The 112,074-nt window shown below is 61.8% G+C and carries 110 protein-coding genes, 3 tRNA genes and 1 pseudogene (1 of these 114 cut by a window edge); 54 read left to right on the top strand and 60 right to left on the bottom strand.

Going from position 1 to position 112,074, the window contains the following annotated elements:
- The 5 genes from JET17_RS10465 to JET17_RS10445 all read right to left on the bottom strand — a co-directional run.
- Positions 1-1,323: the 5' portion of an acyl-CoA dehydrogenase gene (locus JET17_RS10465; protein ID WP_012313940.1), read on the bottom strand. 426 nt of this gene lie to the left of the window's left edge; the window shows 1,323 of its 1,749 coding nt (coding positions 1-1,323); the start codon lies at positions 1,321-1,323; its stop codon lies beyond the left edge, outside the window.
- Between the two features lie 14 nt (positions 1,324-1,337).
- A complete protein-coding gene (locus tag JET17_RS10460) occupies positions 1,338-2,579 on the bottom strand; it encodes a thiolase family protein (protein WP_012313939.1) in 1,242 nt (413 codons plus the stop codon).
- On the bottom strand, positions 2,576-4,459 hold the full coding sequence (locus JET17_RS10455) for a feruloyl-CoA synthase (RefSeq protein WP_012313938.1): 1,884 nt from the start codon (positions 4,457-4,459) through the stop codon (positions 2,576-2,578). The genes JET17_RS10460 and JET17_RS10455 overlap by 4 nt, the downstream gene beginning before the upstream one ends.
- 76 nt (positions 4,460-4,535) lie before the next feature.
- Positions 4,536-5,984 (bottom strand): aldehyde dehydrogenase, encoded by a 1,449-nt coding sequence (locus JET17_RS10450; protein WP_012313937.1) that lies wholly within the window; start codon positions 5,982-5,984, stop codon positions 4,536-4,538.
- Positions 5,985-6,059: 75 nt separating this feature from the next.
- A complete protein-coding gene (locus JET17_RS10445) occupies positions 6,060-6,890 on the bottom strand; it encodes a p-hydroxycinnamoyl CoA hydratase/lyase (protein ID WP_012313936.1) in 831 nt (276 codons plus the stop codon).
- A gap of 198 nt (positions 6,891-7,088) precedes the next feature.
- Here JET17_RS10445 and JET17_RS10440 point away from each other — a divergent pair, with 198 nt between their 5' ends.
- The 3 genes from JET17_RS10440 to JET17_RS10430 all read left to right on the top strand — a co-directional run bounded on the left by JET17_RS10440 (position 7,089) and on the right by JET17_RS10430 (position 9,738).
- Positions 7,089-7,559, top strand: a complete 471-nt coding sequence (locus tag JET17_RS10440; RefSeq protein WP_012313935.1) for a MarR family winged helix-turn-helix transcriptional regulator — start codon at positions 7,089-7,091, stop codon at positions 7,557-7,559.
- Between the two features lie 148 nt (positions 7,560-7,707).
- Positions 7,708-8,775, top strand: a complete 1,068-nt coding sequence (locus JET17_RS10435; protein ID WP_012313934.1) for an aromatic ring-hydroxylating oxygenase subunit alpha — start codon at positions 7,708-7,710, stop codon at positions 8,773-8,775.
- 12 nt (positions 8,776-8,787) lie between these two features.
- The gene (locus JET17_RS10430; protein WP_012313933.1) at positions 8,788-9,738 is read left to right on the top strand and encodes a PDR/VanB family oxidoreductase; all 951 of its coding nucleotides are present in this window, start codon (positions 8,788-8,790) and stop codon (positions 9,736-9,738) included.
- 6 nt (positions 9,739-9,744) lie between these two features.
- Here JET17_RS10430 and JET17_RS10425 read toward each other — a convergent pair whose 3' ends face one another.
- Positions 9,745-10,458, bottom strand: a complete 714-nt coding sequence (locus tag JET17_RS10425; RefSeq protein ID WP_012313932.1) for a GntR family transcriptional regulator — start codon at positions 10,456-10,458, stop codon at positions 9,745-9,747.
- 122 nt (positions 10,459-10,580) lie between these two features.
- Between JET17_RS10425 and JET17_RS10420 the strand changes: the two genes are divergently transcribed.
- From JET17_RS10420 to JET17_RS10385, 8 genes are all read left to right on the top strand, one after another.
- The gene (locus JET17_RS10420) at positions 10,581-11,486 is read left to right on the top strand and encodes an AraC family transcriptional regulator (RefSeq protein WP_012313931.1); all 906 of its coding nucleotides are present in this window, start codon (positions 10,581-10,583) and stop codon (positions 11,484-11,486) included.
- A 142-nt stretch (positions 11,487-11,628) separates the two neighbouring features.
- Complete coding sequence (locus JET17_RS10415; protein ID WP_012313930.1) at positions 11,629-12,939, top strand: ABC transporter substrate-binding protein; 1,311 nt, start codon at positions 11,629-11,631, stop codon at positions 12,937-12,939.
- 80 nt (positions 12,940-13,019) lie between these two features.
- The gene (locus JET17_RS10410) at positions 13,020-13,943 is read left to right on the top strand and encodes a carbohydrate ABC transporter permease (RefSeq protein ID WP_012313929.1); all 924 of its coding nucleotides are present in this window, start codon (positions 13,020-13,022) and stop codon (positions 13,941-13,943) included.
- 10 nt (positions 13,944-13,953) lie between these two features.
- Positions 13,954-14,787 carry a carbohydrate ABC transporter permease gene (locus JET17_RS10405; protein WP_012313928.1) on the top strand — a complete coding sequence of 278 codons (834 nt, stop codon included), beginning with the start codon at positions 13,954-13,956 and terminating at the stop codon, positions 14,785-14,787.
- A 63-nt stretch (positions 14,788-14,850) separates the two neighbouring features.
- Positions 14,851-15,963: an ABC transporter ATP-binding protein gene (locus tag JET17_RS10400; protein WP_012313927.1), complete on the top strand. Its 1,113-nt coding sequence runs from the start codon at positions 14,851-14,853 to the stop codon at positions 15,961-15,963.
- An 11-nt stretch (positions 15,964-15,974) separates the two neighbouring features.
- Complete coding sequence (locus JET17_RS10395; protein ID WP_012313926.1) at positions 15,975-17,450, top strand: mannitol dehydrogenase family protein; 1,476 nt, start codon at positions 15,975-15,977, stop codon at positions 17,448-17,450.
- Between the two features lie 15 nt (positions 17,451-17,465).
- Positions 17,466-18,956 (top strand): xylulokinase, encoded by a 1,491-nt coding sequence (gene xylB, locus JET17_RS10390; RefSeq protein WP_012313925.1) that lies wholly within the window; start codon positions 17,466-17,468, stop codon positions 18,954-18,956.
- A gap of 41 nt (positions 18,957-18,997) precedes the next feature.
- Positions 18,998-19,963, top strand: a complete 966-nt coding sequence (locus tag JET17_RS10385; RefSeq protein WP_012313924.1) for a carbohydrate kinase family protein — start codon at positions 18,998-19,000, stop codon at positions 19,961-19,963.
- A gap of 7 nt (positions 19,964-19,970) precedes the next feature.
- Here JET17_RS10385 and JET17_RS10380 read toward each other — a convergent pair whose 3' ends face one another.
- Positions 19,971-21,044 (bottom strand): aldo/keto reductase, encoded by a 1,074-nt coding sequence (locus JET17_RS10380; protein ID WP_012313923.1) that lies wholly within the window; start codon positions 21,042-21,044, stop codon positions 19,971-19,973.
- 562 nt (positions 21,045-21,606) lie between these two features.
- Between JET17_RS10380 and katB the strand changes: the two genes are divergently transcribed.
- The 3 genes from katB (at position 21,607) to JET17_RS10365 (ending at position 25,296) form a co-directional block, all read left to right on the top strand.
- Entirely contained in the window at positions 21,607-23,148 is a 1,542-nt protein-coding gene (gene katB, locus JET17_RS10375; protein ID WP_012313921.1) for a catalase KatB, read from the top strand.
- 56 nt (positions 23,149-23,204) lie between these two features.
- Positions 23,205-23,765 (top strand): ankyrin repeat domain-containing protein, encoded by a 561-nt coding sequence (locus JET17_RS10370; RefSeq protein ID WP_150105120.1) that lies wholly within the window; start codon positions 23,205-23,207, stop codon positions 23,763-23,765.
- 268 nt (positions 23,766-24,033) lie between these two features.
- Positions 24,034-25,296: a gallate dioxygenase gene (locus tag JET17_RS10365; RefSeq protein ID WP_012313919.1), complete on the top strand. Its 1,263-nt coding sequence runs from the start codon at positions 24,034-24,036 to the stop codon at positions 25,294-25,296.
- Between the two features lie 42 nt (positions 25,297-25,338).
- On the opposite strand, the gene JET17_RS10360 is transcribed toward JET17_RS10365, so the two are convergent.
- Complete coding sequence (locus tag JET17_RS10360; protein WP_012313918.1) at positions 25,339-26,532, bottom strand: LysR family transcriptional regulator; 1,194 nt, start codon at positions 26,530-26,532, stop codon at positions 25,339-25,341.
- A 118-nt stretch (positions 26,533-26,650) separates the two neighbouring features.
- On the opposite strand from JET17_RS10360, the gene galB reads away from it, so the two are divergent.
- The 6 genes from galB (at position 26,651) to JET17_RS10330 (ending at position 32,355) form a co-directional block, all read left to right on the top strand.
- Entirely contained in the window at positions 26,651-27,427 is a 777-nt protein-coding gene (gene galB, locus JET17_RS10355) for a 4-oxalmesaconate hydratase (RefSeq protein WP_150105146.1), read from the top strand.
- On the top strand, positions 27,424-28,140 hold the full coding sequence (locus JET17_RS10350; protein ID WP_012313917.1) for a 4-carboxy-4-hydroxy-2-oxoadipate aldolase/oxaloacetate decarboxylase: 717 nt from the start codon (positions 27,424-27,426) through the stop codon (positions 28,138-28,140). The genes galB and JET17_RS10350 overlap by 4 nt, the downstream gene beginning before the upstream one ends.
- Before the next feature lie 2 nt (positions 28,141-28,142).
- Positions 28,143-29,255, top strand: coding sequence for a 4-oxalomesaconate tautomerase (locus JET17_RS10345; protein WP_012313916.1), 1,113 nt, complete (start codon positions 28,143-28,145; stop codon positions 29,253-29,255).
- 269 nt (positions 29,256-29,524) lie between these two features.
- Positions 29,525-31,048 carry a Fic family protein gene (locus JET17_RS10340; protein ID WP_012313915.1) on the top strand — a complete coding sequence of 508 codons (1,524 nt, stop codon included), beginning with the start codon at positions 29,525-29,527 and terminating at the stop codon, positions 31,046-31,048.
- A 24-nt stretch (positions 31,049-31,072) separates the two neighbouring features.
- Positions 31,073-31,897: an AraC family transcriptional regulator gene (locus tag JET17_RS10335; RefSeq protein ID WP_012313914.1), complete on the top strand. Its 825-nt coding sequence runs from the start codon at positions 31,073-31,075 to the stop codon at positions 31,895-31,897.
- A 71-nt stretch (positions 31,898-31,968) separates the two neighbouring features.
- Entirely contained in the window at positions 31,969-32,355 is a 387-nt protein-coding gene (locus JET17_RS10330) for a cupin domain-containing protein (protein WP_012313913.1), read from the top strand.
- 36 nt (positions 32,356-32,391) lie between these two features.
- On the opposite strand, the gene JET17_RS10325 is transcribed toward JET17_RS10330, so the two are convergent.
- The 5 genes from JET17_RS10325 to JET17_RS10305 all read right to left on the bottom strand — a co-directional run bounded on the left by JET17_RS10325 (position 32,392) and on the right by JET17_RS10305 (position 35,866).
- Complete coding sequence (locus JET17_RS10325) at positions 32,392-32,850, bottom strand: DUF3429 domain-containing protein (protein ID WP_012313912.1); 459 nt, start codon at positions 32,848-32,850, stop codon at positions 32,392-32,394.
- Between the two features lie 35 nt (positions 32,851-32,885).
- Positions 32,886-33,446: a GTP cyclohydrolase I FolE gene (folE, locus tag JET17_RS10320; RefSeq protein WP_012313911.1), complete on the bottom strand. Its 561-nt coding sequence runs from the start codon at positions 33,444-33,446 to the stop codon at positions 32,886-32,888.
- The gene (locus tag JET17_RS10315) at positions 33,431-33,844 is read right to left on the bottom strand and encodes a thiol-disulfide oxidoreductase DCC family protein (RefSeq protein WP_012313910.1); all 414 of its coding nucleotides are present in this window, start codon (positions 33,842-33,844) and stop codon (positions 33,431-33,433) included. Before JET17_RS10315 ends, folE begins: the two co-directional genes overlap by 16 nt.
- 117 nt (positions 33,845-33,961) lie before the next feature.
- On the bottom strand, positions 33,962-34,963 hold the full coding sequence (locus JET17_RS10310) for an NADP-dependent oxidoreductase (RefSeq protein WP_012313909.1): 1,002 nt from the start codon (positions 34,961-34,963) through the stop codon (positions 33,962-33,964).
- Positions 34,964-35,026: 63 nt separating this feature from the next.
- On the bottom strand, positions 35,027-35,866 hold the full coding sequence (locus tag JET17_RS10305) for an alpha/beta fold hydrolase (RefSeq protein ID WP_012313908.1): 840 nt from the start codon (positions 35,864-35,866) through the stop codon (positions 35,027-35,029).
- Positions 35,867-35,995: 129 nt separating this feature from the next.
- Here JET17_RS10305 and JET17_RS10300 point away from each other — a divergent pair, with 129 nt between their 5' ends.
- The gene (locus tag JET17_RS10300; RefSeq protein WP_012313907.1) at positions 35,996-36,550 is read left to right on the top strand and encodes a TetR/AcrR family transcriptional regulator; all 555 of its coding nucleotides are present in this window, start codon (positions 35,996-35,998) and stop codon (positions 36,548-36,550) included.
- A gap of 144 nt (positions 36,551-36,694) precedes the next feature.
- Here the strand turns inward: JET17_RS10300 and JET17_RS10295 are convergent, their stop codons facing one another.
- Complete coding sequence (locus tag JET17_RS10295; protein ID WP_233100422.1) at positions 36,695-37,303, bottom strand: MarR family winged helix-turn-helix transcriptional regulator; 609 nt, start codon at positions 37,301-37,303, stop codon at positions 36,695-36,697.
- A 129-nt stretch (positions 37,304-37,432) separates the two neighbouring features.
- Here JET17_RS10295 and JET17_RS10290 point away from each other — a divergent pair, with 129 nt between their 5' ends.
- The 15 genes from JET17_RS10290 (at position 37,433) to JET17_RS10220 (ending at position 51,672) form a co-directional block, all read left to right on the top strand.
- Positions 37,433-37,861, top strand: a complete 429-nt coding sequence (locus JET17_RS10290) for a RidA family protein (protein ID WP_012313905.1) — start codon at positions 37,433-37,435, stop codon at positions 37,859-37,861.
- 28 nt (positions 37,862-37,889) lie between these two features.
- Positions 37,890-38,807 (top strand): tRNA U-34 5-methylaminomethyl-2-thiouridine biosynthesis protein, encoded by a 918-nt coding sequence (locus tag JET17_RS10285; protein WP_012313904.1) that lies wholly within the window; start codon positions 37,890-37,892, stop codon positions 38,805-38,807.
- 38 nt (positions 38,808-38,845) lie between these two features.
- Positions 38,846-39,664, top strand: a complete 819-nt coding sequence (locus JET17_RS10280) for a tRNA U-34 5-methylaminomethyl-2-thiouridine biosynthesis protein (protein ID WP_012313903.1) — start codon at positions 38,846-38,848, stop codon at positions 39,662-39,664.
- A gap of 224 nt (positions 39,665-39,888) precedes the next feature.
- The gene (locus JET17_RS10275; RefSeq protein ID WP_012313902.1) at positions 39,889-41,361 is read left to right on the top strand and encodes a 2-hydroxymuconic semialdehyde dehydrogenase; all 1,473 of its coding nucleotides are present in this window, start codon (positions 39,889-39,891) and stop codon (positions 41,359-41,361) included.
- Positions 41,358-42,140 (top strand): 2-keto-4-pentenoate hydratase, encoded by a 783-nt coding sequence (locus tag JET17_RS10270; protein ID WP_012313901.1) that lies wholly within the window; start codon positions 41,358-41,360, stop codon positions 42,138-42,140. The genes JET17_RS10275 and JET17_RS10270 overlap by 4 nt, the downstream gene beginning before the upstream one ends.
- 10 nt (positions 42,141-42,150) lie before the next feature.
- Entirely contained in the window at positions 42,151-42,921 is a 771-nt protein-coding gene (locus tag JET17_RS10265; protein ID WP_012313900.1) for a 2-keto-4-pentenoate hydratase, read from the top strand.
- A gap of 3 nt (positions 42,922-42,924) precedes the next feature.
- Entirely contained in the window at positions 42,925-43,356 is a 432-nt protein-coding gene (locus JET17_RS10260; protein WP_012313899.1) for a RidA family protein, read from the top strand.
- A gap of 64 nt (positions 43,357-43,420) precedes the next feature.
- Positions 43,421-44,368 (top strand): acetaldehyde dehydrogenase (acetylating), encoded by a 948-nt coding sequence (locus JET17_RS10255; protein ID WP_012313898.1) that lies wholly within the window; start codon positions 43,421-43,423, stop codon positions 44,366-44,368.
- Positions 44,369-44,370: 2 nt separating this feature from the next.
- Entirely contained in the window at positions 44,371-45,390 is a 1,020-nt protein-coding gene (dmpG, locus tag JET17_RS10250; protein WP_012313897.1) for a 4-hydroxy-2-oxovalerate aldolase, read from the top strand.
- 67 nt (positions 45,391-45,457) lie between these two features.
- A complete protein-coding gene (locus tag JET17_RS10245; RefSeq protein ID WP_012313896.1) occupies positions 45,458-46,387 on the top strand; it encodes an alpha/beta hydrolase in 930 nt (309 codons plus the stop codon).
- A gap of 84 nt (positions 46,388-46,471) precedes the next feature.
- Entirely contained in the window at positions 46,472-47,815 is a 1,344-nt protein-coding gene (locus tag JET17_RS10240) for an OprD family outer membrane porin (protein WP_012313895.1), read from the top strand.
- Between the two features lie 158 nt (positions 47,816-47,973).
- The gene (locus JET17_RS10235; RefSeq protein ID WP_012313894.1) at positions 47,974-48,849 is read left to right on the top strand and encodes an alpha/beta hydrolase; all 876 of its coding nucleotides are present in this window, start codon (positions 47,974-47,976) and stop codon (positions 48,847-48,849) included.
- Between the two features lie 867 nt (positions 48,850-49,716).
- Complete coding sequence (locus JET17_RS10230) at positions 49,717-49,959, top strand: hypothetical protein (protein ID WP_012313893.1); 243 nt, start codon at positions 49,717-49,719, stop codon at positions 49,957-49,959.
- Between the two features lie 167 nt (positions 49,960-50,126).
- A complete protein-coding gene (locus JET17_RS10225) occupies positions 50,127-50,396 on the top strand; it encodes a DUF3077 domain-containing protein (RefSeq protein ID WP_012313892.1) in 270 nt (89 codons plus the stop codon).
- Between the two features lie 112 nt (positions 50,397-50,508).
- Positions 50,509-51,672 (top strand): AAA family ATPase, encoded by a 1,164-nt coding sequence (locus tag JET17_RS10220; protein ID WP_012313891.1) that lies wholly within the window; start codon positions 50,509-50,511, stop codon positions 51,670-51,672.
- A 74-nt stretch (positions 51,673-51,746) separates the two neighbouring features.
- Here JET17_RS10220 and JET17_RS10215 read toward each other — a convergent pair whose 3' ends face one another.
- From JET17_RS10215 to JET17_RS10195, 5 genes are all read right to left on the bottom strand, one after another.
- A complete protein-coding gene (locus tag JET17_RS10215) occupies positions 51,747-52,703 on the bottom strand; it encodes a 2-hydroxyacid dehydrogenase (RefSeq protein ID WP_012313890.1) in 957 nt (318 codons plus the stop codon).
- Between the two features lie 9 nt (positions 52,704-52,712).
- Positions 52,713-54,044: an MFS transporter gene (locus tag JET17_RS10210; protein WP_012313889.1), complete on the bottom strand. Its 1,332-nt coding sequence runs from the start codon at positions 54,042-54,044 to the stop codon at positions 52,713-52,715.
- Between the two features lie 88 nt (positions 54,045-54,132).
- The gene (locus JET17_RS10205; protein WP_012313888.1) at positions 54,133-55,707 is read right to left on the bottom strand and encodes an aldehyde dehydrogenase (NADP(+)); all 1,575 of its coding nucleotides are present in this window, start codon (positions 55,705-55,707) and stop codon (positions 54,133-54,135) included.
- A gap of 164 nt (positions 55,708-55,871) precedes the next feature.
- Positions 55,872-56,861, bottom strand: coding sequence for an AraD1 family protein (gene araD1 / locus JET17_RS10200; RefSeq protein WP_012313887.1), 990 nt, complete (start codon positions 56,859-56,861; stop codon positions 55,872-55,874).
- 28 nt (positions 56,862-56,889) lie between these two features.
- Positions 56,890-58,197: an MFS transporter gene (locus tag JET17_RS10195; protein ID WP_012313886.1), complete on the bottom strand. Its 1,308-nt coding sequence runs from the start codon at positions 58,195-58,197 to the stop codon at positions 56,890-56,892.
- 186 nt (positions 58,198-58,383) lie between these two features.
- Between JET17_RS10195 and JET17_RS10190 the strand changes: the two genes are divergently transcribed.
- Together JET17_RS10190 and JET17_RS10185 are read left to right on the top strand one after the other, a co-directional pair.
- Complete coding sequence (locus JET17_RS10190; protein ID WP_012313885.1) at positions 58,384-60,117, top strand: IlvD/Edd family dehydratase; 1,734 nt, start codon at positions 58,384-58,386, stop codon at positions 60,115-60,117.
- 268 nt (positions 60,118-60,385) lie between these two features.
- Positions 60,386-61,108 (top strand): FadR/GntR family transcriptional regulator, encoded by a 723-nt coding sequence (locus JET17_RS10185; RefSeq protein ID WP_012313884.1) that lies wholly within the window; start codon positions 60,386-60,388, stop codon positions 61,106-61,108.
- 200 nt (positions 61,109-61,308) lie between these two features.
- Here the strand turns inward: JET17_RS10185 and JET17_RS10180 are convergent, their stop codons facing one another.
- Entirely contained in the window at positions 61,309-61,539 is a 231-nt protein-coding gene (locus JET17_RS10180; protein ID WP_042111345.1) for a hypothetical protein, read from the bottom strand.
- Between JET17_RS10180 and JET17_RS10175 the strand changes: the two genes are divergently transcribed.
- Positions 61,538-62,236 (top strand): hypothetical protein, encoded by a 699-nt coding sequence (locus JET17_RS10175; RefSeq protein ID WP_012313883.1) that lies wholly within the window; start codon positions 61,538-61,540, stop codon positions 62,234-62,236. The genes JET17_RS10180 and JET17_RS10175 overlap by 2 nt on opposite strands.
- A 144-nt stretch (positions 62,237-62,380) precedes the next feature.
- Here the strand turns inward: JET17_RS10175 and JET17_RS10170 are convergent, their stop codons facing one another.
- Positions 62,381-63,028, bottom strand: coding sequence for a hypothetical protein (locus JET17_RS10170; protein WP_012313882.1), 648 nt, complete (start codon positions 63,026-63,028; stop codon positions 62,381-62,383).
- Between the two features lie 110 nt (positions 63,029-63,138).
- On the bottom strand, positions 63,139-63,486 hold the full coding sequence (locus JET17_RS10165; RefSeq protein ID WP_233100421.1) for a hypothetical protein: 348 nt from the start codon (positions 63,484-63,486) through the stop codon (positions 63,139-63,141).
- Between the two features lie 72 nt (positions 63,487-63,558).
- On the opposite strand from JET17_RS10165, the gene JET17_RS10160 reads away from it, so the two are divergent.
- Positions 63,559-63,720 (top strand): hypothetical protein, encoded by a 162-nt coding sequence (locus JET17_RS10160; RefSeq protein ID WP_190273321.1) that lies wholly within the window; start codon positions 63,559-63,561, stop codon positions 63,718-63,720.
- Between the two features lie 303 nt (positions 63,721-64,023).
- Here JET17_RS10160 and JET17_RS10155 read toward each other — a convergent pair whose 3' ends face one another.
- Both JET17_RS10155 and JET17_RS10150 read right to left on the bottom strand, forming a co-directional pair.
- Positions 64,024-64,380, bottom strand: coding sequence for a hypothetical protein (locus JET17_RS10155; protein ID WP_042111341.1), 357 nt, complete (start codon positions 64,378-64,380; stop codon positions 64,024-64,026).
- Between the two features lie 405 nt (positions 64,381-64,785).
- Complete coding sequence (locus JET17_RS10150) at positions 64,786-65,805, bottom strand: IS30 family transposase (RefSeq protein WP_012313881.1); 1,020 nt, start codon at positions 65,803-65,805, stop codon at positions 64,786-64,788.
- 293 nt (positions 65,806-66,098) lie between these two features.
- Between JET17_RS10150 and JET17_RS10145 the strand changes: the two genes are divergently transcribed.
- Positions 66,099-66,938, top strand: a complete 840-nt coding sequence (locus JET17_RS10145) for a PhzF family phenazine biosynthesis protein (RefSeq protein WP_012313880.1) — start codon at positions 66,099-66,101, stop codon at positions 66,936-66,938.
- A 258-nt stretch (positions 66,939-67,196) separates the two neighbouring features.
- Here the strand turns inward: JET17_RS10145 and JET17_RS10140 are convergent, their stop codons facing one another.
- From JET17_RS10140 to JET17_RS10095, 10 genes are all read right to left on the bottom strand, one after another.
- Entirely contained in the window at positions 67,197-69,491 is a 2,295-nt protein-coding gene (locus JET17_RS10140; RefSeq protein WP_012313879.1) for a tetratricopeptide repeat protein, read from the bottom strand.
- Positions 69,492-69,539: 48 nt separating this feature from the next.
- Complete coding sequence (locus JET17_RS10135; protein WP_042111933.1) at positions 69,540-70,790, bottom strand: OprD family porin; 1,251 nt, start codon at positions 70,788-70,790, stop codon at positions 69,540-69,542.
- A gap of 96 nt (positions 70,791-70,886) precedes the next feature.
- Positions 70,887-72,554: an arylsulfatase gene (locus JET17_RS10130; protein WP_012313877.1), complete on the bottom strand. Its 1,668-nt coding sequence runs from the start codon at positions 72,552-72,554 to the stop codon at positions 70,887-70,889.
- A 36-nt stretch (positions 72,555-72,590) separates the two neighbouring features.
- Positions 72,591-73,823, bottom strand: coding sequence for a 3-(3-hydroxy-phenyl)propionate transporter MhpT (mhpT, locus tag JET17_RS10125; RefSeq protein WP_012313876.1), 1,233 nt, complete (start codon positions 73,821-73,823; stop codon positions 72,591-72,593).
- Between the two features lie 64 nt (positions 73,824-73,887).
- Complete coding sequence (mhpE, locus tag JET17_RS10120; protein ID WP_012313875.1) at positions 73,888-74,901, bottom strand: 4-hydroxy-2-oxovalerate aldolase; 1,014 nt, start codon at positions 74,899-74,901, stop codon at positions 73,888-73,890.
- A complete protein-coding gene (locus JET17_RS10115) occupies positions 74,898-75,830 on the bottom strand; it encodes an acetaldehyde dehydrogenase (acetylating) (protein WP_012313874.1) in 933 nt (310 codons plus the stop codon). Before JET17_RS10115 ends, mhpE begins: the two co-directional genes overlap by 4 nt.
- Before the next feature lie 11 nt (positions 75,831-75,841).
- Positions 75,842-76,636, bottom strand: a complete 795-nt coding sequence (gene mhpD, locus JET17_RS10110) for a 2-keto-4-pentenoate hydratase (RefSeq protein ID WP_012313873.1) — start codon at positions 76,634-76,636, stop codon at positions 75,842-75,844.
- A 15-nt stretch (positions 76,637-76,651) separates the two neighbouring features.
- Positions 76,652-77,515: an alpha/beta fold hydrolase gene (locus JET17_RS10105; protein ID WP_012313872.1), complete on the bottom strand. Its 864-nt coding sequence runs from the start codon at positions 77,513-77,515 to the stop codon at positions 76,652-76,654.
- Positions 77,516-77,534: 19 nt separating this feature from the next.
- Positions 77,535-78,479, bottom strand: a complete 945-nt coding sequence (gene mhpB, locus JET17_RS10100) for a 3-carboxyethylcatechol 2,3-dioxygenase (protein ID WP_012313871.1) — start codon at positions 78,477-78,479, stop codon at positions 77,535-77,537.
- Position 78,480: 1 nt separating this feature from the next.
- On the bottom strand, positions 78,481-80,148 hold the full coding sequence (locus JET17_RS10095; protein ID WP_012313870.1) for a bifunctional 3-(3-hydroxy-phenyl)propionate/3-hydroxycinnamic acid hydroxylase: 1,668 nt from the start codon (positions 80,146-80,148) through the stop codon (positions 78,481-78,483).
- 326 nt (positions 80,149-80,474) lie between these two features.
- On the opposite strand from JET17_RS10095, the gene JET17_RS10090 reads away from it, so the two are divergent.
- Positions 80,475-81,296: a DNA-binding transcriptional regulator gene (locus JET17_RS10090; RefSeq protein WP_012313869.1), complete on the top strand. Its 822-nt coding sequence runs from the start codon at positions 80,475-80,477 to the stop codon at positions 81,294-81,296.
- A 220-nt stretch (positions 81,297-81,516) separates the two neighbouring features.
- Here JET17_RS10090 and JET17_RS10085 read toward each other — a convergent pair.
- A pseudogene (locus tag JET17_RS10085) lies at positions 81,517-82,940 on the bottom strand (IS1182 family transposase).
- A gap of 245 nt (positions 82,941-83,185) precedes the next feature.
- On the opposite strand from JET17_RS10085, the gene JET17_RS10080 reads away from it, so the two are divergent.
- Complete coding sequence (locus JET17_RS10080) at positions 83,186-83,479, top strand: RAQPRD family integrative conjugative element protein (RefSeq protein ID WP_042111338.1); 294 nt, start codon at positions 83,186-83,188, stop codon at positions 83,477-83,479.
- 218 nt (positions 83,480-83,697) lie between these two features.
- Here the strand turns inward: JET17_RS10080 and JET17_RS10075 are convergent.
- From JET17_RS10075 to thrS, 9 genes are all read right to left on the bottom strand, one after another.
- Positions 83,698-83,774 (bottom strand) — tRNA-Pro (locus JET17_RS10075).
- Between the two features lie 98 nt (positions 83,775-83,872).
- Positions 83,873-84,229, bottom strand: coding sequence for a MerR family transcriptional regulator (locus JET17_RS10070; RefSeq protein WP_008100384.1), 357 nt, complete (start codon positions 84,227-84,229; stop codon positions 83,873-83,875).
- The gene (gene ihfA / locus JET17_RS10065) at positions 84,210-84,512 is read right to left on the bottom strand and encodes an integration host factor subunit alpha (protein WP_003250679.1); all 303 of its coding nucleotides are present in this window, start codon (positions 84,510-84,512) and stop codon (positions 84,210-84,212) included. Before ihfA ends, JET17_RS10070 begins: the two co-directional genes overlap by 20 nt.
- 4 nt (positions 84,513-84,516) lie before the next feature.
- Positions 84,517-86,898, bottom strand: coding sequence for a phenylalanine--tRNA ligase subunit beta (pheT, locus tag JET17_RS10060; RefSeq protein WP_012313867.1), 2,382 nt, complete (start codon positions 86,896-86,898; stop codon positions 84,517-84,519).
- Positions 86,899-86,929: 31 nt separating this feature from the next.
- Positions 86,930-87,946, bottom strand: coding sequence for a phenylalanine--tRNA ligase subunit alpha (pheS, locus tag JET17_RS10055; protein WP_012313866.1), 1,017 nt, complete (start codon positions 87,944-87,946; stop codon positions 86,930-86,932).
- Positions 87,947-88,056: 110 nt separating this feature from the next.
- Positions 88,057-88,413, bottom strand: a complete 357-nt coding sequence (gene rplT / locus JET17_RS10050; protein ID WP_003250671.1) for a 50S ribosomal protein L20 — start codon at positions 88,411-88,413, stop codon at positions 88,057-88,059.
- Positions 88,414-88,441: 28 nt separating this feature from the next.
- Complete coding sequence (rpmI, locus tag JET17_RS10045) at positions 88,442-88,636, bottom strand: 50S ribosomal protein L35 (RefSeq protein WP_012313865.1); 195 nt, start codon at positions 88,634-88,636, stop codon at positions 88,442-88,444.
- Between the two features lie 60 nt (positions 88,637-88,696).
- Positions 88,697-89,248: a translation initiation factor IF-3 gene (gene infC / locus JET17_RS10040; RefSeq protein WP_012313864.1), complete on the bottom strand. Its 552-nt coding sequence runs from the start codon at positions 89,246-89,248 to the stop codon at positions 88,697-88,699.
- Entirely contained in the window at positions 89,248-91,170 is a 1,923-nt protein-coding gene (gene thrS / locus JET17_RS10035) for a threonine--tRNA ligase (protein WP_012313863.1), read from the bottom strand. The genes infC and thrS overlap by 1 nt, the downstream gene beginning before the upstream one ends.
- 335 nt (positions 91,171-91,505) lie before the next feature.
- On the opposite strand from thrS, the gene JET17_RS10030 reads away from it, so the two are divergent.
- Together JET17_RS10030 and JET17_RS10025 are read left to right on the top strand one after the other, a co-directional pair.
- The gene (locus tag JET17_RS10030; protein WP_012313862.1) at positions 91,506-91,808 is read left to right on the top strand and encodes a hypothetical protein; all 303 of its coding nucleotides are present in this window, start codon (positions 91,506-91,508) and stop codon (positions 91,806-91,808) included.
- 159 nt (positions 91,809-91,967) lie between these two features.
- Positions 91,968-92,180 carry a cold-shock protein gene (locus tag JET17_RS10025; protein ID WP_012313861.1) on the top strand — a complete coding sequence of 71 codons (213 nt, stop codon included), beginning with the start codon at positions 91,968-91,970 and terminating at the stop codon, positions 92,178-92,180.
- Positions 92,181-92,356: 176 nt separating this feature from the next.
- On the opposite strand, the gene JET17_RS10020 is transcribed toward JET17_RS10025, so the two are convergent.
- Positions 92,357-92,677 (bottom strand): I78 family peptidase inhibitor, encoded by a 321-nt coding sequence (locus tag JET17_RS10020; RefSeq protein ID WP_012313860.1) that lies wholly within the window; start codon positions 92,675-92,677, stop codon positions 92,357-92,359.
- Positions 92,678-92,962: 285 nt separating this feature from the next.
- Between JET17_RS10020 and JET17_RS10015 the strand changes: the two genes are divergently transcribed.
- Complete coding sequence (locus tag JET17_RS10015) at positions 92,963-93,175, top strand: hypothetical protein (RefSeq protein ID WP_012313859.1); 213 nt, start codon at positions 92,963-92,965, stop codon at positions 93,173-93,175.
- Here the strand turns inward: JET17_RS10015 and JET17_RS10010 are convergent.
- The 7 genes from JET17_RS10010 to JET17_RS09980 all read right to left on the bottom strand — a co-directional run bounded on the left by JET17_RS10010 (position 93,147) and on the right by JET17_RS09980 (position 100,105).
- Positions 93,147-94,154: a nucleoside hydrolase gene (locus JET17_RS10010; RefSeq protein ID WP_012313858.1), complete on the bottom strand. Its 1,008-nt coding sequence runs from the start codon at positions 94,152-94,154 to the stop codon at positions 93,147-93,149. The genes JET17_RS10015 and JET17_RS10010 overlap by 29 nt on opposite strands.
- Before the next feature lie 90 nt (positions 94,155-94,244).
- Positions 94,245-94,643 carry a D-ribose pyranase gene (gene rbsD / locus JET17_RS10005; protein ID WP_012313857.1) on the bottom strand — a complete coding sequence of 133 codons (399 nt, stop codon included), beginning with the start codon at positions 94,641-94,643 and terminating at the stop codon, positions 94,245-94,247.
- Complete coding sequence (gene rbsK, locus JET17_RS10000) at positions 94,640-95,548, bottom strand: ribokinase (RefSeq protein ID WP_012313856.1); 909 nt, start codon at positions 95,546-95,548, stop codon at positions 94,640-94,642. Before rbsK ends, rbsD begins: the two co-directional genes overlap by 4 nt.
- Positions 95,549-95,557: 9 nt before the next feature.
- Positions 95,558-96,580 (bottom strand): LacI family DNA-binding transcriptional regulator, encoded by a 1,023-nt coding sequence (locus JET17_RS09995; RefSeq protein WP_012313855.1) that lies wholly within the window; start codon positions 96,578-96,580, stop codon positions 95,558-95,560.
- A 4-nt stretch (positions 96,581-96,584) separates the two neighbouring features.
- Entirely contained in the window at positions 96,585-97,580 is a 996-nt protein-coding gene (locus JET17_RS09990; protein WP_012313854.1) for an ABC transporter permease, read from the bottom strand.
- Positions 97,577-99,130, bottom strand: coding sequence for a sugar ABC transporter ATP-binding protein (locus JET17_RS09985; protein ID WP_012313853.1), 1,554 nt, complete (start codon positions 99,128-99,130; stop codon positions 97,577-97,579). The genes JET17_RS09990 and JET17_RS09985 overlap by 4 nt, the downstream gene beginning before the upstream one ends.
- A gap of 18 nt (positions 99,131-99,148) precedes the next feature.
- Positions 99,149-100,105: a sugar ABC transporter substrate-binding protein gene (locus JET17_RS09980; RefSeq protein ID WP_012313852.1), complete on the bottom strand. Its 957-nt coding sequence runs from the start codon at positions 100,103-100,105 to the stop codon at positions 99,149-99,151.
- A 341-nt stretch (positions 100,106-100,446) separates the two neighbouring features.
- Between JET17_RS09980 and JET17_RS09975 the strand changes: the two genes are divergently transcribed.
- A complete protein-coding gene (locus JET17_RS09975) occupies positions 100,447-101,535 on the top strand; it encodes an asparaginase (protein ID WP_012313851.1) in 1,089 nt (362 codons plus the stop codon).
- A 166-nt stretch (positions 101,536-101,701) separates the two neighbouring features.
- A complete protein-coding gene (locus JET17_RS09970) occupies positions 101,702-101,944 on the top strand; it encodes a DUF1654 domain-containing protein (protein ID WP_012313850.1) in 243 nt (80 codons plus the stop codon).
- A 52-nt stretch (positions 101,945-101,996) separates the two neighbouring features.
- Here JET17_RS09970 and dksA read toward each other — a convergent pair whose 3' ends face one another.
- Positions 101,997-102,401 (bottom strand): RNA polymerase-binding protein DksA, encoded by a 405-nt coding sequence (dksA, locus tag JET17_RS09965; protein WP_042111928.1) that lies wholly within the window; start codon positions 102,399-102,401, stop codon positions 101,997-101,999.
- A 126-nt stretch (positions 102,402-102,527) separates the two neighbouring features.
- Here dksA and JET17_RS09960 point away from each other — a divergent pair, with 126 nt between their 5' ends.
- Entirely contained in the window at positions 102,528-102,965 is a 438-nt protein-coding gene (locus JET17_RS09960) for a nuclear transport factor 2 family protein (protein ID WP_012313848.1), read from the top strand.
- Positions 102,966-102,985: 20 nt separating this feature from the next.
- Here the strand turns inward: JET17_RS09960 and JET17_RS09955 are convergent, their stop codons facing one another.
- From JET17_RS09955 to JET17_RS09940, 4 genes are all read right to left on the bottom strand, one after another.
- Positions 102,986-103,411, bottom strand: a complete 426-nt coding sequence (locus JET17_RS09955; protein WP_012313847.1) for a bifunctional (p)ppGpp synthetase/guanosine-3',5'-bis(diphosphate) 3'-pyrophosphohydrolase — start codon at positions 103,409-103,411, stop codon at positions 102,986-102,988.
- Positions 103,412-103,589: 178 nt separating this feature from the next.
- Positions 103,590-104,162 carry an SPOR domain-containing protein gene (locus tag JET17_RS09950; RefSeq protein ID WP_042111322.1) on the bottom strand — a complete coding sequence of 191 codons (573 nt, stop codon included), beginning with the start codon at positions 104,160-104,162 and terminating at the stop codon, positions 103,590-103,592.
- A gap of 152 nt (positions 104,163-104,314) precedes the next feature.
- Positions 104,315-104,391: transfer RNA gene (locus JET17_RS09945), tRNA-Val, on the bottom strand.
- 161 nt (positions 104,392-104,552) lie between these two features.
- Positions 104,553-104,629 (bottom strand) — tRNA-Val (locus JET17_RS09940).
- Between the two features lie 201 nt (positions 104,630-104,830).
- On the opposite strand from JET17_RS09940, the gene JET17_RS09935 reads away from it, so the two are divergent.
- On the top strand, positions 104,831-106,114 hold the full coding sequence (locus JET17_RS09935; RefSeq protein ID WP_012313845.1) for an NAD(P)/FAD-dependent oxidoreductase: 1,284 nt from the start codon (positions 104,831-104,833) through the stop codon (positions 106,112-106,114).
- 60 nt (positions 106,115-106,174) lie between these two features.
- Here JET17_RS09935 and JET17_RS09930 read toward each other — a convergent pair whose 3' ends face one another.
- Positions 106,175-106,918 (bottom strand): peptidase C39 family protein, encoded by a 744-nt coding sequence (locus JET17_RS09930; protein ID WP_042111926.1) that lies wholly within the window; start codon positions 106,916-106,918, stop codon positions 106,175-106,177.
- A gap of 156 nt (positions 106,919-107,074) precedes the next feature.
- Between JET17_RS09930 and JET17_RS09925 the strand changes: the two genes are divergently transcribed.
- Positions 107,075-107,254, top strand: coding sequence for a hypothetical protein (locus tag JET17_RS09925; protein WP_012313843.1), 180 nt, complete (start codon positions 107,075-107,077; stop codon positions 107,252-107,254).
- Between the two features lie 131 nt (positions 107,255-107,385).
- On the opposite strand, the gene pobA is transcribed toward JET17_RS09925, so the two are convergent.
- Complete coding sequence (pobA, locus tag JET17_RS09920) at positions 107,386-108,573, bottom strand: 4-hydroxybenzoate 3-monooxygenase (RefSeq protein ID WP_012313842.1); 1,188 nt, start codon at positions 108,571-108,573, stop codon at positions 107,386-107,388.
- Positions 108,574-108,703: 130 nt separating this feature from the next.
- Here pobA and JET17_RS09915 point away from each other — a divergent pair, with 130 nt between their 5' ends.
- From JET17_RS09915 to JET17_RS09905, 3 genes are all read left to right on the top strand, one after another.
- Complete coding sequence (locus JET17_RS09915) at positions 108,704-109,582, top strand: helix-turn-helix domain-containing protein (RefSeq protein WP_012313841.1); 879 nt, start codon at positions 108,704-108,706, stop codon at positions 109,580-109,582.
- Between the two features lie 110 nt (positions 109,583-109,692).
- Positions 109,693-110,091 carry a MerR family transcriptional regulator gene (locus JET17_RS09910; protein ID WP_012313840.1) on the top strand — a complete coding sequence of 133 codons (399 nt, stop codon included), beginning with the start codon at positions 109,693-109,695 and terminating at the stop codon, positions 110,089-110,091.
- Between the two features lie 20 nt (positions 110,092-110,111).
- Positions 110,112-111,011, top strand: a complete 900-nt coding sequence (locus tag JET17_RS09905; protein WP_012313839.1) for a hydroxymethylglutaryl-CoA lyase — start codon at positions 110,112-110,114, stop codon at positions 111,009-111,011.
- 531 nt (positions 111,012-111,542) lie between these two features.
- Here the strand turns inward: JET17_RS09905 and JET17_RS09900 are convergent.
- A complete protein-coding gene (locus JET17_RS09900; protein WP_012313838.1) occupies positions 111,543-112,061 on the bottom strand; it encodes an MgtC/SapB family protein in 519 nt (172 codons plus the stop codon).
- Positions 112,062-112,074 lie beyond the last annotated feature (13 nt).

Genomic DNA, 112,074 nt, shown 5'->3' with positions numbered 1-112,074 from the left:
AATTTCGTTGGTGCCTTCGTAGATCATCGCAATCCGGCTGTCGCGCAGGACCTGCTCGATGGGGAATTCGCAGGTGTAGCCATAGCCGCCAAACACCTGCAGCGCTTTGCTCGACAGGCTGAAACCGTAGTCAGTGAACGCCGCCTTGATGATCGGCGTCAGCAACGCCGCCAGAGTCGACGCTTTTGCACGCAGCGCAGGGTCGGTAGAGGCGCCGGCCACATCCAGCCAGTGCGCCGTCCAGTAACCCAAGGTGCGCATGCCTTCGGTACGCACCCGCAATTCCAGCAGCGTCAGGCGCATGGCGGGGTGCAAGTGGATGGGGTCGGCAGCGGCGTCCCCGGCGCTCGGCGAATGACCAGGTGCGCGCATCTGGCGACGCTCCAGTGCGTAGTCACGGGCCAGTTGCCAAGCTGCTTCGGCGTGCCCCAACCCTTGCAGGCCGACATGCAACCTGGCGGAATTCATCATCACGAACATGGCCGCCAGGCCACCGTGCGCCTGCCCCACCAGCCAGCCCTTGCCCCCCTCGAAGCGCAGCGCACAGGTGGCGCTGCCGCGAATGCCCAGCTTGTGCTCAAGCCCATCGCACTGCACCCCGTTGCCCACGCCCCCCTCCAGCCCGTTGGGCACCAGCAGCAATGACAACCCACGGCTGCCTGCCGGTGCGTCGGGCAAACGCGCCAGCACCAGGTGCAGGATGTCGCGGGTCAGGTCGTGGTCGCCCCCGGAAATGAACAGCTTGTTGCCGGTGACCGCGTAGCTGCCGTCGCCCAGCGGTTCGGCACGACAGCGCAGCAAGGCAAGGTCACTGCCGGCCTGCGGCTCGGTCAGGCACATGGTAGGCAGGCTTGCGCCGCTGACGATGCCGGGCAGGTAACGCGCCTGCAATTGGGCGCTGCCATGGGCCTTCAGGCACAGGTAAGCGCCATGGGCGATGCCGGTGTACATGGCCCAGCCATGGTTGCTGGCAAAGAGCATTTCCTGAACCGCTGCATCCAGCACCAACGGCAGCCCCTGGCCGCCGCACCGGGGCTCACAGGCCAGCGCCGGCCAGCCGCCGTCCACGTAGGCGCGATAGGCCGCCGCAAAGCCGTCCGGTGTGCGCACCCGGCCCTGCTCCAGGCGGCAGCCCTGGCGGTCGCCCGGTGCATTCAACGGCGCCAGTACCTGTTCGCTGAAGCGGGCAGCCTCCTGCAGCACTTGCAGGGCCAGCTCAAGATCAACGTCTGCGTAGGCCGGCAGCTGCTGCCAGGCCTGCTCGGCCCTCAGCCAGTGCTCCAGCACGAATTGCATGTCCTGCAGGGGAGCCTTCCAAGCCATGGGAGTCCTCGGATTCAAGCCGCGAAGTGTGGGTTTTCGATCAGCACCGCCATGCCTTGGCCGCCGCCGATGCAGGCCGCAGCGATGCCATAACGCAGGTTGCCCTGGCGCAACTGACGGGCCAGGGTGTGCACCAGGCGCAGGCCGGTGGCAGCCAAGGGGTGGCCCAGGGCGATGGCGCCGCCATGCACGTTGAGTTTTTCCACATCCAGTTGCAGCACCTGGGCCACCGCCAGCACCTGGGCGGCTTGCGCTTCGTGTATTTCAAAACGGTCGATCTGCTCCAGGCGCAGACCACTGCGTTCGAGCAGCAAGGCAATGGCCGGGGCCGGCCCGATGCCCATGGTGCTGGGGGGCACGCCCACGGCTGTGGCCATCAGCAACCGTGCCAACGGTGGCTGGGTGCAGGCGGAAAAACGCGTCACCAACGCCGCCGCCGCGCCATCGACCACCGCACAACTGTTGCCGGCAGTTTGCACGCCACCGGCGTGCACCGCACGCAGGCGGGCCAGCGCTGGGGCATCGGTAGGCCGCGGGTGGCTGTCGTGGCTGACCTGGGCCACGCCGCGTGGCAGTCCGATGCCACGTGGCAGGCAGCCTTCAGCACTGAAAGCCTCTGCCGTGACCTCAACGATTTCCTCATCGAACCAGCCCTGCTGCTGGGCCTGCAGCGCACGCTGATGGCTGCGCAACGCCCAGGCGTCCACCGCCTCTCGGCCAAGGCCATGCACGCGTGCCAGGTTTTCTGCAGTACCGATCATGTCCACCCCGGCAGCCGGGTCGTACAGCGCCTCCCAGAGAAAATCCTTGAACCCTACCGGCGCGCCAAGGCGAAAGCCGCCACGGTGTTCATACGCCGCGATCGGGTTGCGCGACATCGACTCGGCGCCCACGCACAGCACCTGCTGCACACCACTGTGCAACTGCTCCCCGGCCTGGCGCAGCAGCTCGAGGCCGGTGCCGCAGATGCGCTGCACGGCCAGTGCCGGAACAGCCTGCGGCACACCGCAGTACAGCCCCACGTGGCGCGGCAGCAGGTACGCATCGAAACTGGCCTGGGCCATGCTGCCGGCCAGCACGCTGTCCACCGCCTGCGGGGCGATACCGGCCCGCGCAAGCACCGCACGCCCGGCCTTGATGCCCAGGTCGATCGGTGAAACCGCGGCGAGCGCACCGCCAAGGTCGACCCACGGCGTGCGCACCATCTGCACGATGGCCACATCGTCGAACACGGTGCACAGCCCGGCGCTGCTCACGGGCGTACCTGCGCGGGCAGCACGGTCGGGTCTTCGCCACGGTACAGCGCCTCTACCGTGTCAGCCCGGCGCTGCAACACCGCACGCTGGTTGATCGAACCTTTGTCGGTGATTTCCCCGGCGTCGATCGACGGCGGCTCTACCAGCAGTGACAACCATTCGATCCGGCTGGCGTTGCCCTGGGCGTCACGGTTCAGCCGCTCCAGCCAAGCGGCGAACCAGCTGCGCACCGCGTCGCTGCCGAGCACTTCGGCATCGCTGGCCGCAGCCGGTAGCCCGGCCAGTTGACGGCATTCGGGCAGCCGCGGGAACACCAGGATGCCCAGGCACTCGCGGTCCGGCGCAGCCACCACGATGTCCTGCACATAGGGTGAACCTTCGAGCACCGCACGGTTACGCAGCGGCCCGACACTGACGAACACCCCGGACGACAACTTGAAGTCTTCGGCAATACGCCCATCGAACATCAGGCCCTGTTCGGGCTGCTGCGCATCGGCGAGCTTCAAGGCATCGCCCGAGCAGTAAAAGCCCTCGTCATCGAACGCCTCGGCCGTTTGCTGCGGCGAACGCCAGTAGCCGGGCATGATGTGCGGGCCGCGAAAACGTGCCTCCAGCTTGCCGTCCAGCGGCACCAGCTTCACTTCGCACCCCGGGGCAGGCAAGCCCACATAGCCTGCCAGCGACAAAGGCCCGGTGGTGAACGTGCAGGACGGCGCCGCTTCGGTCATGCCAAGGCCGGCCATCATGCGGATGCGCTCGCCACAGTGCTGTTCGGCGATGCGGTCCAGGCGGTCCCACACGCTTTGCGAAAGCCCCGCTGCGGCGAAGAAGAACAGCTTCATGCGGGCAAAGAACACCTCGCGCAACTGTGCGTCCTGCTCCAGCGCCTTGACCAGTTCTTCCCAGCCCTTGGGCACGGTCAGGTAGGCGGTTGGGGAAATCTCGCGCAGGTTGCGCAAGGTTTCGCCGAAGCCCTGCGGGGTCGGCTTGCCGGCGTCCAGGTAAAAGCTGCCGCCGTTGTACAGCACGATGCCCAGGTTGTGGCTGCCGCCAAAGGTGTGGTTCCACGGCAGCCAGTCCACCAGCACCGGCGGCTCTTCAGCGAACACCGGAAAGGTCTGCAACAGCATCTGCTGGTTGGCGCACAGCATGCGTTGGGTGGTGACGACCGCCTTGGGCAGCTTGGTGGAGCCTGAGGTGAAGAGGAACTTGGCGATAGTGTCGGGCCCGGTGGCGGCAAACGCCGCATCGGCTCGCGCAAGGTCGCCCGGCTGCAGCAGGCTGTCGAAGCTCAGGTGCCGGCGGCCCGGGGCCTGGCCGCGCACGCTCACCACCGCCACCGATGGGTCCAGCACGGCGTCGAAGGCACGCTGGAACGGCTGGGTGTCGGTGGCGAACACCAGCCCCGGCGTCAGTACCTCGCACACATGCCGCAGCTTGGCGAAGTCCTGGGACAACAGTGCGTAGGCCGGCGACACCGGGCAATACGGGATGCCGGCGTACATGGCGCCCAAGGCGACCTGCAGGTGCTCGATATCGTTGCCGGAAAAAAGCGCCAGCGGCCGCTCGGCGCTCAGGCCAAAGCCCAGCAGGTTGGCGGCGATGGTGCGTACCTGCGCGAGCATTTGTGCGTAGGTGATTGTGCGCCAGGCACCATCGGGCTGACGCGCGGCAATGAAGGTGGTGTCCGGGCGCTGTGCGGCCCAGTGCAGCAGCCGGTCAAGCAGGCGCGACGGCAGCGGCGCCAGGGGCTCGACGGCTTGCATACGTAGGATGCCGTCGGCCTCGCTGAACTGCACCTTGGGATGCCCGATGGACACCTGCCGATAGCGCGGGCTTTGGCCAGGGTCGGTTGACCCTGTGCGGGCTTGGTTATTCACGCAGGTTGCTCCTTGTTATTGTTGTACAGCCTGCCGCGGCCCGGCGGTGCGGGCGGCGGCCGATGGTGCGCGTTGCCTAGATGGGGTAATGCCTGGGGCCGTGCTGAAGGGTGACCCAGCGCAGCTGGGTGAATTGATCGATGGCGGTGCGGCTGCCGAAGCTGCCGTAGCCGCTGGCCTTGACCCCACCGAAGGGCATCTGCGCTTCGTCATGCACGGTCGGGCCGTTGATATGGCAGATACCCGACTCCACACGCTGGGCCAAGGCCAGCGCACGGCTGGTGTCGCGGCTGAAGATGGCCGACGACAGGCCGAACTCGGAGTCGTTGGCCAGCGTCAGCAAGGCTTCATCGCCCTCGGCACGCAGCACCACTGCCACCGGCCCGAAGGACTCTTCGTGGTACAGGCGCATGCTTGCGTCGACGTTGTCCAACAGGGTGGGCTGCAAAATGCTGCCGTCCAGCTGGCCGCCGCATACCAGGCGTGCGCCCTTGGCCACGGCATCGTCGATCAGCGCCTTGATGCGCTCGCCGGCCGCACCGCTGACCAGCGAACCGAGCACCGACGTGCTGGCCTGCGGGTCACCTGCGCGCAGCCCGCCGACCTTGGCCGCCAGCTTGTCGACGAAGGTGTCGGCGATGCGGTTGTCGACCACCAGGCGCTCGGTGGACATGCAGATCTGGCCCTGGTTGAAGTAGGCACCAAACGCTGCAGCTTCGACGGCGGCGTCCAGGTCGGCGTCATCGAGCACCAATAGCGGCGCCTTGCCGCCCAGTTCGAGCAAGGCAGGTTTCAGGTGCCGTGCAGCCAGCTCGCCGACGATGCGCCCCACCTGGGTGGAGCCGGTGAAATTGACGCGGCGCACCGCAGGGTTGGCGATCAGCCGCTCGACGATGGCGGGAGCATCGGCCGGGTCATTGCTGATCACATTGACCACGCCCTCGCCCAAACCTGCATCGTGGAGCACCTGGCCGATCAACCGGTGCACCGCCGGGCTGACCTCGGAGGCCTTGAGCACTACGGTGTTGCCGCAGGCCAGCGGCATGGCGATGGCTCGCGTGGCGAGGATCACCGGGGCGTTCCACGGCGCGATGCCCAGCACCACACCGCACGGGGCGCGCAGGGCCATGGCAAAGCTGCCGGGCACATCCGAGGGGATGACCTCACCGGTAATCTGCGTAGTCATGGCCGCAGCTTCGCGCAACATGTTGGCGGCCAGCTTCACGTTGAAGCCATACCAGTTGGCCATGGCCCCGGTTTCGCCGGCCGCGGCGATGAACTCGGCAGCCCGCGCCTGCAGCAGGTCGGCGCCGGCCAGCAAGCGGCTGCGCCGCTCACCGGGCGCCAGCGCGGCCCAGGCCGGGAACGCTGCGCTGGCGGCGGCCACCGCTGCATCGGCATCGGCCAGCGTGGCGGCAGCGGCTTGCGACACCACCTCACCGGTGACCGGGTTGCAGCGCTGGAAGGTTCGTCCATCGCTGGCGGGGCGCGACTGCCCGCCAATCAGCAAAGGCACCTGCAACATGCTCATCCCTCTTGTTGTGGTTATAGAGAAATATCCGCAGGCTGTGGCCAGTGGCGGCACAGCCCGCCCCGGCCCTCAGCGTTTGTAAGCCTGCAGGCCCGGCTTGATGGACTTGTCGTCGAGGAACTGCTTCATGCCCTGCTCGCGACCGCCCTCGGTGTCCAGCAGCCGGGACTGGTCGAGTTTGGCGTAGAGGTAGTCTTCGTTCTGCTCCCAGGTCAGTTCGCGGCAACGCTTGAAGCCGTTCTTGGCTGCACGCAGCACCACCGGGTTTTTCTCCAGCAGGTTCAGCGCCAGCTCGCGGGTCGCCTCGCGCAGTTGGGCCAGCGGCACGCTCTCGTTGACCAGGCCCATTTCGGCGGCCTTGGTACCGCCAAAGGTCTTGCCGGTCATGATGTAGTACAGCGACTGGCGATGGCCAACGGTATCGGCCATCGCCTTGCTGACCAGGTTGCCGGGCGGGATGCCCCAGTTGATTTCCGACAGGCCGAAAGTGGCCTCGTCAGCGCAGATCGCCAGGTCGCACGCCACCAGTGGGCTGAAACCGCCGCCGAAGCACCAGCCGTTGACCATGGCGATGGTCGGCTTGGCGTACATGCGCAGCAGCTTCCATTGCCATTGCGAGGCTTCACGGCGGATTTTTTCCTGAAGGATCTCGGGGCCGGCGTCGACCTCGCGGAAGTATTCCTTCAGGTCCATGCCTGCAGTCCACGACTCACCGGCCCCGGTCAGCACCAGCACGCCGGCGTCAGCGTCCTGCTCCAGGGTTTCCAGCACGTCGACCATTTCCCGGTTCAGGGTGGGGCTCATGGCATTGCGTTTTTCCGGGCGATTGAGGGTTACCCAGGCGATGCCCGACTCCAGTTCGACCTTCACGGTGGTCCAGCGGCCTTCGTATTTGCTCATGGTTCTGCACTCTTGTTGTTCGAGGTGGTGACACCAAGCTAATCCGGCAAATTAGTTATGTCAATTAACTATTATGAAAATTATCTTTGCCTTCCGGCCGGTTGAGAAGCTTTTTAGCCTGAGCTTCACTAGCCGGATTAAGCCAGCGCAGGCAAACTGGGTAACTTTCTTACTCATGACACAGGAGCATGCAATCCGATGGCAAGGTCTGCCCGAACCGACGACACCGCTTCCCTGCCCACGCCCCCTGGCGACACGGTCCTTGAGGACCTGCTCGGTTACGCGTTGCGCCGCGCCCAGCTGAAGCTGTTCCAGCACCTGATCGGCCGGTTGGCGGCCTACGACCTGCGCCCGGCGCAGTTTTCTGCGCTGGCGATCATCGAGCAAAACCCTGGCCTGATGCAGGCGGACCTGGCGCGTGCCCTGGCGATCGAGCCGCCGCAGGTGGTACCGCTGCTGAACAAACTGGAAGAGCGTGCGCTGGCCGTGCGTGTGCGGTGCAAGCCGGACAAGCGCTCTTACGGGATTTTCTTGAGCAAATCGGGTGAAGCGATGCTCAAGGAGCTCAAGCAGATCGCTAGCGACAGCGATCGGGAGGCTACCGGCAGCCTTGAAGAAGATGAGCGCACGGAGCTGCTGCGGCTGCTGACGAAAATTTACAAGGAATAGGGCCATTCATCCGCAAACCACTAAATGGATCCATTAGACGCACGATAATCGTAAGACCTCCAATTTTTGTTGGGATAAACCATTGACCAGTCTTTCGGATCAGGTCTTAATGGATCCATTAAATAACAACAACAATCGGAGGTCCTCCATGTACCCGAAAAACACCTGGTACGTCGCCTGCACCCCTGACGAAATCGCCGAGAAGCCCTTGGGCCGGCAGATTTGCGGGGAGAAGATCGTGTTCTACCGTGGTAACGAAAACCGCGTCGCCGCCGTGGAAGACTTTTGCCCGCACCGCGGCGCGCCCTTGTCGCTGGGCTTTGTCGAAAACGGCAACCTGGTGTGCGGCTACCACGGGCTGGTGATGGGCTGTGATGGCAAGACCGTCGCCATGCCGGGCCAACGGGTGCGGGGTTTTCCCTGCAACAAAGCCTTCGCCGTGGTCGAGCGCCATGGCTTCATCTGGGTCTGGCCCGGTGACCAGGCCCAGGCTGACCCGGCCCTGATCCCGCACCTGCCGTGGGCGGCCCGCGACGAATGGGCCTATGGCGGCGGGTTGTTCCACATCGGTTGCGATTACCGCCTGATGATCGACAACCTGATGGACCTCACCCATGAAACCTATGTGCATGCCTCCAGCATCGGCCAGAAGGAAATCGACGAGGCGCCCCCGGTCACCACGGTGAGCGGCGACGAAGTGGTCACCGCCCGGCACATGGAAAACATCATGCCCCCGCCCTTCTGGCGCATGGCCCTGCGCGGCAACGGCCTGGCCGATGATGTGCCGGTGGACCGCTGGCAGATCTGCCGCTTCACCCCGCCCAGCCATGTACTGATCGAGGTGGGCGTGGCCCATGCCGGCCACGGCGGCTACCACGCCCCGGCCGAGCACAAGGCCTCGAGCATCGTGGTCGATTTCATCACCCCCGAGAGCGACACCTCGATCTGGTACTTCTGGGGCATGGCGCGCAATTTTGCCGCCCACGATCAGGCCCTGACCGCGAGCATCCGCGAAGGCCAGGGCAAGATTTTCAGCGAAGACCTGGAAATGCTCGAACGCCAGCAGCAGAACCTGCTCGCCTACCCCGAGCGCAACCTGCTCAAGCTCAACATCGACGCCGGCGGCGTACAGGCGCGCAAGGTGCTGGAGCGGCTGATCGCCAAAGAGCAAGCGCCCAAACCGCACATGATCGCCACCCACACCACCCCCGCCTGAGGAGCCCGCGCCATGATCGATGCCGTAGTGGTATCCCGCAACGACGAAGCCCAGGGCATCTGCAGCTTCGAGCTGGCGGCCGCCGATGGCAGCCCACTGCCGCCCTTCAGCGCCGGCGCGCACATCGATGTGCACCTGCCGGACGGGCTGGTGCGCCAGTATTCCCTGTGCAACCACCCCGCAGAACGTCACCGCTACCTGATCGGCGTGCTCAACGACCCCGCCTCACGCGGCGGTTCGCGCAGCCTTCACGAGCAGGTGCAGGCAGGCCACCGCCTGCGCATCAGCGCCCCGCGCAACCTGTTCCCGCTGGCCCAGGGCGCCCGGCGCAGCCTGCTGTTCGCCGGTGGCATCGGCATCACGCCCCTGCTGTGCATGGCTGAGCAACTGGCCTGCAACGGCGACGATTTCGAACTGCACTACTGCGCACGCTCCAGCGACCGCGCAGCCTTTGTCGAGCGCCTGCGCGCCGCCCCCTTCGCTGACCGCCTGTTCGTGCATTTTGACGAGCAGCCGGAGACCGCCCTGGACATCGCCCAAGTGCTGGGCAGCCCGCAGGGCGATGTGCACCTTTACGTGTGCGGGCCTGGCGGCTTCATGCAGCACGTGCTGGACACTGCCAAGCAGCTGGGTTGGCAGCAGGCCAACCTGCACCGTGAATACTTCGCCGCAGCGCCGGTTGAAAACAGCGACGACGGCAGCTTCTCGGTGCAGGTAGGCAGCACCGGCCAAGTGTTCGAGGTGCCGGCCGACCAGAGCGTGGTGCAGGTGCTGGAACGCCATGGCATCGAGATCGCCGTCTCCTGTGAACAGGGTATTTGCGGCACCTGCCTGACGCGTGTGCTGCAGGGCACGCCAGAGCACCGCGACCTGTTCCTCACGGAGCAGGAACAGGCCCTGAATGATCAGTTCACGCCGTGCTGTTCGCGGGCGAAGACGCCCCTGCTGGTACTGGACCTGTAAAACGCCTCAGGACGAGGGCAGGATCACCTTCATGCCCTCGTCCGCCGTGGACGCGCCAAAGGTTTCGGCATAGCGCAACGTGGCATTGGCATGTTCGCGCATGATCGCCTCGGCGCGGGCACCCTGGCCGTGGGTGAGCGCATCGAACACCGCATGGTGCTGCATGTGCGCGAAGTTGAAGCGCCGGTATTCACGGGCAAGGTCGTGACGGTCCACCGCCAGCGCAGTGACCGAAGCGAACGGCAAGTGGTCGTTGCGCGCCAGCGCATCGGCGATGGCCGGGTTGTGGCTGGCCTCTACGATCACCTGGTGAAAGCGCATGTTCAGGTCGTGATAGGCGTGCAAGTCTTCTTCGGTCACATACCCCTTGTCGAACAACAGGTCGCCTTCGACCAGGCAGCGCTGCAGTGCCTCGCGCGCCGCGGGCAGCAGGCCACGCTCAGCGGCCTGGCGGGCAGCCAGGCCTTCTAGCACACCACGCACTTCCACCGCACCGGCAATGTCATCGGCGCTGACCGAACGCACCTGGAAGCCACGGCCGCCGCAACGCACCAGCAGGCCCTCCTGCTCCAGGGTACGAAACGCCATGCGTACGGGCATGCGTGAGACGCCGAAACGTTCGGCGGTAGGCACTTCCATCAGCCGCGCGCCAGCCGCCAGTTCGCCCGAAGCGATCATCTTGCGCAACGCGATCAGCACCATTTGACCGGGCTTGCTCATCCAGGGAGGTTCCAGAGACAGAAGCGCCAATCATACCGCAAGCGCGGGCGCGCTTGGCGGCCTGTGACACCTGCCCTGTTCAGGCTACGATGATACTTCGTCCTTCGGAGCCCATCAGCGCCATGCCCAGAACGAGCAAAGTCACCGACCCGTCCTACGAGTTGATGGACGATCACGAGGGCGACTCACTGATCTACCGCCAGCATGGTTTTCCCAGCCCGCTGGTACGCTGGCATTTCCACAAGGAATACGAACTGCACCTGATCGTGGCCAGCGCCGGCAAAGTGTTCATCGGCGACTACATCGGCAGCTTCGCGCCGAACACGCTTTTCCTCACAGGGCCCAACCTGCCGCACAACTGGATCAGCCAGGCCGGCCCCGGGGAGGTGTTCAGCCAGCGCGACATGCTGGTCAATTTCACGGACGAGGTTTTGCACAGCGGCAGCCGGGTATTTTCTGAGCTGCACCAGCTCAGCCCGTTGCTGGCCCGCGCGCACTACGGCATCGAGTTCCGTGACCCGGCGCTGATCGCCGAGAGCCGCAAATTGTTGCAATGCATAGCGGACAGCCGCGGCATGACCCGCCTTGGATACTTTTTTATCCTCATGGAACAGCTGGCCGGCTGCGAGGACTACCAGTTGTTGTCCACAGTCACCTCTTCGTACCTGGCTGACGAGCACAACGTCGAGCGCATAAACCGGGCGGTGGACTATATCTTCGAGCACTACGCCCAGGACTTGACCCAGAACGAAGTGGCCGAGCACCTGGGCATGACCCCCACGTACTTCTCACGCTTCTTCAAACAGGCCGCCGGGCGCGGTTTTGTCGAGTTCGTCAACCGCCTGCGGGTCAGCAAGGCCTGCGAACTGCTGGCCAAAAGCGACCTGCCGGTGACCGGAGTGTGCTTCGAATCAGGCTTCAGCAACCTGTCCAATTTCAACCGGCGCTTTCAACAGCTCAAAGGCATGACTCCCTCCGACTATCGCAGCCTGGTTATCCAGCGGCTGACCGAGCAGAACCATCACTGAGCGCAACAACTGCAAAAAAGTATCAGCCAGCGTGCAGCCCAAGCTTTGTCGGCAGCGCCACGCGGGGGTGTAATCAGCGCCAGCGACACAAAAATAATAATGTCTTCCGTGCCGTCAGCCGGCCCGGTAAGGGAGTTCATAGATGAACGACGCGATCAAGGCCTGCCTGGCCGCTGCCTGCCTCAGCCTGCCGCTATTGGCCCAGGGCGCAGAGACATTGACCATCGCCACGGTCAACAACAACGACATGATCCGCATGCAGCGCCTGGCCAAGGTGTTCGAAGAGCAACACCCGGACATCAGGCTCAAGTGGGTCGTGCTTGAAGAAAACGTGCTGCGCCAGCGCCTGACTACCGACATCGCCACCCAGGGCGGGCAGTTCGACGTACTGACCATCGGCATGTACGAAGCCGCGCTGTGGGGCGCCAAAGGCTGGCTGGAGCCGATGACGGACCTGCCGGCCGATTACAACCTCGACGACGTGTTCCCGTCTGTGCGCAATGGCTTGTCGGCCAACGGCACGCTGTACGCCTTGCCCTTCTATGCCGAAGCCTCCATCACCTACTACCGCAAGGACCTGTTCCAGAACGCAGGGCTGAACATGCCCGAGCAACCGACCTGGACCCAGCTGGGTGAATATGCCGCCAAACTTCACCACCCCGACCAGGGCCAGTACGGCATCTGCCTGCGCGGCAAGGCCGGCTGGGGCGAGAACATGGCGCTGATCGGCACCGTGGCCAATGCCTTTGGCGCACGCTGGTTCAACGAACAGTGGCAGCCGGAATTCACCGGCAGCGCGTGGAAGAACGCGCTGAACTTCTACGTCGACACCTTGAAGCAGTACGGCCCGCCAGGCGCGTCGAGCAACGGCTTCAACGAAAACCTGGCACTGTTCAACAGCGGCAAGTGCGCGATGTGGGTCGATGCCAGCGTTGCCGGCTCGTTCGTCACCGACAAGACCCAGAGCAAGGTCGCCGACCAGGTCGGCTTCACATTTGCGCCAAAAGAGGTCACCGACAAGGGCGCCTCGTGGCTGTATTCCTGGGCGCTGGCCATCCCCAGCAGCTCCAAGGCCAAGGACGCGGCAAAGGCCTTCAGCACCTGGGCCACGTCCGAAGCCTACGCCAAGCTGGTGGCCGACAAGGAAGGCGTGGCCAACGTGCCACCCGGCACCCGCGCCTCTACCTACAGCGACGCCTACCTGGCCGCAGCGCCGTTCGCCAAGGTGACGCTGGAGTCGCTCAAGCGCGTTGACCCCAACCACCCCACGCTCAAGCCCGTGCCGTACGTGGGTATTCAGTTGGTGACCATCCCCGAGTTCCAGGCCATTGGTACGCAGGTCGGCAAGCTGTTCTCCGCCGCCCTGACCGGGCAGATGAAGGTCGACCAGGTACTTGCCGCCGCCCAGCAATCCACCGAACGCGAGATGAAGCGCGCCGGTTATCCCAAGTAGCCCACCCGTGGCCTGAGCCGCGCCAACGCCTGGCGCGGTGACGGCTGCCGTCCGCCCTTTTCGCTGCACACGGAGTCGCCATGGACACTTCGGCCCTCGATACCCCGACCCTCGCCACTGCACGCCCCGGCAAACGCCGCGTCGGGCCGGGCTGGTTCCTGGTCAGCCCTTCGGTGGCGCTGCTGCTGTTGTGGATGGTCGTACCTTTGGGCATGACCCTGTATTTTTCGCTTATCCGCTACAACCTGCTGTACCCGGGCGAAAATGCATACGTAGGCCTGGAGAACTTCGCGTACTTCGTCACCGACCCAGGCTTCATGCCCGGCGCCCTGAACACCTTGACCCTGGTCGGCAGCGTGCTGGCGATCAGCGTGGTGTTCGGCGTGCTCATCGCGGCGCTGCTGGAGGCCGGCGAGTTCTGGGGGCGCGGCGTGGTACGGGTGCTGCTGATTTCACCGTTCTTCATCATGCCCACGGTCAGCGCGCTGCTGTGGAAGAACCTGATATTGCACCCGGTGTCGGGCATCCTCGCCGCCGTGTGGCGGCTGTTCGGCGCGCAGCCGGTGGACTGGCTGGCGCACTACCCGCTGCTGTCGATCATCCTGATCGTCTCCTGGCAGTGGCTGCCGTTCGCCATCCTGATCCTGATGACCGCCATGCAGTCGCAGGACCTGGAACAGAAAGAAGCCGCGCGCCTGGATGGCGCCGGGCCGCTGGCGATCTTCTGGCACCTGACCCTGCCGCACCTGGCCCGCCCGATTGCCGTGGTGGTGATGATCGAGACCATCTTCCTGCTGTCGGTGTTCGCCGAAATATTCACCACCACCAGCGGCGGCCCGGGCTATGAATCCACCAACCTCGCCTACCTGATCTACAACCAGGCGCTGCTGCAGTTCGACGTCGGCATGGCCTCGGCCGGCGGCCTGATCGCCGTGCTGATAGCCAACATCGCCGCCATCGTGCTGATACGGATGATCGGCAAGAACCTGACCGAGCGCCGCTGAGGAGCCCGCCATGCTGCCACTCAAGCAAACCCGCCGCCTGCGCGACGCATTGATCGGCCTGCTGTGCTGGGGCATCGCCCTGGTGATCTTCTTCCCGATCTTCTGGATGCTGCTGACCAGCTTCAAGACCGAGCTCGACGCCTTCGCTACACCACCGCAGTTCATCTTCGCGCCAACACTGGAGAACTACCTGCACATCAACGAGCGCAGCGACTACTTCGCCTACGCCTGGAATTCGGTGCTGATCGCCTTCTCGGCAACCGCGCTGTGCATGCTTGTCGCAGTGCCGGCGGCCTACTCCATGGCCTTTTTCGAAACCCGCCACACCAAGCGCACGCTGCTGTGGATGCTGTCGACCAAGATGCTGCCGCCGGTGGGCGTGCTGATGCCGATCTACCTGCTGGCCAAACAGTTCGGCCTGCTCGACTCGCGCCTGGCGCTGATCATCGTCTACACCCTGATCAACCTGCCGATCGTGGTGTGGATGGTGTACACCTACTTCAAGGACATCCCGGTGGACATCCTGGAAGCCGCGCGCCTGGACGGTGCCGGGACCTGGCAGGAAATCGTCCGCGTGTTGCTGCCGATCGCTCGCGGCGGGCTTGCCTCGACCGTGCTGCTGTCGTTGATCCTGTGCTGGAACGAGGCGTTCTGGTCGCTCAACCTGACCTCCTCGGCTGCCGCCCCACTAACCGCGCTGGTGGCCTCCTACTCAAGCCCGGAGGGGCTGTTCTGGGCCAAGCTCTCGGCCGTCTCGACCCTGGCCTGCGCACCCATCCTGATTTTCGGCTGGATCAGCCAGAAGCAGCTGGTGCGCGGCCTTTCGTTCGGCGCCGTGAAATGAACCGGCTCCCACACGACACCTGTTCAATCCCCCTATTGCGGGCCGCCGCAGAGGACATTCGCCATGGCTGACCTGAAGATCCGCAACCTGCACAAAGGCTTCGATGGCCACGCCATCATCAAGGGCATCGACCTGGAGGTGCGCGACCGTGAGTTCGTGGTGTTCGTCGGCCCGTCCGGGTGTGGCAAGTCGACACTGCTGCGGCTGATCGCCGGCCTTGAGGAAGTCAGCGGCGGCCACATCACCCTGGACGGCGTCGACATCACTGACACCGCCCCGGCCAAACGCGACCTGGCCATGGTGTTCCAGACCTACGCGCTTTACCCACACATGACCGTACGCAAGAACCTGTCGTTCGCCCTGGACCTGGCCGGCGTGGACAAGCGTGAGGTGCAGGCCAAGGTCGACAACGCCGCGCGCATCCTCGAACTGCAACCGCTGCTCGAACGCAAGCCGCGCCAACTGTCGGGTGGCCAGCGTCAGCGGGTGGCGATCGGCCGGGCGATCGTGCGCAACCCAAAGATTTTCCTGTTCGACGAGCCGCTGTCGAACCTTGACGCCGCCCTGCGCGTGCAGATGCGCCTGGAGCTCGCGCGCCTGCACCAGGAGCTGGCCGCGACCATGATCTACGTGACCCACGACCAGGTCGAGGCGATGACCCTGGCCGACAAGGTGGTGGTGCTCAACGGCGGGCGCATCGAGCAGGTCGGCTCGCCGCTGGAGCTGTACCACCACCCGGCCAACCTGTTCGTCGCAGGCTTTCTCGGCACCCCGAAAATGGGCTTTTTGCGCGGCCACGTGAGCCACAGCCAGGGCACATCGTGCGAGGTCACCCTTGAATGCGGCGCCCGTGTCAGCTTGGCGCTGTGCGCGGACGGTCTGCCCGCTGGCAGCCCCGTGACACTGGGCATCCGCCCGGAGCACCTGAACATCGCCAGCGCCGGGCAAGGCACACCCGGCTTGCTGCAGGTGACTGCCGACGTCAGTGAGCGCCTGGGCAGCGACAGCTACTGCCATGTACGTGCCGGCTCCGGGGAAATGCTCACCGTACGGGTGCGCGGCGACTTTGCGCCGGCCTTCGGCGAGCCCCTGGAACTGACGTTCGACCCAGGCCACTGCCACCTGTTCGACAGCAACGGCCAGGCCTTGGACAAACGCCTGCAGCAAGCGGCCTGAGGACACACACGATGAAACTCGACCCGCACCACCTCGACCTGCTGGCGCCCACGGTCGCCCGCCCTTCCTACACGCCCTCGCAGCTGCGCCAGGGCATCGTGCACATTGGTGTAGGTGGGTTTCACCGTGCCCATCAGGCGGCCTACACCGACGCCCTGATGAACCGCGGCGAAGGCCTGGACTGGGCCATCTGCGGCGCCGGCCTGCGCAGCGAAGACCGCGCCATGCGCGACGCCCTGGCGGCGCAGGGCTACCTGTACACCCTGTTCGTGCTGGACGACCAACCCGACACCGAAGTGCGGGTGATCGGTGCCCTCAATGACATGCTCCTGGCCGATGACGACGCCCAAGCGCTGCTGGCCAAACTGGCCGAGCCCGGCGTACGTATCGTCTCGCTGACCATCACCGAAGGCGGCTACTGCATCGACGACAGCACCGGCGAGTTTCGCGCTGACCTGGCGCAGGTCCGGCACGATCTGGCCAACCCGCAGGCCCCGCAAGGCGTGTTCGGCTTTCTCTGCGAAGCGCTGCGGCGGCGCCGCGAAGCCGGCGTGGGGCCGTTCACGGTGATGTCCTGCGACAACCTGCCGCACAATGGTGCGGTCGCGCGCAAGGCCCTGCTGGCCTTCGCCCAGTTGCTTGACCCGCACCTGGCCCGCTGGATAGGTGAGAACGTGAGCTTCCCCAACGCTATGGTCGACCGCATCACGCCAATGACCAGCAGCGACCACCGCCAACAACTGTTCGAGCGCCACGGCGTCGAGGATGCCTGGCCAGTGGTGTGCGAGCCGTTCCTGCAGTGGGTGGTGGAAGACAAATTCGTAGCCGGGCGCCCAGCGTGGGAAAAGGTCGGTGTGCAGTTCACCGACGACGTCACGCCCTATGAAGAAATGAAAATCAAGCTGCTCAACGGCAGCCACCTGGCACTGACCTACCTGGGCTTCCTGCAGGGCTACCGCCTGGTCCACGAGACCCTTGCCGACCCACTGCTGCGCCGCTACATGCGCACGTTCATGGACCTGGACGTGACGCCGCAGCTTGCCCCGGCGCCCGGCATCGACCTGGAACGCTACAAGGACAGCCTCACCGAGCGCTTCGCCAACCGCGCCATCGCCGACCAGCTGGAGCGGGTGTGCTCGGACGGCTCATCGAAATTTCCCAAGTACATCGTCCCCACCGCCAACCAGCTGATTGCCGAGGGCCAACCGCTGGACCGCGTGGCCCTGGTGGTAGCGGCCTGGGCCCTGTACCTGGGCGGGGTAGACGAACAGGGCAGCGCCTATGCCATCCCCGACCCACGCGCGGCCCAGTGCCAGGCACGGGTGGTGCAGCGTGATGGGCTTGCTGCCCGGGTGCTGGGCGACGAGACGATATTTGGCACGGTCATCCCCGCCTCCGGCGCCTTCGTCAGCGCTTTCGAGCGCCTGTATGACAGCCTGTGTGAGGTTGGCGTGAGCGAAACGCTGCGCCGAGTGCTTGGCGACTGACCCGGAGCACACGCAATGGAAGGACTGTTTCTCGGCATTGATTGCGGCACCCAGGGCACCAAGGCGCTGGTGCTGGACGCTGGCAGTGGCCGGGTGCTGGGCCTTGGTAGTGCCGCGCACGCGCCTGCACGGGGCCGCGACGGGCGCCGCGAGCAAGACCCGGCCGACTGGCTCGCCGCCCTGCACACGGCAGTCGCTGGCGCGCTGCATGGGGCCGGCGTCAATGGCCAGGCCATCCGTGCGCTGGCGGTATCCGGCCAGCAGCATGGCCTGGTGATGCTGGACGCCCAAGGCCAGGTACTGCGCCCGGCCAAGCTCTGGTGCGACACCGAAACCACGGCAGAAAACCAGAAGCTGCTGAACGTGCTCGGCGGCCCGCAGGGCTCGATCGAACGCCTGGGGCTGGTGATTGCGCCGGGCTATACCGTGTCCAAACTGCTGTGGAGCAAACGCAGCTTCCCCGACCTGTTCGCCCGCCTGGCCCATGTGCTGCTGCCCCACGATTACCTCAATTACTGGCTGACAGGCCGCGCCTGCAGCGAGCCGGGCGATGCGTCTGGCACCGGTTACTACAACGTGCACCACAACACCTGGGCAACCGATGTGCTGCAACACATCGAACCGGGCGAGCGCCTGCTGGCGGCACTGCCCGAGCTGCTCGCACCCGGCGACTGCGTCGGTCCGCTGCGCGAGCAGGCCGCCGCAGGCCTGGGGCTGAACCCTCACGCCTGGGTGGCCACCGGCGGCGGCGACAACATGCTCAGCGCCATCGGTACCGGCAATATCAGCCCTGGCATGATTACCCTCAGCCTGGGCACCTCGGGTACCCTGGCAGCTTACGCCGACCATGCCCAGTTCAACCCCAAGGGCGAGGTGGCGAACTTCTGCGCCTCCAGCGGTGGCTGGTTGCCCTTGGTCTGCACGATGAACCTGACCAACGCCTGCGCGCTGGTACGTGACCTGCTTGAGCTGGACCTCACCCGCTTCACAGCCCTCGCCGCCCAAGCCCCGGTCGGTGCCGAAGGCCTGTTGATGCTGCCATTCTTCGATGGCGAACGGGTACCCGCGCTGCCTACTGCCAGCGCCAGCCTGCATGGTATGACCAGCGCCAACCTGACACGCGCCAACCTGTGCCGGGCCGTGCTCGAAGGCACTTGCTTCAGCCTGCGCTATGGCCTGGACCTGCTGCACGCCAGCGGCCTGCAGGGCAGCGAAATCCGCCTGGTGGGCGGGGCGGCAAAAAGCGAGCTGTGGCGCCAGGTACTGGCCAATCTGCTCGGCCTGCCAGTGGTGTGCCCGCGCCAGACCGAAGCCGCCGCGCTGGGGGCGGCAATTCAGGCTGCCTGGAGCCTTGGCCGCCAACTGGGCCACGGCGACAGCCTCCAGGCCCTGTGCGAGCGCTGCGTCGAGCTGGACGAAAGCACCCGCACCCTGCCACGTCTGGCGCAGCAGGCCGCCTATGGTGTGGCCTACAGACGCTACCTGGATCACCTGCCTGCGCACTGATCGCGGTACTGTCCTTACGCTTTTCTGTTTGGGAGAACTTCATGTATTTGGTATGTGGCGAGGCATTGTTCGATGTGTTCAGCCTGGAAAACAGCCCGCGCAGCGCAGAGCTGGGCTTTACCGCGATTGCCGGCGGTTCGCCGTTCAACGTCGCCGTCGGCCTGCGCAGGCTGGGCGTTGCCGCAGGGTTGTTCGGCGGACTGTCCAGCGACCACCTTGGCGCACGCCTGCGCCGGGTACTGGAGGAAGAAGGCGTGAATTGCCAGCACCTGGTGACCAGCGATGCACCCACCACCCTGGCCATGGTCGGCCTGGATGCCAACGGCTCGGCGCAGTACCAGTTCCGCGGCGAAGGCTGCGCCGACCGGCAGGTGCGGCTGGAGCATCTGCCGGTACTGGATGAGCGCGTGCGCGGGCTGCACGTGGGATCGTACACACTGGTGGTGACACCCGTGGCCGACACGTTGCTGGCACTGGTGGAACGCGAACGCGACCAGCGGCTGATCAGCCTGGACCCGAACGTACGCCTGAATCCGCAGCCTGATGTGGCGCTGTGGCGCAGGCGCGTTGAAGCGTTTGCTGCGCATGCACATTTGATCAAGGCCAGCGAGGAAGACCTGCAGGTGCTGTACCCGGGGCGCGACGCTGGCGAGGTAGCCCGTGGCTGGTTGAACGAGCGCTGCCGGCTGGTGTTCGTGACCCACGGGGCCGAGGGTGCCAGCGTGCATTGTGCGCACGGGTCCTGGCACCGGCCGGCGGACAGCTCACTGCCGGTTCGCGACACCGTGGGGGCCGGGGATACGTTCCAGGCGGCCGTGCTGGCCTGCCTGGCTCGGCTGGGTGCGGACAGCCCGATGGGTGTGGCGATGCTGGCGCGCGAGACGGTCGATGCGATGCTGGCCTACGCCATTGGGGCGGCGGCGGTGACCTGTTCCAGGGCCGGGCCGGACCTGCCTTTTGCAGGCGAGCTTTCGTGCATGCCACAGGCCAGCGGTACATCGGGCTGATTGCGGATCAGGGTTTGTGCTGCTTCATCGTTTGCCGATGCAGGGCAATGAACGGCGCCTCCGCCGGGTCGATGCGGTCCATTTTCGCCGCGATGCGATGCCAGTACGGATACTGCGGCGCGATCCGCGTCACCCGCTCGATCTGCTCAAGGTCCTGGCCTGTCAGCACCAGCTCCACCGCCTGCAGGTTGTCGTGCAACTGCTCGGCGGTGCGACCGGCCGTGATGACACTGGTGATGCCTGGTCGGTCCTTGAGCCAGGCCAGGCACACCCGCGCCGGCGAGCAGCCATGCCGCCGCCCAACCTCGATCAGCGCCTCGATGATGTCGTAGGCCCGCTCTCTGTCGTGCACGTAGGGTTCCGGCCAATCATTGCCCTGTCGCGTGCCGGCCGGCGTCTGTTGCCCGCGCCGCACCTTGCCGGTCAGCAAGCCCTCCCCCAGCGGCCCCCACACCAGCGTGGCAAGGCCTTGGTCGAGTGCCATCGGCAGTAGCTCGTACTCCGCTTCACGGGCTTCGGGGGTGTAGTAGATCTGCTGGGAAACCGGCTGCTGCCAGCCGTTGAGCCGAGCACTGCCGAGGGTTTTCATCATCTGCCAGGCGGTGTAGTTGGACGTGCCGAAGTAACGCACCTTGCCGCTTTGCACCAAGTGCTCAAGGGCGGCCAAGGTCTCTTCCACAGGCGTGATGCCGTCCCAGTTGTGGATCTGGTAGAGGTCGATATGGTCGGTGCCCAAGCGCTTGAGGCTGGCCTCGCAGGCACGGATCAGGTGATAGCGCGAGGCGCCGCTGTCGTTGGGGTTGTCCCCCATCGGGCTGCGCGCCTTGGTGGCGAGGATGACCGACTGGCGCCGCTCACCCAGCGCCTGGCCGACGATCTCTTCGGCCAGGCCGTGGGAGTACAGGTCTGCCGTGTCGACCAGGTTGACCCCCGCGTCGAAGGCCATGTCGAACATGCGCCGGGCCAGTGCCACGTCCACGCTGCCGGTTTTCTCGAATGCGCCACGCCCGCCGAACGGGACCGTGCCGACCACCAGTTCAGAAACCAGCAGGCCAGTGTTGCCGAGTGCGCGGTACTTCATGGGTAGTGCCTCCAAATGCGAACGACTTGGAAGTACCGACGGGGCGGATTGCTGAAACGTTCAATCTGATTGGTTACCCTTACGCGTTTCAGGGCTGCTACGCAGCCCATCGCCGGCAAGCCGGCTCCTACACGGACCGCGCAGTTCTTGAGCTGCGCGCTAGACCTGTGGGAGCCGGCTTGCCGGCGATGGGCCGCAAAGCGGCCCCAACCTCAAGGCTTCACTCAGCGCCAGGCGGGATACCGTCCTTGTTCTTGTCCTTGAGCCTAGCCTTTTCCTCTTCCGTGGAATGGGCCGGAACCTGGCTTTGTTTCGGGTCGTCTTTGTGCTCAGTCATGGTGCTTGCCCTCGGGTTGATGTGCGTTAGGCATTCCTGTGAGAGGGCAGTTCAAGTGAGATTGCCGACGTACCGTCAGTCCTCACCTAGCAACAAGTGCATAAAAAGCTGAATTGAAATTGCCAATCGTGCTGATGCGCAGTATCAATTTAGGGGGGCATGCAACGCTCATTATCCTCTGCGGGCGCATTCAAAAACGCCCGATTGAGCCTATGGAGCTTCTCGATGACCCCTGTGCTAAAGCATTTCCAACCCGGCCGCCTGCTGGTTGCAGCAAGCCTGGCCGCCAGCCTGCTGACGATGTCCGTCCAGGCCGCGACCCTGACCCGCGACAGCGGTGCACCGGTTGGTGACAACCAGAATTCGCAAACGGCCGGCGCCAACGGCGCGGTGCTGCTGCAAGACGCCAACTTGCTGCAGAAGCTGCAGCGCTTCGACCGCGAGCGCATTCCAGAGCGGGTGGTGCACGCCCGTGGTACCGGGGTGCACGGTGAGTTCACCGCCAGCGCCGACATAAGCGACCTGAGCATCGCCAAAGTCTTCCGCCCAGGTGAGAAAACACCGGTGTTCGTGCGCTTTTCTGCCGTGGTGCACGGCAACCACTCGCCCGAAACCCTGCGTGACCCACGCGGCTTCGCCACCAAGTTCTACACCGCAGACGGCAACTGGGACCTGGTAGGCAACAACTTCCCGACCTTCTTCATCCGCGACGCCATCAAGTTCCCGGACATGGTGCACGCGTTCAAGCCTGACCCACGCACCAACCTCGATGACGACTCCCGCCGCTTCGACTTCTTCTCCCACGTACCAGAAGCCACCCGTACCTTGACGCTGCTGTACTCCAACGAGGGTACCCCGGCCAGCTACCGCGAAATGGACGGCAACAGCGTGCATGCCTACAAGCTGGTCAACAGCAAAGGCCAAGTGCACTACGTGAAGTTCCACTGGAAGAGCCTGCAAGGCCAGAAGAACCTTGACCCCAAACAAGTCGAGCAGGTCCAGGGCCGTGATTACAGCCACATGACCAACGACCTGGTCAGCGCGATCAAGGACGGCAAGTTCCCCAAATGGGACCTGTACATCCAGGTGCTCAAGCCCGAAGACCTGGCCAAGTTCGACTTCGACCCGCTCGATGCCACCAAGATCTGGCCGAACGTGCCAGAGCGCAAGATCGGCCAGATGGTGCTGAACCGCAACGTCGACAACTTCTTCCAGGAAACCGAGCAGGTCGCCATGGCGCCGTCGAACCTGGTGCCAGGTATCGAACCGTCTGAAGACCGCCTGCTGCAAGGCCGCCTGTTCGCCTATGCCGACACCCAGATGTACCGCATTGGCGCCAACGGCCTGGGCTTGCCAGTCAACCAGCCGCGCCTCCCGGTCAATAACGTCAACCAGGATGGCCAGGCCAACGCGGGCCACACCACCACGGGCGTCAACTACCAGCCAAGCCGCCTGCAGCCGCGTGAAGAGCAGGCCAGCGCCCGCTATGTGCCTACCCCGCTGGTGGGCAGCACCCAGCAGGCGAAGATCCAGCGCGAGCAGAACTTCAAGCAGACCGGCGAGCTGTTCCGTTCCTACAACAAGAAGGAACAGACCGACCTGATCAACAGCCTGGGCCAGGCCCTGGCAGTGACTGACGAGGAAAGCCGCTACATCATGCTGTCGTTCTTCTACAAGGCCGATAGCGACTACGGTGCAGGCCTGGCCAGTGTGGCCAAGGCAGACCTCAAGCGCGTTCAGCAGCTGGCAGCGAAGCTGCAGGACTGATTGCAATGACTGAGCGGGCCGACGGCCCGCTCTTCGTTTCTACGCAGGTAAACACCATGCACAAATGGATGATGGCAGCCGTGTGCGGCTTGCTGATCCTCACCGCCCAGGCACAAGAGCCACTGCCGCCCCAAGGGCAAGACACCAACACCGAGCAGCGGTTGCGCGATTACTTCTTCGGGGCCGCACGCCGCGGGGATGAAGCAATGCTCAAAACATTCATCCAGGCGGGCTACAACCTGGATACCCCTGACGAAAAAGGCTACACAGGCCTGATTCTGGCGGCCTACCACGGTCAGCAAGCAGCCGTGGAACAATTGCTGGCGGCCGGCGCCGACCCATGCGCCCAGGACAAGCGGGGTAACACTGCGTTGATGGGGGCAATCTTCAAAGGCGAGGTGCGCATTGCCAGGCGCCTGATCGACGCCACATGCAACCCTGACCAGCGCAATGGCGCAGGCCAGACAGCAGCCATGTATGCGGTCATGTTTCAGCGCAAGGAATTGCTCGACGCGCTGACGGCCCATGGCGCTGATATCGAAGCAACAGATGCATTGGGCAACAGCGTGCAAAGCCTGCAACAGGGTGAGCTCAACGGCGTATCAGCGCAACGCTGAGGGCTGCGCATTCTGCAATGCCACTTGCCGGCACACCGCCAGACGACTGCGATAAGAAAATTGGATATCTCGTTAAGAAAATCCCGCAGGCGCTGCCTGAACCGTGGGATTACAGTCGCCGTCTCGCCGTAGCCCGGCGGGTAATTGGCTACCCCGGGGCGGCCTGCCGGCATTCGCCGCTGCCCTGGCGATCCTGGCCAACGGCCACGCCCGGCAGCGCACGCCCTCTGCAGTAACCGCGCCGTAACCTGTAACAGAGGACTTTCGCATGGCTCGTATCATTGGTGGCCTGGCCGTCTCCCACACCCCGACCATCGGCTTCGCAGTCGACCACGACAAACAGGAAGAAGCCGCCTGGGCGCCGATCTTCGAAAGCTTCGAGCCGATCCGCAACTGGCTGCAGCAGCGCCAGCCGGACGTACTTTTCTACATCTTCAACGACCACGTCACCTCGTTCTTCTTTGACCATTACAGTGCCTTCATCCTGGGCGTGGACGAGCAATACGGCGTGGCCGATGAGGGCGGTAACCCTCGGGATCTGCCGCCAGTAGGCGGCCACGCAGCGCTGTCGCGGCACATCGGCCAGAGCCTGATGGCCGATGAGTTCGACATGAGCTTCTTCCGCGACAAGCCGCTGGACCACGGCTTCTTCTCGCCCATGTCGGCGCTGCTGCCCTGCGATGAAAGCTGGCCTGTACAGATCGTGCCGCTGCAGGTCGGCGTGCTGCAGTTGCCGATCCCCACGGCGCGACGCTGCTACAAACTGGGCCAAGCCTTACGCCGCGCAATCGAAAGCTACCCCGAGGACCTCAAGGTGGCGATCGTCGCCACCGGCGGAGTATCACACCAGGTGCATGGCGAGCGTTGCGGCTTCAACAACCCGGAGTGGGACGCGCAGTTCCTCGACCTGCTGGTCAACGACCCGCAGCGCCTTACCGAGATGACGCTGGCCGAGTACGCCGCGCTCGGCGGTATGGAAGGCGCCGAGGTGATCACCTGGCTGATCATGCGTGGCGCGTTGTCTAGCAATGTCGAGCGCAAGCACCAGAGCTACTACCTGCCGTCGATGACCGGCATCGCCACCCTGCTGCTGGAAAACCGCGACCAGGCGCTGCCGGCGCCGGTCAACGAACGTCACCGCCAACACATGCAGCATCAGCTGGCAGGGGCGCAGCAGCTCCAAGGCACCTACCCCTACACCCTGGAGCGCAGTGCCAAAGGCTACCGCCTGAACAAGTTCCTGCACCGGATGATCGAGCCGCAGTGGCGCCAGCGCTTCCTGAGCGAGCCCGAAGCGCTGTACCGCGAGGCAGGCCTGAGTGAAGAGGAAAGCGACCTGCTGCGCCGCCGCGACTGGCGCGGGTTGATCCACTATGGGGTGATCTTCTTCGTGCTGGAGAAGCTGGGCGCCGTGCTGGGTGTGTCCAACCTGGACATCTACGCCGCCATGCGCGGGCAGAGCATCGAAGACTTCATGAAGACCCGCAACCAGCAGGTTCGCTACTCGGTCGCTGGCAAGGCGTCCAGCTGACCGACGCAGCCCGTTGAGCCCGCTCCAAGGCCCCAGTCCGGCTCAGGCATGCTCGGTGATCACCTGGCGGATACAGGCCATCAGCGCGACCGCCGCCGGTGACTGCAGGCAGCCACTGCGCTGCATGAGGCCGATGGCGCGGGCAGTACCGGGCAGTACCAGCGGCAGGCGTTGCAGCTCGCCGCTGGCAATCTCGTACGCCAACTGGTGCGCAGACACCGCCGCCAGCATGTCTGAACGCACCAGCAGGCCACGGATAACCGCCAGATCAGCGCTTTCCACCACCGGCCACGGCGCTGGCAGGCCAGCGGCGGCGAAGCAGTTGTCTAGCAGCCCGCGCGCCGGCGAGCCGGCCCGCGGCAACACCCAGCGCGCCTGGTGCACGCCCTTGAGCGTAAGGGGGGTGTGCAACAGCGGGTGCCCCCGGCGGGCCAGCAACACCATTTCCTCGTTGATGAGCGGCTCGCCCACCAGGTCGCTGGCATAGTCGTGAGGCCGCAAGGCGCCCAGCACGAAGTCCACATCCCCTACCCGTAATTCGGTTGCCAGCAGGTCGAACGGGCTTTCGTTGGTCACCACCCGGACCTGTAGGTGCTGGGCGGTAAAACGCAAAATGGCCTCCGGCAGAATGCGCGAGCGGCCCAAGGGTAACGCGCCGACATGCACCACCCCGCGCAGGGTGCCTTGCATCGCACTCAGGTCACTGTCCAGGTGGCGCAACTCGTTCAGCGCCCGGCGGATGGGGAAAAGAATGTCCCGGCTGGCCACAGTGGGCTGCAGGCCGCGCGACGTGCGCACGAACAAGGGCTGCCCGCACCCGCCTTCGAGCACTTTCAAAGCAGCACTGACGGCCGGCTGGCTAAGGCCGAAGTGCCGCGCCACGGTTTGCATGTGCCGTGTTTCACAGAGTTTCACGAACACCTGCAGGCGCCGCGCCTGAAACAGATACAGGGGCTCGCCCTGCGCGGTGCCCATCAACCCCGGCACGCCGTCCAGTTCCGCCAGCACGCGCTGTGCACGCGGCAGCAGGCACTCGCCATAGTCGGTCAGGCGCATGCCATTGGCATGGCGCTCGAACAGCGGAACAGCGAACCGCGCCTCCAGCTCGGCGATGGCCCGGGTGACCACGGACTGAGCACGGAACAACACCTGCGTCGCCCGCGAAACGCTGCCCAACTCGGCGACCCGGATGAACGCGCGTACTTGCATCAGGTTGGGCAGTTCGACGTCGATCATAAGGCTTCCCCGGCGCCCGGCTCGTGACTGGGGCGACTATGCCCCTACCCTTCTTGCCAGGCAATAAATAAAACGCATAGCCGCTGCAAGTGAACGCATTAGTGCCTCGCCCATGCCGATGACATCCTGCGTAAAACCCCACTGCAGGAGCCAACGCACAATGAATACCCCACAAAAATCCGCCCTGGTGGTCAGTGCACATTCCGCCGACTTTGTCTGGCGTGCCGGTGGCGCCATTGCGTTGCACGCTGAGCAAGGCTATGCCATGCACGTGGTTTGCCTGTCGTTCGGTGAGCGTGGCGAGTCTGCCAAGCTGTGGCGCAAGGGTGAAATGACCGAAGCCAAGGTCAAGGACGCACGCCGTGAGGAAGCCATGGCAGCAGCCGAAATCCTCGGCGCCAGCGTGGAGTTCTTCGATATCGGCGACTACCCGATGCGCGCCGACAAGGACACCCTGTTCCGCCTGGCCGATGTGTATCGCCGGGTACAACCGGAGTTCGTGCTCAGCCATTCGTTGAAAGACCCCTACAACTACGACCACCCGCTGGCCATGCACCTGGCCCAGGAGGCCCGCATCATCGCCCAGGCCGAAGGCTACAAGCCGGGCGAGAAAATCGTTGGCGCACCGCCCGTGTACGCCTTTGAGCCGCACCAGCCTGAGCAGTGCGAATGGCGCCCGGACACCTTCCTGGACATCACCCCGGTGTGGGACAAAAAGTATGCCGCCATCCAGTGCATGGCCGGCCAGGAACACCTCTGGGAGTACTACACCCGCGTGGCTCTGCAGCGCGGCGTGCAGGCCAAGCGTAACGTAGGCATCACCAGCGCACGCAACATCGTCTACGCCGAAGGCCTGCAGAGCGTGTTCCCACGGGTGACGGAGAACCTGGCATGAGCGGGCTGATCGGCAAGACCGGCATCGTGGTACGTAATATCCCGCGCGTCGAGCAGGAACTGATCGATGCCTTGGGCCGGCTGGGCGTGGCCACGGTGCATGAAGCCCAAGGTCGCAAGGGGCTGTTCAATACCGCCGTGCGCCCCATCCAGCAAGCTGTGGCAGTGGCCGGCAGCGCGGTTACCGTGCTGGTAGCCCCTGGCGACAACTGGATGTTCCATGTGGCCGTGGAGCAGTGCCGCCCGGGCGACGTACTCGTAGTAGCGCCCAGCTCGCCGTGCAGCGATGGCTATTTCGGCGACCTGCTGGCGACCTCGCTGCAGGCCCGCGGCGTTCGCGGCCTGGTGATCGACGCGGGTGTGCGCGACAGCCAGACACTGCGCGACATGGGCTTTGCCGTGTGGGCCCGCGCCATCAACGCCCAAGGCACGGTGAAGGAAGTGCTGGGTTCGGTGAACCTGCCGCTGCTGTGCGCCGGGCAGCTGATCAATGCCGGTGACATCGTGGTTGCCGATGACGACGGCGTCGTGGTGGTGCGCCATGGCGAAGCCCAGGCGGTACTCGAAGCCGCCACCCAACGCGCCGACCTGGAAGAAGGCAAACGCCTGCGCCTGGCCGCCGGCGAGCTTGGCCTGGACATTTACGAGATGCGCCCGCGCCTGGCGGCGAAGGGCCTGCGTTATGTCGAGCACCTCACTGACCTGGAAGGCTGAACATGGGCCAGACCCGCATACCTTGCCTGCTGATGCGTGGCGGCACCTCCAAGGGTGCCTATTTTCTGCATGACGACCTGCCCGCCCCTGGCCCGCTGCGTGACCGCGTGCTGTTGGCAGTGATGGGCTCACCCGATGCCCGGCAGATCGACGGCATTGGCGGCGCCGACTCGCTCACCAGCAAAGTCGCCATCATCCGCGCCTCGCACCGCGAGGACGCCGACGTCGACTACCTGTTCGCGCAGGTGGTGGTGGACGAAGCACGGGTGGACTACGGGCAGAACTGCGGCAACATTCTGGCCGGCGTAGGGCCCTTCGCCATCGAGCGCGGCCTGGTGGCCGCCAGCGGCGCGAGCACACCGGTGCGTATATTCATGGAAAACACCGGGCAGCTCGCCGTCGCCCAGGTGCCGACCACCGATGGCCAGGTGGAGTATGCCGGCGATACCCGTATCGATGGGGTGCCAGGCCGAGCGGCGGCACTGGTGGTGACGTTTGCCGACGTGGCCGGGGCCAGTTGCGGAGCCCTGCTGCCGACAGGCAACAGCCGCGACCGGGTCGATGGCGTGGAAGTGACCTGCATCGACAACGGCATGCCGGTGGTGCTGCTGCGTGCCGAAGAACTTGGCGTGACCGGCTACGAGCCGTGCGAAACGCTGGATGCCGACAGTGCACTGAAAACGCGCCTGGAAGCCATCCGCCTGCAACTGGGCCCACGCATGAACCTGGGTGATGTCAGCCAGCGCAATGTGCCAAAGATGTGCCTGCTGTCGGCACCGCGCAACGGCGGCACGGTCAATACCCGCTCGTTCATTCCGCACCGTTGCCATGCGTCCATCGGGGTGTTTGGCGCGGTGAGTGTCGCCACGGCCTGTTTGATCGAAGGGTCGATTGCACAGGGGCTTGCCAGCACGTCCGGCGGTGATATTCAGCGTTTGGCGGTGGAGCATCCGAGTGGTGAATTTACGGTGGAAATCAGCTTGGAACAGGGGGTGATCAAGGAGTGCGGGTTGGTGAGGACGGCGCGTTTGCTGTTTGATGGGGTTGTGTGTGTTGGTCGGGATGTATGGGGTGGGCCGCAGCAGTGCTTGCCACAGTTTCTTCAGCACCCTTGAGATCGGGCGCCGCCCGCGCGGCGCATCAAAACTCAAGAAAAAAACTGCCTCGGTTGCAAAACTGAAGATTTTCGCATCCTCGGCAAGAAAACTTCGCCACACTGGTCAGAACTGAAGAAAAATCCAAGCACAGATTTCGGACGTTGCGAGCCCACGTCACATGCCCTGTGGAAAGTGAAGAAAAAAACGGCATAATCGCGAAATCTGAAGATTTTGTGAGCTGACTTAAAAAAAACACAGCGCTCACGCCCAAACTGAAGGAAAGGTACATGCGGGCAGCGGGATATTCGCTACTACTCGATAGGCTGCAGATCTCTGCGGTCGCACTCAAGCGCCCTGCGATCGTACAACCGGTCACCCGGATTGAGAAAATCGGGAACACGCTCGCGGTGCCCCATCGAATGGCGCCCTCAGAGGACGACCTGCTTGGGAATGTGCTTTTTGCGCTCAAGCACGAAGGTATCAACCTTTCAATTCTCGCCCAGGCTCTGCCACAGATCCCTGCTGAACGTTTTTCGCAAGCGCTGGAAGCATCACCCAATGGCGTTTATATCCGTAAGGCCTGCTATCTCCGGGAAGCCTTCACCGGTGAAGACATTGAGCAGCCTTCACCTGTACGCGGCGGCTTCGCTCAGCTATTCGACCCAGAACAGTACATTACGCGACCAGGTGAGCGAAATTCGAAGTGGCGGGTGGAGTTCAACGGACTCGGAGATCTGACTTACTGCGCGACCGTAGAGCGCACTGCGCAAGTTACAGAGCTTCTCGAGCATGACATTCTCGGCAAGGCGAAGAACTTCATCGGTTCACTCCCTCCGCTGATGATGGACAGGGCTATCAACTGGGCGTATCTGCACGAGACCCAGGACTCGTTTGCAATCGAAAAGGAAGCCCCAACCGAAGATAAATCCCGCCGCTTCATCAAGCTCTTGCGCCAGGCCCATGAACGCCACCCACTGACTGAGGATTATCTGGTTACTTTACAGAACGCCACTGTGGCAAACCCTCTGGACCTTGCGGCGGCATTTCGACACGAGCAGAACCACCTTAGCAATGGCATGCAAGGAGCAGCCGGGGTGACCTATGTACCCCCTCCCCCAGGCCTGTGCCGCGAGTTGATGGAAAGCCTGATGCGCTTCGCCAATGAAGGCCCTACCCAAATCGATCCGCTTGTGGCGGCAAGCATCATTTCATTTGGGTTCGTGTTCCTCCACCCGTTCATGGATGGGAACGGGCGCTTGTCGCGCTTTTTGATCCACCAGGCTCTTTGCCATTCCGGGGCGCTTGAAAACGGCCTGTTGCTTCCAGTTTCGGTTGCGATGAAACGCGAAGAGCGCCTGTATCTGGAGACACTTCAAGGATACTCCGGGCCCGTGCGTGAATACTGGCAAGTGCACTGGATCGATCACGAGCAGTTTACATTTGAGTTCATCGGCGCTGACGCGATCTATCGATTCTGGGATGCAACGCAGTGCGTTGTATTCACCTGCCTGATGGCAAAGCGGGCGCTAGAGGTCGAGCTGCGCGATGAGACGGCCTTTCTGGAAAACTATGACGCCGTCTACAGGGCCGTAGATGAGCGATTCGATGTTCGCGGCAGCGACCTCGCAAACCTGGTGATGATGTGCCTGAGCAATGGCGGGAGCGTATCGAACAATCGGCGTAAGCAGTACCTGTACAGGGTCCCCGAGGCAGTGTTCGACTATATCGAACAGACGGCGCAACAGGTACTTGCCGCCCAGCGCTCAGCCGCTCAGCCGCAACAGGGCGCAGAGCCACAGACGGATGCATAGTGTTGGGTCGCAGAGCGTCTATTCATGGAACGAAAAGCAAGCCACGCAGCCACCCCCGACTGGGTCATCCGTAGCGCTCACCCTGGCAGTGTGGAACGGATCGAAGCGTGGTTCGGTAGCCATGGCTACGACCCTCACCGTCACGACACATACTCGATCGGCCGCACCCTCGCCGGCGTACAGAGCTTTCACTACAAAGGGGCGCTGTGCCACGGCCTACCGGGTAATACGCTGGTCCTGCACCCTGACGAGGTGCACGACGGCATGGCCGGGACTGAAGCGGGTTTTCGCTACCGTATGGCCTACATCGACCCGGCGCTGATCCAGAACGTGCTCGGCGGTGAACCATTGCCCTTCATTGCTGGCGGGCTGTCCAGCGACCCGCGCCTGTACCGCGCCAGTGAAGCCTTCGTGCAGGCACTGGACCACCCGCTGGAAACGTTGGAGGAACAGGACGCCGTGTATGACCTGGCGATGGCGTTGCGTGCGGTGGGCGGTAAGCCACGCGGCCGCAAACGCCTGGATTACCGCGCGGCCGAACGCGCCAGGGCATTCATCATGGAGCATCTTCACCTGGGCATCACCCTGCAGATGCTGGAACAGGCCAGCGGCCGCGAACAATGGAGCCTGTCCCGCGACTTTCGCGCCCTCTACGGCACCAGCCCCTACCGCTTTGTGACCCTGCGACGCCTGGACACTGTGCGCAGGCTGATGCTCGATGGCTTCACCTTGGTTGATGCAGCCCTGGCGGCAGGCTTTCACGACCAGAGCCACATGACACGCCACTTCACACGTAGCTATGGCGTGCCACCGTTGCGCTGGCTGGAGCGCTTGCGACCTGCCCGCTGACGTGCAGGATCGTACAAGAACGCCTTGTGTAGGTTCGATAGGCTGGCCACTTCACCCCATGAGGATCCGTCATGTCCCACCCCAACCCGCAACGCGCAACATGCCCTGTAAACCTTGCCCAGAAAGCTTCGCTGATAGAGCAGCAGTGGAGCCCGAGAGTGGTCGCCGAAATGAACGACTACCAGTTCAAGGTTGTGCGAATAGAAGGTGAATTCATCTGGCATTCACACCCGGAAACCGACGAAGCGTTTCTCGTGCTCGAAGGCACCTTGCGCATCGATCTACCGGAGGGCTGCGTTTACGTGAACCCGGGCGAGTTGTATGTGGTGCCACGTGGGGTGGAGCACAGAACAGCCGCCGAGGCCGAAGCAAAACTGATGATGATCGAGCCGCGAGGCGTTCTGAATACCGGCCATGAAGGTGGGGAGCGCACTGCTATGAACGACGTCTGGATCTGAGCGCTGGAAATCACTCATCAAGGAGTGCTTCTGGTTTCAAAAATCCATTGCTACCGCAAGTGCACTGAGCAGCAAACAGAGGCTTGCGACAGCCGTCAAATGGACTCGCATCGGCATAAACCACCCAGGAACAGCTTGCGCCAGTTGGCGATCCTGCCAAAGATGACCGATAAAACCAAAGGTCAACACCAAACAACCCAATGGCACAGGTAGCAGCGTGCCAACCCAACCGATAAGGGCCGGTATTACGCTCCACACGAGTCGCTCGCGACGCTGCTTGGCGAGCAAACCCTCTAACGTCATGGCGAAACCCCAGTGCAGCGCGCCGACGAAGCTCAATATCACAGCGCCATAGCTGACCAGCATGATCGAGGCAAAACCCCGGTAATCAGCAAAAAAAACGATGAGCAGCGTCAAACCAACAAACGGCAACAAGCCACCGTAACCCAGCACCGCAAAGCGGCTTGAAGGTAAAGCAGCAGTAACTGAACTCATTTGGACACCCCTTCGCGACGGCTCAGCATCGGATTTCAATTGTGTCGGCCAATGAGGTTGAGGAATTCGTGGCGAGTCGAAGCGGAGTCGCGAAACTCACCTAACATCACCGATGAAATCATCACCGAGTTCTGCTTCTCTACACCGCGCATCATCATGCACATGTGCTTGGCTTCAATCACAACCGCAACCCCTGCGGCATCCGTGACTTCCTGAATGGCATACGCAATTTGCCGCGTCAGGTTTTCCTGTATCTGTAAACGACGGGCAAACATGTCAACAACGCGCGCGACCTTGGAAAGCCCCAATACGCGCCCTGTTGGCAGGTAGGCGACATGAGCTTTACCAATGAATGGCAACATGTGGTGTTCGCACAACGAGTAGAGTTCTATGTCACGAACGACGATCATTTCATCGTTTTGACTCTCGAACAAAGCGCCGTTCACTACCTCTTGAAGATTCTGGCCATACCCGTTGCACAAGTACTGCATCGCTTTGGCCGCACGCTTGGGCGTTTCCAGGAGCCCTTCGCGCTGCGGGTTTTCACCAACGCCGACAAGGATTTCATGATAGTGCTCGGCTAACGAATGTGACATTTGGACTCCTCACCGCTACAGCGGTGCCCGCCATCGGGATGTGGTAGCCAGGCCAAGTGTGGCCTCAAACGACAGAACAGCCTGTAGAAAACTGAAAACAGGGGGCGTAACGGGCGCCAGGACAGTGGCGCGACCCACCCTCCCACATCAGCAGCCCGCCAACTCCACAACGTGGCGTCCAAGCCTGTGACCCACTGCCCGTTCGCGAACCTTGCATGCAGGCATGACCTCAATTGCTCAACCGTCAAGCCCAGTGACTCTGCATCGAAATCATCAGCACTGATGTCAACCAGAATGAGCTTTGCCTCGGTCGATTTCCTGCGCAGGAACGCGATCTCTCTGGCGCACAAAGGGCAGGCGCCATCGAAGTACAGCGTCAGGGGCCACTTACAATACATGTACAACCTCTCATCTTTGTACAGGTTTTTGTATAAGTTAGCCGAAACCAGGAAAATCGCAATACAGCCTTACACCTGGCTGTCGCGCGCCGCTGTCACTGACCTTTACTCAGGTGATCACTTCACCTTCACCACGACCTTACCTTTGGCTCTACCTTCGGCCACGTATGCCAGGCCATCGGCTGTCGAGCTCAACGCGAAGGCGCGATCCAATACGGGCTTGATGACCCCGGCTTCAACCAGCCTAGCCAGCTCAGCCAGTTGCGCACCACTCTCTTTCATGAACAGAAACTTGTAGTTGACGCCCTTGTGCTCCGATTTTTTCCTGATCCCTCGGCTGATCAAGCGAACGACCTGCCTGAACAGCCAGGAAAGGCGAAGCTGCTCTGCGAACTCGGGGGTGGGTGGGCCTGAGATGGAAATCAACTGACCACCCGGCTTCAATACATGGAGAGATTTTTCGAGAACGTCACCGCCCAGCCCGCTGAGCACGACATCGTAATCACTCAGCTGCGACTCGAAGCGCTGCGTCTTGTAATCGATCACCACGTCAGCACCCAGCGCCTTGACCCACGACACGTTGCCGGTACTCGTGGTTGTGGCGACGAAGGCTCCCAGGTGCTTGGCGACCTGAATGGCGATGCTACCGACGCCACCGGAGCCGGCCTGGATCAGAACCTTCTGGCCCGGTTGAACGTTGGCCATTTCCGCCAACGCCTGCCAGGCCGTGAGAGCCACCAATGGCAGCGAGGCCGCTTCTTCCATGTTCAGGTTGGCAGGCTTGAGTGAAACAGCAGCTTCGCTGACCGCCACGAACTCGGCGAAGCCACCCATACGCGCCTGGTCTACCCGTGCGAAGACTTCGTCCCCTGCCCGGAAACGACTGACTTTCCCTCCGACACGTTTCACAGTGCCAGCAACATCGTTACCCAGGATCAGAGGCATCTTGAACGGCAGGATCAGCTTGAACTCGCCCCTCCTGATTTTGATATCAAGGACGTTCACGCTTGCGGCATGAACCTCAACCAGAACGTCGAAATCATCCACCCGGGGCTCTGGAACTTCAGTGATATCACCAACGACGTCTTTGCCGTAGCGATCGATCAGAAACGCTTTCATGTTCTTAAAATTCCAAAAATATAGACGTGCCCGATGGGCGGGGTGATCGGGCAAGGCGCTGCCTTACTCTTCCAGGAACTGAAGGGCGTGTTTCAGGAAGCGCTCAGGGAACTGGAAGTGCGCGGCGTGACCGGAGTCGGGGTAAATCAGCAACTGGGCATCTGGAATGTTCTGTACCAGGTGCCACGAATTGATCGAAGGAATCATGACGTCGTCGACGCCATTGACCACCAAGGTAGGCTGCTTGATTTCGTTGAGGTAAGCGAAGCGGTTCTCACCCTGTGCCGACTGGACATAGGCTGCAAATGCAGCGCCCTGAGCCATTGCGACCTCAACCGAGCTTGGGGTGTCCTGATCGACACGCTGGTTGCGGCGTTCCCAGAACGCCAGGCCCGCTTTCCTGGCAGCTTCCGAGCGACCGAAGAAGAGGAACAGGAAGTTCTCGATGGTGGGGACGGGGTTCGAAGCGGCTTCTCTCACACCCTCTGCCATGCTCGGATCACCACCGCGCAGACCGGTGCCGAGCAGCACCAGCTTGCGCACCAACGCAGGGTGACGCAGTGCCACTTCCTGAACCTGCAAGCCACCGATGGAGAAGCCGAGCAGGTCGACCTGGGTCAGCCCCAGGGCCTTGATGGCTGCTGCAATGTCATCCGCCATTTGCTCAATGGTGATGGCCGGAGTGCCCGACGATGAAGCCACACCTCTACCGTTCAGCAGGATCACTTCGCGCCCCGCCGCCAGACCATCAGTGATGATCGGATCCCAGTGGTCGAGCCCGCCACGGAAATGGGCGATGAAGACCAGCGGCACACCAGAAGGGTTGCCCCAGCGGCGGTAGGTGAACGTGTCGCCGCCTACTTCAACTGTGCGGGTCGGAACGGTGAGATGGTTATGGCTCATGACGGTTTGCTCTTTCAGTGGAAGATACGACTTAATGATGATGATCGTAATCTGAACCGTCAACGACTTTGATGATGAACATCATCAATGTATGCTATTGGTTGGCTTGATAGCAGAGAGAGCAGCGAAATGAAGGTCACAAAGGCCCAGGCACAAGCTAACCGAGCGCATATCGTGGAAACGTCTTCCAGGCTATTTCGCGAGCGCGGCTATGACGGCGTCGGTGTTGCAGACCTCATGGCTGCCGCCGGCTTCACCCATGGCGGGTTTTACAAGCACTTCAAGTCCAAGGCAGATTTGATGGGCGAAGCAGCCACTTGCGGGCTCAACAAGACGGTCGAGCAGATGCAGGGCATCCAGCTGGCCGACTTCGTCAATTTCTACCTGTCCCGCGAGCACCGCGATGAGAAAGGCAATGGCTGCACGCTAGCGGCGCTGGGCGCAGACGCTGCACGCCAGCCCAATGAGATCAAAGCTGCTTATGGCGCTGGGATCGAAGAATTGCTGGAGGTTTTACAAGGCAAAAATGAAGAGCCTGGCCCAAGCCGTGCTGAAATCATCGATACCTTCGCACATGCCCTCGGCGCCTTGGTTCTGTCTCGCGCCTGCCCGGAAGACTCTCCACTGGCTGATGAAGTGCTCAGCGTTTGTCGTGAGAAGATCCTGGGCAAGCTGAGGTCCTGAGGCTGTTGCGGATTCCATGCCATTTCGATCCGATTGTTCACCACCCTCTGGCTGGCGACGGGCGTCGAGCGATTGCCGTAGCGGTCTCCAAGGCCGCCCCTGAGGTTGCAAGGCACCTCAGGTACTAGGTGAACCTGGGGCGGCTCACGCCTCCTCAGGCGAGACAATCAGCTTCAGGCACTTCAGGAACAGCGGCCGGTATTCCTCAGGCAACCGTTCCAGCAATTTGCTTTCCACTTCGGCATCACGCGGCAGTACGCGCTCAAGCAGTTCAGCGCCTTCATTGCCCAAATACAACTGGTACGCACGCTGGTCGCTCTTGGCGCTGGTGCGCACCAGCATGCCGCTGGCGCACAGCCTCTTGACCATTTCGGCAACAGTGTTGCGATCCATGAACAAATGGCCGGCCAGTGCGTTCTGGGTCAGGCCGGGGTGCTGCGACACCACAATCAATGCGGCTTTCTGTCTGGGGGTGATCGACTCTCCGGCGAACGCTGTGTTGAACCGTTCCTCCGCCATGAAGTGAGCCCGCCGCAGCAGGTGGGAAACGATGTCTTCAAGGTGAAATTGATCGACAAGCGCCTGGCTTTGCGGGGAGAGTTTTGCGGGAGAAGGCGTGCGTATGGGCGGCATTGGTTGTCCGGTCATTCCTTGCGGGTTGCGATCCTTGGGATCGATGACTGTGTACGTGCACGTACTATTTGTCTGGCAAATCAGCCAGTTAAGTATTGGCGCTTCGACAGGAGGATTCAAGCCTGAGCAAAATGCCAGTGCACGTACGATTCTAGCCGGAAAATTGTCCTACAAATCGATTGACAGCATCTATTTCCAGCCATAGGATTTATCTCGTTTAGGACGTATACGTACTTAAAGAGAACAAAAATGTCTTCCTCGACCTCTGCGGCAACACATAGCGCGTGGACCCCCCTGATCAGCCGGACGCTACCCGCACCGCATTTTGCTTACAGCCCCGTGGTATCGGCAGGTGGCTTCATCCACGTTTCTGGCATGGTTGGGCTCGACCCAGCCCATGGCGGCCTGGTGGTTGGCGGCATGGCCGCAGAAGTTCGGCAGATCCTGGCCAACCTCAAAGGCCTGTGCGATGAATTGGGAATAGCCCTGGAGCAATTGATGCTGGCGCGGATCTACTGCGCCGACTTTGGCCAATTCGGCCTGATCAATCAGCACTGGGAGGCGTTTTTCCAGGGCGCCACCCCACCTGCACGTACCAGTGTAGGGGTAGCGGCGCTTCCGCTGGGTGCGCTCGTCGAGATGGAATTCCAATTCGCGGTCGATCCTTCACTGCCCTGATACAAACAATAAAACCAGGAGAAGCCACATGGCAAACGGTGAAATTATCAGCGGGTTTCTGGCCCCCCACCCACCCCATATCCTCTACGCAGAAAACCCTGCGCAGAACGAGCCGCGTGCCAAGGGGGGCTGGGAACAATTGCGCTGGGCCTACGAACGGGCGCGCGCGAGTATCGAGGCGCTCAAGCCGGATGTGCTGTTGGTGCATTCGCCACACTGGATTACCTCTGTGGGACACCACTTCATTGGGGTCGAGCACCTGGCCGGGCGCTCGGTCGACCCAATATTCCCCAACCTGTTCCGCTTCGACTACTCGATAAAGTTCGATGTTGAACTGGCCGAGGCTTGCTGCGAAGAAGGACGCAAGGTGGGACTGCAGACCAAGATGATGCGCAACCCTCGATTTCGCGTCGACTACGGCACTATCACCACGCTGCACATGATCCGCCCGCAGTGGGACATCCCGGTGGTATCGGTTTCGGCCAACAACACGCCGTATTACCTGAGCATGGAAGAAGGCCAGGTGGAGATGGATCTACTGGGCAAGGCCACCCGCGAAGCAATCATCAAGTCTGGCAAACGTGCGGTGCTGCTGGCCTCCAATACCCTGTCGCATTGGCACTTCCACCAAGAGCCAGAGCCGCCGGAAGACATGACCAAGGAGCATCCGCAGAGCCAGCTGGGTTACCAGTGGGACATGCGCATGATTGACCTCATGCGCCGCGGGGAGATGAAAGAAGTGTTCCGCCTGCTGCCGCAGTTCATTGACGAGGCCTTCGCCGAAGTGAAGTCCGGCGCGTTCACCTGGATGCACGCAGCCATGCAGTACCCGGAGTTGGCGGCGCAACTGCACGGCTACGGGACGGTGATCGGCACCGGCAACGCGGTGATGGAGTGGAACCTCGTCAAGGCCGGCCTCGCTCGTGCCGCGACCCAAGCCATCTGAACGCTTCAATCCCGTCTTATTTCTCAGGTGAAACGACCATGACTGTTGTATCGGCCTTCCTGGTTCCTGGCAGCCCACTGCCCCAGCTGTGCCCCGACGTGCCCAACTGGCAGCGTTTTCAGCGTGCAATGCAACAGGCAGGTGTCGCGTTGAAGGCCTCTGAGCCGGACGTGGTGCTTGTCTACTCCACCCAGTGGTTCGCAGTGCTGGATGAAATCTGGCTGACCCGTCGACGCAGCCAAGACATTCACGTCGACGAAAACTGGCACGAATTCGGTGAGCTGCCCTATGACCTTTACAGCGATGTGACGCTGGCCAACGCCTGCATCGAAGCATGCCGTGCCCAAGGCGTGAATGCCCGTGGCGCTGACTACCAAGGCTTCCCGATTGACACTGGCACTATCGTCGCTAGCACCGCACTGGGTGTGGGCACTGAAGGGCTGCCACTGGTGGTGGCGTCCAACAATCTCTATGACAACGCCCAAGCCACCGAAAAACTGGCGGCGATCGCCGTGGCCTGCGCTGCCGAGCAGGGCAAGCGTGTGGCAGTGGTGGGGGTTGGCGGCTTGTCCGGCAGCCTGTTCACCAAGCCAATCGAACCCTGCGACGACCGCATCGTACACACCGAGGAAGATGCCTGGAATCGTCAGGTGCTGGCGCTGATTGAGACCGGTGACGTCGACGGGCTGCGGGAGGCGCTGCCCACCTATGCTGCACGGGCCCGAGTCGATATGGGCTTCAAGCATTTCCATTGGCTGCTCGGTGCGCTAGGCGGGCGCTTCCAGGGAGCCAAGGTTCATCACTACGGCGCGTTGTATGGCAGTGGTGCCGCCGTGGTGCAGTTTTACCCCTGTTGACTTGTATGCAGCAGCGCAGCCGCTAGCGCTGCCCTGCCAAGTGCGCGGACCCGGCGGTGGCCACGGCCGTCAAGCGTGCTGATCGAACCATTCACCCAGGACCGTTTGCGTTGCCCGAGCAACGCAAGCAGCGCTCGCCTGCGCCCGCGATTCGCCGGGCCTGGCCTGCAGCAATCACGCGAGCCCGCCACAGCTCGCTGTCAGCCGTGTCATCGAGGTCAGTCATGAAACACTATCGCAATTACGTAAATGGTCGTTGGGTCGAGAGCCCAAATACCTTCGAAGATATCAGCCCGGTCGACGGCTCCCTGGTAGCCCTGGTCCATGAGGCTGACGGGGACCTTGTGGACGAAGCGGTCAAAGCCGGGCATCGTGCCATTGCCAGCGCCTGGGGCCGTACCACTGCGGCCGACCGTGTGGCCGTACTGCGCAAAATTGCGGACGAAATGGAACGCCGCCAGGCGGACTTCCTTGCCGCCGAGATGGCCGACACTGGTAAGCCGTTGTCCATGGCCGGCGTGATCGACGTGCCGCGTGGCATCGCCAACTTCCGCACCTTCGCAGACATACTCGCTACCGCACCGCTGGACAGCCATCGCCTGGACCTGCCAAATGGCGCCTACGCGCTCAACTACGCAGCCCGCAAGCCCTTGGGTGTGGTCGGGGTGATCTCGCCCTGGAACCTGCCGCTGCTGTTGCTGACGTGGAAGGTTGCGCCCGCACTGGCCTGTGGCAACGCCGTGGTGGTCAAACCTTCGGAAGACACCCCTGGCACCGCAACACTACTGGCCGAGGTGATGCAAGCCGCCGGCGTACCGGATGGTGTGTTCAACCTGGTACATGGCTTCGGCCCGAATTCGGCGGGCGAATTCATTTCGCGCCATCCGGACATCAGCGCCATCACCTTCACCGGCGAATCGCGTACCGGCACCACCATCATGCGCGCCGCCGCCGAAGGGGTTAAGCCGGTGTCGTTCGAGCTCGGTGGCAAGAACGCGGCGATCATCTTCGCCGACTGCGACTTCGACAAGATGATCGACGGCATGATGCGCGCGCTGTTCCTCAACAGCGGGCAGGTCTGCCTGTGCTCGGAGCGGGTGTATGTCGAACGCCCGCTGTTCGAGCGCTTCTGCACTGCCCTTGCAGAGCGCATCAAGACAATGAAGGTTGACTGGCCTCACGAAGCCGCGACCCAGATGGGGCCGCTGATCTCGTCCAAACACCGCGACAAGGTGCTGAGCTACTTCGAACTGGCCCGCCAGGAAGGCGCGACCTTCATTGCCGGTGGCGGCGTGCCACGCTTTGGTGACGCGCGCGACAACGGCGCATGGGTCGAGCCGACGGTAATCACGGGCCTGCCGGACGATGCGCGCTGCGTGCGCGAGGAGATCTTCGGGCCCATCTGCCACGTTTCCCCGTTCGACAGCGAGCGCGAAGTCATCGCCCGCGCCAACGACACCCGCTACGGCCTGGCCGCGACGGTATGGACCAGCAACCTGAGCCGCGCGCACCGCGTCAGCGAAGCCATGCGGGTGGGCATCAGCTGGGTGAACACCTGGTTCCTGCGCGACCTGCGCACGCCGTTCGGTGGCGCCGGCTTGTCCGGTATCGGCCGCGAGGGCGGCATGCATTCGCTGAATTTCTATTCGGAACTGACCAACGTCTGCGTGCGCATTGACCAGGAGAGCGAACAATGACCGAACGACATCAACAGGTGGCCGACCTGCTCGACCAAGCGGCTAGAAGTGGTGAACCGGTGTCGCCGGTGCGCGATCAGCTTGATGCCATCGCCGACGCCTACAAGGTGCAGCAGCTCAATACCCAACGCCAGGTGAGTGCCGGGCGACGTATCACCGGGCGCAAGATCGGTCTGACCTCGCACTCGGTGCAGCAGCAGCTGGGTGTGAATCAGCCTGACTTCGGCACACTGCTCGATAGCATGGAAATCAGCGACGGCGAGACGATCGCCTGGCCCCGCCTCATGCAGGCCAAATGTGAGGCTGAGGTGGCGCTGGTACTGGAACACGACCTGGACCGCGAGCAGATCGTGCTCAGCGACCTGCTGGCGGCTACCGCCTATGTGTTGCCGGCCATAGAGGTGGTCGGCAGCCGCATCGCCGACTGGAACATCAGCATCCTCGACACCATCGCCGATAACGCCTCGGCAGGGCTGTACGTGCTCGGCCAGCGGCCAGTGAAACTCGGTGATCTGGACCTGCGCCTGGCCGGCATGGTCATGGAGCGCCGAGGGGAGCCGGTTTCATTCGGTGTAGGGGCCGCGTGCCTTGGCCACCCGCTCAATGCTGCACTCTGGCTGGCCCGTACCCTGGTCGAGGCGGGCACTCCGCTGCGAGCCGGCGACGTGGTGCTCAGCGGTGCATTGGGGCCAATGGTAAGCGTTGCGCCCGGTGATGTTTTCGAGGCACGTATCCAAGGTTTGGGCAGTGTCCGGGCCTGTTTCGATTCCGCTAGCTGAGGTGATCTGCATGAAAATTGAACGTATTGCCAAGCGCCTCGACGATGCCGCCCTGTACGCCCAGGCCACGTTGCAATTAGGCGGCGAAGATACCGTGACCCTGGAAGAGGCTTATGCGGTTCAACGCCTGCTGATCGAGAAGCGCCTGGCCCGTGGGGCGCGCCAGGTGGGCGTCAAAATGGGCTTTACCAGCCGCGCCAAGATGGCGCAGATGGGCGTGTCCGACCTGATCTGGGGGCGGTTGACCTCAGATATGTGGATCGAGGAAGGGGGCAGCATCGACCTGTCTCGCTACGTGCACCCGCGCGTCGAACCAGAGGTGTGTTTCTTGCTGGGCAAGCGCCTTGAAGGGCACGTTACGCCGCTGCAGGCCCTGGCCGCTGTGGAAGCGGTGGCGCCGGCACTGGAGGTGATCGACTCGCGCTATTGCAACTTCAAGTTCTCGCTGCCCGCGGTGGTGGCCGACAACGCCTCATCGTCCGGCTTCGTGGTCGGCGGCTGGCAGCGCCCGGACACTGACGTGGGCAACCTGGGGCTTGTGATGAGTTTCGATGGCCGCGCGGTGGAGATGGGCAGCACGGCGGCGATCCTCGGCGCGCCTGTACGCGCACTGGTAGCAGCAGCGCGCCTGGCGGCGCAACAAGGCGAGGCGCTAGAGCCCGGCAGCCTGGTACTGGCCGGTGCGGCGACGGCGGCCGTGGCGCTTCGCCCAGGCGTAGCGGTGCGCTGCGAATTTCAGGACTTGGGAAGCGTAGCGTTTGAAACGCTGCGCGAGGAATAAGCCATGAGCGACAAATCGCAGACCCACGCCCGGGTAGTAGACGGCAAAGCCACACCGCTTGGGGCCTTCCCCCACGTCAAGCGTGCCGGTGACTTCCTGTTCGTCTCTGGCACCAGCTCGCGGCGCCCGGACAACAGCATCGCCGGTGCAGAGCCGGACGCGTCTGGGCGCATACGCCCATGCATCGAAGCACAGACCCGCGAGGTGCTGAACAACATCCGCGACATCCTGCGCAGTGTCGGTGCCGACCTGGAGGACGTAGTGGAAGTGTGCAGCTATCTGGTCAACATGAACGACTTCTCCCAATACAACCAAGTGTACGGGCAGTTTTTCGATGCCGACGGTCCGACCCGCACCACCGTCGCCGTTCACCAACTGCCGCACCCGCATCTGGTCATCGAAATCAAGGCTGTGGCCTACAAGCCGCTGCGCTGAACCAACTCGTAGATGTGCAGATATCACCCGATACGGTTGTCTGCACTGCAAAGGAGAAGAACAGATGTCATCTACTCGCATACCGGTAGCGATCATCGGCTCTGGCAACATTGGCACCGACCTGATGATCAAGATCCTTCGCTGCTCCGATACGCTTGAGGTGGGAGCCATGGTGGGTATCGACCCGGCCTCAGACGGTTTGGCCCGCGCTGAGCGCCTCGGTGTACCCACCACCGCAGGCGGGATCGACGGGCTGCTCGCGCTGCCCAATTTCAAGGAAATCCGCATCGCCTTCGATGCCACCTCCGCAGGGGCGCACAAGGTGCATGACAGCAAGCTGCGTGCCCATGGGGTGCGCATCATCGACCTTACCCCTGCAGCCGTCGGCCCGTATGTCGTCCCGGTGGTGAACTTCGCCGAGCACGCCCACGAGCCGAACCTGAACATGGTCACCTGCGGCGGCCAGGCGACCATCCCGATCGTGCATGCGGTGGCGGGCGTGGCGCCGGTGCATTACGCCGAGATCGTCGCGGCAATCTCCAGTAAGTCGGCCGGCCCCGGCACCCGTGCCAACATCGACGAATTCACCGAGACCACCTCACGCGCGATCGTCGAGGTCGGCGGCGCGGCGCGCGGCAAGGCGATCATCGTGCTCAACCCGGCCGAGCCGCCATTGATCATGCGCGACACGGTGTATTGCTTCGTGCCACTGGACGCCGACACCCAAGCCATCGTCGACGCGGTCGAGCAGCGCGTGGCCGAGGTTAACCGCTACGTGCCGGGTTACCGCCTCAAACAACACGTTCAGTTCGAGCACTTCACCGAGAACAACCGGCAGAACATCCCTGGCCTGGGCTGGAGCACCGGCATCAAAGTCGCGGTGTATCTCGAAGTGGAAGGTGCCGGGCACTACCTGCCGGCTTACGCCGGCAATCTGGACATCATGACCAGCGCGGCGCTGACCGTCGCTGAACGTATCGCCCAGGCGCAGTTCACTGATCAGGGGTTGTGAAGATGATCAACACGAACAAAAAGATCCATATCTCAGACGTCACCCTGCGCGACGGTATGCATGCCGTGCGTCACCGCTACAGCCTGGAACAGGTCGCGGGCATCGCTCAGGCCCTGGACCAAGCCGGCGTCGACAGCATTGAGGTCGCCCACGGCGATGGCCTGCAGGGTTCGAGCTTCAATTACGGCTTCGGTGCCCATACCGACTTTGAGTGGATCGCCGCGGTAGCCGCAGTGGTGCAGCGCGCCCGTATCGCCACGTTGCTGCTGCCGGGCATTGGCACTGTGCACGACCTCAAGGCCGCCTACGACGCTGGCGCGCGGATCGTGCGCGTGGCCACCCACTGCACCGAGGCTGATGTCTCGCGCCAACACATCGAATACGCCCGCTCCCTGGGCATGGACACCGTGGGCTTCTTGATGATGAGCCACATGCAGACCCCGGCCGGCCTCGCCAGGCAGGGCAAACTGATGGAAAGCTACGGTGCACAATGCATCTACGTTGTGGATTCCGGTGGCGCGATGAACATGTGGGACATCGCCGAGCGCTTCAAGGCCATGAAGGACGTGCTTGACCCAGCGACGCAGACCGGCATGCACGCCCACCACAACCTCAGCCTGGGCGTGGCCAACAGCCTGGTCGCCCTGGAGCACGGCTGCGATCGCGTCGATGCCAGCCTGACCGGCATGGGCGCCGGGGCCGGCAACGCACCGCTCGAGGTATTCGCCGCCGCCGCCGAGCGCATGGGCCTGAACCACGGCTGCGACGTCAAAAAGCTGATCGATGCCGCCGAAGACATTGTCCGCCCCCTGCAGGAACGGGTGGTGAGGGTCGACCGGGAAACGCTGGCCTTGGGTTATGCAGGGGTCTATTCAAGTTTCCTGCGCCATGCCGAGGCCGCTGCGGCCAAATACGGCCTGTCGACTTTCGACATTCTGGTTGAACTGGGCAAGCGCCGCATGATCGGTGGCCAGGAAGACATGATCATCGATGTCGCCCTGGATTTGCTCAATCAAGGATGAACACTGCCACTTGGCAAAAAATCAATGAACTTGTGAACATCAATGCGCATGACAGGAAAGTCTTATAATGATTAACAAGACCGCTATTTCTTTGTTGCTGGCTTCTGTCGCCATGAATATCAGCGCGGCCGAACATAATATTGTTTGTAAAAGTCCACTGCCTGTACCTGCCCCGCAGGAGGAATGGTCGCTGTTCCAAGATACGGTAAAGCGTGCACCTGCGGTGATGGGTGACGTCCACCGTGAGTTTTATGGAGAAGGGTTGGACAACTTTGGGGACCTTCGTTTGCCGCAGGGCGAAGGGCCCTTCCCCGTGGTGATTGTCGTCCATGGCGGGCGTTGGAGCGCTGATGTAGGCCTGGATTACATGGCGCCAGTCGCTGATATGCTGACCAAGGCGGGTTTTGCAACGTGGAACATCGAATACAGCCGGGTAGGCAGCTATGGCGAATGGCCCAACTCCTTCAAATCCGTTGCGGGGGCTGCTGATCATTTACGCGAACTGGCCAAAAAATACCCCTTGGATCTCAGAAGAACCGTGACACTCGGCCATTCTTCGGGGGGGCATTACGCTTTATGGTTGGCTGGGCGAAATCTAATAAAGGCGGACTCTGAGCTCTATGTGAAAAACCCTTTGTCGATCAGCGGCGTGCTGGTGCTGGACGGGGTTGTTGACCTGGCATGGCATGCTCAACTCCCTCGCGGCAAAGACATACAGCCAAAAGTGTTAGGCCACGTTCAGGGAAAGGAATTGCAGGCGCGACTTCAGGAAGTATCGCCCACCCAGATGCCAATCATAAAGGTACCGCAGGTTTTCATTACAAACCAAAGCGACCGTTTTCCGTCCGTTCTTGATTACGTGAAGCGTGCCACCGCCGCTGGAGCCAACTCGAAGTATGATGCCCTGTGTTCTTCCAATCATTTTGTGCCCGTAGACACATCCAATGACGAAGTGACAAAAAAGATCATCGAATACACGACCGAACTCGCCCAATAAAAAAAGCATTAGCCAGGCGCAATCGCACCCCGGGATAACCACCTCCCCTGCCTTTCCAAATAATAACAATCGAGGGCTACCTCTATGTCTGTCCGCATAAAAAACGTGGTCGCCATGTCATGCTTTTTACCTGGAGTGGTTTGTTGCTTTGAAGCACTGGCCGAGGCGAAAAGCGGTTTCTTCGAGGGAAGCTCTCTTACACTTGATACCCGCCAGTGGTATTCCAAGGAAATCGGGAGACGCAACACCATATATCGGTATAAAACGGACGAAGGCCCGCAAGTTTCGCATGACCGAGTGGCCTGGCAGCAAGGTTTCAAATTGGGATTCGAGTCCGGCTACACCTCGTGGCCCGTGGGGGTAGGACTGGATCTTGCTGCCTATTCTGTCGTCGCGTTAGAACGCGACACGGGTGACGCTGCGGGGGGCAGTAACAGAATGCTGGTTAACAGCGATGGCGATGTACAACCTACATGGAGTCGCTTGGGCGTTGCCGCAGTCAAGTTGCGAGCCGCCGAGACCGACGTAAAAATCGGCCGTCATCAGGTGGCCACGCCTGTCATGAATTTTTCGGATACTCGTACTGTTCCTGCCTCTTTCGACGGGCTGTCGGTTGAAAACTCATCCTTTGATGGCCTGGTGTTAAAGTCTGGTTACTTCTCAAAAATGGCGCCACGTTATGCTGCAGGCACAGAAGACATCGGACTGCAATACGCCATGCGCCCGGTCACCAGTGATTGGACCGCTTATTTTGGCGGGGACCACACTAGCGCGAACGGCCTGAAAACCAGTGTTTATATTTCGCGCATTCAGGATATTTGGGACAGGCAATATTTTGGCCTGGGACAGACATTCCAATCGAAAGGGCTCACCACATCCGTGAAGCTATCGATGTACAATACGAAATCAAGCGGAAAGGAAGAAGCTGGCCATATCGATCAGCAGGCATTTGGTCTGGCCATCACCCCGCGCTTCAAGAACCACTCAGTGGAATTCGGCCTTCAGAAAATTGTGGGCGATGAATTCTTTGACTTCGTGAAAGAGTCAAATGCCATTGAGCTACCGAACACCATGGTTTCTTACTTTAACGGCCCGAACGAAACCTCCTTTCAGGTCAAATATATAAATGACTGGGCTGCTTACGGCGTTCCTGGATTTAAAAGCATACTCTGGCACACCCGGGGCTGGGGTATTGATGGAACGGGGTATGACGGGGGGCCAAAGGGGGTTTACACGGCTTCGCTGCTTCAGGACAACGAACGCCATAACGAAACCGGCCTTTTAGGGAGTTACACATTTCAGGCTGGCGAATTAAAGGGTGGAAGTATTCTTGCAGGTTACGCTTGGCACCGCGCAAGCAGCCACCAGGCCGAGGGTAACTTTGATGAGCTGAGGGTTATTCTCAGAATGCCCTTTTCTATTTTCTGAGTGTTAACGCTGCCCTATTGCTCGCTGGCGTTATCTTGCGCAGGGCCTGTACGCGCCTAAAGCGGCGCGTACAGGCTCAAGCGGGCATTTCCGTGACCCCTGGCAGGCCCCTTACCAAGGGGCTGGCCTCCGAGAGTTCGTGCCTGGAGCATGCCTGCATGACAACCTTTCTTTACAACGACTTCACCACCACCGCCCAACTCGACGAGCAATACGACATCGAGGCCTCGGTGACGGATTTCGACGGCTATGTGCGGGAGTTCATCGCGCAAAGCCAGGCCGTGCGCGCCGAACTGCCCAACCAGTTGGACGTGCCCTACGGCCCGACCCTGGACGAGACTTTCGATGTGTTCTTCCCGCCACAGGACGTCAACGAGGCCCTGCGCCCGGCGGTGTTCTTTGTCCATGGCGGCTACTGGCGAGCGACCACCAGCAAGGAGTGGAGCTACGTCGCCAAGGGCCTGGCCGCGCAAGGCGTGGTCACGGTTGTGGAGAATTACACCTTGGCGCCGAAGGTCGCCATCGCCGAGATCGTGCGCCAGCACCGCGCGGCGTTCAGCTTCATGTGGCGCAACGCCGAACGGTTCGGCATCGACCGTGAGCGCATCGTCGTGGTCGGCCATTCGGCAGGCGCCCATGGTGTCGTCGAGCTGCTGGCCACCGACTGGGTCGGCGACTATGGCTTGCCCGCACAGCCCTACTTGGGCGCCATCGCGGTCAGCGGGGTGTATGACCTGCGCCCACTGCCGCACACCTTTCTGGCCAAGACGCTGGATTTTACCTGGCAGTCGGCCGAGGCTCTGAGCCCGATCCTGCACATTCCCCGGAAACTGGCACCTCTGATGCTGCCCTACGGGCTTCGTGAGACCGCCGAGTTCCGTCGCCAGACCATCGACTATGCCCAGGCCTGCATCGAGGGAGGCGTGCCGGTGGAGCTGCTGGCCCTGGATCTGGACCATTTCAATATCCTCGACGATCTGGCAGCAGGAAGCGGACCAATGTTTCAGCGGATCATTCGATGGCTGGGTTTGTAGGCAGTACTCAGCTTGGTGAACCCTGCGGGATTCGGCTTTCCGGCGATAGGGCCAGCATTGGCGCCCATACTTCCAGGAAGCCAATCCACGTCAAAAGACACCACAACAGAAAGCCCGCCGCGGTGGTCATTTTTCACGCTGCACAGCCGTGAATTTTGACTGCCACCGCGTTACAAGCTGTTACATCGAACGGCCGAAAAAATCAGATTTAACCACTTTCCTGTAGGGCATTTCCCAAAGATACTGCCGCCGCCCATTTTTCTTTGCACATGGCCAACGTGGATTCTAGTCTCGGCCGGTCGCTGCCAATTCAGCGACCGGTTTTGACAGACCGTCTTCGTTGTCCACATGTGCACACTGTTATGGTGGTTGTACGTGCGGGCACCCTCTGGTGCGCCGAGTGCCAACGTCTCGGTCTGTCAACCCGCGTACAGCTGCCACCTCATTGTTTGACAGCAAGGCCGTGGTAGCTCCACCGCAACGCTCAGTTTCTGCGAGCTAAATGTTGACTGCCAACAGGTTACAAGCGGTTACATCGAACAGCTGAAAAATCAGATTTAACCGCTTTCTTGTAGGGCATTTCCCAAAGATACTGCCGGCGCCTGTTTTCCGTTGCGCACGCAAAAAGTGGACTTTAGTCTCGGCACGTCGTTGTCACTCAACGACTGGGTTAGCCGCCCAAAAATCGTCGGACACTACAGCCGTGCAATACCGAGAAATCGGCATTAGCGCCGTTATGGCGGCTGTGCGTGGGGCACCTTCGGGTGCGCCGGGTGCCTGACGTCCCGGTCGGCTAACCCGCGTACAGCTGCCACCCATTCGTTTAGCCGCGATTGGTGGTTGCTCCATTACGACAGGAGCCACACCATGTTGAAGATCGTCCCCGATCCACCCCACGTTCTCCACTCCCTCGAAGACACGCTGATGATGGCTGCCGACTACGCGCTTTGCGCCGAAGTCGTCGCCCAACAGGCGATGTTGATGCAGCCCAAAGCACCCGTGTCCGTGATGATCATGACCTCGATGCACGAGCTTGATGCCCTGCGCAAATTGCTCGAGTCAGCACTGGCCCAAATACAAAAGCCAGCCGACCCGCAGACGCTGCATTAATCCTCATCATGATCTGCCTGGCCTGGCTCTTTCACGGGCTAGCTTCCTCGCACAGCACCGCCCCTGAGGTTGTAGACGACCCTCAGACGCCTGGTGAAACCTGTGGGAGTCCGGCTTGCCGGCGATAGGGCCAGCCCAGGCAGCTACACCTTCAGGGAGATCAAAAAATGGCTACCGAAGAAACCGCATTCACCGTCGGCAAAACCACCTTCTACCAAGGTGAAAACCAGACCCACCCCCTGTTCCGCATCGAACCCGGCATCCCTTGCCAAAGCGCCCGCGAACAGGCCTCGGAACTGATGGGCTATGCCCGCGACCTGACCATCGACGGCCTGATGGAAGACAAGCCCCAGCTGCTGTGGGCCTCGCACTACCTCTGCGCCCTGGCCAAGGCCCTGCTCGATGATGCCGAACTGGGCATGATGAAAACCCCGTAAACACACCCCTACCTGCAGGCCCACACCGCCCTCACGAAACCGTGCTGAACGGTAGTAAGGCACGTGCAGTTCGCCCACAATCAGGCACTGAGTTAAACCTGGGACGCACCGCATGCTCACCACCCTCGCCATCGGCAACTACCGCTCCATCAACCACCTTGTGTTGCCTTTAAGCCAACTCAACCTGGTGACCGGCGCCAACGGCAGCGGCAAATCCAATCTGTACAAAGCCCTGCGCCTGCTCGCCGAGACCGCCCAGGGCGGCGTGATCGAAGCGCTTGCCCGCGAAGGCGGGCTGGATTCGACCTGGTGGGCCGGGCCAGAGATGAGTGCGCGCATGAAGCGCGGTGAAGTGCCCATCCAAGGCCAGCATCCGAGCGAGGCCAAACGCCTGCGCCTGGGCTTCGCCACCGAGGATTTCGGCTTTGCCATCTCGCTGGGCTTGCCGATACCCCTGCCCTATCCCACCGCATTCATGCTCGACCCCGAGATCAAGTGCGAAGCCATCTGGGGCGCTGGGGCTTATCGCCCATCGTCCTTATTGGTTGAGCGCAAGAACGCCATGGTTCGTGCGCGGGAAGGCAATAGTTGGACGGTGCTCGATCAACATGCCGACAGCTGCGAGAGCTTTTTCAACATCGTGGGCCGGCCACGGCAGGCGCCGGAGATTGGTGAGCTGCGAGCGTTCATCAACAGCTGGCGCTTCTACGATCACTTCCGCATCGACCGCGACGCACCCTGCCGCCAACCGCAGCTGGGGACGCGCTCGCCGGTGCTGCATCATGACGGGCGTAACCTTGCCTCGGCGTTGCAGACCATCATCGAGATTGGCGAGGTTGAAGACCTGATAGCGGCACTGGATGACGCGTTTCCCGGTAGCCGCTTGGAGATTGATGCGCCGCCGGGTGGGCTGTTCAGCGTGCGGCTGCATCAGCATGGGCTGTTGCGCCCGCTGGGTGGGGGTGAATTGTCGGATGGTACGTTGCGTTATCTGTTGTTGATGGCTGCGTTGCTGACGCCACGGCCGCCGTCACTGATGGTACTTAACGAGCCGGAAACCAGCTTGCATGCCGACCTGCTGCCTGCGCTGGCGCGGTTGATCATTCGCGCTTCGCGGCGGAGCCAGGTTTGGGTGGTGTCGCACAGTGCGCCGCTGATTGAGGCGCTGTCGGCGTGTGACGGGTGCAATGTGCTGGAGCTGGAGAAGGTTCAGGGGCAGACACAGCTACGCGGGGTTGGGTTGCTGGATGAACCGCTGTGGCGGTGGGTTGACTGACCACGACGGCACCCAGCCTCAAGCCCCGAATGCCAAGGCGTGCAACGCAGGAGCTGGCCGCTCCTGCGCGCTCCCTATCGCACTGGATGCCTTGGTGCCCTACCTTCGAGCACCGCCGCCAGTTCGGCCGCTGCGGTACGCGCCATCAACGCACGTGCCTCGACGGTGGCGGAACCAATGTGCGGCAAGGCAACCACCTGGGGCAAGGCCAGCAATGGCGAACTCGCGGGCAACGGCTCTAGCTCGAACACATCCAGCCCAGCCGCGCGGATCTGCCCTTCGGCCAGCGCCTTTAGCAGCGCGCGCTCGTCGACCACCGCGCCACGGGCAATGTTGACGAACACGGCATCGGCGCGCATAGCGGCGAACTGCGCGCGGCCGAACAGGTGATGGGTGGCCGCACTCAGCGGCACGCAGACGCAGACGAAGTCCGCCTCGCCCAGCAACTGCATCAGCGGCACACGCCTTGCCGCAAACTCCGCTTCATACTCGGGCTTGGCGCTGTTGCCGCTGTACAGCACCGGCATGCCAAAACCAAAGTGCGCGCGCCTGGCCACGGCCGCACCAATCCGGCCAAGGCCGACGATGCCCAAGGTCTTGCCGTGTACATCCATGCCGAAGCGCGAGGCATCGATGCCCTGAGTCCAGCCGCCGTCACGCACCAGTTGCGCCAGCTCGCATGCGCGTCGCGCGGCCATCATCAGCAGCATGAACCCGGTATCGGCGGTGGTTTCGGTCACCGCATCGGGGGTATTGGTCAAACAGATGCCGCGGTCGCGCAGATAGCCCAAGGGGTAGTTGTCGAAGCCAGCAGACACGCTGGCAATCACCTTGAGCGAAGGCGCGTGGTCGAGCAGCTCAGCATCCAGCGGTAATGTACTGCCGATCAGTCCGTCGGCAGTGGCCAAGGCCGCAAGGAAGCCGTCGCGGTCAGCCAACGGCTGGTCGAAACGCCGGAAGTGGTAACGCTGTTCGAGGTCGGCCAGCACCTCGGCGCTGGAAATAGGCCCGAAAGAAACGACACGTTGCATGCAACCTCCTCAGTGGGTGCGCGATTCAGGTTGAACCGCATACAAGCGGCGTGGCACGGCCCAGACAATCAGCACCACCGCCAGCAGGCTGACCGCCGTCAGCAGCCACAATGCGGGCGTCGCCGAGCCGCTGACATCGCGGACCTTGCCCACCATGTAAGGCGCAATGATGCCGCCGAGCTGGCCGATCGAGTTGATCAACGCGATACCCGCCGCTGCGGCCAACCCGGCCAGGTATTTCGGCGGTAAGGTCCAGAAGATCGGCATCCAGGCGATGATCCCGGTCATGACAAGGCTCATGCCCAGCATCAGTACCAACAGCTGGGCGTTGAAACCGGCACACAAGGCATAGCCAACGGTAGCCATGGCTGCGCAACCCGCCATGTGCCAGCGGCGCTCGCCGCGCAGGTCGGAGCTGCGGCCGATCAGCAGGTTGCCCACCACTGCCAACAGGTACGGGATCATGGTCAGCAGGCCGATATCCAGTGCATCGTCCACCCCAGCGTTGCGAATCAACTGGGGCATCCAGAACAGTAACCCGGTCAGCGCCATGACCAGGCACAGATAGATCGCCGACAGCGCCAGCGAAGCGGGCTCACGCAGAATCGCCCTGATCGAGCTGCCACCGCTGGGCTTGGGCTCGGCGTCCAGACGCTCTCGCAGGTAGCGTTTCTCTTCGCCGTCAAGCCACCGGGCATCTTCGATGCGATCAGTGACCAGCCACAGTACCAGTAGGCCGAGCAGCACCGATGGCAGGCCTTCGAGTAGGAACAGCCACTGCCACCCGGCCAGGCCGTTTACCCCGTCGAAGTGGCCGAGGATAAACCCGGCCAACGGACCGCCAACGATGCCGCATAGGCAGATCGAGCTCTTGAAATAGGCGTTGATGCGCGCACGGCGGTCGCTGGGGTACCACTGGGTGAAGAAGTACAGCACGCCGGGCACGAAGCCGGCTTCCATGACACCGATCAGAAAACGCAGTACGTAGAACCAGGTTTCGCTGGTGACGAACATCATTGCCGCCGAGGTCAAACCCCAACTGATCATGATGCGGGCAATCCAGATACGTGCGCCGATGCGGTGCAGCAGCACGTTGCTCGGTACCTCGAACAGGAAGTAGCCGACGAAGAACAGGCTCGCACCCAACCCGTACACAGCGTCACTGAAACCCAGCGCGCTTTGCATCTGCAGCTTGGCGAAGCTGATATTGACCCGGTCTAGGTAGGCGAACAGGAAACACACGATGAACAACGGCACAATGCGCCAGCTGATCTTGCGAAACAGACGACTATCCAGTGACTCCCACGCGACCTGGTCGGCGGGCAGGGAACGACTCGGCATGGCTGCAACCTCTTTTTGTTGTTTTACGGTGTCGGTCGAAAGCCCGCCGGGGCATAGCCCGGCGGGTATACAGCGCTAGCACCCTGCCTCAGCTCAGCGCATCACGGCTGTGCTGGCCGTCGACCAGGCGTTGCAGGCCCAGTGGGTTGGCGTTTTTCAGGGCGTCGGGCAGCAGCGCGTCCGGGTAGTCCTGGTAGCACACAGGGCGCAGGAAGCGGTCGATGGCCAGAGTGCCGACCGAGGTACCACGGGCATCGGAGGTGGCCGGGTAAGGCCCGCCATGCACCATTGCATCGCACACCTCGACGCCTGTCGGGTAGCCGTTGACCAGCAGGCGGCCAGCCTTGCGCTGCAGCAGCGGCACCAGTGCGGCAAAGCGCTGGAAGTCCTCCGGCTCGGCGATCAGGGTGGCGGTCAGTTGCCCGTGCAGGGCTTGCAGGGCGCGGCGCAGTTCGGCTTCGTCGGCTACTTCGACCACCACAGTGGCAGGCCCGAAAACCTCCTCCTGCAGCAGCTCGTCGCCGTTGAGCAGCAAGCTCACATCGGCCTGGAACAGCTGTGCCCGGGCCTGCTCGCCAACCTGCTCGGCACCGGCCAGATGGCGCACGCCCGGGTGTTGCTGCAGGCGTTGTACGCCGCTGGCATAGCTGCGCAAGGTACCGGCATTGAGCATGGTCTGCGCGGGCTGGTCGGCCATTTGCGCAGCCAGTGCCGCGACGAAGGTGCCGAACGCTTCACCGGCAATGCCGATGACCAACCCAGGGTTAGTGCAGAATTGCCCGCAGCCCAGCACCACCGAAGCGGCCAGCTCCTTGGCCACCTGCTCGCCGCGGGCCTGCAGCGCCGCAGGCAACACCAGCACCGGGTTGATGCTGCTCATTTCGGCGAACACCGGGATCGGCTGCGGGCGCGCCGCGGCCAGGTCGCACAAGGCACGGCCGCCCTTGAGCGAACCGGTGAAACCGACCGCCTGGATCGCCGGATGGCGCACCAGCGCTTCACCGACACCGGCGCCATAGATCATGTTGAACACGCCAGCGGGCATGCCGGTAGCCACCGCCGCACGCTCGATGGCCTCAGCCACCAGCTCGGCAGTGGCCATATGGCCGCTGTGGGCCTTGACCACTACCGGGCAGCCGGCAGCCAGCGCGGCGGCGGTGTCGCCGCCGGCCGTGGAGAACGCCAACGGGAAGTTGCTGGCGCCGAACACGGCCACCGGGCCAAGGCCGGTGCGGTACTGGCGCAGGTCCGGGCGTGGCAGTGGCTGGCGCTGTGGCTGCGCGCGGTCGATGCGCGCCCCCAGGTAGTCGCCACGGCGCAGTACCTTGGCGAACAGGCGCATCTGGTTGCTGGTACGGCCGCGCTCGCCCTGGATGCGGGCAGCCGGCAGCGCAGTTTCGCGGCACACCGTGGCGACGAAGCTATCGTCCAGCGCGTCCAGCTGGTCGGCAATGGCATCCAGAAACTGCGCGCGGCGCTCTGGCGCCAGGGCGTTGTATTCGGCAAATGCTGCTTCGGCGGCCTGGGCGGCGGCGGCCACCTCTTCAGGGGTGGCCTGGGTGAAGACCACCGGCAATGCTTCGCCGGTGCGTGCATCGAGGCTTTGCAGGCGTACGCAGCCGGCAGCGCTGCGCTGGCCGCCAATGAAGTTGCTTCCAGACATGGTTGACTCCTGTAACAAAGAATGAGGGCTCAGTGGCGCATGGCGGTCAGTCAGGGCAGAGGGGCCGCGCAAATTCTTGAGGTTTGCGCGGTACCTGTGGGAGCTGGCTTGCCGGCGATGGACCGCACAGCCGTCCCGACTTCATCGACTGACCGGCAACACGCTCAAAGGCTTTTCACTACACCTGGGCGACGCTGCCCGGACGCTGCGCCAATACCATTGCGCAGCGGCTGGCCAAAGGCATCGAGGCTGACCTCGAAGGTATCGCCCGGGCGAGCCTGAACGCCGTCGGCAAACGACAGCGTGGCGGTGCCGAAATAGTGCACATGGATATCGCCGGCACGCAGGAACTGGTCGTACTTGAAGTGGTGGAACTCGAGGTTCTCGAAGCTGTGGCACATGTTCTGCTCACCCGACAGGAACGGCTTGCTCCACAGCACCTGGCCATCGCGCAGGATGCGGCTGGTACCTTCCAGGTGAGCCGGCAACGCCCCAAGGCGCAGCTCCGGGCCAAAGCTGCAGGCGCGCAGCTTGGAATGCGCCAGGTACAGGTAGTTGCGCCGCTCCATCACATGGTCGGAAAACTCGTTGCCCAAGGCGTAGCCAAGGCGGTATGGCGTGCCGTCGGTACCGATCAGGTACAGCCCGACCAGCTCCGGCTCTTCGCCGGCATCTTCGGCAAAGGCCGGCAGCGGCAGGTCGGCGCCGGGGCGCACGACGATGCCGCCGTCGCCCTTGTAGAACCACTCCGGCTGCGCGCCCTCCTCGCCCGCTGGCGGCCGACCGCCTTCCAGGCCCCACTGGAACATGCGCATGCTGTCAGTGACGGCGCCTTCGGCTTGCTGCTGGTGCATCTTGTCGCGGGTGGCGGCGCTGCCCAGGTGGGTCAGGCCGGTACCGGTCACCAGGCAGTGAGCCGGGTCCGGGTGGTCCAGCGGTGGCAGTACGCGGCCTTCGGCCAGCAGGGCCAGGTAGTCATGGCGCTCGCCCAGCCCGGCGGCCTGCACTTCGCACGCCAGGTCACGGCCAGCGGCTATGGCCTGCAGGGCCAGCTCACGGGTGCTGGCGGCGCCCAGTACTTCAAGGGCGTACTCGCCTTCCACCACGCCCACGCGGCGCGCGCCGGCGGCGGTTTCGAATTGGATCAGTCGCATGCTTGTGCTCGCTTGTCGGTTGCAAAGGTTAGCGGGAGGCGTCGGCCGCCCGCGTGGAAGCCAGGCGCTGGCGGCGCTCCAGGCGGTTGTAGACCACGCCCGTGAGCAGCACCCCGCACAGCATCACCAGCGCCAGGAAATACAGGCCCGACGACAACTGCCCGGTGTACTCCTTCAGCGCGCCGATGCCGAACGGGCCCAGGTAACCGCCGAGGTTGCCGATCGAGTTGATCAAGGCGATACCCGCAGCAGCGCTGGCACCAGAGAAGAACCGCCCCGGCAGCGTCCAGAAGATGGCCGTGCAGGAGAACAGCGCGAACGCCACCAGGCACAGCGCGGCCAACTGCAGCACCGGCACCGTCAGCCAGGCGCTGAAGAACAGGCCGACGGCACCCAGGGCGTACAGCAGGCCCAGATGGCCATAGCGGTCGTTCAGGCGGTCGGAGCTTCGCGGCACGATCAGCAGGCCGATGATGCCGAACAGGTAAGGCACCGCCGAGACAAAACCGGTGACCAGGTCACTGCCGCCAAACTGGTGGATCAGCGTTGGCAGCCACAGGCCCAGGCCATAGATGCTCAGGGTCATCGGCAAGTAGAACAGCGCCAGCAACAGCACCCGGCCATCTTTAAGGGCATGCAGCGGGTTGCCATGGCGGGTCTGGCCGAATTCGCACAGGTCGTTGGCCAACTGCTCCTGCAGCCAGTTGCGTTGCTCGTCGCTGAGCCAGCGCACCTTGGCAGGGCCGTCCGGCAGCAGGCGCAAGGTGGGCCAGGCCAACAGCACTGCCGGGATACCGATACAGATGAACAACCACTGCCAGCCATGCAGACCGTAGATGCCCTCAAGCCCCAGCAGCGCACCCGAAAGCGGCCCGGTGATCAGCATGGCCAGCGGCTGCGAGAGAATGAAGAAGCCCAGAATCTTGCCGCGATGGCGCACCGGGTACCACTGGGTGATGTAGTACAGCACCCCCGGGAAGAAGCCCGCCTCAGCGGCCCCCAACAAAAAACGCATCACATAAAAGCCGTTGGGCCCGGTGACAAACGCCATGCCGACAGTGATCGCGCCCCAGGTCAGCAAAATGCGGGCGAACCAGCGACGTGCACCGAAGCGGTCGAGCAACAGGTTGCTCGGCACTTCGAAAAGAAAATAACCGATGAAGAACAGCCCGGCGCCAAGGCCATATGCCGCGTCACCCAGGCCGATGTCGGCGCCCATGTGCAGCTTGGCAAAGCCCACCGCCGAACGATCGACATAGGCCACCAGGTAAAGCAGAACCAGAAAAGGGATGAGTTTCAGTGTGATCAGGCGGACGAGCCGCTGCTCCTGAATCATGGCGATGTCTCCAATTGTTCTTGTAATGGGCACAGCACCTGGCCGGGGCTTTTTGGCAGACCGCTAACCTGGCGAATCGATCATATAGTATTACTATTTAAAACAACAACCCTTCACAGATGCCTTTTTAGTCGCTAGAGTCAGCATCATAACGACAAATAGTAATACTAATTAGGTGTCCCGCTTATGTCTGATAACAAACGCCCCCTGCGCTCCGCCCAATGGTTTGGTACCGCCGACAAGAACGGCTTCATGTACCGCAGCTGGATGAAGAACCAAGGCATCCCCGACCACGAATTCCAGGGCAAGCCGATCATCGGCATCTGCAACACCTGGTCGGAGCTGACCCCGTGCAACGCCCACTTCCGCAAGATTGCCGAGCACGTCAAAAAAGGCGTGCTGGAGGCCGGTGGCTTCCCGGTGGAGTTCCCGGTGTTTTCCAGCGGTGAGTCCAACCTGCGCCCTACCGCCATGCTCACCCGCAACCTGGCGAGCATGGATGTGGAAGAAGCGATCCGTGGCAACCCGGTGGACGCCGTGGTGCTGCTGACCGGCTGCGACAAGACCACCCCGGCGCTGCTGATGGGCGCCGCCAGCTGCGACGTGCCGGCGATCGTGGTCACTGGTGGGCCGATGCTCAACGGCAAGCACAAAGGCAAGGACATTGGCGCCGGCACCATCGTCTGGCAGATGCACGAGGCCTATAAGGCCGGCCAGATCGACCTCAACGAGTTCCTCTCGGCCGAGGCCGGCATGTCGCGCTCGGCGGGTACCTGCAACACCATGGGCACCGCGTCGACCATGGCCTGCATGGCCGAAGCGCTGGGCACCTCGCTGCCGCACAACGCCGCCATCCCGGCGGTGGATGCCCGCCGCTACGTACTCGCCCACCTGTCGGGCATGCGCATTGTCGACATGGTGCGCGAAGACCTGCGCCTGTCGAAGATCCTTACCCGCGAAGCCTTCGAGAACGCCATCCGCGTCAACGCCGCCATCGGTGGTTCGACCAACGCCGTGATCCACCTCAAGGCGATTGCCGGGCGCATTGGTGTAGACCTGCAACTGGAAGACTGGACCCGCGTCGGCCGCGGCACACCGACCTTGGTCGACTTGCAGCCATCGGGCCGCTTCCTGATGGAAGAGTTCTACTACGCCGGCGGCCTGCCCGCAGTCATCCGCCGCCTGGGCGAGCATGGCCTGCTGCCCAACCCCACCGCACTGACCGCCAACGGCAAGAGCCTGTGGGACAACTGCCAGGCCGCGCCGCTGTATGACGAAGAAGTCATCCGCCCGCTTGATAAACCGCTGGTGGCCGATGGCGGCATCTGCATCCTGCGCGGCAACCTGGCACCCAAAGGCGCAGTGCTAAAGCCGTCGGCGGCCACCCCAGCGCTGATGCAGCACCGCGGCCGGGCCGTAGTGTTCGAAAACTTCGAGGACTACAAAGCGCGCATCAACGACCCTGAGCTGGACGTGGACGCCAATTCGGTGCTGGTGATGAAATACTGCGGGCCCAAGGGCTACCCGGGCATGGCCGAGGTCGGCAACATGGGCCTGCCCGCCAAGCTGCTGGCCCAGGGCGTGACCGACATGGTGCGCATCTCCGATGCCCGCATGAGCGGTACTGCCTACGGCACCGTAGTGCTGCACGTGGCACCCGAGGCTGCTGCGGGCGGCCCATTGGCAGCCGTGCGCGAAGGTGACTGGATCGAGCTGGACTGCAAGGAAGGCCGGCTGCACCTGGACATTTCTGCCGAGGAACTGGCTGGCCGCCTGGCCGACCTGCAAGCACCGCCACAGTTGATCAGTGGCGGTTATGCGAAGCTGTATCTGGACCATGTGATGCAGGCTGACGAAGGTTGCGATTTCGACTTCCTGGTTGGCTGCCGTGGCGCGGCGGTGCCCAAGCATTCGCACTAACCAACCCTCAACACCTCCCCCCGGTAGGAGCGGCCTTGTGTCGCGAAAGGGGTGCGCAGCGCCCCCACAATTCATGCATCAGGCTGATATTGCCGGGGGCGCTACGCGCCCCTTTCGCGACACAAGGCCGCTCCTACACATCCCACGCATACCTTGAGGCAGTGCATACCGATGGCTGCAACTGCCTGCATGACACCTGCCCCACAGGCCCTCCGCCACCCACTAATGCTATGATGCCCACCTCGCTCGAAGGACCTCCCGCGCCCCCATGAACTACCGCCAGCCCACCACGCGCAAAAGCATGCATGCCACCCTGGTCCAGGACCTCGGCCTGCAAATCGTATCCGGCCAACTCGCACCCGGGCAAAAGCTGCCCTCCGAGGCCAGCCTGTGCGAAAGCTACGCGATCAGCCGGCCGGTGTTCCGCGAAGCGATGCGCGCCCTGACCGCCAAGGGCCTGGTCGAAGCCCGCCCACGGGTCGGTACGCTGGTGAGGCCCCGCCATGACTGGCACATGCTCGACCCCGACGTGCTGCACTGGCTGATGCAGGCCACCCCGCAAAAGGACTTCTTCAACACCCTGTCCAGCGTGCGCTGGGTTATCGAACCCGCCGCCGCCGCGCTGGCCGCCACCAACGCCAGCCCCGAGGATGTCGAGTCGATCGCCGAGGCCTACCAGCGCATGGAAGCCGCGCGCACCCATGAAGAGCGCCTGCAACCCGACCTGGACTTCCACGCCCGCATCGCCGACGCCACCCACAACGATCTGCTGGCCTACCTGTGCAACATGCTCTCGATGGCGCTGCGCGAATCGGTGCGCTATTCCAACCAGCGGCCGAACTTCAACCAACTCGCCCTGCCCCGGCACAAGGCGATTCTCACGGCTATCCAGAACGGCGACGCGCTGGGTGCACGGCATGCTTCGCTGGTGCAGCTTGAAGATGCGCGTGTGGCGTTGAGCAAGGTCTTGGGGCAAGATCCGACTAGCTGAAGCAAAGCTGCTGATTGCCCGGTCGCCCAGGACAAGTGGCGGATCGCTTATGTAAACGTTATTGCCCTCCGTAGGAGCGGCCTTGTGTCGCGAAAGGACCGCAGAGCGGTCCCCCAATATCGAGCGACTCCCCCCCCCTCTCAGCAAACCTGAAGACTTCAATTGCCCATATGCGCTGTACAGCTGCGCCATCTTCAACATCAAATTGACACTACAGCGCCAATTTGCAAACCTTCACACCGAAGTACCTGCGTGACAAAACCGATCACAGGGCCAGCTTTTTCAACTTCCTGCGCTAAATACACCAGGCTGATAAAACCATAGGTATCGCTTGGGCCAGCCTCTTCAGCTTGGCCTGGCAGCGAGGCTCCCCAATGCGTTGGCGCGCAGCGCCGCCCCAACAACCGATTGATCAACACCAGGTAACCCATGGTCAACTCAGTAGTATCGATATCCGAACAGGCATTCTTCAGCATCGTTACCTCGGCGCTGGAAGCTTACAAAGTCGAGCATCAGCTTGAAAACGGCGACTTCGCGGCACGGGTGGAAACGTACGGCCACCTGTGGGGTTACGCTCAAACATCCTCTTTCGGACAAACGATGTATCGCGTGGTGTGGGCAGACACTTGCACCTCTGTAACCCGAGACCAAGGGTCGATTTCCTATAGCGATGCACCGCAGGAAATCAAACAAAGCTTCATCGATACCTTCTTCCCCGAGGTCACGTTCCTCGGCGATTATCACAGCCACCCGTATAGCTATCAGGATGATGAGATAAAGACTGAGCTGGAGCTGGAGCGAGGGGGCTACTACCGCTTCTCCGATGCCGACTTCCGCGCCGTGAAACAGCAGCAGGATGACGGGCTGGATTATCGCGTCGGGCTGGTAGCCACCGTTTTCGAGCGCGACGAAAAGGTCAAGCGAGCGCTAAAAATTCTGGATGGGGAGAGTGCCCTGCGGTTTCAGGTCGGCTCCGTGACGATCTGGCTCAAAGCCTATGTGTGGACAGAGGACGAAAACCTCAACTTCCGGCGCAAGGCAGACCGCATGGTGCGTTTGGTATGTCCAAGCTTGAACGTGTTCGCCGGCATGCGCGATGGCTGGGCCGGGCTTGCGCAGCAAAACTAGAAAGGCTTGCCACCTCACACCTTAAAAGCTGGACAACACCGGATCCCTACGCGCATCTGAAAGATGTTCTCACGCGCCTGCCGACGCGGCAGGCACGGCTGTCATGGCGCCTGAAGGAAAGATGATGGACTGCACTGCAAGGACTCACTCCTCCATCAGTGCAGCTATCAATGACGGATCATAGTCCGGACTGTCATAGTTGGCAGGATGCAAGAGCGCGAGCCCGGCTTTCTGGCAACGCTTCCAGCCGGAATGCAGGTTATCCACCAGAACTTCCGCCTGGGCGAGTTCACGCTCCGGCGCACCAGCTTCGCCTGGCCAGTTGTAAAGGCGCTCAAAAAAGTCTTCACATTCTGGCTCGTCTTCCATGATTATCCGTGACTCCTCAAGCCCGGCGTAGCCATTACGAGATGCCTCCCGCAGATCCTCGGCATGCGCGCGAAAATCAGCATCGCTCCAATCCTCAAATTCCTCGCGCAGAAATTCAGGCACTTCGGTCAACGACTTGAAACGGCGTGCGCTACGATCATGGCGAATCAAGGTCTCGAAGAACTCCAGGTCGCTATACGTAGAACCGGCAGACGGTAACCAGCCGGCCTCCTGATTATCTCCATACGCGCTGCGAACATGCTCACCAAGGAGTGTCAGGTAAGATGCAGCATCCGTCCTGGCAAAGATGCGCAACTGTTCATCCTTCAAGCGTTCAAAGCTATCGTGTCGTTGTTCATAGGCCTTGGCGAGCTCGTGGGCGCGTTTTTTCGCGTTTGCAAACCAAACGGGGGCGACTGCCATGTCTTTTTCCTCGAACGTAATGATTTATACATCGGCTTGAACGCCAAGCCAGGCAAAAACCCAAGATCGGCCAAGGACGCTTTTAGTCAAGCCTCAGCCAGCGTTTCAATTCAGCCCGGTTCGCCAACACTAATTGCTGAGCTTGAGGCCGTGCGCCATGCAAATTCGGGTTTACGTGAAACCGTTTCACTACCTACTTCGCCACCGCTTGAGAGCTTTCGACAACCAACCGCCCCGTCAGTCATTGCGTAATTCAATTCAATGAGCGAGCGTTGCGCCGGCGTCAGGCGCTCGTCCAGCTTGAAGATAACATTGATTTTAGTGTTCCATTCGACATCGTGTTCGCTGCCGTTGTCCGTCTGATCGTCGAGCAGCTCCGGCTCACCCCTACAACGACCCAGCACAAAGTCCCGGTAGTCACGGTTTTTCTCGCAATAGGCACGAACGTGCCAACGCATGCCGGTTAAACCAGCGGGTGCGGAGCGATCGTACGCCCTTCCACTTGCGGGGTTTTGAAAGACACATACCCGATGTCCAAGCGCCGCTTTTCCCAGCAAGCCTTGAGCAGTTGCCGCAGCACCTCCGGTCTCACAGAAGCTCCGGTCCTGCCATTCGACGTTGCCAGGATTCAGCATTTCGTAGCTTGGGAGCAGCACGAAGCCGCAGCACTGACCGTCGAAGCGCAGATGTAGTAGACCGAAGAGAGCTCGCGGGCGATGCGCAGTTTGCGAAGGATCGAGACCAAGGTTGGCCGGGGGTTGCTACGGGTCCTCAGCTCGGATGTGATTTTGAACACACCGGCTATAGCGTTTTCCGGTCAAACTCGATTTCAAAGTGGCGGGGTTCGACTCCAGGCACTTGCCCTGACGGCTCAGGAACTAACAGGATGCTCGACGGTTTTGACCTGTGGCGTGACCGGCCTCATCAGGTTTTGAAGCCGCGATTCGTGGCCTGATGGCAAAACCAGCCACTAATTCAGCGATTATAACGCGGGGTCATTTAGCACGAAGTGCTGTGGGAAGGGGCATGACTTCACAAACGCCAGCGCCAACCGCGATGTCCTCTACTACCAAGATCTTCATCTTCGCTGGAGTGAAACCAAGTACGCAGTCTTCACCAAACGTGGCGGTGAAACGCGCGAGACGGGCTTCGCGCGCGATGTCACCAGTCATTCTGCCAGTCACTTTACCCGTGCTGTCAGTGGATACGACCTCAATCCGCTCACGGCCTTTGTCGGTGTGGATCTGATAGTACCCTTGAGTAACCTTGTCCACGTGCATTGGCGAGGTAGCAGCGTGCGCTGTAGGAGATAGAGCAATGGCACCCGCTAGGGCGAAAAGAAAATGACGCATAATCCCTCCATGATTTTGATGGTAGGTAGCATCATACCTTCCGCCCAAGGCACAATGCCATCACTCCAGGTGCGAGCACCAAAGGGGTGGGTGAGGCGAGAGGTTCATGTAAATCGGCCACTAGGTGTTTTGAACTTCATATCATCTGCAGTGCATTGTTTGAACGTCTATTGGAATAAGTCGATGGGGGACTTAAGGCGTGAACTCTTGCAGCTTATCGGCTGTCTTTCCGGGCGCCTGTCTTTACTTGATGGGGCATTGATGTGAATGAAGTCGGTTCTGCCGGATGATGCAGATGGAACTCACCTCTCTGATGTGGGCCCTACCTGAGGGCTTCGTGGACAGCCGTTTGCTCGACTTCGATGAAGTGCAACGCTTGGCGGCCTCAGGTTCCAAGTGCAACAGTCAGTTGATAATGTTGAGCCGATTGGTTGCCAGCAGTTGCAGATGATCCGTCAACACTTCAACAGGGAATTTCCAGCCCAATGTCTGACGAGGTCGGGTGTTGAGCAAGTCGGCAATCTCGTCCAGCCGCTCCTGGCTAACCAGCGACAAATCGGTGCCCTTGGGTAAGTACTGCCGGAGCAGGCCGTTCGTGTTCTCGTTGCTGCCTCTTTGCCAAGGGCTGTGCGGGTCAGCGAAGTAGATCTTCATTCCCGTACGAGCTGTCAGCTCTTGATGCTTGGCCATCTCGCTGCTTTGGTCATGGGTCATGGTTTTCAGCAGCGCCGGTGCCATCCGCGAAAGTTCTCGCGTCATCCCCTCTAGCGCGGCGTCTGCGGTGGGCGCATCCAACTTGGCCAGGATCACGAAACGGCTCGTGCGCTCGACCATCGTCGCTACTGCCGAGCGATTGTTCGCGCCCATGATCAGGTCGCTTTCCCAATGACCTGGCACTTGTCGACCCTCGACCTCTTCAGGCCGGTAGCGAATATTCTGTTCAGCTGGATAGCGCTCGCGCCGAGCTGGCGCAGTGCTGCGAGTACGCCGCTTGCTGCCGCCCTGGCGCAGGTAACCAATGAGTTGACGCTTAAGCTCGCCGCGTGGGTATGCATAGATTGTCAGGTAGATCGTTTCGTGACTCACATGCCGCTCAGGATTATCAGGCCAGTAGTCCTTGAGTCTGGCGGCAATTTGCTGAGGAGACCAGCCCTTGGCCAACATGCTGTGTACGACCTGGAACAGTTCAGAACCAGGGGCAAGAATCTTGCTGCACCTCGGGACGTGTCTGAGGGCACGGGCTCGAGCACCGGCAGTGCTGGCGTCATAGTGCTCAGGCTGCGACTGGCGCCGCACCTCTCGACTCAGCGTGCTGGGTTGGCGCCCAAGAACTTGGGCGATGGCTCGCAGCGAGGCGCCTTGCATACGCATGATCATTAGCGTTACGCGCTCTTCGATGGTCAAGTGGGTGTAGTGAGTAGTCATGCAGCACCTTACCTCGGGTGTTGCACTTGGTCACTGAGACCGCCCAGTCTGGGTCGCTAACGGTCAGTCAATCAAGCCGTAAAATCGAAGGTGATTCACTGCCCTCAGGCGGGCGTGGTACGACCGGTATCATGTCGTAGCCAAGTACGGTCGTTTGGAGATCAACCGGCTGCGCGTGGATGAGGCTATCCTCGGCGACCTCGTGATCGGAGCACCCTCCCACTATTTCCGCGTAGCGAGTAGCCTCGCGCTCCAGTTGGCGATATTCAACCGATAGCTATCAAGGAAGTCTGATGCCGTTTTATCTGCAATTCGAACAGGTAGATGTATTTGCCGAGCGTCCCCACGAGGGTAATGCGCTGGCCGTGGTAGTGGGGGCCGACGAGCTGACAGCCGAGCAGATGCAGGCTTTCGCTCGCTGGACGCAACTCAGTGAAACCACTTTTCTGCTAAGACCTGAAGCGCCCGAGGCGCATTATCGCGTACGCATTTTTACCCCGCTACGGGAGTTACCCTTCGCCGGGCACCCTACACTAGGAAGTTGCGAGGTATGGTTGAAACAGCAAGGTAACCGCGAGAACGTTGAGATCATTCAAGAGTGTTCGGCTGGCTTGATTCGTGTGCTCAAGCAGGGGCGGTATTTGGCTTTCTCTGCTCCCCCACTGCTGCGCAGCGGCCCGTTGGACGCCAAGACGCTGAATCAGATCGAGCAGGGGCTCGGTCTTGCTGCGGGACAGATCTTGGCTAGCCAATGGGTGGACAATGGTCCTGGCTGGGCGGGAGTGTTGCTGGCGGGTCGTGATCAGGTCCTGGCGATCAAACCCGATTACGCCGCACTGCAGGGGTTGAATGTCGGCGTCATTGCGCCTTGGGCAGGTCCCGAGGCTGAAGCAGATGTGGAGGTCAGAACTTTTATGGGGGAGGAATGCAACGAGGATCCGGTCACGGGAAGCCTCAATGCAGGCCTGGCTCAGTGGTTGATCGGAGCAGGCATCCTTCGTGATCGGTACACGGTCAGCCAGGGCACGGTTATGGGGCGTCGCGGTCGGTTACAGATCGAATGCATCAACGGAACGATCTGGGTGGGTGGGGAGGTGCAGCACTGTATTTCGGGAAGGGCTGTCTTCTGCTGAGCCTGACGAGAGACATCTGAACCCAAAGGGGGGCCAATAACTCAAGTCTTCCAGCTGTAATGGAGTCACTAAGATCCGTGTCCAATGGCCTATTACAACGAGGAAGCACTGCATCCGGATGATGTTCATTGAAAATGTCAAAGCATCACTGAACATCCACTATCCGCAATGGGTGAAAAGCGCTCCGCCGTGGCCTGCAGTTATCGCCTCCAAATGCCAAAGGTATCCGGTAAAGACCTCTTCCACGTTAATGCAGACTTACTCTCCTTCAGAAACTCCGAGTTCGCGGCGTAATGGAATAAGCCTAGGATCATTGGGTGAGACCAGTCTGAGTTGTCGCCAATATCGAACTGCCTGCTCGCGACCTCCGCTGACACTATGTAGGTAGATCAATGCATAGAGAAGGTCGGAATCGGCCGGCGCCTGACTCAGGCCGGCTTCCAAGGCCTTGCGCGCGGCCTCGGATTGGCGCAACTGCAGCAAAAGCAGCCCTTGGTTGTAACGGATCCGGGTATTTTGAGGCGCGGCTTCAGCTGCCTCAGCCATATATACGGCTGCATCCTCAGGCTGACCACGCTCTACCAGCAAAAGCGCCAGCATGTAAGCCAGGTTCGCGCGGTCTGCCTTCGGTATGTCCTGCAGAGAAATACCCTTGCGCAGCACCCGTTCGGCTTCATCCATGTGCAGGGTCCTACTGGCGAGTGCCGCCAGGTTTACACGAGCAGGTGAGAAGTAAGGATCCATGCGCAAGGCCTGACGGTACTGTTCCATGGCTTCAAGTTCGCGACCGCGACGCTCCAGGAACACAGCCAAGTTCAAGCGGTTACCCGGCAAGTCGGCATTGGCGTGCAAACGTTGTTCGTATTCCTGTAACTGAGCCCTGAAACCCGCCCTGCGGGCCGATGGAAGCGCAGCCAGCGGAATATCCGCCAACGCACGTATGGCTTCGTCACGCACTGCGCGAAGAGGATCGTTGAGTAGCGGCAACAAATGCACAACCCGCTGCGCCGGGGTAAGCACCGTAAAACCACTTACCGCGTAAGCACGCACCAATGCGCTGTGGTCTTCCAACGCTTTGCTCAGGCTTGGTAGCGCAGCCCCGCCAAAGTCAGCCAGGCGATCAGCCGCCGTTGCCCTCACGATTGCAGGTTTGCCTAGGTCATCGATCACTTGGACAAGCAGGGCTATGGATTCTGCGCTGCGAGTACGCACCGCCTGAAAGGTTTCACCGTAGTGAGGTGGACGTTGCGGTTGGCCAAACCAACCCTTGACCGCTTCAGCTGCCCACTCAACCGTCTTGCCCTGGTGACATCGAGTGCAAGCGTCTGGGCTGCCTGTCGCTCGCGCAAGGTCCGGGCGAGGTATTCGTATACTGTGGTCTCGGCGGGGATCCACGACCATGTACGTTGCTTCTGGCATGTGACAGTTCACACACTGGCTGCCTGCCGATGACGGCGTGTGATGGTGATGGACAGGGCTGTCGTAGTTCTTTGCCAGCAAGGTGGGAAATCGCTCGGTCGGTGGCTTGGGGTTATGGCATTGCAGGCAGAGGCTGTTGCCCTCGCGTTTCACCCGTGTGGAGTGTGGATCATGGCAGTCGGTGCATGTCACGCCCGCCGCGTACATCTTGCTCTGGGTGTAAGAGCCGTAAACGTACACTTCTGCCTGGATCTGCCCATCGGCGTGATACAAATCTGGCCGCAACGTAGCCGGAAGCACTGCATCGAGTGACGGATGCCCGGGTTGCTGGGCAACGCCCAGGCCCTCACGATGACTGTGGCAGTAAGCGCATTGCTCGATGAGCCCCTGGGCCCCGAGGGCGGAGAAGTCCACCAGCAGACCGACGTCGCCAGCTGAGTCATGAGGGGTTTTCGATTGAGCCTTTCGTGCCCAGTTCACATGGGATTGCGCTGGGCCGTGGCAGGATTGGCACCCCACATTCTGCTCATGCCAGGTAGTGGCGAAGGTATCGCTCTGACTGTCATAGCCTTTTTGCAGGTTCGTGGAATGACAATCTGCACACATGGCATTCCAGTTCTGATATCGCCCGGTCCAGTGAAGTGCATCGCCAGCAGAAAAACGCTGACCAGGATAAAGGGAAAACCATCGCTGCCCGCCCGCGCTGGCAGGTCTGCTGTCCCAAGCGACAGTCAGGGCTTGCAGCCGGCCACCAGGAAAGGCTACCAGATACTGCTGTAGCGGGCGGTGGCCGAAGGTATAGCGAATCTGAAAGTCCGCGGGCTTGCCATCTTCTCCCTCGGTACGTGTGAAGAACAGGTCACCACGGCGGAAAAATCGCGTCTCGACGCCCGCATCGCTGAAGATTACGCCTGAGAAGTCTCCCAATACACTGGATGGATCCGCCACACGCATCGCCCAATCATGATCAGAGCCTTTCCAGGCCTTGGCTTGTTTAATGTGACACCCCGCACAGCTATCTGCTGGCGCGTAGCCGGCAGCGTTCTGGGCGAGCTCAGGGACCTGCGCGCCCGAGGCGTACCACGAAAGCGCTAGCAGCACCAACACGACACCGCGACCGAGACAACGATTCATTCCAATCCTATTGAGAAATTCACGTGAGAGCCCTTGGCGGAGTTACGCTCACCAGAGCGCCAAGGTATAGTCGATCTGCACCCGTGTCTCGTCGATTTCACGGGTGAAGTCGGCGCGGTAGTCGGCATTGCGCAGGCGAATGCCAAGGTTCCTAAGACTGCCGCTCTGGATGACGTAGCTGAGCTCGACATCGCGCTCCGACTCTTCGGCCTCGAACTTGGCGATGGGCAGTTTGAGCTGCCGACCATCCATGTAACGCCACATGAATTTCAGCCCTGGCACGCCTAGCGCGACAAAATCGTAGTCGTACCTGAACTGCCAGGTCTTCTCGCCGGGGTTGACGAACTCGCTGACCTGCGAGCCGCCGGTGTTCACGTATGGGCTGGTACCGGCAACGTAGGGCATGGCGGTGGCCCCGCTAAGTGCCATGTAGCCTAGACCGATGGAATGTCCCTGGGTACTGAGCGTGAACATGCTGCTGAAGGTGCGGTTGTCCACCGGGCCGGCTTCACCTGCGCCGTCTTCCCTGCTGATGAAATAGCGCAGGTCGCTGACCAGCTTTGCTTGCGGCAGCGCCCATGTATGCAGGAGGCTGATGTAGTCCTGCCGGTATAGATCCTGCAGCGTTGCATGGTAGTAACTGGTGGCCAGGCCCGCATTCCATTGGTAGTCGACGCCAAGGATGTCGAATTGGTCGCTGGTGGCAGAGCCATTGAAGCGACGATACGGACTGCTGATCGACATCGGCTCATGATTGGTCGAGTTACGCAGTTTAATCGCGTCGATACGCGTCACCTGAAGCGTGAGGTCGTCTATCTCACGGGAAGTCAGGAATGCGCCACGCATCAATGGTGGGAAAAGTCGCACGTTCATGCCGCGAGCCACGGGCGCGAGCACCTGCTTCGTACCGAGTTCGAATTGAGTCTTCGACAGACGGGCCTTGCCCAGCACGTCGAATTTTCCATAGCTCTCCCCCGGCTCACCGGTTTCAGCATCCACGCTGAGCAAGCCTATGCCGCTGCGCCCCGGACCGGAATCCAATTTGAAACCCAGCTGACCAAGCGCATCGACGCCAAAACCGACGGGGCCTTCGGTAAATCCCGAACGCATGTCCAGAACCAATCCCTGTGCCCATTCCTGGGTCTGGGATTGACCTGGCCCCTCACGGTAATCCCGATCGAAGTAATAGTTTTCGAGGGTCAGGCTACCCTTGCTGTCATTGATGAAACCACTGGCCATGCTGGAGCAGGCAAAAGGCACAACGGTGGCCATGAGCAGGCCTTTATAGGTGCTCAACATGAAGAAATACCTCTGATTGTTCTTATTGGTAGTCGCGGGCATGCCGCTCTTCCTTGCCCTGACGGGCTCCAGATCTTGAAGCCCGACAGCGCGTAGTCAGTTCTTTTTAAGCAGGGGTTCAGCCGGGCTCAGGTCGGGGTCCAAGGCAATGTTGTTGACTTGCGCGTAATGACGCCAATGAGCTTTCATGGTCTCGATCAGTTGCGGTTGTTGGCCGGCGAGGTCGTGCCGTTCACCCTTGTCCTTGGCAAGATCGAACAATTGCCAGGCATCGCCCGGCTTGCCGGAATACACCAGCTTCATCGAACCGAGGCGCAGTGCCGCGCTGCCGTCCACTTCCCAACCGACTACGCTGCGATCGCCGTTGAGGGTCGTGGCTCTCGGATCGCGCAGAAGCGGAACGAACGACTCGCCCTGCAACGGATGAACGGGGCGACCGGCATATTCGATGCCAGGTACCGGAACCTTGGCAAACTCCAGAATTGTCGGCATAAGGTCGCGCACATTGAGCAGCTCGTTTCGTTCTCCCGGTGAGATACCTCCCGGCAGGCTGACAATGGCGGGTACTCGCGTGCCCCCCTCCAGAACGCTCTGCTTGGCGCCGCGCAGTGGCGTGGCGCTGACCGCAGCCCAGTCTTTGCCATAGGCGACGAAAGAGTTGACCCGGCCCATGTTGGCGAGACTGTTGTCGAAATTGGCATTCACCCATTCAGCGAGGCGACCGTCGTAGTCCTTACTTTCCGGGCCGTTGTCGGACATGAACACGATCAACGTGTTGTCGTACTGGCCGGTTTTCTTCAGGTGTTCGACCAGCCGTGCGACCTGGTCGTCCAACTGTTCCACCATTGCGGCATAGATTTCCATCTTGCGCGCAGCATGCTGCCGGGCTTCTGTCGACATGCCGCTCCAATTCGGTGCATCCACGCTTGCGCTGGCGGCTTCTTCCTCGCTCAGCAGCCCCAACGCATGCATGCGCTCGACACGCTTGTTGGCGATCGCCTGGTAACCTGCGTCATAGCGGCCTCGGGTCTGTTGCAGATAGCGGTCCGGGGCCTGCAGCGGCCAGTGCGGGGCGGTGTAGGCGGCGAATGCGAAGAAAGGCTTGTTTTCGCGCCGGGCAGCGTCGATCGATTCGATCAGGTGATCGGTGTAGTTCACCGTGGCATTGAAGTCAGCCGGGAGCTCCACCTGCTTGCCATTGTGCAGGAAGGTCGCCGGGTAGTTGGGGAACAGGCCCATTTCCTTCTGCCGATAGTTCGCCGAACCGCCCTCCAGCACCACATAGGACTCTTCGAAACCGCGATTTTGCGGCTGCAACTCAGGCGCTCTGCCAAGGTGCCACTTGCCGGAAATAATGGTTTTGTAGCCAGCGTCGCTTAAAAGCTGCGGCAAGGTGACGGCGTTTTTGTTCAGCACGCCTTCGTATCCCGGCAGCACGGGTTGGCTGGCGAAGCGACGCTTGCGTACTTCGGCCATCAGGCCGAGGCCGGAGAGGTGCTGGTCGTTACCTGTCAGCAATGCGGCACGCGTCGGCGAGCAACTGGGCGCGGTGTGGAAATCGCGTAGAACTACACCACTGCTGGCCAAAGAGTCGATCGTGGGCGTATGTATCTCGCTACCGAAGGCACCGATATCCGAGTAACCAAGATCGTCAGCCACCACCAAAAGGATATTGGGCCGTTGATCCGCAAGCGCGAATGGGGCGGAGCACAAGGCCGTGACAAGCAATGCGCAGGCACGAAAGCGCCGAGTTGGAATTGTCATTTGAAGGCTCTCTATAGCAGGATGAGGGGCGGCGTGTCAGATGTGGCGGTCGCGACGCGCCGACAGACAGAACATCGCCACGGCGGCGACCACGATGCCAGGCGCCGAAGCGAGCATCACACCGAGGGTGCCGCCGCCGAGGGCAAGCACCTGACCGGCCACCAGCGGCCCACTCATGGCACCAATACGCCCGACCGCCAGCGCACTGCCGACGCCGGTGACGCGCACATCGGTGCGGTACAGCGGCGGGGCCAATGCGTACAGCACGCCCTGGCCACCTGTAGCGAAAAAGCCAGCGACCGCGCCAGCGAGCAACATCGAGGGGAACTCGCTGGAAACGCCGAGGATGGCGAGAGCAGCAAGGATGCCGGCGTAGACCAGCGATGAGATTGCCCAGGCCGGTAGCCGTTGGGCCAGCGCCCCGAGCACCAGCGTGCCGACCGCTGCGCCAATCTGCAGGGAGAACATCACCCAGCCGGCCTGCGCCGGGCTGAAGCCCTGGTCAACCAACAGGCTCGGCAACCAGTTGATCAGGATGTACACCACCATGAGCGTGAAGAAGTAGCTGACCCAGAGCAGGAGCGTGACAGTCGCGGCGCCCTCTTGGAACAGCCCCTGCCAGACGCCGGTACGCGGCGTCTCGGACTGCGCCTCACGCTGGATAAAAGCCGGCGATTCGGGCAGGAACAAGCCAAGCAGCGGCACGATCAGGAGCGGCACCACGCCACCAACGATGAACACCGTCTTCCAGCTTCCGGCATAGCCGGCGATGCTGATACCTGCCGCGAGCGCTGCCCCCAGCGGCACGCCACAGTACATGAGGCTGACGGCGAAACCGCGCAGCCGTCCTCCAGCACACTCACTGGTCAGGGCGATGAGGTTGGGCAACGCGGCTCCGAGACCAAGGCCCGTAAGCAGGCGCGCGCCCAGCAAGCTAGGGAAGTCCCAGGCCTGGGCGGTGGCGAGGGAAAATATCCCGAACAGCGCCACCGAGGCCATTAGCACCCGTTTGCGACCGATGCGGTCGGCCAGCCAGCCGCCGACAAATGCGCCGGGTAGCAAACCAAGGATGCCGGCGCTGAAGACCCAGCCCATGTGCAGGTTGTCGAGGGCGAAGTCGGCGGCGATGCCCTGAGCGGCGATACCGGCAGCCTGCAGGTCGAGACCCTCCATCAAGGCGACCAGAAAGCACAGGCCGATGGTGAGCGATAGGTGAGTGTTGCCAGCCGGCGCGGCTTGCTGGGCGGCAAAGTTGTGCAATGCTTTCATCGTTGATACCCGAATTGTTGTTGTTGGGTCGATGGGGAGCCGGCATGAGCCGGCTCACGGTAGTTCAACGGCGAGCGAGCAGGTCCAGTGCTACGTCGACGATCATGTCTTCCTGGCCACCGACCATGCGTCGTTTGCCCAGCTCGACAAGAATGTCCACCGCCTTGATGCCATAGCGGGCAGCGGCCATCTCGGAATGGCGCAGGAAGCTCGAGTAGACCCCGGCATAACCCAGCGCCAGGGTTTCGCGGTCCACCCGCACCGGCCGGTCCTGCAGCGGACGGACCAGGTCGTCGGCGGCATCCATCAGCGCGTATAGGTCGGTGCCGTGGTTCCAGCCGAGCTTGTCGGCGGCGGCGATGAACACTTCCAACGGAGCGTTGCCGGCACCGGCGCCCATACCGGCGAGGCTGGCGTCGATGCGGTCGCAGCCCTCCTCCACCGCGGCGATGGAGTTGGCCACCCCCAGGCTGAGGTTGTGGTGCGCATGGATACCGGTCTCGGTGTCCGCCTTCAGCACCGCCTTCACGGTGCGGAATCGCGCTCGGATATCTTCCATGTTCATCGCGCCACCCGAGTCCACCACGTAGATGCAGGTGGCGCCGTAGCTCTCCATCAGCTTGGCCTGCTGCGCCAGCCCTTCAGGCGTCTGCATGTGGCTCATCATCAGGAAGCCCACGGTGTCCATGCCCAGCTCGCGGGCATACTCGATGTGCTGGCGCGAAACGTCCGCTTCGGTGCAATGGGTGGCCACGCGCACGATGCGGGCACCGGCGTCGTAGGCGTTCTTCAGATCATGGATAGTGCCGATCCCTGGCAGCAGCAGCGTGGCGATCTTGGCGTGGCTGACCGCGTCGGCGGCTGCTTCGATCCATTCGAGGTCGGTGTGGGCACCAAAGCCGTAGTTGAAGCTCGAACCCTGCAGGCCATCGCCGTGGGCGACTTCGATGGAGTCGACCTTGGCCCGATCCAGGGCGGTGGCGATGGCCCGCACGTCATCCAGCGAATACTGGTGGCGGATGGCGTGCATGCCATCGCGCAGGGTCACGTCGGAGATGTAGAGTTTCTTGCCGTTCATGCCAGGGGCCCCATTGCTTGCGCCATACGCTCGGCGGTGGCCAGCGCGGCTGAGGTCATGATGTCGAGATTACCGGCGTAGGCCGGCAGGTAATGGGCTGCGCCTTCGACTTCGAGGAACACGGAGGTCTTGAGGCCGGTGAAGGTCCCCTGCCCCGGCAAAGTGAGGTTGTGCACTTGTTCGAACTGCACCTGCTGCTTGAGGCGGTAGCCCGGCACGTAGGCCTGCACCGAGGCAGCCATTTCCTCGATGCTTGCCGCGATCTGCTTTTGGTCGGCGGTCTCGCTCAGCACGTACACCGTGTCGCGCATCATCAGCGGCGGCTCGGCGGGGTTCATGATGATGATCGCCTTGCCCTTGGTCGCGCCGCCGATCACTTCGATGGCTTTGCTGGTGGTCTCGGTGAATTCGTCAATGTTGGCCCGGGTACCGGGGCCGGCGGACTTGCTGGCGATCGAGGCGACGATCTCGGCGTAGTGCACCTTGGCCACGCGCGACACCGCCGCGACCATGGGGATGGTGGCCTGGCCACCGCAGGTGACCATGTTGACGTTGATCGCCTGCAGGTGCTGTTCGAGGTTGACCACAGGCACGCAGTACGGACCGATGGCCGCCGGGGTCAGGTCGATCATGCGCAGGCTGGCCTTGTGCTGGCGCAGGAAAGCGTCGTTCTTCACATGGGCACCAGCGCTGGTGGCGTCGAAGACGAAATCGATGTCCTGAAACACCGGTAGGCGGGTCAGGCCGTCTACGCCATCAGCGGTGGTGGCCACGCCCATACGGGCGGCGCGGGCCAGCCCGTCGGAAGCCTGGTCGATACCGACCATCGCGGCCATTTCCAGGTGCTTGGCGTTGCGTAGGATCTTGATCATCAGGTCGGTGCCGATGTTACCGGAGCCGATGATGGCGACTTTGCGTTTCTGGCTCATGGAGGTCTCCGTCACTCGCCGCTGAAGGTCGCGCCGACGCGGCCAAGGCCGTCGATCTCGGCTTCGAAATGGTCGCCCGGCGCCACCGCCACCATCGGCCCGAGGGCGCCGGTGAGGATGATGTCGCCAGCACGCAGCGGCTCGCCCAGGCTCGCCATGGTGCGGGCCAGCCACACGGCGGCGTTGAGCGGATGACCGAGGCATTCGGCGCCAGTGCCGCTGGACACCAGCTCGCCGTTGCGGGTCATGCGCATGCCCACGCTACGCAGGTCGAGGTCTTGCAGTTGGCGGGCCGGGCCGCCAAGCACGAAGCAGCCACTGGAGGCGTTGTCAGCCACGGTGTCGGCGAAACGGATATTCCAGCCCTGCACGCGGCTCCCGACGATTTCCAGCGCCGGCAACACATGGCCAGTGGCGGCGATCACGTCGGCGAAAGTGGTCTGTGCGCTGGGCAGGTCGTGGGCCAGCACTAGGGCGATCTCGGCCTCGATCTTCGGCTGCATGACGCTGGCGTACGGCACGCTTTCGTTGTCGCCATAGCACATGTCGGCGAACAGGCTGCCGAAGTCCGGCTGGTCCACGCCCAGCTGGGCCTGTACCTTGGGATTGGTCAGGCCAATCTTGCGGCCCACCAGGCGACGCCCGTCAGCCAGGGCATGGGCAACGTTCAAGCGCTGGATGGCGTAGGCCGCCTCGGCATTTTCCGCGCCGATGACGTCCCGCAGCGGGGCAATGGCCTCACCCTGTTGCTGGGCACGGCGCAGGTCGGCAGCCAGGCGCTCGAGGGTTTGCGAATCGATGGTCATGGGATGTACCTCAAATCAGTGCTGGAGGAAGTCCAGTACCAGGCGGTTGAAGGTGTCGGCGTGCTCCCACTGCGCCCAGTGGCCGCAGTTGTTGAACACGTGCAGTTCGGAATTGGCGATACCGGCAATCAGGCGCAGGCCGACATCCATGGGCACGAAGCGGTCGTTGCGGCCCCAGATCACCAAGGTCTTGGCCTTGATTTCGGCCAGACGCGCGCTGAAGTCGGGGAACTGTTTGGGGTTGGCGGCCAGGCTGGCAACGAAGTTTTCAAGGTGGTCGCGGCGGCTGAGCATGTTGTCCAGGCGGGTCTGGAACAGCGCCTCAGTGAGGTCGCTCGGGTCGTAGACGAAGACGTTCATCATCTTCTTCAGGTTGTCGATGGTCGGCTCGCGGTACAGACCGTTGATCAGTTTGATGCCTTCGGTGGGCATCGGCACGAAGGGGCTGGCGCCGCCGGTGCCCCCGCCCATCAGTACCAGTTTGCCGACCCGTTCGGGGTAGCCCAGGGTGAAGGCCACGGCACTGTGCCCACCCATGGAATTGCCAAGGATGTGCACGCGCTCAAGGCCGAGAACGTCGAGCAAGCCCTTGAGCGCGGTGGCATTGAGGTCCGAGCGCGAGCCGCGGCAGACAATCGGGTCACTCTTGCTCCAACCCGGGCAGTCCATCAGCACCACACGGTAGCCGGCGGTCAACAACGGTTCGATGTTGCGGTTGAAGTTGGCCCAACCGCTGGCACCTGGACCGGACCCGTGCAGCATGACCACGGTCTCGGCGCCTTCGCCCAGGTCGTTGTAGTGCACTTGCAGGTCCAGCTCGCCTTCGCGGATGTGGGCGAAACGGCTGCTTGCAGCTTCGCTGATGGCAATGCGGGTCATGATGGGAGTTCTCCGTTCATCAGGTAATGGAATGGGCACTGAGCGAACCGAAACCGGCGATCCACTCGGGAATCGGCCGGTAGTAGCGCTCACGGGCCTGGTAGTCGCCGAATGCAGCGAGCGCGGCGAAGGCCGCCACCCAGGTCTTGACCTCGTGGGTTGATTTGCCGGCCAGGGTCGACAGCTCGGCATTGCCCATGCCATCGAGCTCACCGAAGCGCTGTTGTTCGAGCAGGTCGAGGAAGTGGTTGTCCCAGGCTGGGTTGAGCGGGTGTAGGCTGTGCTGGTCACGCACGAAGCCCTCGGCGGCGCTGATTACCCGTTGCTGGCGGGCTTCGCGTTCGTTGGCCGGCAGGTCGCGGCCGCTGCCCATTAGCCGGTCGGCCATGCGCGCATCTACATGGGCCAGCTCCGGCACCGGCGGCTGGTGCGACAGGCCACCAGAGCCCAGGAACAGCACGCGTTTTCCAGTGCCCTGGGCGAAACTACCGATGGCTTCGCCGAGCAGCCGGGCGCGAGCGAAGCTTGGCAGCGGCACAGCCACGCTGTTGATGAATACCGGGATCACCGGCTTTTCCGCCAGGCCACCGAGCAGAAACTCCAGCGGCTGGGCAAAACCATGGTCGACCTGCATGCGGTAGGACACGGCCACGTCCACTCCGGCTTCCAACACCGCAGCGGCACAGGCCTCGGCCAGCTCACGGGGCACGTCGAGCGGTCCGGCGGCGCTCTGAAAATCGCCGATGGCGGTAGCTCCCATGCCGATGCAAAAGGCCGGCATGACGTCATAGAAGAAGCCGTTGTAATGGTCCGGGGCAAACAGCACCACCAGCTCGGGGTCGAATGCAGCGATGCGTGCGCGGGCGGCTCCGATCACTTCGTCGACCTCGGCCAGCACGGCTTGCGGCGGGTCGACATAGCCGACCAACGGGGTATGGGACAGGCAGTGCAGGTAGGCGCTCATCTCACGCCACCTTCGATGCCAGAGACGCCTGAGCGCTTGGCTGTGGCTGGGCAGCCAAGGCGCGCAGCAGGGTATCGCTGGCCTGACCGATGGTTTGCGGGATGGCCACCGCGCCGACGAAGCGGTCCGGGCGCAGCAGTGCGATGGATACCGGGTAGAGACCGAACCATTGCTTCAGGCGGCCCGTGCAGTCCCCCACGCGAATCACCCCATCTCGCACTTTGCGACCGGCCTTGAGTTGCACGTCCGGCACAACCTGCATGAAGCAGGCCCCGAGCGCACGCCAGGCTTGCTCCTGGTCGGCGCTCAGACCCCAGAGCGGATCGCTGCCCCAGGCAATGAAGGCGAAGTTGCTGCCGATGACGTCATCAAGCAGGCGGATTTCGCCCGATTCGGTGACCACTTTGGGCTGGATGAACATGCGCCCGACTGCTGTCGTCTTGCTGTCCTCGGCGCCGACCAGCGCCCCCTTCGTATACTGGGGCATGGGTTTGAAGCGCATTTCCAGGAAGTAGCGCTTGACCGCCGGGAGGTAGTTTAGCGCCCAGGAAATTCCGTCGCGCAGCGCGCCCTGCCAGCGTTTGGGCGGCGCCAATACATGGCCGGCCAGCACCGACAGGTCGATCATTGCCTTGGCATGGTCGCGGCGCTCCTGCTCATAGGTGTCGAGCAGCGCTTCGCCGGCCAGGCCCTTGACCACCAGGGCCAGCTTCCAGCTCAGGTTGCTGGCGTCACGCATGCCGCTGTTGTAACCCTGGCCCTGCCAGACCGGCATGATGTGCGCGGCATCGCCGGCCAGCAGCACCCGCTTATCCCGGAAGCGGCCGGCCAGGCGGGCATTGTGGGTGTACACGCGTTTGCGGATAAGATCGACGCGGTCCGGATCGGGCAGCACCTTGGCCAGCAGCTTGCGCAGGTTCTCCGGCTTGCCCAGCTCCTGCTCGGTCTCACCCGGCATCACCATGAACTCGAAGCGCCGTACACCATGGGGGAGCGCCGCCGATACGTAAGGGCGTACCGGGTCGCAGCACAAGTACACATTGGGGGTGCCCAGCGGGTCGTTGGCGATATCGATGACGATCCACTGGTTGGGGGCGGTCTTGCCCTCGAAAGAGATTTCCAGGGTACGACGGATCAGGCTGTTGCCGCCGTCACAAGCCACCAGGTACCGCGCCCGCACAGTTTCCTGACGACCGTCCGGAGCAGTCATCTGCAGGCTCACGCCTTCGTCGTCCTGCTGGAACTGCACCACATCGCGGGAGAACAGCGTGCGCACATGGGCGAAGCGTTCCAGACCACGGTGCAGCACCGCATCGACCTGCGGTTGGATGAACGCATTGCGGCGCGACCAACCGAACTCGTCGGTAGTCGGCTGGATATCGGCAAAGCAACGGCCCTTGGGCGTGAGAAAGCGCATGGCGTGCCACGGCGTGGTGTGTGGCAACACCTGCTCGACCAGGCCGATGGCCTGCACGGTGCGCAGCGACTCGTCATCGATGCCGATGGCGCGCGGGTAGTCGATCAGCTGGTCGAGCTTCTCGATCTGGAGCACCTGTACGCCAGCCTGGCCGAGATAGTTGGCGATGGCCAGCCCCACGGGCCCGGCACCGATGATCACCACGTCTGCGGTGTAATCGGCCTGAATGTGATCTGGATGCGGCTTATTCATTGTTGTAATCCTCGACACTGCCCTCGGCGGCCCGGAAGGTTTCCAGGCAAGCCGCGACCGTCCTCGCGCTGACAGGCGCAAGGGGGATGACTGGGCGTTTTGACTGGTACGGGTCTAGCGGAATGTCGCTACGCTTCGCAGGGCAAAGACGCAGGCAATGAATGCAGGTAAAAATGGCGAGTGCAGGCAGGCATAGCGCATGGTGTGTTCCCCTGTCAGGGTGTTTGTAGTTGTTGCGGCGAGTATAGGAATGGCACCGATTGCCCTACAATGAAAAACAGTCCCGCCGAGCACTTAGTGCACATCATTGTTTTTTATGGATTTTTGTGAATAGAGACCGAGATTCCGATTACAAGACCGTGCGTGGCCTAAGCCGCGGCCTGGCCCTGCTCAACGCCTTGAACCGTCTGGATGGGGGCGCCAGCCCAACGCGCCTTGCCGAGCTCACTGGCTTGCACCGCACGACCGTTCGGCGCCTGCTCGAAACTTTGCAGGACGAGGGCTACGTGCGCCGCAGTGAATCCGACGATAGCTTCCGCCTGGCATTGAAGGTCCGTGAACTGAGCGAGGGTTTTCGCGACGAACAGTGGATTTCCGCCATCGCCGCCCCCCTGCTTGGCGACCTCCTGCAGCAGGTGGTCTGGCCGACTGACATATGCACCCTGGAAGTCGACGAGATGGTGGTCCGCGAAACCACCCACCGCTTCAGCCGCCTGTCGTTCCACCGCTCCATGGTCGGGCGTCGCTTGCCGTTGCTGCAGACCGCCACGGGGCTGGCGTACCTGGCATTCTGTGATGAAGCGCAGCGTGAGCAGATCCTGGCACTGCTAGCCAGCAGAGACGAACCTGAGTACCGCCTGGCGCGTGATCGCTTGGCGCTGGATAACATCCTGCGCAAAGCGCGCCATCGGGGCTGTGGCGAGAACTACATGGGCTGGAACCAGGAAGCCAACATCGCGTCCATTGCAGTCCCTTTGTACGACGATACCCAGCGACTGCTGGGCTGTGTAAGCCTCATATACATTGCAAAGGCAATGAGTATCCAGCAGGCAGTCGATCGCTATCTGCCAGCCCTGCAGACATTCGCTCAACAAGTTCGGCAAAACCTAACTCGTGAATCGCTTGCGGGGTCTGTAAGCCCTCAATAGACGCTTTTGGCCGATTTCTGCCCGTTGCCACCGACAGCTTCGGGTCCAGGCTGTGTGAAAACGCAGTAAATACATCGATAATTCAGAGTCGAGCTGACTGCCTGTGGAATCAGCACGCGAGAGCGCGAATAGCCTCACCCAGCGAAAAAGACGTTTGCAGCGCTATATGGGCCGCGTCAGCGGCCCATATAGCTGTTTGCGGGCCAGCAAACAGCGGGGTTTACGCCCTGATCGCCTCAAGTAACCCTGCGAGGCCGAAGATGCTCATCATTCGTTTGAGGTTGTAGGCGAGCACGTGAAGGCTCATTTCGGTGCTTACCCTCGGCAGGTTTTTGATCAGGAAGTGGGTACTTCCCATCCAGAATTTGAGCGTGCCAAAGGGATGCTCCACCGTCTGCCGGCGAACCTTCATCTTCCCCGGATCATGCTCCAATCGAATCTGCACTCCTTCGACTACGGCTTCATGCTCCCAGCGCTTTAATCGCCGCTCTTTACCGGTCGTACACTGCTTCTGCATCGAGCAGCTCACCAGTAGCAGTGCAGTAGCATGCCGTCTTCCACTGAGGAATGCCGGCGCGTCAGCAACTGACCCGCAGGGCATCGATATTCGTCCGAAGCAGCCATGTAGATGAAGTCCTGCTTGCCGAATCGGCCTTCCGCTTTGCTGCTCGATGTCAGTGGTTTAGGTACAAAGGTGGTGATGCCAGCTTGCTCGCAAGCAAGGATTTCCGAGCCTTTGTAATAGCCTCTATCAGCAACCACCGTCAGCGCCTCAGCACCGATTTCTTCCCGTGCCTGGTTAGCCATATTGCTCAGTTGCCCGCGATCATTACCAACGTTGGTGACCTCATGGGCAATGATCAGATGGTGTTTGTCGTCGACTGCTGTTTGTATGTTGTACCCAACTGTGCCGGAGCCTCGGCCGCTTGTGGCCATTGAACGGGCATCTGGATCGGTAAGTGAGATTTGCTGATCGGGACTGGCTTGAAGCTGCGCCTCGATGTCCTTGAGTTTTTGCATCTGCTGTTTCAGTTTTTCGACTTTGTCTTTCAACCGCTCAGTCTTGGCCTCGGCCACTTCCGGCGCTGCCCGATCCGCTGAATCCATTGCCGCTAGATAGCGGTTGATGCTCTGCTCGATCTGCTGCATGCGCGCCTTCACTTTGCCTTGAGTGAAATTGCGGTCGCGGTTATTCACGTCTTTGTATTTGCTGCCGTCGATGGCGATGATCGATTGGGAGAAGAGATTGAGGTTGCGGCAAAGTACAACGAACTGCCGGCAGACACTGCGAATGGCTTTACCATTGTCTCGGCGAAAGTCGGCAATCGTTTTGAAGTCAGGCGCCAATCGGCCTGTCAGCCACATCAGCTCGACATTACGCTCAGCCTCACGCTCAAGCCGGCGGCTGGACTGAATTCGGTTGAGATAGCCGTAGATGTAGATTTTTAGCAGCACTGCTGGATGGTAAGCCGGACGACCCGTTGCCGCAGGATCGACACCCTCGAACCCGAGTGTTCCAAGGTCGAGTTCATCGACAAAAACGTCGACTACCCGAACTGGGTTTTCTTCGGTGATGTAATCGTCCAGGCACTCCGGCAGCAACGTGACTTGCGTCCGAGACTCACCTTCAATGAATCGCTTCATGATCGTCCCCGCCGCGATCTCGACGATCAGAAGGTTAGACAATCGCAGGCGTTTTCACACAGCCTGGGTCGATTGCGGCCATTGGAAAGTAATACATAGCCGATCCAACACACATGCCCCAGTGGCTCACGACGCACTCACTGCAGTCTCCGGTTCTAAAGCGAAGGCTCAAAGATCCCTTTATTCCATGCCAAAGGCTGCCTGACTAGCCAAAGTGAATGCCAGTTACCCGGCTGGATTTCGCCATGAACACTTCAACTTCCGCCCTGTTGCTTACCTTTGTGGTGTCGCTCGGCGCCGCTGCTCAAGACACGCCGGAGCGCTCGGATCTCGGCCTGGTGCAGCAGCAAATCACCTCCATTGAACTGTTGGCAGACCGCGCAAGCACCGCCTCAGTCAGTACCGCTGAGCCTCGTTATCGCTTCGACTACCCGAGGTTCGCAGCGGACCTTGAACGTGTGCGCCAAGGCATCCAAAAATACCTGTCTCCTTCGCGTGCGCAGCCAGCCGATCTGGTCGAACTGACCGGTGATTCCTGAAAGGCCTACACCACCTGGTAACACCTGATTTTCACGCGAAACCCTGAGTAAGCACTTGGCTGAAGGTCAGACAATCTAAGAGGAACCAATAACAAGCCAACAAACTGAAGAGATTTCACGGTGGGGCAAAAAGTGGAGCAAAAATGAATTCACCGCAAAAAACCATAGCCATAAAAAAATCCAGTCACCGTTAAGTGACTGGATTCTTTGGAGTTTTTTGGTCGGGACGGAGTGATTCGAACACTCGACCCCTTGCACCCCATGCAAGTGCGCTACCGGGCTGCGCTACGCCCCGACTACATTCTCACAACCTCTGAGAACGATGAGAAATCTACCCTAACCTTTTGATAAATGAAAGCTTTTTTTTAAAAATTTCCATTCATCGGCTCAAGCTCACTTCTTCAAGACAACCAGCACATCCTCCAACTCAACAATCATCTGCCGAATCAGCTGCTTGTACTGGCTTGACTCATCCTTCACCTCATCACTGGAGAGCCGTAACCGCGCCCCGCCAATGGTGAACCCCTGGTCATAAAGCAGCGCGCGAATCTGGCGGATCATCAGCACGTCTTGGCGCTGGTAATACCGTCGATTGCCCCGCCGCTTCACAGGGTTGAGCTGAGGGAACTCCTGCTCCCAATACCGCAGCACGTGTGGCTTTACGGCACACAACTCGCTGACTTCACCAATGGTGAAGTAGCGTTTGCCCGGTATGGGGGGCAGTTCGTCGTTATGGCTTGGTTCCAGCATAGGCCTCAACCCGGGCCTTCAACTTCTGCCCTGGACGAAAGGTGACGACGCGCCGTGCAGTGATCGGGATCTCTTCCCCTGTTTTGGGGTTGCGGCCCGGCCGCTGGCGTTTGTCGCGAAGGTCGAAGTTGCCGAAACCGGACAACTTGACCTGCTCGTTCTCTTCAAGTGCGTGCCGAATTTCTTCAAAAAACAGCTCGACCAACTCCTTGGCCTCACGCTTGTTAAGCCCCAGCTCCTCGTACAGCCTTTCGGCCATCTCAGCTTTCGTCAGAGCACCCATGCCGTTATTTCCTTAACGTGGTGTTCAACCTTTGTTCAAGCGAGGTGAGGATGTTTTGCAGGGTAGTGTTCACCTCATCGTCGTTAAGAGTGCGCGATGGATGCTGCCAGGTCAAGCCGACGGCCAGGCTTTTTCTATCAGGATCAATACCTTTACCCTGGTAGACGTCAAACAGCCTGAGGTCTGTAAGCCATTCGCCTGCATTGTCACGAATTACTTCAAGCACGGCGCTGGCAGCCACGTCACGGCCGGCGATCAGGGCCAGGTCGCGACGGGTTTCCGGGAACTTGGAGAGTTCGCTGAATTTCGGCAGGCGACCTTCGACCACATCACCCAACACCAGCTCGAAGACGTACACCGGGCGGTCCAGACCCAGGGCCTTGGCAACTTCCGGGTGCAGGGCGCCGAGGTAGCCGACTTCCTTGCCGTCGCGCTGGATGAGAGCGGTCTGGCCTGGGTGCAGGGCGGGGTGTTTGCCGGCGGCGAAGGTGAAGTCGCTCAGGGCGCCCGAGTAGCCCAGCAGGGCTTCGACATCTGCTTTCACATCGAAGAAGTCGATGCTGTCACGGCCGTTGGCCCAGCCTTCTGGCAGGCGGCTGCCGGTGACGACGCCGGCGATCATGGGCTGCTGCTTCAGGTCACCCAGCTGGCCGACGAAGCGCAGGCCGCTTTCGAACAGGCGCACGCGGTCTTGCTGGCGGTTGAGGTTGTGCTGCATAGCTTTGACCAGGCCCGGCCACAGCGAGGCGCGCATGGCGGCCATGTCGCTGGAGATGGGGTTGGCCAGCAGCAGCGGCTCTACGCCTGGGGTGAACAGCTCGAACAGCTTCGGGTCGATGAAGCTGTAGGTGATGGCTTCCTGGTAGCCGCGGGCGACCAGCAGGCGGCGCAGGTTGGGCAGCTCACCGCGGGTTTCCGGGTTGGCCTTGGGTGCCAGGCGCGCTTGCGGGTAACGCACTGGCAGGCTGTTGTAGCCGTACAGGCGGGCCAGCTCTTCGATCAGGTCGACTTCCAGGCTGATGTCGAAGCGGTGGCTTGGCACCTTGACGGTCCACTCCCCTGCCCCGTTGGCCGTGGTGGTCAGCTCCAGGGCGTTGAGCATCTGCTCGACCTGGGCGGCCTGCAGCTCCATGCCGAGCATCTGGGTGATGCGTTCGGCGCGCAGGGTCACCGGAGCGACTTGCGGCAGGTGCTGTTCGCTGACGGCTTCGATGATGGGGCCGGCTTCGCCGCCGACAATCTCCAGCACCAGTGCGGTAGCGCGCTCCATGGCTTCGCGGGCCAGTTGCGAGTCGACGCCGCGCTCGTAGCGGTGCGAGGCGTCGGTGTGCAGGCCGTAGGAACGGGCCTTGCCAGCAACGGCGATCGGCTCGAAGAAGGCGCTTTCGAGGAACAGGTCGCGGGTTTTTTCGGTGTTGACGCCGCTGTGCTCGCCACCCATCACGCCGGCAATGGCCAGGGCGCGGGTGTGGTCGGCGATGACCAGGGTGTCGGCGCGCAGGGCGACTTCCTGGCCGTCGAGCAGCACGAGCTTCTCGCCCTCTTCGGCCATGCGTACGCGGATGCCACCGTTGATTTCGGCGAGGTCGAAGGCGTGCATCGGCTGGCCGAGTTCGAGCATCACGTAGTTGGTGATGTCGACGGCGGCGTCGATGCTACGCACGTCGCTGCGGCGCAGGCGTTCAACCATCCACAGCGGGGTGGGCTTGCTGAGGTCGACGTTGCGGATGACGCGGCCCAGGTAGCGTGGGCACACGGCCGGGGCGCTGACTTCGACCGGGCGCACTTCGTCGTGGGCAGCCGGAACGGCCGGCACCACCGGGCGGGTGACCGGGACGTTGTACAGGGCGCTGACGTCGCGGGCCAGGCCAGCCAGCGACAGGCAGTCACCGCGGTTGGGGGTCAGGCCGATTTCGATGCTGGCGTCGTCCAGGCTCAGGTACTGGCGAATGTCTTCGCCTACCGGAGCGTCGGCAGCCAGTTCGAGCAGGCCGTCGTTTTCTTCGCTGATCTGCAGCTCTGCTGCCGAGCACAGCATGCCGAACGACTCGACGCCGCGCAGCTTGGCCTTCTTGATCTTGAAGTCGCCCGGCAGTTCGGCGCCGATCATGGCGAACGGGATTTTGATGCCCGGGCGCGCGTTGGGGGCGCCGCAGACGACCTGGAAGGTTTCCTGGCCGTTGCTGACCTGGCAGACGCGCAGCTTGTCGGCGTCGGGGTGTTGTTCGGTGGCGAGGATTTCGCCCACGACGATGCCGCTGAACTGGCCGGCAGCGGGGGTTACGCTGTCGACTTCAAGGCCGGCCATGGACAGGCGGGCGACCAGTTCGTCACGGGAGACTTGCGGGTTTACCCAACCGCGCAGCCACTGTTCACTGAATTTCATGCTGTTCTCCTGAAAATTGCGTCGATTGGGCCTAGCGGAATTGGGCTAAGAACCGCAGGTCGTTGTCGAAGAACAGACGCAAATCGTTGACGCCGTAGCGCAGCATGGCCAGGCGCTCGGCGCCCATGCCGAAGGCGAAGCCCTGGAATTCTTCAGGGTCGATGCCGGACATGCGCAGCACGTTCGGGTGCACCATGCCGCAGCCCAGCACTTCCAGCCAGCCGGTTTGCTTGCACACGCGGCAGCCTTTGCCGGAACACATCACGCACTGGATGTCGACTTCGGCGGACGGCTCGGTGAAGGGGAAGAACGACGGACGGAAGCGCACGGCCAGTTCTTTTTCGAAGAACACACGCAGGAACTCTTCGATGGTGCCCTTGAGGTCGGCAAAGTTGATGTCGCGATCGATCAGCAGGCCTTCGACCTGGTGGAACATCGGCGAGTGGGTGATATCCGAGTCGCAGCGGTAGACGCGGCCCGGGCACACAATGCGGATTGGCGGCTGGGTGGACTCCATGGTCCGCACCTGCACCGGCGAGGTGTGGGTGCGCAGCAGCATGTTGGCATTGAAGTAGAAGGTGTCGTGCATCGCCCGGGCCGGGTGGTGGCCGGGGATGTTGAGCGCCTCGAAGTTGTGGTAGTCGTCTTCGACCTCGGGGCCTTCGGCGATGCCGTAGCCGATATGGGTGAAGAACTGCTCGATGCGTTCGAGGGTACGGGTGATCGGGTGCAGGCCACCGGTAGCCTGGCCACGGCCTGGCAGGGTCACATCAATGCATTCGGCGGCCAGGCGAGCGCTGAGCTCGGCTTCTTCAAAGGCTGCCTTGCGTGCGTTGAGCACTTCGGTGACGCGCTCTTTGGCGTCATTGATCAGCGCGCCGACTTTCGGGCGCTCTTCGGCTGGCAGGTTGCCCAGGGTCTTCATCACCTGGGTCAGTTCGCCTTTTTTGCCCAGATACTGAACCCGGATCTGTTCCAGGGCATTGATGTCTTCAGCGCGCTCCACGGCCTCAAGGGCTTGGGAGACCAGCGCGTCCAGGTTTTCCATGTACAGACTCCAGATACGAAAATAGGGGAAGAGCTTTGAAGGCTCTTCCCCTATCGATGACGTTTTACACCCGACAGCGCAGAACGCTGCCGGATGATTGTCGTGGGTACTTAAGCCAGAACGGCTTTAGCTTTCTCGACAATTGCAGCAAACGCCGCTTTTTCGTTCACTGCCAGGTCAGCCAGAACCTTACGGTCGATTTCGATCGACGCCTTTTTCAGGCCAGCAATCAGACGGCTGTAAGACAGACCGTTGGTGCGGGCACCGGCGTTGATACGAGCGATCCACAGTGCGCGGAACTGACGCTTCTTCTGGCGACGGTCGCGGTAGGCGTATTGGCCTGCCTTGATGACTGCCTGCTTGGCTACGCGGAATACGCGCGAGCGTGCACCGTAGTAACCTTTAGCCAGTTTCAGAATTTTTTTGTGACGCTTACGAGCGATAACGCCGCGCTTTACACGAGCCATGAGTAACTTCCTCTATCTTTGACCAGAATTAACGAACGCGCAGCATGCGCGCGACTTTCGCGACGTCAGACGGGTGCAGCAAGCTGCTACCACGCAGTTGACGCTTACGCTTGGTCGACATTTTGGTCAGGATGTGGCTCTTGAAAGCGTGCTTGTGCTTGAAGCCGGTAGCGGTCTTCAGGAAGCGCTTTGCAGCACCGCTCTTGGTTTTCATTTTTGGCATGTTGGAACTCCGCATTCGATAAAATTACACATAATCATCAGGCCTGCCGTGCCCGGGAGATTACTTCTTTTTCTTGGGGGCGATGACCATCATAAGCTGGCGTCCTTCCATCTTCGGATGCTGCTCAACGGTGCCGTATTCGGCGAGGTCAGCTTCAACCCGCTTCAACAGCTCCATGCCCAGCTCCTGGTGGGCCATCTCACGACCACGGAATCTCAGAGAGATCTTGGCCTTGTCCCCATCGGTAAGGAAACGTACCAGGTTGCGTAGTTTTACCTGGTAATCCCCATCCTCCGTCCCTGGACGAAACTTGATTTCTTTGATCTGGATCTGCTTCTGGTTTTTCTTGGCTTCGTTAGCCTGCTTCTTCTTTTCGAAGAGGTGCTTGCCGTAGTCCATGACCTTGCAGACAGGCGGTACCGCGTCTGCAGAGATTTCAACCAGGTCCAGCTTCGCTTCATCAGCGATACGCAGCGCTTCATCAATCGAGACGATGCCAACCTGCTCGCCGTCTGCGCCAATTAACCGAACCTCGCGGGCCGAGATATTCTCGTTGATCGGGGCCTTCGGTGCAGCACGTTTATCGTTTCTCATTTCACGCTTAATAGTCATTACTCCGATTCTTGGCGACCACGCCGGGAAACCGCATGTGTCAGAAGCTCAACGAACTGGGCGACGGGCATGGAGCCCAGGTCTGCACCTTCGCGAGTACGCACAGCGACGGTTTGCGTTTCGACTTCGCGGTCCCCTATAACCAAAAGGTACGGGACCTTGAGCAAAGTATGCTCGCGGATTTTAAAGCCGATCTTCTCATTTCTCAAGTCCGACTTGGCACGGAAACCGCTACCGTTCAGAGATTTCTCAACCTGAAGGGCGAAATCGGCCTGTTTGTCGGTGATGTTCATGATCACGGCCTGGGTCGGTGCCAGCCACGCCGGGAACACACCGGCATAGTGCTCGATGAGCATGCCGATGAAGCGTTCGAACGAGCCGAGGATGGCGCGGTGCAGCATCACCGGGCGCTTGCGCGCGTTGTCTTCGGCGATGTAGCTGGCGTCCAGGCGCTCTGGCAGGTTCGGATCGTACTGCAGGGTACCACACTGCCAGTTACGGCCCAGGCAGTCGCGCAGGGTGAATTCGATTTTCGGGCCGTAGAAGGCACCTTCACCTGGCTGGTATTCCCATTCCAGGCCGGATTCGTTCAGGGCGTCGGCCAGTGCACCTTCGGCGCGGTCCCACAGCTCTTCGGAACCCACGCGCTTGGCGGGGCGGGTGGAGAGCTTCATGGCGACGTCGGTGAAACCGAAGTCCTTGTACACATCCAGAGTCAGTTTGATGAAGTCGGCGGCTTCTTTCTTCACCTGGTCTTCGGTGCAGAAGATGTGCGCGTCGTCTTGCACGAAGCCACGCACGCGCATGATGCCGTGCAGGGCGCCGGACGGCTCGTTACGGTGGCAGGCACCGAATTCGGCCAGGCGCAGTGGCAGGTCGCGGTACGACTTCAGGCCCTGGTTGAACACCTGCACGTGGCACGGGCAGTTCATCGGCTTGACCGCGTAATCGCGGCTTTCCGACGATGTGGTGAACATGTTTTCGGCGTAGTTGGACCAGTGGCCGGAACGTTCCCAGAGGATGCGGTCGACGACTTGCGGGGTCTTGATTTCCGAGTAGCCGTTTTCGCGCTGGACCTGGCGCATGTACTGCTCGAGCACCTGGTAGACGGTCCAGCCGTTGGCGTGCCAGAACACCATGCCCGGCGCTTCTTCCTGCAGGTGGAACAGGTCGAGCTGCTTGCCGATCTTGCGGTGGTCGCGTTTTTCGGCTTCTTCGATACGCTGGATGTAGGCAGCCAGCTGCTTCTTGTCAGCCCAGGCGGTACCGTACACGCGCTGCAGCTGCTCGTTCTTGGCATCGCCACGCCAGTAGGCGCCGGACAGCTTGGTCAGCTTGAATGCCTTGAGGAAGCGGGTGTTCGGCACGTGCGGGCCACGGCACATGTCGACGTATTCTTCGTGGTAGTACAGGCCCATGGCCTGCTCGTCGGGCATGTCTTCGACCAGGCGCAGCTTGTAGTCTTCGCCACGGGCCTTGAACACGTCGATGACTTCGGCACGCGGGGTCATCTTCTTGATGACGTCGTAGTCTTTTTCGATCAGCTGCTGCATGCGCTTTTCGATGGCGGCCAGGTCTTCAGGGGTGAAGGAGCGCTCGTAGGCGATGTCGTAATAGAAGCCTTCGTCGATGACCGGGCCGATGACCATCTTGGCGGTCGGGTACAGCTGTTTCACCGCGTGGCCGACCAGGTGGGCGCACGAGTGACGAATGATCTCCAGTCCCTCTTCATCTTTAGGGGTGATGATCTGCAGGGTGGCGTCGTGGGTGATCAGCTCGCAGGCGTCGACCAGCTTGCCGTCGACTTTGCCGGCAACGGTGGCCTTGGCCAGGCCGGCACCGATCGAAGCGGCGACATCGGCTACGGATACCGCGTGATCAAACGCGCGTTGACTGCCATCGGGAAGAGTAATAGTGGGCATGGCGCCTCCTCTCCTAGTGGTGACCCCTACCAAAGGTCACGTGGGTTGGGATGAGCCAGTACAAGATCCGACCTGCCTTCCTTCAAGGAAGCCTGCCTCACAGTGGCAGAAGCCTTTCGGCTTGCCAGGGGGACCTGAGTGACTGGAAAGTAAAAAGATAGTTGCAGGCTGCAAGTGTGTAGCTGCAAGCCGGGCATGCTAGCACGGGGGTTGCATGGCAGCGCAGAAATATTTGGAAATTACGCGGTAGCGGTGAACTTACACGGAAAATTTCCTATCAGACCTTGGGAAGCAACCTACTCTTGATGAGACCTTAACCCAAGGAGTGTCTGGTTATGCGAGTTCCGTCTCTTCTGGCCCTGGCGGCCGCTGGCGCCCTGCTGCTGCCCATGGCAGCCACCGCTGGCAACTTCCCTGCCGGCAAGGAGGGTGCCTACATGACGCAATGCAAGCAGGTGGCGCAAGGTCAAGGTGTCGACGCTGCGACTGCAGACAAGCATTGCTCGTGCGGCGCGCAAGCCATCAAAGATAATTTCACTGATAAGGAGATCGAAGACCTGGACAGCAATGACGGCGTTGACGCCAAGCTGATGCAGAAGGCACAGAGCGTCGTGCAAGCGGCCTGCAAGCCGAAATGAGCCATGCGCGGAGGGCTTTCCGGGCTTTATTTGCCCTGGATCAGCATCCTGCGAAGGTAAAAGACGCTACAGGCGCAGAATTAGACTATTATGGTGTCCGTGCTCCGTAGCCTCGGCCACATTGCACCACTGAAAATTAAATGTTCTGGAGATTCACCCATGTCCAATCGCCAACAAGGCACCGTCAAATGGTTCAATGATGAGAAAGGCTACGGCTTCATCACCCCAGCAGGCGGCGGCGACGACCTGTTCGTTCACTTCAAAGCCATCGAATCCGACGGCTTCAAGAGCCTGAAAGAAGGCCAGACTGTTTCCTTCGTTGCCGAAAAAGGCCAGAAGGGTATGCAGGCTGCGCAGGTTCGTCCGGAGTAATTCGGATAGCTGTAAAAAAACCCGCCCTTGTGGCGGGTTTTTTTATGGGCGTTTGCCAGGGCAGCACACGCCAGCCCTTCGTAGGAGCGGCCTTGTGTCGCGAAGGGCCGCTAAGCGGCCCCAGGCTTCTAGCGCCGCCGCATGAAATGCCGAGCAGTGTAGTCCTTGGAGCTGCATCAACCGCAGTTGACGCGGGTCACCTTGCCCTGCTCGTCCACATTCAGGTTGAGGCGTTCGGAGCGGTACTCCAGGGTCACCATGTCATGCGGCTTGAGGATACGGGCCATCTGCGAGCCACTGGCCTTGCGCGCCTGCTCAAGCAGTTCGGCACTGCCTTGCTTGCCAATGGCGAAATCGGCACCGCTGGCCTCGCAGCGGCCGTCGTTGCCTGCAGGTGCAGCCGGGGCGCTGCCGCCGCCAGAGTTGCCCCCAGTGCTGCAACCAGCCAGCACAGCAGCGACCAGCAAGGTTGCCAGGGAAGCACGGGTACGGAACATGAATCCTCCTAAATAGATCTGGGAACTGCCTGTTCCGACAGTTCCACCCTGAATTCGTTGCAAAACCGCCCAAGTCTGCCTGAACTCGCCGCGTGTAGCGAAAGCCAATCGTGACCGGATTTTGCACCACGCAGTTGGTTTGCTTGGGCAAGCTTTTTATTCTTAAGTCGAAGAGCCATTGACGCAAAGTGATGATTTACTTTAAGAAGTGCAGGCACAGTGCCTGCTGCGAACACCAGGGTCAGGTGTTCGCCCCTCCGCCACAGGCCCAAACGAGAGCCTTTCATGAGCCACCACAGCATCGACGCCGACATCAAGGTCAAATGGGCGGAGGGCCAGAGCGCCTATAGCCCCAGCACGCCAGAAGAACTGGTATTGATCGCCCTGGACCTGCTGGTGCGCGACCTGGGCAGCGAGGCGGCGCGCAACTTCATCGACCAGGTGTTCGAGCGCTACGCACCGCACGCCGCTATTGCAATCGAGCCAGGCGCGCGCTGAGCAGGTCGAAAAAGCCCTGGGCATCGCCCTCGCCCACCCACATCACGTTGGCCGGCTGCTTGAGCACGCCGTACCAGTCAGCGACAGTCTGGCCGAAGGTCGGGCCCTCGCGGCTGTCGACGCTGATGTGGATGCGCCGCCCGCTGAACAGCTCGGGCTTGAGCAGATAAGCAATGACGCTGGCGTCATGCACCGGGCCGCCGGGCATGCCGTACAAGTCCATGTCGTGTTTGATGTACGCATTCAGGATGTCTACCACGCGCTTGCTGGCCTGGTTGTTCACGGCTGCCAGCTGCTTGAGGCGGGCGTCACTGGTCAGCAGTTTGTGGGTGACGTCCAGTGGCAGGTAGGTCAGTGGCACGCCACTGGCCAACACCACCTCGGCGGCGTGCGGGTCGGCGTAGAGGTTGAATTCTGCCGCCGGGGTGATGTTGCCGCCGTTGAAGTGGGCGCCGCCCATCACCACCACCTCTTTGATGCCTTTGGCGATGTCCGGGCGCTGGATCAGTGCCAGTGCCAGGTTGGTCTGTGGGCCGAGCATGGCCACGGTGATGCTGCGGGGTTCGGCAGCGCCGAGGGTATCGACCAGATACTGCACGGCATTGCCCGGGGCCAGGGGTTTTTTCGGTTCATGCACCGGGACACCGGTCAGGCCTTCTTCGCCATGCACTTCGGCAGCGTAGATGGGCGCGCGCACCAACGGGCGCCCTGCTCCGGCGTATACCGGGATGTCTTCGCGGCCGGCCCACTCGCGGGCCAGACGGGCGTTGCGCGAGGTTTTGTCGAGGCGCACGTTGCCAGCGACGGTGGTGATGGCGCGGATGTTGAGCTCGCCCGGCGAGGCCATGGCCAGGAACAGCGCGACCACATCGTCGGCGCCGGGGTCGGTGTCGATGATCAGGTCGCGGGGTGCGGCCTGGAGCGTGGTGGTGGCGGCTGCGGCCATGAGGGCGAGTCCTTGTAGCAGGGGTTTGAGCATGGGGCACTCCTGTTGCCTTGGTGGTGAAGCGGTCGGGGCCGCTTTGCGGCCCATCGCCGGCAAGCCGGCGCCCACAGACTGGACTGGGAACTAGAAGGTTACGCCAGCTATGAGGGCGATATTGCTGTAGGGCTGGCACTCGCCGGTACGCACCACGGCGCGGGCACTGCGCGACAACACCTTGAATTGCTCATGGCTCAGCCATTCACGCTTGCCGAGCTTGCCGCGCAGACGCTCGATCTCGACCAGGCCGGGCGGCACGACCTTCTGCATCTCTTCGGCCAGCACATGGCGCTCTACCTGCATCTCGCTTAGCACTGCGCGCAGCACGCTGGCGAAGTCGGGAATGCCCGGCGTCAAGGCCAGGTCGATCAGTTCGACCCCTGGCGGCACGGGCAAACCGGCATCGCCGATCACCAGGATATCGCCATGGCCAAGCCCGGCAATGGTGCGCGACAGGGCAATGTTGAGCAGCGCGGTCTTTTTCATGGGGCCAGCTCCGCCAAGGTCGGGATCGAAGGCTGCGCACCGGCGCGAGTGACGGACAGCGCCGCAGCGCGTTGGCCGAAGGTGATCGCTTCACCCTCCTCCAGGCCGCGCACCAGCGCGGCTGCAAAACCGCCAACAAAGGTGTCGCCCGCTGCCGTGGTGTCCAGCGCTTTGACCTGCGGCGCCGGGAAGTGCCGGCTGCCATCTCGGCTGACGAACAGCGCGCCCTGCGCACCAAGGGTGACGATGACCTTGCCGGCGCCCAGTTGCAGCAGACGCTCGCCGGCACGGCGGGCGCTGGCCAGGTCGTTGACCGGCTCACCGGCCAGCGCCTCGGCCTCGCTTTCGTTGGGGATGAGGTAATCGATATGGGCGAACCACTGCGCGGGCAGCGGGCCGGTGGCCGGGGCCGGGTTGAGGATCACCGTCTTGCCCAGCTCACGCCCCCTGGCCAGAGCCCAGGCCACGGTGTCGGCGGGCACTTCGAGCTGGCAGATGACCACCTCGGCAGCCTGCAACAGTGCGTCGAAACGCTGCACGCTTGCCGAGGTCAGCTGGCCGTTGCCGCCGGGGATGATGACGATGCAGTTCTGGCTGGCGGCATCTACGGTAATCAGCGCCACGCCACTGGAGACGCCCGGGCACGCGCTCACCGCCTGGCAATCGATACCCTCAACCTCAAGGGCCTGGCGCAGCTGCTGGCCGTAGGCGTCATCGCCGACGTTGCCGACCATGGCCACGCTCGCGCCCAGGCGCGCCGCGGCCACCGCCTGGTTGGCGCCCTTGCCGCCCGGCACGGTGAAAAAGCTTTCGCCGGCCAGTGTTTCGCCTGCACGTGGCAGCCGCTCGGCGCGGGCCACCAGGTCCATGTTGAGGCTACCGACCACCACGACCTTGGCACTCATGGGCATTCCTTAGCGGTAATCATTGAACAGGTCCGGGCGCGGCCCGGTGGACTCGCGCAGCACGATGCGCGGGGCGACGATGCGTTGCTCTGCACCCTCGCGCCGTGGTGTGGCAATCCGTGACAGCAACAGCGCCGCCGCACTTTCGCCGAGCTCGCGGATCGACTGGCCGACGGTGGTCAGCGGCGGGTACACGTAGCGGCTCAGCTCGATGTCGTCGAAGCCGATCACCGACAGCTCGCCCGGCACGCTGATGTTGCGCTCGGCAGCCGCACGCAGCACACCGAAGCCGATCATGTCGTTGCCGGCGAAAATCGCCGTGGGCCGCTGGCCGTCGAGCAGTTGCCCGGCCGCCGCATGGCCGCCTGGGCTCGTGAAGTCGCATTGCAGGATGTGCGCCCCCTGCACGCCTACCTGCGCCTCGGCCATGGCGCGGTGGAAGCCGGCCAGGCGCAGCTGGCTGACCCCGGTCGCAGCAGGGCCGCCGATATAGGCGATGTCGCGATGGCCAAGCTCCAGCAGGTGCTGGGTGGCCAGATACGCGCCCTGCTCGTGGTCGATGCGCACCAGGTCGGCGTCGACGCCTTCCAGCGCGCGGTCGACGATGACCATCGGCGTGCGCACGCAGGCCAGGCTCTGCAGCAGGTCGCTGTCCTCGCCCACCGACGCCACCACCAGGCCGTCGATGCGTTTTTCCAGCAGCACGCGCAGGTAGCTGCGCTGCTTCTGCGGGTTGTCATCGGAGTTGCACAGGATCACGCAATAGCCGTTGCGCTCGCAGGCATCTTCAATGCCGCGCGCCAGCTCGGCGAAGTAAGGGTTGACGCTGTTGGGCACCAGCAGCCCGATGGTGGCGGTGGTGCGCGCCTTGAGCGAACGCGCCACGGCGCTGGGCACGTAGTCGAGTTCGACGATGGCCGCTTCGACCTTCAGCCGCACCTGTTCGCTGACCGGGCGGGTCTTGTTCAGTACATGGGACACCGTGGTGTAGGAAATACCCGCGAGTGCCGCGACGTCTTTGATGGTTGCCATGTTTTCAGTTCCGCCGGCCTGCTCGCCGGCTACGGTAGGTGTCGAGCACCACGGCGATGACGATGACCGCCCCGGTGATGATGCGTTTGGTGGGTTCGGAGGCGCCTATCTGTGCAAGGCCTGCGGCCAGCACCGAGATGATCAGCACACCGAAGAAAGTACTGATGACCGAGCCGCGCCCGCCCATCAGGCTGGTGCCGCCGATCACTACGGCGGCAATCACCTGCAGCTCCAGGCCGGCGCCGGCATTGGGGTCGGCGGCCTCCAGGCGGGAAATCTGGAACAGCGCGGCCAAGCCTGCCAGCAGGCCCATCAGGGCGAACACCAGCACCTTGTAGGGGCGCGGGTCGATGCCGGCCAGGCGCACGGCCTCTTCGTTGGTGCCGATGCCGATCAGGTGACGGCCGAACACGGTACGGGTCAGCACCAGCTGGGCGAGGATGATCACCAGCAAGGCAATGATGAAGGCCGGCGAGATACCGTAGGCGATCGGGTTGGAGAACCAGGCGTAGGCATCGCCGATGTAGGCGGTGCGCGAGTCGGTGAACTGGTAGGCCAGGCCGCGGGCCATTTCCAGCACGCCCAGCGAGACGATGAACGACGGGATGCGCCAGGCCACCGTGACGGCGCCGGTGATGCTGCCGGCCAGCGCGGCGACGGCCATGCCGAGCAAGGCGGCCGGCAGCACGCTCCAACCCCAGCCGAGGATGGCCACGCTGACTGCCGATGCCGCCAGCGCCAGCACCGACCCCACAGACAGGTCTATGCCGCCGATGATCAGCACGAAGGTCATGCCCACGGCCAGCACCATCAGGTCGGGGATCTGGTTGGCGAGGGTGCTGAAGGTGGCGTACGACCAGAAGTGGCTGCTGAGCAACGAAAACAGCACGATCATGGCCAGCAAGGCGCCCGCAAGGCCCAGGTAGGTGCCGAGGCCGAAGTAGGTGCCGCTGCGGCGCGCGGGGGCGCGGGCCTGTGTGTCGAGAGGTGTGGTTTTCATGCATCCATCCTGGGCGCTGCGTCGTGCAGCAAGGCGTCACGTTTCTGGTAGCCGGCGAAGGCGGCGGCAAGGAGCTGGTCCTGGCTCCAGTGGTCGCGTTCGAAGGTGTCGATCAGGCGGCCGGCCGACAGCACGGCAATGCGGTCGCAGATCAGCATCAGCTCGCGCAGGTCGCTGGACACCACCACCAGGGCCTTGCCCTGGCGCGCCAGCTCGGCCAGCAAGCCATAGATGTCGAACTTGGCGCCCACGTCGATGCCGCGGGTGGGTTCGTCGAACAGCAACACTTGGCAGTCACGCTCCAGCCACCGGCCGATCACCACCTTTTGCTGGTTGCCTCCGGACAGTTCGCCGACCGCCTGGGCGGCATTGGCGCTGCGAATGCGCATGGCATTGATCTGGCGCTCGGCCAGAGCCTTTTCGGCGTCGCCGTCGACCACCCCGCCACGGGACAGCGCGGCGAGGTTGCCCAAGGCAATGTTGGCGCTGATCGATTGCGTCAGGAGCAGGCCTTCGCCCTTGCGGTCTTCGGTGATCAGGGCAATACCGGCCTTGACCGCCGCCTTGGGCGAGTCGATGGTCACCGCCGTGAGTGGCTGGCCGATTTCGATGCTGCCGCTGTCGGCGCGGTCGGCGCCGAAAATCAGCCGCAGCAGCTCGGTGCGGCCGGCCCCAATCAGCCCGGAGATGCCGAAGATCTCCCCTGCCCTGACCTGCAGCGACACGTCCCGCACCTTGTCGCCGCGGCACAGCCGATCGACCTTGAGCAACGGCGCGCCGATCTGCCGGCGACCCAGGTCGATGTGTTCGCCCAGCTCGCGGCCGACCATCAGGTTGACCAACTCGGCGCTGCTGTAGCGCTGGATTGGCTCGTCGCACACCAGCTTGCCGTCGCGCAGCACCACGATGCGCTGCGCCACACGCTGGAGTTCTTCAAGGCGGTGTGAGATGTAGACGATGGCCACGCCGCGCTGGCGCAGGCGCTTGATCTGGGTGAACAGCAGCTCCACCTCGCGGGCGGTGAGCATGGCGGTGGGTTCGTCGAAGATCAGCACATGGCAGTCGCCGATCAGGTTGCGGGCGATCTCCACCATCTGCTGGTGACCGATGCCCAGTTCGCCCACCGGGGTGTCCGGGTCGATGGCGTCCAGGCCAACCTGCGCCATGGCGGCCGTGGCCAGTTGGCGCAAGCGCTTTTGGCTGATCCAGCCGAAGCGGCTGGGCAGGTTGTCGAGGAACAGGTTTTCGGCCACGGTCAGGGTCGGCAGCAGGTTGAGCTCCTGCATGACCATGCGCACGCCAAGGTGCTCGGCGGCGCTACGGCTGCCAGGTGCATAGGCCTGGCCGCGGAAGGTCATTTGCCCGGTGGTGGGCGTTTCCAGGCCGCTGATGAGCTTAGACAGGGTGCTCTTGCCGGCGCCGTTCTCGCCGGTCAGGGCCAGCACTTCGCCGGCGCGCAGGGCCAGGCTGACGTCGCCCAGCACCGGTTGCGCGTAGCTCTTGCCCAAGCCGCTGGCAGCGAGCAGCACTTCATTGGCCGTTACAGGCATGGCCATGTCTCCTGGCCGTCAAGGCTTGGTGATGAGTTCGACCGGGGTCTGGATGACGTTGTCGGCGTCCACGTTCGGCTTCTGGCCCTTGAGCATCTGCAATGCCGCCTGTATGCCGTACACCGCCTGCTGGCTGGCCGCCTGGTCGAGGGTGGCAAGCACGCGGCCATCCTTGAGCATGGGCTTGATGGCGTTGATGTTGTCGTAGCCCACCACTTGCACCTGGCCGGTCTTGCCGGCGGCGCGCACGGCCGAGACAGCGCCCAGGGCCATGCTGTCGTTACCGGCCAGCAGCGCCTTGAGGTCGGGGTATTCGTTGAGCATCGCGGCGGCGACAGCGTTGCCTTTGTCGATTTCCCAGTTGCCCGATTGCACCGAGACAATCTTCATCTGCGCCGCTTCCATGGCGTCCTTGAAGCCGGCGGTACGCTGCTGGGCATTGGTGGTGGTCGGCACGCCTTCGATGATGCCGACCTGGTCACCGGCCTTGAGCTTTTCCTTGGCCAGGTAGTCACCCACCAGGCGCGCGCCCTTGCGGTTGTCGGGCCCGACAAAGGGTACGCTGAGGTTCTTGCTCTTGAGTACGTCGGGGTCCAGGCGGTTGTCGATGTTGACCACCGTGATGCCGGCGTCCATGGCTTTCTTGATCACTGGCACCAGGGCCTTGGAGTCGGCCGGTGCGATGACCAGCGCCTTCGCGCCGGTAGCTATCATCTGTTCGACGATGCGGATCTGGTTGCCGGTGTCGGTCTCGTCCTTGATGCCGTTAGCCACCAGCTCGAATTCATTGGCGTGGTCTTTCTGGTAGGCCTTGGCGCCGTCTTCCATGGTGCGGAAGAATTCGTTGGCCAGCGACTTCATCACCAGGGCGACCTTGGGTTTGTCTTCGGCATGGGCGGCGGACAGAGGCAGGGCAAGCGACAACGAGGAAATGACGGCGAGCGCCAGCAGACGACCGGGAAACGGCAGTTTCATGGGAGATGACTCCGAATTTTGTGGTTTTTATCGGATCGCAAACGTTTGCGTTGGCTAACTATGGAAACAGGACGAGGTTTTGTCAAATCCGTTTCGCTTTTGCGCCTAGTCGCTCATGGCGCAGAGTATCTGGATTTTTCCGAAAAACCGAACAGGTTTTCCTAAGCTTGTTCGGATTGCCGAACCGATGGGGCCGCTGCGCCCCCATTGCCGGAAAGCCCGTGCCATAGGCACAGCGCCGCGCCGGGAAATTACAGCACTCCCTCGAAGATGGTACGAAAACTGCCTTGCACCCCTATGCGACACAGCAAAATCTCATATAGGAAGAGAGAAGAATAATTATGAATGCTGCACTGAAGACCTTCGCACCCAGCGCCCTGGCGCTGCTGCTGATCCTGCCAACCACCGCTTCGGCGAAAGAAGCTCAAACCCAACAGAAGCTGGCCAACGTGGTCATCCTCGCCACCGGCGGCACCATTGCCGGCGCCGGCGCCAGCGCTGCCAACAGTGCCACATACCAAGCGGCCAAGCTGGGCATCGACAAGTTGATCGCCGGCGTGCCGGAGCTTGCCGACATTGCCAACGTGCGCGGTGAGCAAGTGATGCAGATCGCCTCCGAAAGCATCAGCAATGACGACCTGCTCAAGCTGGGCAAGCGCGTCGCCGAACTGGCCGAAAGCAAGGACGTCGACGGCATCGTCATCACCCACGGCACCGACACCCTGGAAGAAACCGCCTACTTCCTCAACCTGGTAGAGAAGACCGACAAGCCGATCGTGGTGGTGGGCTCCATGCGCCCCGGCACTGCCATGTCGGCCGATGGCATGCTCAACCTGTACAACGCCGTGGCCGTGGCCAGCGACAAGCAGTCCCGCGGCAAGGGTGTACTGGTGACCATGAACGACGAGATCCAGTCTGGCCGCGACGTGAGCAAGGCGGTCAACATCAAGACCGAAGCATTCAAGAGCGCCTGGGGCCCGATGGGCATGGTTGTAGAGGGTAAATCGTACTGGTTCCGCCTGCCGGCCAAGCGTCACACCGTCAACTCGGAATTCGACATCAAGCAGATCAGCAGCCTGCCCCAGGTGGACATCGCCTACGGCTATGGCAATGTGACCGACACGGCCTACAAGGCACTGGCACAGAACGGCGCAAAAGCGCTGATTCATGCCGGTACCGGCAACGGTTCGGTGTCGTCGCGCGTGGTGCCGGCGCTGCAGGAGCTGCGCAAGGAAGGTGTGCAGATCATCCGCTCGTCGCACGTCAACCAGGGCGGTTTCGTGCTGCGCAACGCCGAGCAACCGGATGACAAGAACGATTGGGTTGTAGCGCACGACCTGAACCCGCAGAAGGCGCGGATCCTGGCCATGGTGGCAATGACCAAGACCCAGGACAGCAAAGAGCTGCAGCGGATTTTCTGGGAATACTGATTGCCGCATGACAAGGGGCTGGTGTACTGGCTACACCGGCCCTTTAAGCGGTTCCACTCGCCACAAATCGCCCACCCACAGCCCCCGCTTTTTACCTTACACGCAGTTGCGAAATCCCTTACAGTGAAATACTGTATGCGCATACAGCAAAACAAGGAAAAGCCCCGTGGCCAGTACCGCCCCCGCAACGCCGAGCAGTTATGAACTACTGGGTACGCGTATCCAGAAAATCATCAACAGCCCCACCGCTCAACGTAGCCGCGCCGCCCTGATCTTCCGCCTGGAGCAGGAGTCGCCCGACGACTGGGAAACCCTGCTCGAGGAGATCGCCGAGAACGACAACGTCACCCTCGCCCACCGCGACGATGGCGGTGTGCAGATTTTCTGGACGGTGCCGAAGGACGATTGACTGCGCAAAGTCCGCGGCAGAGCGCCAGGCGACAGAAAAGTGCAGGCAAGCTTCAGCCTTCTCGTATATGCCGCTCGCGCCGCTCTTGCCGCTCCTTGGCTTCGATGCTCAACGTGGCTGTGGGCCGTAATAGCAGCCGCCGCAAGCCGATGGGCTCGCCAGTCTCCTTGCACCAGCCATATTCCCCCCGCGACAGGCGCTCCAGCGCTTCGTCAATCTTGTCCAGCAGCTTCTTTTCACGCTCCAACAGGCGCAACTGCCACTGCCGCTGCTCTTCAACGGTGCCGAGGTCCGAAGGGTCGCTGCTGGGTTCGAACTGCCGCATCGCCTCGAACTCGCCCGAGATCCGATCCTGTAGCTCCTTGCGCTGTGACAGCAAAAGCGCGCGGAAGAACGCCTGCTGCGCAGCATCCATGTAGGTTTCATCGGGCAGAGACAGCAGTTCTTGTTCGGTCATGAGCACCTGTTCGAACTTGCGAAACATAGCGTAGGGCCTTCGATTAAATTGTTATGTTATAACACATGACAATTTACGATAGCATACCTACGCCATTTCCAATTTCGAACCCACAGGTAAGCATCCATGAGCCCAGCAACTACCTCGCCCGCCAGCACAGCCCCCTATGCCGACATCGAGATGGCCTGCCTGGCTGGGGCCAAAGCGGCGCTCTATCACTGGGCGGCCACTGTGGCCACCCGTGACGTCGATAAGATTCTGGCGCTTTACGCCTCGGACGCCATCTTGGTGCCCACCCTGTCCAACCAGGTGCGCGATTGCAACGACAGCCGCCGTAATTACTTCGAGAATTTTCTGGCCAACGATGGCCTGGTGTGTGACATCGAGGTTTTCAAAAAACGCGTCAGCCGCAAGCTCGGCACCGTGGTCATCGGTGGCTTGTACACCTTTGCCTTGCGCGAAGGCGATGCTCAGCGCGTGGTACCAGCGCGCTTTCTGTTCACATTCGAGAACATCGATGAACAGTGGCTGATCACTGGCCATCACTCGTCCATCGAAGCTTGAGCCCGAGTTCAGCTCGAGGCCTAGACCAGTGCCTGCAGGTAAGCGCTGGCCTGTCGATAACGGGCCAGCCGCGCCAGGTCGGCAGGGCCTGGGCAGGCGATGCGTGAAAGGTCGCTATTGTCGGCCAGGTCGGCCATTTTGACGGTACGCGCCAGTGGGTCGCAGCCCAGGCGCACGACGAAATCCTCGTAGCTTTCGCCATCACGCCGACTCAAGGCAAGCAAGGCGGCGAGGATCTTGAGCGTGAAGCCCTCGCGGGCAAGGTCGGAAAGTGTCAGCGGCGTGTCTTCGATCACATCGTGAAGCACGGCGACGATGCGCTGTTCGGGCGTGGACACCTGCATCATCACCCGCAGGGGGTGCAGGATGTACGCTGCACCGCCTTTGTCGTATTGCCCTTCATGTGCTTTGGTGGCTACCACGATGGCCCGTTCCAGTGTAGACATGAGGCCCTCCCCGTTTCAGCAGTCTCCCAGAGCAAGCATAGCCCGGTCGGGTTACAGATGACAGGCGTCTGTTCCGGGGCTTTCACAGCCAGTGGGAAAAGGCGGCTCGCCTCTATGCAGGCACCTCAGTGCATGGCTCCCACAGAAGCCATACTACAAAGTGCACTGTGCGCTGTTATCAGCGCTGCGCTCCGTGCTGAATGACAACCGAATCCGTGCCCAGCTTGGCCATGACCTCTGCCTTGCGTGCCTCGGCCTCCTCCTTGGTGGGGAACGGCCCAAGCAGCACCACCGGCTTGCCATTGCGGTATTCGACCGAGGACGGGATGCCCTTCTCGATCAGGCGGGCGGTCATGTCGCTCAATGCGCCCATGTTGGCGCCCTGGATCACCTCGACATCCCAGCCTTGGGGGGCAGGCTGGTCGGCCAGGGCCTCGGCGCGGCGCTGCAACTCGGCGCCCCCGCAGATTTCGCGGATACGCAGGTTGTTGCCGTTGTCGTCGACGATAATGTCGTACTGGCCACCGTCACCCTTGATAGCAACGTAGCTGCGGTAAGCTTCGTACTGCCCGGCGTCGTCCTTGCCACGCACCTGGCCGCAAATGGTGCCCTTGGTGTCGATCCGCACGTTGCCGAACTTGGCGGTCTTAGGGTTGGGCAGGTGCTCGGCCACCTGTTTGTGCACACCTTCGACCTCGTTCTCACAGCCCACCAGGGCCAGCACTGCCATTACCACTGCCAGTTTGCGCACGCGTGTACCTCCCGTTTCGAAGCGGCGGATTCTAGCATGGCGGCCCATGGCCCGGACCGCGACCATACGTTACACCTTGCTACACACCGGACGCCCGTCGGACGCGCACAATGCAAAAAGGGCGATCCTTTCGGATCGCCCTTTCTGATATTTGGTAGGCACAATTGGACTCGAACCAACGACCCCCACCATGTCAAGGTGGTGCTCTAACCAACTGAGCTATGTGCCTGTCGTGTGGTGCGCATATTAGTCACCGAATGCGCACCTGTAAAGCGTTTTTTTCAAAAAAATCAAAAACTTTCAGAAGCCTGCCACATCTGTAGCGCCCGGCCTTTTAAAGAGGCGCACCAACAAAAAAGGCGACCCTTTCGGATCGCCCTTCCTGAGATTTGGTAGGCACAATTGGACTCGAACCAACGACCCCCACCATGTCAAGGTGGTGCTCTAACCAACTGAGCTATGTGCCTGTCGTGTGGTGCGCATTCTACGCATTCCAAAACCGCTGTCAACACTTTTTTTTGAGCTAACCTACTGAATCTTAAACTCTTTATAGAGAAGCTCCGACCAAGAAGCAGTAAAGGATTTTCAACGGACGACTAGCGGGTGTTTATTATTATTGATAGCATCGGTACATTCGTTAAAAATATAAAACACGAGGTTTCTCGAGCATGGCCAATACCCCCTACCCCCAGTCCTACTACGCCGCCTCGGCCAACCCGGTGCCGCCACGTCCGGCGCTGCAGGGTGAGGTGGAAACCGATGTGTGCATCATCGGTGCAGGCTACACCGGCCTGTCCAGCGCCCTGTTCCTGCTGGAAAACGGCTTCAAGGTGAGCATCGTCGAAGCGGCCAAGGTCGGCTTCGGCGCATCGGGCCGTAACGGCGGCCAGATCGTCAACAGCTACAGCCGTGACATCGACGTCATCGAGCGCACCGTTGGCCCCAAGCAGGCGCAGCTGCTGGGCCACATGGCCTTCGAAGGCGGCCGCATCATCCGTGAGCGCGTAGCCAAGTACAATATCCAGTGCGACCTGAAGGACGGCGGCGTATTCGCTGCGCTGACCTCCAAGCAGATGGGCCACCTGGAATCGCAAAAACGCCTGTGGGAACGTTTCGGCCACAATCAGCTGGAGCTGATGGACCAGAAGCGCATCCGTGAAGTGGTCGCCTGCGACAGCTATATCGGCGGCATGCTGGACATGAGCGGCGGCCACATCCACCCACTGAACCTGGCCCTGGGCGAGGCTGCCGCGGTCGAGTCGCTGGGCGGCATCATTTATGAGCAGACTCCGGCCATCCGCATCGAGCGCGGCGCCAACCCGGTTGTGCACACCCCGCAGGGCAAGGTGCGCGCCAAGTTCATCATCGTCGCCGGCAACGCCTACCTGGGCAACCTGGTGCCAGAACTGGCGGCCAAATCGATGCCATGCGGTACCCAGGTGATCACCACCGAGCCGCTGGGCGAGGAACTGGCCCGCACCCTGCTGCCGCAAGACTACTGCGTCGAGGACTGCAACTACCTGCTCGACTACTACCGCCTGACCAGCGACAAGCGCCTGATCTTCGGCGGTGGTGTGGTTTACGGTGCACGCGACCCGGCCAACATCGAAGCGATCATCCGCCCGAAGATGCTCAAGGCCTTCCCGCAGCTCAAGAACGTCAAGATCGACTACGCCTGGACCGGCAACTTCCTGCTGACACTGTCGCGTCTGCCACAGGTTGGCCGGATCGGCGACAACATCTATTACTCGCAGGGTTGCTCGGGCCACGGCGTCACCTACACCCACCTGGCGGGCAAGGTGCTGGCCGAGGCACTGCGTGGCCAGGCCGAGCGCTTCGACGCGTTCGCCGGCCTGCCGCACTACCCGTTCCCGGGTGGCCAGATGCTGCGCGTACCGTTCAGCGCCCTGGGAGCCTGGTACTACAGCTTGCGCGACCGTCTGGGCTTCTGATGATGTTGCCTGCACTGGCCTGATCGCCGGCTTGCCGGGGATCTGGCCTGTGCAGGTGGCTTACCTTTCCAGGCTGTCCACGGCCTGCTTCGCCGCCAATTCCTGGCCCGCACGGGCTAACTCGTCGGCAGCCTGCAGCCAGCGCTGCCGGTCCACCTGGGCCGGCAGTTGCCGCGGCGGCTGTACCAGTATTGCCCAGCTCCCCTCTTGCGCCCACGCCGACGTGAAATCATCGAAGGCCATCATCTGCCGCCGGTGCATCCCTGAACGCAGCAGCACCCTCTGCTTGTAACGGTCAAAACCGATCAGCACCGCGTAGCGCGGCTCGCTCCACCACGCCGAACCTTCCTGAAAACGCACCAGCACCGGGTTGCCTGCAGCGACCTGGGTCAACAGGGCGTCCAGCTGTTTGTCGAGCGGGTATACGACCCTGCCGTAATCGCGAGCCACGCGCGGGATGCCGGTGCCCAGCGACTCGGCGCCCTGCGGCAGGTTCAGCGGCTTGTCCAGCAGCCCTGGGGTGATCGGCGCGCCCTGCTGCGAGAGCAACGCCGCCAGCGCCATGGCCCCACTGTGGTTGGCGTTGCCTCGGTAGAACGGCACGCTGCTGATCTCGACCCGCTGCGCAACGCCCTTGACGGCGGCCGGCGGCGTGCCGGCACAGCCTGAGAGGCTCGCGGCCAGCAGGCAGGCCACCATCAGGCGGCGCGGCTCGAAAACCCGGGACTTGGAGGAAATTTGCACCATGGACACTCGCTTGTTCTGGCGCCAGGCTGGCAACGCCCGGCCTTGAGCCACGATCATAGGACGCCAGGCGACGTGGGTATAGCCCGGTGCGGGCTTGGAACCAAACGAACCAAGCATTAGACCTTCGATAGATGGAACGTCACGCAGCGGGAGCTAGACTAAAGCAATATCTGGAGGGCGAGCCGAAAGCTGGCCCAAGAGAAGGAGGTAGACATGAGCCTGACCATGGCAATCCTCATGCTGGTAGGTATGTGGCTTAGCGTCGCTGCCGCCATGCTCTGGGGTGTACTACGCATCGTGCGGCGTCATGCACAGCATCACCACCTGCCACCGCAGCTTCCGGCCAAGCAGCAGCCGGTCAATCGGGTGCGCCGTCACGCGCAGGCGCATTGATCTTCGCTATTTCCGAGGCCCATCGCCGGCAAACCGGCGATGGGGCTGCATAGCAGCCCTGATAACGCTAACTGACCGGCATTAACCTGCAGGCCTTTTTTTTGATCTCAACAGCTCTAAATGCACTGCCCCTAAACCACATCCTCGAACGGCAAGCCCACGTAGTTCTCGGCAATGTTCACAAGCCCCGCAGGTGAAGACAGGAAATACTCGCGGTCCGCCTCCTGCATCTTCTGCTCCCATGCATCCTTGTGCTCACCAAAGTCATGTAGCAACTGGGTCATGAACCAGCTGAAGCGCTCGCCTTTCCACACGCGGCGCAGGGCCAAGGGCGAGTACTGCTGCAGCAGGTCGGTGCGCCCCTCGCGGTAAACCTTGACCAGAATGCGGTACAGATAATTCACGTCTGAAGCCGCCAGATTGAGGCCTTTGGCCCCGGTGGGCGGGACGATGTGTGCGGCGTCACCGACCAGGAACAGGTGCCCGTACTGCATGGGTTCGACCACCAGGCTGCGCAACGGAGCAATGCTTTTCTCCAGCGCCGGGCCGGTGACCAGGCGCGCTGCCACGTCTTCGGGCAAGCGCGCCTTGAGTTCGGTCCAGAAACGCTCGTCGGACCAATCCTCCACGCGTTCATCCAGCGGTACTTGAAGGTAGTAGCGGCTGCGTGTCTGCGAACGCTGACTGCAAAGCGAAAAGCCACGCTCGTGATGGGCATAGATCAGTTCGTGGTTCACTGGCGGCGTATCGGATAGCATCCCCAGCCAGCCGAACGGGTAAACGCACTCATAGTGCTTGAGTACACCTTCGGGGATGCTCTGGCGGGAAACACCGTGGAAGCCGTCGCAGCCGGCGATGTAATCGCAGTCCAGGCGATGGGTCTGGCCGTCCTTCTCATAGGTTACGTACGGCCGTTCGCCCTTGAGCTCATGGGGCCGGACATTGCTGGCTGAATAGATGATCGGCGCACCACTGGCTTCGCGCGCCTGCATCAGGTCTCGAGTCACTTCGGTCTGGCCATAGACCATGACCGTCTTGCCTCCGGTCAGGCCCTTGAGGTCCAGACGTTGGCGGCGCCCACCGACAAGCAGCTCGACACCTTCGTGTACCAACCCTTCGCGCTCCATGCGCTCGGCAACACCTGCCTCACGCAGCAAATCGACGGTACCTTGCTCGAGCACACCGGCACGGATGCGGCCAAGTACATAGTCAGGCGTCTGTCGTTCAAGAATGACTGTGTCGATGCCGGCCTTGTGCAACAGTTGACCCAGCAGAAGGCCTGACGGACCTGCACCGATGATTGCAACCTGAGTTTTCATTGTTGTTCTCTCGTGTTATTAGATTTCTACTTGCATTTTTACGGGCAGCACGGGCCGATTAGCTGTGCTATCCCATGCAAAATCTGCACTTTTATAAAAAGTGTTCGATTAACGGACAGGCCAGCCCCTCATGAAATCTTCACTCCCCGGCGTCCCGCTGTTTCAGTTGTATGGCGAAAACCAGGCATGGCCCGGTACGGACTTGCTGCATTGCGAGTCGATCCCCGCCCGTAGCCGCCTGCACCACTGGGAAATCAAACCGCACCAACACGCCGAGCTTTTTCAGTTGCTGTATGTGCAACGTGGCCAGGCTCAGGTAGAGATCGAGGGCGTGCGCAGCGCCATTGGCGAAGCGGCAATCCAGGTGGTACCACCGCTGACCGTGCACGGTTTTCGCTTCAGTGCCGATATCCAGGGGCATGTGCTGACCTTCGGCACCGCCCTGGTCGCCAACCTTGAGCAGCGCCTGGGTGCACCGCTGGGGGTGCTGGCCAAGCCTGCCTGTTACCCGTTGGGCAAGGACCGTGTGCCTCTGCGCAGCCTGATCGACACGCTGCAGCAGGAGTACCAAGGCCATGCCCCGGCACGCGCGCCCCTGCTCGAAGCCCTGGTGACCGCGCTGATGGTGTGGATCAGCCGTCGCCAGCAACTGGGCCAGGCGCCACGCAACCGCGACGAACGTGACCGCCAGTTGCTGGGGCAATACCTGCGCCTGGTCGAAGCGCACTACCGTGAGCACCTGTCGGTGGAGGACTTTGCCGCGCGGTTGAAAATCCCGAGCCTGCAGCTCAACCAGCTGTGCCGGGCATTGAGCGGGCAGACCGCACTGCAACTGGTGCACCAGCGGCTGCTGCTGGAGGCACAACGAAACCTGATCTACACACGCATGAGCATCGGGCAGTTGTCGGACAGCCTGGGGTTCAGTGATCCGACCTACTTTGCACGGTTCTTCAAGCGCCTGAGTGGGCAAACACCCAATGGTTATCGTCGCTCAGTGCAGCCTGATTGATTGGCAATGCCTGTACTGGGCGGCAAGGAGCGACACATCTGCAACACCCTGCTTGACGTTTACGTCAACCTGCATTCAGGATACCGTCATACTCAACGCCGAGCCCACGCATGAGCACCCAGACCTACAGCATCTCCGACCTGTCCCGCGAGCTGGACATCACCACCCGCGCCATCCGTTTCTATGAGGAACAGGGCCTGCTCAGCCCGGAGCGCCGTGGCCTGGAGCGCATCTATTCGGCACGCGACAAGGTCAGCCTGAAGCTGATACTGCGTGGCAAGCGCATCGGTTTCTCGCTCGCCGAATGCCGTGAACTGATCGAGCTCTACGACCCCAGCAGCGGCAACCTCAAGCAACTCAACAGCATGCTGGCAAAAATCACCGAGCGCCGCGCCCAGCTTGAGCAGCAGATGCTCGACATCCACCAGATGCAACTGGAGCTGGACACCGCCCAGGAACGTTGTGAACAGGCCCTGGCCGCAACGTTGAACAATAACGACAACCGTTGACCTGCCACAGGAACCCCGCCATGCCTTTGCCCGAAAAAGTCCGCCTGGTCGAAGTCGGCCCCCGCGACGGCCTGCAGAACGAAGCCCAGCCCATCAGCGTCGCCGACAAGGTGCGGCTGGTCGACGACCTTACCGACGCCGGGTTGGCCTACATTGAAGTCGGCAGTTTCGTTTCGCCCAAATGGGTGCCGCAGATGGCCGGCTCTGCCGACGTGTTCGCGGCTATCGAGCAACGCGCGGGTGTTACCTATGCCGCCCTGGCGCCCAACCTGCGCGGCTTCGAAGACGCCCTGGCAGCCGGGGTGAAGGAAGTGGCGGTGTTCGCTGCCGCGTCCGAGGCGTTTTCCCAGCGCAACATCAATTGCTCGATCAGTGAAAGCCTCAACCGTTTCGAGCCGATCATGCAGGCGGCGCGCAGCCACGGTGTGCGGGTACGCGGTTACGTTTCCTGCGTGCTCGGCTGCCCATATGAGGGCAGGGTCAGTGCCGAACAGGTCGCCCCGGTGGCCAAGGCGCTGCACGAGATGGGCTGCTACGAAGTCTCCCTGGGTGACACCATCGGTACTGGCACCGCAGGCGATACCCGCAGGCTGTTCGAGGTAGTCTCGGCGCACGTGCCGCGTGAGCAACTGGCCGGGCACTTCCACGATACCTACGGCCAGGCGCTGGCCAACGTGTATGCCAGCCTGCTCGAAGGCATCAGTGTGTTCGACAGCTCGGTGGCCGGCCTTGGGGGGTGCCCCTATGCCAAGGGCGCCACGGGCAATATCGCCACCGAGGATGTGGTGTACCTGCTGCAGGGGCTAGGGATTGAAACCGGCATTGACCTGGACCGCTTGATCGCTGCCGGGCAGCGGATCAGCAAGGTGCTGGGCCGGGCCAACGGCTCGCGTGTGGCGCGGGCACGCAGCGCACAGTGATTCACACGGTTGTCACGAATGTGTGGGCGAGTGTTACCGCCCCCACAGCCGTCAGCAAAAAATCGGGTAACAGGGAAACAATTCGACAGAATTTCACGTCACCCGAATCATGCAATCCCGGCTAATACATTGATTTTTAAGGGCTTTTAAAAGTTGGCACGGCGCCTGCTATATCTTTGGTACAACAACAACAAAAAATGCGACACCCAATAAAAACAACATGTAACGGCTCTGACATAACAAGAACAACACGGCAGAGGCGTAGCAAGCAGATTTTTTTGGAGTAGACACGCTTTTCAGGGGTTCGCCCCGCGGTCTGGCACAGAACAATAAAACTACCTTAAGGTAGCGGCAGTCAGCATCGGATCCTCAGGATGAAAGCAGGTCAGCGCTCAAAAAAATACGTTTGCTCTTGACCCCGGTTGGGGGTCACCCGCAACACCAAGGCAGGCCTACAAAAACAACAAAAGGCCAGCCTCAATAATAAGAAAAGAGCAGGCAACAACGCTTTGAGGGGAGCTTCGGCTCCCCTCAGTGCTTCCTGCCCTCCTCCTCCTGCTGTTTCTCCTCGTCCTGCCCCTCGACCTTCTCCACCACTATCGGCATCGTGGCCAGCACCAGCAGCGCAAGCACTGTGCTGATCAGCGCCGTCGCCTCACGCCCCATGCCTGCAGCGGTACCGATTGCGGCCGTCATCCACAGGCCGGCGGCCGTGGTCAGGCCTTTGACGTGACTGGTATCGCGGCCATTACCTTTGAGGATGGTGCCGGCACCGAGAAAACCGATACCGGCGACGATACCCTGGATCACCCGGCTCAAGGCCTGCTCGTCGGCACCGGCCATGCTTGGCGCCAGCACGAATAATGCGGCGCCCATCGACACCAGCATATGTGTACGCACACCAGCGGACTTGCCTTTGTGCTCACGCTCGAAGCCCAGAATGGCACCCAGAATGGCTGCCATCAGCAAGCGCAGGATGATACGGGTGACTTCGCGCACTTCGGTGATGTCGGCGAATTCTGCTTGAATGGTTTGCCAGATGAGGTCCATGGGTCGTTCTCAG

Source organism: Pseudomonas putida (genome assembly GCF_016406145.1).
Taxonomy (GTDB): Bacteria; Pseudomonadota; Gammaproteobacteria; order Pseudomonadales; family Pseudomonadaceae; genus Aquipseudomonas; species Aquipseudomonas putida_E.
The sequence above is the reverse complement of the archived record's forward strand: the minus strand, read 5'-3'. Positions and strand labels throughout refer to the sequence as shown.

Bases quoted from the DNA above. Each gene is read 5' to 3' on its own strand.
- JET17_RS10350 (WP_012313917.1), top strand. From the start codon at position 27,424: ATGAGCGGGCTGATCGGCAAGACCGGCATCGTGGTACGTAATATCCCG.
- JET17_RS09975 (WP_012313851.1), top strand. From the start codon at position 100,447: ATGAATGCTGCACTGAAGACCTTCGCACCCAGCGCCCTGGCGCTGCTG.
- JET17_RS10245 (WP_012313896.1), top strand. From the start codon at position 45,458: ATGATTAACAAGACCGCTATTTCTTTGTTGCTGGCTTCTGTCGCCATG.
- JET17_RS10420 (WP_012313931.1), top strand. From the start codon at position 10,581: ATGCCCAGAACGAGCAAAGTCACCGACCCGTCCTACGAGTTGATGGAC.
- JET17_RS10440 (WP_012313935.1), top strand. From the start codon at position 7,089: ATGGCAAGGTCTGCCCGAACCGACGACACCGCTTCCCTGCCCACGCCC.
- JET17_RS10285 (WP_012313904.1), top strand. From the start codon at position 37,890: ATGGCAAACGGTGAAATTATCAGCGGGTTTCTGGCCCCCCACCCACCC.
- JET17_RS09905 (WP_012313839.1), top strand. From the start codon at position 110,112: ATGCCTTTGCCCGAAAAAGTCCGCCTGGTCGAAGTCGGCCCCCGCGAC.
- JET17_RS10370 (WP_150105120.1), top strand. From the start codon at position 23,205: ATGCACAAATGGATGATGGCAGCCGTGTGCGGCTTGCTGATCCTCACC.
- araD1 (WP_012313887.1), bottom strand. From the start codon at position 56,861: ATGCGACTGATCCAATTCGAAACCGCCGCCGGCGCGCGCCGCGTGGGC.
- JET17_RS10240 (WP_012313895.1), top strand. From the start codon at position 46,472: ATGTCTGTCCGCATAAAAAACGTGGTCGCCATGTCATGCTTTTTACCT.
- JET17_RS10160 (WP_190273321.1), top strand. From the start codon at position 63,559: ATGTCCAAGCGCCGCTTTTCCCAGCAAGCCTTGAGCAGTTGCCGCAGC.
- JET17_RS09900 (WP_012313838.1), bottom strand. From the start codon at position 112,061: ATGGACCTCATCTGGCAAACCATTCAAGCAGAATTCGCCGACATCACC.
- JET17_RS10330 (WP_012313913.1), top strand. From the start codon at position 31,969: ATGTCCCACCCCAACCCGCAACGCGCAACATGCCCTGTAAACCTTGCC.
- rbsD (WP_012313857.1), bottom strand. From the start codon at position 94,643: ATGAAAAAGACCGCGCTGCTCAACATTGCCCTGTCGCGCACCATTGCC.
- JET17_RS10255 (WP_012313898.1), top strand. From the start codon at position 43,421: ATGTCATCTACTCGCATACCGGTAGCGATCATCGGCTCTGGCAACATT.
- JET17_RS09930 (WP_042111926.1), bottom strand. From the start codon at position 106,918: ATGATCGTGGCTCAAGGCCGGGCGTTGCCAGCCTGGCGCCAGAACAAG.
- JET17_RS09960 (WP_012313848.1), top strand. From the start codon at position 102,528: ATGAGCCCAGCAACTACCTCGCCCGCCAGCACAGCCCCCTATGCCGAC.
- dksA (WP_042111928.1), bottom strand. From the start codon at position 102,401: ATGACCGAACAAGAACTGCTGTCTCTGCCCGATGAAACCTACATGGAT.
- JET17_RS10155 (WP_042111341.1), bottom strand. From the start codon at position 64,380: ATGCGTCATTTTCTTTTCGCCCTAGCGGGTGCCATTGCTCTATCTCCT.
- JET17_RS10150 (WP_012313881.1), bottom strand. From the start codon at position 65,805: ATGACTACTCACTACACCCACTTGACCATCGAAGAGCGCGTAACGCTA.
- JET17_RS09995 (WP_012313855.1), bottom strand. From the start codon at position 96,580: ATGGCAACCATCAAAGACGTCGCGGCACTCGCGGGTATTTCCTACACC.
- JET17_RS10400 (WP_012313927.1), top strand. From the start codon at position 14,851: ATGGCTGACCTGAAGATCCGCAACCTGCACAAAGGCTTCGATGGCCAC.
- JET17_RS09980 (WP_012313852.1), bottom strand. From the start codon at position 100,105: ATGAAACTGCCGTTTCCCGGTCGTCTGCTGGCGCTCGCCGTCATTTCC.
- JET17_RS10445 (WP_012313936.1), bottom strand. From the start codon at position 6,890: ATGAGCAAATACGAAGGCCGCTGGACCACCGTGAAGGTCGAACTGGAG.
- JET17_RS10210 (WP_012313889.1), bottom strand. From the start codon at position 54,044: ATGCCGAGTCGTTCCCTGCCCGCCGACCAGGTCGCGTGGGAGTCACTG.
- thrS (WP_012313863.1), bottom strand. From the start codon at position 91,170: ATGCCCACTATTACTCTTCCCGATGGCAGTCAACGCGCGTTTGATCAC.
- JET17_RS10450 (WP_012313937.1), bottom strand. From the start codon at position 5,984: ATGTTGCAGGTGCCTTTGCTGATTGGCGGGCAGTCGCGCCCCGCCAGC.
- JET17_RS10015 (WP_012313859.1), top strand. From the start codon at position 92,963: ATGAGCCACCACAGCATCGACGCCGACATCAAGGTCAAATGGGCGGAG.
- JET17_RS10220 (WP_012313891.1), top strand. From the start codon at position 50,509: ATGCTCACCACCCTCGCCATCGGCAACTACCGCTCCATCAACCACCTT.
- JET17_RS10080 (WP_042111338.1), top strand. From the start codon at position 83,186: ATGAACACTTCAACTTCCGCCCTGTTGCTTACCTTTGTGGTGTCGCTC.
- rpmI (WP_012313865.1), bottom strand. From the start codon at position 88,636: ATGCCAAAAATGAAAACCAAGAGCGGTGCTGCAAAGCGCTTCCTGAAG.
- JET17_RS10135 (WP_042111933.1), bottom strand. From the start codon at position 70,790: ATGTTGAGCACCTATAAAGGCCTGCTCATGGCCACCGTTGTGCCTTTT.
- JET17_RS10190 (WP_012313885.1), top strand. From the start codon at position 58,384: ATGTCTGATAACAAACGCCCCCTGCGCTCCGCCCAATGGTTTGGTACC.
- rbsK (WP_012313856.1), bottom strand. From the start codon at position 95,548: ATGAGTGCCAAGGTCGTGGTGGTCGGTAGCCTCAACATGGACCTGGTG.
- JET17_RS10385 (WP_012313924.1), top strand. From the start codon at position 18,998: ATGTATTTGGTATGTGGCGAGGCATTGTTCGATGTGTTCAGCCTGGAA.
- JET17_RS10360 (WP_012313918.1), bottom strand. From the start codon at position 26,532: ATGATCGACGTCGAACTGCCCAACCTGATGCAAGTACGCGCGTTCATC.
- JET17_RS10130 (WP_012313877.1), bottom strand. From the start codon at position 72,554: ATGACAATTCCAACTCGGCGCTTTCGTGCCTGCGCATTGCTTGTCACG.
- JET17_RS10345 (WP_012313916.1), top strand. From the start codon at position 28,143: ATGGGCCAGACCCGCATACCTTGCCTGCTGATGCGTGGCGGCACCTCC.
- JET17_RS10275 (WP_012313902.1), top strand. From the start codon at position 39,889: ATGAAACACTATCGCAATTACGTAAATGGTCGTTGGGTCGAGAGCCCA.
- JET17_RS10020 (WP_012313860.1), bottom strand. From the start codon at position 92,677: ATGTTCCGTACCCGTGCTTCCCTGGCAACCTTGCTGGTCGCTGCTGTG.
- JET17_RS10070 (WP_008100384.1), bottom strand. From the start codon at position 84,229: ATGCTGGAACCAAGCCATAACGACGAACTGCCCCCCATACCGGGCAAA.
- JET17_RS10175 (WP_012313883.1), top strand. From the start codon at position 61,538: ATGGTCAACTCAGTAGTATCGATATCCGAACAGGCATTCTTCAGCATC.
- JET17_RS10115 (WP_012313874.1), bottom strand. From the start codon at position 75,830: ATGAGCCAGAAACGCAAAGTCGCCATCATCGGCTCCGGTAACATCGGC.
- folE (WP_012313911.1), bottom strand. From the start codon at position 33,446: ATGTCACATTCGTTAGCCGAGCACTATCATGAAATCCTTGTCGGCGTT.
- JET17_RS10315 (WP_012313910.1), bottom strand. From the start codon at position 33,844: ATGTATTGTAAGTGGCCCCTGACGCTGTACTTCGATGGCGCCTGCCCT.
- JET17_RS10290 (WP_012313905.1), top strand. From the start codon at position 37,433: ATGTCTTCCTCGACCTCTGCGGCAACACATAGCGCGTGGACCCCCCTG.
- JET17_RS10185 (WP_012313884.1), top strand. From the start codon at position 60,386: ATGAACTACCGCCAGCCCACCACGCGCAAAAGCATGCATGCCACCCTG.
- JET17_RS10300 (WP_012313907.1), top strand. From the start codon at position 35,996: ATGAAGGTCACAAAGGCCCAGGCACAAGCTAACCGAGCGCATATCGTG.
- dmpG (WP_012313897.1), top strand. From the start codon at position 44,371: ATGATCAACACGAACAAAAAGATCCATATCTCAGACGTCACCCTGCGC.
- JET17_RS10425 (WP_012313932.1), bottom strand. From the start codon at position 10,458: ATGAGCAAGCCCGGTCAAATGGTGCTGATCGCGTTGCGCAAGATGATC.
- JET17_RS10305 (WP_012313908.1), bottom strand. From the start codon at position 35,866: ATGAGCCATAACCATCTCACCGTTCCGACCCGCACAGTTGAAGTAGGC.
- JET17_RS09925 (WP_012313843.1), top strand. From the start codon at position 107,075: ATGAGCCTGACCATGGCAATCCTCATGCTGGTAGGTATGTGGCTTAGC.
- pobA (WP_012313842.1), bottom strand. From the start codon at position 108,573: ATGAAAACTCAGGTTGCAATCATCGGTGCAGGTCCGTCAGGCCTTCTG.
- JET17_RS10365 (WP_012313919.1), top strand. From the start codon at position 24,034: ATGGCTCGTATCATTGGTGGCCTGGCCGTCTCCCACACCCCGACCATC.
- JET17_RS10010 (WP_012313858.1), bottom strand. From the start codon at position 94,154: ATGCTCAAACCCCTGCTACAAGGACTCGCCCTCATGGCCGCAGCCGCC.
- JET17_RS10205 (WP_012313888.1), bottom strand. From the start codon at position 55,707: ATGTCTGGAAGCAACTTCATTGGCGGCCAGCGCAGCGCTGCCGGCTGC.
- pheT (WP_012313867.1), bottom strand. From the start codon at position 86,898: ATGAAATTCAGTGAACAGTGGCTGCGCGGTTGGGTAAACCCGCAAGTC.
- JET17_RS10025 (WP_012313861.1), top strand. From the start codon at position 91,968: ATGTCCAATCGCCAACAAGGCACCGTCAAATGGTTCAATGATGAGAAA.
- JET17_RS10225 (WP_012313892.1), top strand. From the start codon at position 50,127: ATGGCTACCGAAGAAACCGCATTCACCGTCGGCAAAACCACCTTCTAC.
- JET17_RS09935 (WP_012313845.1), top strand. From the start codon at position 104,831: ATGGCCAATACCCCCTACCCCCAGTCCTACTACGCCGCCTCGGCCAAC.
- JET17_RS10395 (WP_012313926.1), top strand. From the start codon at position 15,975: ATGAAACTCGACCCGCACCACCTCGACCTGCTGGCGCCCACGGTCGCC.
- JET17_RS10280 (WP_012313903.1), top strand. From the start codon at position 38,846: ATGACTGTTGTATCGGCCTTCCTGGTTCCTGGCAGCCCACTGCCCCAG.
- infC (WP_012313864.1), bottom strand. From the start codon at position 89,248: ATGACTATTAAGCGTGAAATGAGAAACGATAAACGTGCTGCACCGAAG.
- JET17_RS10435 (WP_012313934.1), top strand. From the start codon at position 7,708: ATGTACCCGAAAAACACCTGGTACGTCGCCTGCACCCCTGACGAAATC.
- mhpB (WP_012313871.1), bottom strand. From the start codon at position 78,479: ATGAGCGCCTACCTGCACTGCCTGTCCCATACCCCGTTGGTCGGCTAT.
- JET17_RS10405 (WP_012313928.1), top strand. From the start codon at position 13,954: ATGCTGCCACTCAAGCAAACCCGCCGCCTGCGCGACGCATTGATCGGC.
- JET17_RS10235 (WP_012313894.1), top strand. From the start codon at position 47,974: ATGACAACCTTTCTTTACAACGACTTCACCACCACCGCCCAACTCGAC.
- JET17_RS10380 (WP_012313923.1), bottom strand. From the start codon at position 21,044: ATGAAGTACCGCGCACTCGGCAACACTGGCCTGCTGGTTTCTGAACTG.
- JET17_RS10265 (WP_012313900.1), top strand. From the start codon at position 42,151: ATGAAAATTGAACGTATTGCCAAGCGCCTCGACGATGCCGCCCTGTAC.
- JET17_RS10325 (WP_012313912.1), bottom strand. From the start codon at position 32,850: ATGAGTTCAGTTACTGCTGCTTTACCTTCAAGCCGCTTTGCGGTGCTG.
- JET17_RS09910 (WP_012313840.1), top strand. From the start codon at position 109,693: ATGAGCACCCAGACCTACAGCATCTCCGACCTGTCCCGCGAGCTGGAC.
- JET17_RS10270 (WP_012313901.1), top strand. From the start codon at position 41,358: ATGACCGAACGACATCAACAGGTGGCCGACCTGCTCGACCAAGCGGCT.
- galB (WP_150105146.1), top strand. From the start codon at position 26,651: ATGACATCCTGCGTAAAACCCCACTGCAGGAGCCAACGCACAATGAAT.
- JET17_RS09955 (WP_012313847.1), bottom strand. From the start codon at position 103,411: ATGTCTACACTGGAACGGGCCATCGTGGTAGCCACCAAAGCACATGAA.
- JET17_RS10095 (WP_012313870.1), bottom strand. From the start codon at position 80,148: ATGAATAAGCCGCATCCAGATCACATTCAGGCCGATTACACCGCAGAC.
- mhpT (WP_012313876.1), bottom strand. From the start codon at position 73,823: ATGAAAGCATTGCACAACTTTGCCGCCCAGCAAGCCGCGCCGGCTGGC.
- JET17_RS10430 (WP_012313933.1), top strand. From the start codon at position 8,788: ATGATCGATGCCGTAGTGGTATCCCGCAACGACGAAGCCCAGGGCATC.
- JET17_RS10180 (WP_042111345.1), bottom strand. From the start codon at position 61,539: ATGGGTTACCTGGTGTTGATCAATCGGTTGTTGGGGCGGCGCTGCGCG.
- JET17_RS09990 (WP_012313854.1), bottom strand. From the start codon at position 97,580: ATGAAAACCACACCTCTCGACACACAGGCCCGCGCCCCCGCGCGCCGC.
- xylB (WP_012313925.1), top strand. From the start codon at position 17,466: ATGGAAGGACTGTTTCTCGGCATTGATTGCGGCACCCAGGGCACCAAG.
- JET17_RS10140 (WP_012313879.1), bottom strand. From the start codon at position 69,491: ATGAATCGTTGTCTCGGTCGCGGTGTCGTGTTGGTGCTGCTAGCGCTT.
- JET17_RS10310 (WP_012313909.1), bottom strand. From the start codon at position 34,963: ATGAAAGCGTTTCTGATCGATCGCTACGGCAAAGACGTCGTTGGTGAT.
- mhpE (WP_012313875.1), bottom strand. From the start codon at position 74,901: ATGAACGGCAAGAAACTCTACATCTCCGACGTGACCCTGCGCGATGGC.
- JET17_RS10030 (WP_012313862.1), top strand. From the start codon at position 91,506: ATGCGAGTTCCGTCTCTTCTGGCCCTGGCGGCCGCTGGCGCCCTGCTG.
- JET17_RS09985 (WP_012313853.1), bottom strand. From the start codon at position 99,130: ATGCCTGTAACGGCCAATGAAGTGCTGCTCGCTGCCAGCGGCTTGGGC.
- JET17_RS10410 (WP_012313929.1), top strand. From the start codon at position 13,020: ATGGACACTTCGGCCCTCGATACCCCGACCCTCGCCACTGCACGCCCC.
- JET17_RS10230 (WP_012313893.1), top strand. From the start codon at position 49,717: ATGTTGAAGATCGTCCCCGATCCACCCCACGTTCTCCACTCCCTCGAA.
- pheS (WP_012313866.1), bottom strand. From the start codon at position 87,946: ATGGAAAACCTGGACGCGCTGGTCTCCCAAGCCCTTGAGGCCGTGGAG.
- JET17_RS10165 (WP_233100421.1), bottom strand. From the start codon at position 63,486: ATGCGTTGGCACGTTCGTGCCTATTGCGAGAAAAACCGTGACTACCGG.
- JET17_RS09915 (WP_012313841.1), top strand. From the start codon at position 108,704: ATGAAATCTTCACTCCCCGGCGTCCCGCTGTTTCAGTTGTATGGCGAA.
- JET17_RS10260 (WP_012313899.1), top strand. From the start codon at position 42,925: ATGAGCGACAAATCGCAGACCCACGCCCGGGTAGTAGACGGCAAAGCC.
- JET17_RS10215 (WP_012313890.1), bottom strand. From the start codon at position 52,703: ATGCAACGTGTCGTTTCTTTCGGGCCTATTTCCAGCGCCGAGGTGCTG.
- JET17_RS10340 (WP_012313915.1), top strand. From the start codon at position 29,525: ATGCGGGCAGCGGGATATTCGCTACTACTCGATAGGCTGCAGATCTCT.
- JET17_RS10415 (WP_012313930.1), top strand. From the start codon at position 11,629: ATGAACGACGCGATCAAGGCCTGCCTGGCCGCTGCCTGCCTCAGCCTG.
- rplT (WP_003250671.1), bottom strand. From the start codon at position 88,413: ATGGCTCGTGTAAAGCGCGGCGTTATCGCTCGTAAGCGTCACAAAAAA.
- ihfA (WP_003250679.1), bottom strand. From the start codon at position 84,512: ATGGGTGCTCTGACGAAAGCTGAGATGGCCGAAAGGCTGTACGAGGAG.
- katB (WP_012313921.1), top strand. From the start codon at position 21,607: ATGACCCCTGTGCTAAAGCATTTCCAACCCGGCCGCCTGCTGGTTGCA.
- JET17_RS10105 (WP_012313872.1), bottom strand. From the start codon at position 77,515: ATGACCCGCATTGCCATCAGCGAAGCTGCAAGCAGCCGTTTCGCCCAC.
- JET17_RS10170 (WP_012313882.1), bottom strand. From the start codon at position 63,028: ATGGCAGTCGCCCCCGTTTGGTTTGCAAACGCGAAAAAACGCGCCCAC.
- JET17_RS10335 (WP_012313914.1), top strand. From the start codon at position 31,073: ATGGAACGAAAAGCAAGCCACGCAGCCACCCCCGACTGGGTCATCCGT.
- JET17_RS10195 (WP_012313886.1), bottom strand. From the start codon at position 58,197: ATGATTCAGGAGCAGCGGCTCGTCCGCCTGATCACACTGAAACTCATC.
- mhpD (WP_012313873.1), bottom strand. From the start codon at position 76,636: ATGACCATCGATTCGCAAACCCTCGAGCGCCTGGCTGCCGACCTGCGC.
- JET17_RS10145 (WP_012313880.1), top strand. From the start codon at position 66,099: ATGCCGTTTTATCTGCAATTCGAACAGGTAGATGTATTTGCCGAGCGT.